Source organism: Pseudoalteromonas sp. PB2-1 (genome assembly GCF_045040605.1).
Lineage (GTDB): Bacteria > Pseudomonadota > Gammaproteobacteria > Enterobacterales > Alteromonadaceae > Pseudoalteromonas > Pseudoalteromonas arabiensis.
In genome coordinates, this window is sequence record NZ_CP090667.1 from 1484387 (window position 1) to 1599729 (window position 115343).

At 41.1% G+C, this 115343-nt stretch carries 100 protein-coding genes, 8 tRNA genes, 3 rRNA genes and 2 pseudogenes (2 of these 113 running past the window's edge); 76 read left to right on the plus strand and 37 right to left on the minus strand.

The window, feature by feature from the left end:
• The 5 genes and pseudogenes from dapB to L0Z67_RS06875 form a co-directional block, all read left to right on the plus strand.
• Nucleotides 1-673: the 3' portion of a 4-hydroxy-tetrahydrodipicolinate reductase gene (gene dapB / locus L0Z67_RS06855; protein WP_193988666.1), read on the plus strand. The gene continues 125 nt to the left of window position 1, outside the view; only the last 673 of its 798 coding nucleotides appear in the window; the start codon falls outside the window, past its left edge; its stop codon occupies nt 671-673.
• A 207-nt stretch (nt 674-880) separates the two neighbouring features.
• Complete coding sequence (gene carA / locus L0Z67_RS06860) at nt 881-2017, plus strand: glutamine-hydrolyzing carbamoyl-phosphate synthase small subunit (protein WP_055020805.1); 1137 nt, start codon at nt 881-883, stop codon at nt 2015-2017.
• A gap of 16 nt (nt 2018-2033) precedes the next feature.
• Nucleotides 2034-5253, plus strand: a pseudogene (carB, locus tag L0Z67_RS06865) (carbamoyl-phosphate synthase large subunit).
• A 51-nt stretch (nt 5254-5304) separates the two neighbouring features.
• On the plus strand, nt 5305-5781 hold the full coding sequence (gene greA, locus L0Z67_RS06870) for a transcription elongation factor GreA (RefSeq protein WP_062570756.1): 477 nt from the start codon (nt 5305-5307) through the stop codon (nt 5779-5781).
• 119 nt (nt 5782-5900) lie between these two features.
• Nucleotides 5901-6944 (plus strand): S66 peptidase family protein, encoded by a 1044-nt coding sequence (locus L0Z67_RS06875; RefSeq protein ID WP_405128617.1) that lies wholly within the window; start codon nt 5901-5903, stop codon nt 6942-6944.
• Between the two features lies 1 nt (nt 6945).
• Here L0Z67_RS06875 and L0Z67_RS06880 read toward each other — a convergent pair whose 3' ends face one another.
• Both L0Z67_RS06880 and L0Z67_RS06885 read right to left on the minus strand, forming a co-directional pair.
• Entirely contained in the window at nt 6946-7695 is a 750-nt protein-coding gene (locus L0Z67_RS06880; RefSeq protein ID WP_062570758.1) for a DUF3307 domain-containing protein, read from the minus strand.
• Nucleotides 7692-8309 (minus strand): hypothetical protein, encoded by a 618-nt coding sequence (locus L0Z67_RS06885; RefSeq protein WP_405128618.1) that lies wholly within the window; start codon nt 8307-8309, stop codon nt 7692-7694. The genes L0Z67_RS06880 and L0Z67_RS06885 overlap by 4 nt, the downstream gene beginning before the upstream one ends.
• A 153-nt stretch (nt 8310-8462) precedes the next feature.
• Here L0Z67_RS06885 and L0Z67_RS06890 point away from each other — a divergent pair, with 153 nt between their 5' ends.
• From L0Z67_RS06890 to L0Z67_RS06940, 11 genes are all read left to right on the plus strand, one after another.
• Complete coding sequence (locus tag L0Z67_RS06890) at nt 8463-8966, plus strand: NYN domain-containing protein (RefSeq protein WP_193988668.1); 504 nt, start codon at nt 8463-8465, stop codon at nt 8964-8966.
• A 373-nt stretch (nt 8967-9339) separates the two neighbouring features.
• Complete coding sequence (gene nagK / locus L0Z67_RS06895; RefSeq protein WP_062570761.1) at nt 9340-10254, plus strand: N-acetylglucosamine kinase; 915 nt, start codon at nt 9340-9342, stop codon at nt 10252-10254.
• On the plus strand, nt 10254-11366 hold the full coding sequence (gene nagA, locus L0Z67_RS06900) for an N-acetylglucosamine-6-phosphate deacetylase (RefSeq protein ID WP_193988670.1): 1113 nt from the start codon (nt 10254-10256) through the stop codon (nt 11364-11366). The genes nagK and nagA overlap by 1 nt, the downstream gene beginning before the upstream one ends.
• 60 nt (nt 11367-11426) lie before the next feature.
• Nucleotides 11427-12557: a transmembrane glucosamine N-acetyltransferase NagX gene (nagX, locus tag L0Z67_RS06905; RefSeq protein WP_405128619.1), complete on the plus strand. Its 1131-nt coding sequence runs from the start codon at nt 11427-11429 to the stop codon at nt 12555-12557.
• 203 nt (nt 12558-12760) lie between these two features.
• Nucleotides 12761-13555, plus strand: a complete 795-nt coding sequence (nagB, locus tag L0Z67_RS06910; protein WP_062570764.1) for a glucosamine-6-phosphate deaminase — start codon at nt 12761-12763, stop codon at nt 13553-13555.
• A 113-nt stretch (nt 13556-13668) separates the two neighbouring features.
• Complete coding sequence (nudC, locus tag L0Z67_RS06915; RefSeq protein WP_062570765.1) at nt 13669-14586, plus strand: NAD(+) diphosphatase; 918 nt, start codon at nt 13669-13671, stop codon at nt 14584-14586.
• Nucleotides 14587-14603: 17 nt separating this feature from the next.
• The gene (locus tag L0Z67_RS06920; RefSeq protein WP_193988671.1) at nt 14604-15782 is read left to right on the plus strand and encodes a cystathionine beta-lyase; all 1179 of its coding nucleotides are present in this window, start codon (nt 14604-14606) and stop codon (nt 15780-15782) included.
• Between the two features lie 115 nt (nt 15783-15897).
• Entirely contained in the window at nt 15898-16716 is an 819-nt protein-coding gene (locus tag L0Z67_RS06925; protein ID WP_062570767.1) for an ABC transporter permease, read from the plus strand.
• Nucleotides 16713-17621, plus strand: a complete 909-nt coding sequence (locus L0Z67_RS06930; protein ID WP_062570768.1) for an ABC transporter ATP-binding protein — start codon at nt 16713-16715, stop codon at nt 17619-17621. The genes L0Z67_RS06925 and L0Z67_RS06930 overlap by 4 nt, the downstream gene beginning before the upstream one ends.
• A 2-nt stretch (nt 17622-17623) precedes the next feature.
• On the plus strand, nt 17624-17998 hold the full coding sequence (locus L0Z67_RS06935; RefSeq protein WP_062570769.1) for a PH domain-containing protein: 375 nt from the start codon (nt 17624-17626) through the stop codon (nt 17996-17998).
• 218 nt (nt 17999-18216) lie between these two features.
• Complete coding sequence (locus tag L0Z67_RS06940) at nt 18217-19011, plus strand: putative porin (RefSeq protein ID WP_062570770.1); 795 nt, start codon at nt 18217-18219, stop codon at nt 19009-19011.
• Between the two features lie 57 nt (nt 19012-19068).
• Here the strand turns inward: L0Z67_RS06940 and L0Z67_RS06945 are convergent, their stop codons facing one another.
• Complete coding sequence (locus L0Z67_RS06945; protein ID WP_193988672.1) at nt 19069-20919, minus strand: M2 family metallopeptidase; 1851 nt, start codon at nt 20917-20919, stop codon at nt 19069-19071.
• Nucleotides 20920-21087: 168 nt separating this feature from the next.
• Here L0Z67_RS06945 and L0Z67_RS06950 point away from each other — a divergent pair, with 168 nt between their 5' ends.
• A complete protein-coding gene (locus L0Z67_RS06950) occupies nt 21088-23367 on the plus strand; it encodes an acyl-CoA dehydrogenase (RefSeq protein ID WP_062570772.1) in 2280 nt (759 codons plus the stop codon).
• 46 nt (nt 23368-23413) lie between these two features.
• Here the strand turns inward: L0Z67_RS06950 and L0Z67_RS06955 are convergent, their stop codons facing one another.
• Nucleotides 23414-23854: a hypothetical protein gene (locus tag L0Z67_RS06955; protein ID WP_130151447.1), complete on the minus strand. Its 441-nt coding sequence runs from the start codon at nt 23852-23854 to the stop codon at nt 23414-23416.
• 148 nt (nt 23855-24002) lie between these two features.
• On the minus strand, nt 24003-24971 hold the full coding sequence (gene cysK, locus L0Z67_RS06960) for a cysteine synthase A (RefSeq protein WP_062570774.1): 969 nt from the start codon (nt 24969-24971) through the stop codon (nt 24003-24005).
• A 410-nt stretch (nt 24972-25381) separates the two neighbouring features.
• Here cysK and L0Z67_RS06965 point away from each other — a divergent pair, with 410 nt between their 5' ends.
• The 13 genes from L0Z67_RS06965 to L0Z67_RS07025 all read left to right on the plus strand — a co-directional run bounded on the left by L0Z67_RS06965 (nt 25382) and on the right by L0Z67_RS07025 (nt 31315).
• Nucleotides 25382-26533 carry a dicarboxylate/amino acid:cation symporter gene (locus tag L0Z67_RS06965; RefSeq protein ID WP_062570812.1) on the plus strand — a complete coding sequence of 384 codons (1152 nt, stop codon included), beginning with the start codon at nt 25382-25384 and terminating at the stop codon, nt 26531-26533.
• A 107-nt stretch (nt 26534-26640) separates the two neighbouring features.
• A complete protein-coding gene (gene uvrY, locus L0Z67_RS06970; RefSeq protein WP_062570775.1) occupies nt 26641-27291 on the plus strand; it encodes a UvrY/SirA/GacA family response regulator transcription factor in 651 nt (216 codons plus the stop codon).
• 8 nt (nt 27292-27299) lie between these two features.
• Nucleotides 27300-29123 (plus strand): excinuclease ABC subunit UvrC, encoded by a 1824-nt coding sequence (uvrC, locus tag L0Z67_RS06975; RefSeq protein ID WP_062570776.1) that lies wholly within the window; start codon nt 27300-27302, stop codon nt 29121-29123.
• A gap of 41 nt (nt 29124-29164) precedes the next feature.
• The gene (gene pgsA, locus L0Z67_RS06980) at nt 29165-29710 is read left to right on the plus strand and encodes a CDP-diacylglycerol--glycerol-3-phosphate 3-phosphatidyltransferase (RefSeq protein ID WP_062570777.1); all 546 of its coding nucleotides are present in this window, start codon (nt 29165-29167) and stop codon (nt 29708-29710) included.
• Between the two features lie 139 nt (nt 29711-29849).
• Nucleotides 29850-29925 (plus strand) — tRNA-Gly (locus tag L0Z67_RS06985).
• A 12-nt stretch (nt 29926-29937) separates the two neighbouring features.
• Nucleotides 29938-30011: transfer RNA gene (locus L0Z67_RS06990), tRNA-Cys, on the plus strand.
• Nucleotides 30012-30045: 34 nt separating this feature from the next.
• Nucleotides 30046-30132, plus strand: a tRNA-Leu gene (locus tag L0Z67_RS06995).
• Nucleotides 30133-30201: 69 nt separating this feature from the next.
• Nucleotides 30202-30277: transfer RNA gene (locus L0Z67_RS07000), tRNA-Gly, on the plus strand.
• Nucleotides 30278-30316: 39 nt separating this feature from the next.
• A tRNA-Leu gene (locus L0Z67_RS07005) sits at nt 30317-30403 on the plus strand.
• Between the two features lie 207 nt (nt 30404-30610).
• Nucleotides 30611-30686 (plus strand) — tRNA-Gly (locus L0Z67_RS07010).
• A gap of 18 nt (nt 30687-30704) precedes the next feature.
• A tRNA-Cys gene (locus L0Z67_RS07015) sits at nt 30705-30778 on the plus strand.
• A 35-nt stretch (nt 30779-30813) separates the two neighbouring features.
• Nucleotides 30814-30900 (plus strand) — tRNA-Leu (locus tag L0Z67_RS07020).
• Nucleotides 30901-31045: 145 nt separating this feature from the next.
• Complete coding sequence (locus tag L0Z67_RS07025; protein ID WP_237127604.1) at nt 31046-31315, plus strand: hypothetical protein; 270 nt, start codon at nt 31046-31048, stop codon at nt 31313-31315.
• A 194-nt stretch (nt 31316-31509) separates the two neighbouring features.
• Here the strand turns inward: L0Z67_RS07025 and L0Z67_RS07030 are convergent, their stop codons facing one another.
• Nucleotides 31510-32928, minus strand: coding sequence for an alanine/glycine:cation symporter family protein (locus L0Z67_RS07030; protein ID WP_405128620.1), 1419 nt, complete (start codon nt 32926-32928; stop codon nt 31510-31512).
• A gap of 550 nt (nt 32929-33478) precedes the next feature.
• On the opposite strand from L0Z67_RS07030, the gene L0Z67_RS07035 reads away from it, so the two are divergent.
• The 8 genes from L0Z67_RS07035 to ihfA all read left to right on the plus strand — a co-directional run bounded on the left by L0Z67_RS07035 (nt 33479) and on the right by ihfA (nt 44639).
• Nucleotides 33479-35019: ribosomal RNA gene (locus L0Z67_RS07035) — 16S ribosomal RNA — on the plus strand.
• A gap of 279 nt (nt 35020-35298) precedes the next feature.
• Nucleotides 35299-38183 (plus strand): 23S ribosomal RNA (locus L0Z67_RS07040).
• Between the two features lie 121 nt (nt 38184-38304).
• Nucleotides 38305-38419: ribosomal RNA gene (rrf, locus tag L0Z67_RS07045) — 5S ribosomal RNA — on the plus strand.
• The 16S, 23S and 5S rRNA genes sit together here, the layout of an rRNA operon.
• Before the next feature lie 692 nt (nt 38420-39111).
• Complete coding sequence (locus tag L0Z67_RS07050) at nt 39112-40167, plus strand: DUF2066 domain-containing protein (protein WP_062568834.1); 1056 nt, start codon at nt 39112-39114, stop codon at nt 40165-40167.
• Nucleotides 40167-40877 (plus strand): DnaA regulatory inactivator Hda, encoded by a 711-nt coding sequence (hda, locus tag L0Z67_RS07055; RefSeq protein WP_193988946.1) that lies wholly within the window; start codon nt 40167-40169, stop codon nt 40875-40877. The genes L0Z67_RS07050 and hda overlap by 1 nt, the downstream gene beginning before the upstream one ends.
• A gap of 76 nt (nt 40878-40953) precedes the next feature.
• Nucleotides 40954-41934, plus strand: a complete 981-nt coding sequence (gene pheS, locus L0Z67_RS07060; protein WP_062568835.1) for a phenylalanine--tRNA ligase subunit alpha — start codon at nt 40954-40956, stop codon at nt 41932-41934.
• Between the two features lie 15 nt (nt 41935-41949).
• Nucleotides 41950-44337: a phenylalanine--tRNA ligase subunit beta gene (gene pheT / locus L0Z67_RS07065; RefSeq protein ID WP_405128621.1), complete on the plus strand. Its 2388-nt coding sequence runs from the start codon at nt 41950-41952 to the stop codon at nt 44335-44337.
• 2 nt (nt 44338-44339) lie between these two features.
• Nucleotides 44340-44639, plus strand: coding sequence for an integration host factor subunit alpha (gene ihfA, locus L0Z67_RS07070; protein WP_036969033.1), 300 nt, complete (start codon nt 44340-44342; stop codon nt 44637-44639).
• A gap of 42 nt (nt 44640-44681) precedes the next feature.
• Here ihfA and L0Z67_RS07075 read toward each other — a convergent pair whose 3' ends face one another.
• Nucleotides 44682-45482 (minus strand): DUF2989 domain-containing protein, encoded by an 801-nt coding sequence (locus L0Z67_RS07075; protein ID WP_062568837.1) that lies wholly within the window; start codon nt 45480-45482, stop codon nt 44682-44684.
• A 173-nt stretch (nt 45483-45655) separates the two neighbouring features.
• On the opposite strand from L0Z67_RS07075, the gene L0Z67_RS07080 reads away from it, so the two are divergent.
• The 9 genes from L0Z67_RS07080 to ccoG all read left to right on the plus strand — a co-directional run bounded on the left by L0Z67_RS07080 (nt 45656) and on the right by ccoG (nt 57303).
• Nucleotides 45656-47098 (plus strand): glyceraldehyde-3-phosphate dehydrogenase, encoded by a 1443-nt coding sequence (locus tag L0Z67_RS07080; protein WP_062568838.1) that lies wholly within the window; start codon nt 45656-45658, stop codon nt 47096-47098.
• Nucleotides 47099-47299: 201 nt separating this feature from the next.
• Complete coding sequence (locus L0Z67_RS07085) at nt 47300-48430, plus strand: M14-type cytosolic carboxypeptidase (RefSeq protein ID WP_405128622.1); 1131 nt, start codon at nt 47300-47302, stop codon at nt 48428-48430.
• 286 nt (nt 48431-48716) lie between these two features.
• Nucleotides 48717-50219 carry a sodium:alanine symporter family protein gene (locus L0Z67_RS07090; protein WP_062568840.1) on the plus strand — a complete coding sequence of 501 codons (1503 nt, stop codon included), beginning with the start codon at nt 48717-48719 and terminating at the stop codon, nt 50217-50219.
• 142 nt (nt 50220-50361) lie between these two features.
• Nucleotides 50362-50688, plus strand: coding sequence for a hypothetical protein (locus tag L0Z67_RS07095; RefSeq protein WP_062569391.1), 327 nt, complete (start codon nt 50362-50364; stop codon nt 50686-50688).
• 1 nt (nt 50689) lies between these two features.
• A complete protein-coding gene (locus L0Z67_RS07100; RefSeq protein WP_062568841.1) occupies nt 50690-50971 on the plus strand; it encodes a YeaC family protein in 282 nt (93 codons plus the stop codon).
• Nucleotides 50961-53642, plus strand: coding sequence for a DUF349 domain-containing protein (locus L0Z67_RS07105; protein ID WP_405128623.1), 2682 nt, complete (start codon nt 50961-50963; stop codon nt 53640-53642). The genes L0Z67_RS07100 and L0Z67_RS07105 overlap by 11 nt, the downstream gene beginning before the upstream one ends.
• A gap of 47 nt (nt 53643-53689) precedes the next feature.
• Nucleotides 53690-54247, plus strand: coding sequence for a DUF1439 domain-containing protein (locus L0Z67_RS07110; protein ID WP_405128624.1), 558 nt, complete (start codon nt 53690-53692; stop codon nt 54245-54247).
• A gap of 115 nt (nt 54248-54362) precedes the next feature.
• Nucleotides 54363-55781: a sigma-54-dependent Fis family transcriptional regulator gene (locus tag L0Z67_RS07115; RefSeq protein WP_062568844.1), complete on the plus strand. Its 1419-nt coding sequence runs from the start codon at nt 54363-54365 to the stop codon at nt 55779-55781.
• Between the two features lie 139 nt (nt 55782-55920).
• The gene (ccoG, locus tag L0Z67_RS07120; RefSeq protein ID WP_062568845.1) at nt 55921-57303 is read left to right on the plus strand and encodes a cytochrome c oxidase accessory protein CcoG; all 1383 of its coding nucleotides are present in this window, start codon (nt 55921-55923) and stop codon (nt 57301-57303) included.
• 26 nt (nt 57304-57329) lie between these two features.
• Here ccoG and L0Z67_RS07125 read toward each other — a convergent pair whose 3' ends face one another.
• The 3 genes from L0Z67_RS07125 to L0Z67_RS07135 form a co-directional block, all read right to left on the minus strand.
• Complete coding sequence (locus L0Z67_RS07125) at nt 57330-57746, minus strand: hypothetical protein (RefSeq protein WP_405128625.1); 417 nt, start codon at nt 57744-57746, stop codon at nt 57330-57332.
• 170 nt (nt 57747-57916) lie between these two features.
• Nucleotides 57917-58837, minus strand: coding sequence for a M14 family metallocarboxypeptidase (locus tag L0Z67_RS07130; protein WP_062569392.1), 921 nt, complete (start codon nt 58835-58837; stop codon nt 57917-57919).
• A gap of 63 nt (nt 58838-58900) precedes the next feature.
• A complete protein-coding gene (locus L0Z67_RS07135) occupies nt 58901-59491 on the minus strand; it encodes a hypothetical protein (protein WP_062568847.1) in 591 nt (196 codons plus the stop codon).
• 160 nt (nt 59492-59651) lie between these two features.
• Here L0Z67_RS07135 and L0Z67_RS07140 point away from each other — a divergent pair, with 160 nt between their 5' ends.
• Nucleotides 59652-60689 carry an AI-2E family transporter gene (locus L0Z67_RS07140; RefSeq protein WP_062568848.1) on the plus strand — a complete coding sequence of 346 codons (1038 nt, stop codon included), beginning with the start codon at nt 59652-59654 and terminating at the stop codon, nt 60687-60689.
• A 19-nt stretch (nt 60690-60708) separates the two neighbouring features.
• Here L0Z67_RS07140 and L0Z67_RS07145 read toward each other — a convergent pair whose 3' ends face one another.
• The 5 genes from L0Z67_RS07145 to L0Z67_RS07165 form a co-directional block, all read right to left on the minus strand.
• The gene (locus tag L0Z67_RS07145; protein WP_237127975.1) at nt 60709-61098 is read right to left on the minus strand and encodes a hypothetical protein; all 390 of its coding nucleotides are present in this window, start codon (nt 61096-61098) and stop codon (nt 60709-60711) included.
• A 16-nt stretch (nt 61099-61114) separates the two neighbouring features.
• Nucleotides 61115-62452 (minus strand): ATP-binding protein, encoded by a 1338-nt coding sequence (locus tag L0Z67_RS07150; protein ID WP_062568850.1) that lies wholly within the window; start codon nt 62450-62452, stop codon nt 61115-61117.
• The gene (locus L0Z67_RS07155; protein WP_062568851.1) at nt 62446-63120 is read right to left on the minus strand and encodes a response regulator transcription factor; all 675 of its coding nucleotides are present in this window, start codon (nt 63118-63120) and stop codon (nt 62446-62448) included. Before L0Z67_RS07155 ends, L0Z67_RS07150 begins: the two co-directional genes overlap by 7 nt.
• 2 nt (nt 63121-63122) lie before the next feature.
• Nucleotides 63123-63374 carry a PepSY domain-containing protein gene (locus L0Z67_RS07160; protein WP_062568852.1) on the minus strand — a complete coding sequence of 84 codons (252 nt, stop codon included), beginning with the start codon at nt 63372-63374 and terminating at the stop codon, nt 63123-63125.
• Between the two features lie 160 nt (nt 63375-63534).
• Entirely contained in the window at nt 63535-63834 is a 300-nt protein-coding gene (locus L0Z67_RS07165; RefSeq protein WP_062568853.1) for a YciI family protein, read from the minus strand.
• 176 nt (nt 63835-64010) lie between these two features.
• On the opposite strand from L0Z67_RS07165, the gene L0Z67_RS07170 reads away from it, so the two are divergent.
• The gene (locus L0Z67_RS07170; protein ID WP_062568854.1) at nt 64011-65435 is read left to right on the plus strand and encodes a sodium-dependent transporter; all 1425 of its coding nucleotides are present in this window, start codon (nt 64011-64013) and stop codon (nt 65433-65435) included.
• A gap of 51 nt (nt 65436-65486) precedes the next feature.
• Here L0Z67_RS07170 and L0Z67_RS07175 read toward each other — a convergent pair whose 3' ends face one another.
• Both L0Z67_RS07175 and L0Z67_RS07180 read right to left on the minus strand, forming a co-directional pair.
• Nucleotides 65487-66125, minus strand: coding sequence for a CPBP family intramembrane glutamic endopeptidase (locus L0Z67_RS07175; protein ID WP_062568855.1), 639 nt, complete (start codon nt 66123-66125; stop codon nt 65487-65489).
• A gap of 58 nt (nt 66126-66183) precedes the next feature.
• Nucleotides 66184-66771, minus strand: a complete 588-nt coding sequence (locus L0Z67_RS07180) for an inner membrane-spanning protein YciB (RefSeq protein WP_193988681.1) — start codon at nt 66769-66771, stop codon at nt 66184-66186.
• Between the two features lie 162 nt (nt 66772-66933).
• Here L0Z67_RS07180 and L0Z67_RS07185 point away from each other — a divergent pair, with 162 nt between their 5' ends.
• Together L0Z67_RS07185 and L0Z67_RS07190 are read left to right on the plus strand one after the other, a co-directional pair.
• Complete coding sequence (locus L0Z67_RS07185; protein WP_405128626.1) at nt 66934-67233, plus strand: HU family DNA-binding protein; 300 nt, start codon at nt 66934-66936, stop codon at nt 67231-67233.
• 137 nt (nt 67234-67370) lie between these two features.
• Complete coding sequence (locus L0Z67_RS07190) at nt 67371-67943, plus strand: type 1 glutamine amidotransferase domain-containing protein (RefSeq protein ID WP_062568858.1); 573 nt, start codon at nt 67371-67373, stop codon at nt 67941-67943.
• Between the two features lie 62 nt (nt 67944-68005).
• Here L0Z67_RS07190 and trpA read toward each other — a convergent pair whose 3' ends face one another.
• From trpA to L0Z67_RS07220, 6 genes are read right to left on the minus strand one after another with little or no spacing between them, the layout of a single operon-like run.
• Nucleotides 68006-68818, minus strand: coding sequence for a tryptophan synthase subunit alpha (trpA, locus tag L0Z67_RS07195; protein ID WP_062568859.1), 813 nt, complete (start codon nt 68816-68818; stop codon nt 68006-68008).
• On the minus strand, nt 68815-69999 hold the full coding sequence (gene trpB, locus L0Z67_RS07200; protein ID WP_062565365.1) for a tryptophan synthase subunit beta: 1185 nt from the start codon (nt 69997-69999) through the stop codon (nt 68815-68817). Before trpB ends, trpA begins: the two co-directional genes overlap by 4 nt.
• A 7-nt stretch (nt 70000-70006) precedes the next feature.
• Entirely contained in the window at nt 70007-71371 is a 1365-nt protein-coding gene (gene trpCF, locus L0Z67_RS07205) for a bifunctional indole-3-glycerol-phosphate synthase TrpC/phosphoribosylanthranilate isomerase TrpF (protein WP_405128627.1), read from the minus strand.
• A complete protein-coding gene (gene trpD / locus L0Z67_RS07210; RefSeq protein ID WP_062568861.1) occupies nt 71364-72383 on the minus strand; it encodes an anthranilate phosphoribosyltransferase in 1020 nt (339 codons plus the stop codon). The genes trpCF and trpD overlap by 8 nt, the downstream gene beginning before the upstream one ends.
• A 9-nt stretch (nt 72384-72392) precedes the next feature.
• Entirely contained in the window at nt 72393-72998 is a 606-nt protein-coding gene (locus tag L0Z67_RS07215) for an aminodeoxychorismate/anthranilate synthase component II (RefSeq protein WP_062568862.1), read from the minus strand.
• Nucleotides 72998-74566, minus strand: coding sequence for an anthranilate synthase component 1 (locus L0Z67_RS07220; RefSeq protein ID WP_062568863.1), 1569 nt, complete (start codon nt 74564-74566; stop codon nt 72998-73000). The genes L0Z67_RS07215 and L0Z67_RS07220 overlap by 1 nt, the downstream gene beginning before the upstream one ends.
• A 445-nt stretch (nt 74567-75011) precedes the next feature.
• Here L0Z67_RS07220 and L0Z67_RS07225 point away from each other — a divergent pair, with 445 nt between their 5' ends.
• The 4 genes from L0Z67_RS07225 (at nt 75012) to L0Z67_RS07240 (ending at nt 78121) form a co-directional block, all read left to right on the plus strand.
• Nucleotides 75012-75851, plus strand: coding sequence for a PHP domain-containing protein (locus tag L0Z67_RS07225; protein ID WP_405128628.1), 840 nt, complete (start codon nt 75012-75014; stop codon nt 75849-75851).
• Nucleotides 75852-75860: 9 nt separating this feature from the next.
• On the plus strand, nt 75861-76481 hold the full coding sequence (locus L0Z67_RS07230; protein WP_193988685.1) for an L-threonylcarbamoyladenylate synthase: 621 nt from the start codon (nt 75861-75863) through the stop codon (nt 76479-76481).
• Between the two features lie 8 nt (nt 76482-76489).
• A complete protein-coding gene (locus L0Z67_RS07235; protein ID WP_405128629.1) occupies nt 76490-77326 on the plus strand; it encodes a segregation and condensation protein A in 837 nt (278 codons plus the stop codon).
• A 207-nt stretch (nt 77327-77533) separates the two neighbouring features.
• Nucleotides 77534-78121 (plus strand): hypothetical protein, encoded by a 588-nt coding sequence (locus tag L0Z67_RS07240; protein WP_193988686.1) that lies wholly within the window; start codon nt 77534-77536, stop codon nt 78119-78121.
• 217 nt (nt 78122-78338) lie between these two features.
• Here the strand turns inward: L0Z67_RS07240 and L0Z67_RS07245 are convergent, their stop codons facing one another.
• Nucleotides 78339-79082 carry a cysteine hydrolase gene (locus tag L0Z67_RS07245; RefSeq protein WP_193988687.1) on the minus strand — a complete coding sequence of 248 codons (744 nt, stop codon included), beginning with the start codon at nt 79080-79082 and terminating at the stop codon, nt 78339-78341.
• Between the two features lie 168 nt (nt 79083-79250).
• On the opposite strand from L0Z67_RS07245, the gene L0Z67_RS07250 reads away from it, so the two are divergent.
• The 4 genes from L0Z67_RS07250 to L0Z67_RS07265 all read left to right on the plus strand — a co-directional run bounded on the left by L0Z67_RS07250 (nt 79251) and on the right by L0Z67_RS07265 (nt 81890).
• Complete coding sequence (locus L0Z67_RS07250) at nt 79251-80159, plus strand: AraC family transcriptional regulator (RefSeq protein ID WP_405128630.1); 909 nt, start codon at nt 79251-79253, stop codon at nt 80157-80159.
• A 96-nt stretch (nt 80160-80255) separates the two neighbouring features.
• The gene (gene nrtS, locus L0Z67_RS07255; protein WP_209438183.1) at nt 80256-80621 is read left to right on the plus strand and encodes a nitrate/nitrite transporter NrtS; all 366 of its coding nucleotides are present in this window, start codon (nt 80256-80258) and stop codon (nt 80619-80621) included.
• A gap of 137 nt (nt 80622-80758) precedes the next feature.
• Nucleotides 80759-81310, plus strand: a complete 552-nt coding sequence (locus tag L0Z67_RS07260) for a cytochrome b (protein WP_062568869.1) — start codon at nt 80759-80761, stop codon at nt 81308-81310.
• Nucleotide 81311: 1 nt separating this feature from the next.
• Nucleotides 81312-81890 carry a YceI family protein gene (locus tag L0Z67_RS07265; protein ID WP_405128631.1) on the plus strand — a complete coding sequence of 193 codons (579 nt, stop codon included), beginning with the start codon at nt 81312-81314 and terminating at the stop codon, nt 81888-81890.
• Between the two features lie 20 nt (nt 81891-81910).
• On the opposite strand, the gene L0Z67_RS07270 is transcribed toward L0Z67_RS07265, so the two are convergent.
• On the minus strand, nt 81911-82774 hold the full coding sequence (locus tag L0Z67_RS07270; protein ID WP_062568871.1) for a TIGR02285 family protein: 864 nt from the start codon (nt 82772-82774) through the stop codon (nt 81911-81913).
• A gap of 683 nt (nt 82775-83457) precedes the next feature.
• Complete coding sequence (locus tag L0Z67_RS07275) at nt 83458-83892, minus strand: hypothetical protein (protein ID WP_062568872.1); 435 nt, start codon at nt 83890-83892, stop codon at nt 83458-83460.
• Between the two features lie 273 nt (nt 83893-84165).
• Here L0Z67_RS07275 and L0Z67_RS07280 point away from each other — a divergent pair, with 273 nt between their 5' ends.
• The 6 genes from L0Z67_RS07280 (at nt 84166) to icd (ending at nt 94436) form a co-directional block, all read left to right on the plus strand.
• On the plus strand, nt 84166-84741 hold the full coding sequence (locus tag L0Z67_RS07280; RefSeq protein WP_062568873.1) for a hypothetical protein: 576 nt from the start codon (nt 84166-84168) through the stop codon (nt 84739-84741).
• Between the two features lie 47 nt (nt 84742-84788).
• Entirely contained in the window at nt 84789-85568 is a 780-nt protein-coding gene (locus L0Z67_RS07285; protein WP_405128632.1) for an acetoacetate decarboxylase, read from the plus strand.
• Between the two features lie 170 nt (nt 85569-85738).
• On the plus strand, nt 85739-87988 hold the full coding sequence (locus L0Z67_RS07290) for an NAD(P)-binding protein (protein ID WP_405128633.1): 2250 nt from the start codon (nt 85739-85741) through the stop codon (nt 87986-87988).
• A gap of 124 nt (nt 87989-88112) precedes the next feature.
• The gene (locus L0Z67_RS07295; protein ID WP_405128634.1) at nt 88113-90365 is read left to right on the plus strand and encodes a TonB-dependent receptor; all 2253 of its coding nucleotides are present in this window, start codon (nt 88113-88115) and stop codon (nt 90363-90365) included.
• Nucleotides 90366-90395: 30 nt separating this feature from the next.
• Entirely contained in the window at nt 90396-93077 is a 2682-nt protein-coding gene (locus L0Z67_RS07300) for a 7TM diverse intracellular signaling domain-containing protein (protein ID WP_405128635.1), read from the plus strand.
• Nucleotides 93078-93170: 93 nt separating this feature from the next.
• Nucleotides 93171-94436: an NADP-dependent isocitrate dehydrogenase gene (gene icd, locus L0Z67_RS07305; RefSeq protein ID WP_405128636.1), complete on the plus strand. Its 1266-nt coding sequence runs from the start codon at nt 93171-93173 to the stop codon at nt 94434-94436.
• Between the two features lie 5 nt (nt 94437-94441).
• Here the strand turns inward: icd and L0Z67_RS07310 are convergent, their stop codons facing one another.
• Together L0Z67_RS07310 and L0Z67_RS07315 are read right to left on the minus strand one after the other, a co-directional pair.
• The gene (locus tag L0Z67_RS07310; RefSeq protein WP_193988694.1) at nt 94442-94885 is read right to left on the minus strand and encodes a hypothetical protein; all 444 of its coding nucleotides are present in this window, start codon (nt 94883-94885) and stop codon (nt 94442-94444) included.
• 111 nt (nt 94886-94996) lie between these two features.
• Nucleotides 94997-95944, minus strand: a complete 948-nt coding sequence (locus tag L0Z67_RS07315; protein WP_405128637.1) for a LysR family transcriptional regulator — start codon at nt 95942-95944, stop codon at nt 94997-94999.
• A gap of 105 nt (nt 95945-96049) precedes the next feature.
• Between L0Z67_RS07315 and aceK the strand changes: the two genes are divergently transcribed.
• The 4 genes and pseudogenes from aceK to L0Z67_RS07335 all read left to right on the plus strand — a co-directional run bounded on the left by aceK (nt 96050) and on the right by L0Z67_RS07335 (nt 99588).
• Nucleotides 96050-97852, plus strand: a complete 1803-nt coding sequence (gene aceK / locus L0Z67_RS07320) for a bifunctional isocitrate dehydrogenase kinase/phosphatase (RefSeq protein ID WP_405128638.1) — start codon at nt 96050-96052, stop codon at nt 97850-97852.
• Nucleotides 97853-97914: 62 nt separating this feature from the next.
• Nucleotides 97915-98310: a hypothetical protein gene (locus L0Z67_RS07325; protein ID WP_193988697.1), complete on the plus strand. Its 396-nt coding sequence runs from the start codon at nt 97915-97917 to the stop codon at nt 98308-98310.
• Between the two features lie 8 nt (nt 98311-98318).
• Nucleotides 98319-99280 (plus strand): annotated as a pseudogene (locus L0Z67_RS07330) (zinc-binding dehydrogenase).
• A 53-nt stretch (nt 99281-99333) separates the two neighbouring features.
• A complete protein-coding gene (locus L0Z67_RS07335; protein WP_062568884.1) occupies nt 99334-99588 on the plus strand; it encodes a DUF2999 family protein in 255 nt (84 codons plus the stop codon).
• 6 nt (nt 99589-99594) lie between these two features.
• Here L0Z67_RS07335 and L0Z67_RS07340 read toward each other — a convergent pair whose 3' ends face one another.
• A complete protein-coding gene (locus tag L0Z67_RS07340) occupies nt 99595-100296 on the minus strand; it encodes a PilZ domain-containing protein (protein ID WP_062568885.1) in 702 nt (233 codons plus the stop codon).
• Between the two features lie 193 nt (nt 100297-100489).
• On the opposite strand from L0Z67_RS07340, the gene lepB reads away from it, so the two are divergent.
• Entirely contained in the window at nt 100490-101149 is a 660-nt protein-coding gene (gene lepB, locus L0Z67_RS07345) for a signal peptidase I (protein ID WP_083515298.1), read from the plus strand.
• A gap of 74 nt (nt 101150-101223) precedes the next feature.
• On the opposite strand, the gene metG is transcribed toward lepB, so the two are convergent.
• The gene (metG, locus tag L0Z67_RS07350) at nt 101224-103248 is read right to left on the minus strand and encodes a methionine--tRNA ligase (protein ID WP_405128639.1); all 2025 of its coding nucleotides are present in this window, start codon (nt 103246-103248) and stop codon (nt 101224-101226) included.
• Nucleotides 103249-103424: 176 nt separating this feature from the next.
• On the opposite strand from metG, the gene apbC reads away from it, so the two are divergent.
• The 3 genes from apbC to L0Z67_RS07365 all read left to right on the plus strand — a co-directional run bounded on the left by apbC (nt 103425) and on the right by L0Z67_RS07365 (nt 107716).
• Nucleotides 103425-104501: an iron-sulfur cluster carrier protein ApbC gene (apbC, locus tag L0Z67_RS07355; RefSeq protein WP_405128640.1), complete on the plus strand. Its 1077-nt coding sequence runs from the start codon at nt 103425-103427 to the stop codon at nt 104499-104501.
• Nucleotides 104502-104504: 3 nt separating this feature from the next.
• Nucleotides 104505-105092 carry a dCTP deaminase gene (gene dcd / locus L0Z67_RS07360; protein WP_062568887.1) on the plus strand — a complete coding sequence of 196 codons (588 nt, stop codon included), beginning with the start codon at nt 104505-104507 and terminating at the stop codon, nt 105090-105092.
• Between the two features lie 128 nt (nt 105093-105220).
• A complete protein-coding gene (locus L0Z67_RS07365; RefSeq protein WP_062568888.1) occupies nt 105221-107716 on the plus strand; it encodes an EAL domain-containing protein in 2496 nt (831 codons plus the stop codon).
• Here the strand turns inward: L0Z67_RS07365 and L0Z67_RS07370 are convergent.
• Nucleotides 107682-108458 carry a CLCA_X family protein gene (locus L0Z67_RS07370; protein ID WP_062568889.1) on the minus strand — a complete coding sequence of 259 codons (777 nt, stop codon included), beginning with the start codon at nt 108456-108458 and terminating at the stop codon, nt 107682-107684. The two genes, L0Z67_RS07365 and L0Z67_RS07370, sit on opposite strands and share 35 nt — an antisense overlap.
• Nucleotides 108458-109057, minus strand: a complete 600-nt coding sequence (locus tag L0Z67_RS07375) for a tRNA-uridine aminocarboxypropyltransferase (RefSeq protein WP_405128641.1) — start codon at nt 109055-109057, stop codon at nt 108458-108460. Before L0Z67_RS07375 ends, L0Z67_RS07370 begins: the two co-directional genes overlap by 1 nt.
• A gap of 122 nt (nt 109058-109179) precedes the next feature.
• Here L0Z67_RS07375 and L0Z67_RS07380 point away from each other — a divergent pair, with 122 nt between their 5' ends.
• On the plus strand, nt 109180-109524 hold the full coding sequence (locus L0Z67_RS07380) for an Hpt domain-containing protein (protein WP_062568891.1): 345 nt from the start codon (nt 109180-109182) through the stop codon (nt 109522-109524).
• Between the two features lie 93 nt (nt 109525-109617).
• The gene (locus tag L0Z67_RS07385; protein ID WP_062568892.1) at nt 109618-110835 is read left to right on the plus strand and encodes a pyridoxal phosphate-dependent aminotransferase; all 1218 of its coding nucleotides are present in this window, start codon (nt 109618-109620) and stop codon (nt 110833-110835) included.
• Between the two features lie 39 nt (nt 110836-110874).
• On the opposite strand, the gene L0Z67_RS07390 is transcribed toward L0Z67_RS07385, so the two are convergent.
• From L0Z67_RS07390 to L0Z67_RS07405, 4 genes are read right to left on the minus strand one after another with little or no spacing between them, the layout of a single operon-like run.
• Complete coding sequence (locus L0Z67_RS07390) at nt 110875-111342, minus strand: glycine zipper 2TM domain-containing protein (protein WP_062568893.1); 468 nt, start codon at nt 111340-111342, stop codon at nt 110875-110877.
• A gap of 12 nt (nt 111343-111354) precedes the next feature.
• Entirely contained in the window at nt 111355-111966 is a 612-nt protein-coding gene (lpoB, locus tag L0Z67_RS07395) for a penicillin-binding protein activator LpoB (RefSeq protein ID WP_237127964.1), read from the minus strand.
• Nucleotides 111967-111976: 10 nt separating this feature from the next.
• Nucleotides 111977-112402 carry a YcfL family protein gene (locus L0Z67_RS07400; RefSeq protein WP_062568895.1) on the minus strand — a complete coding sequence of 142 codons (426 nt, stop codon included), beginning with the start codon at nt 112400-112402 and terminating at the stop codon, nt 111977-111979.
• An 8-nt stretch (nt 112403-112410) separates the two neighbouring features.
• Entirely contained in the window at nt 112411-113775 is a 1365-nt protein-coding gene (locus L0Z67_RS07405) for a COG3014 family protein (RefSeq protein WP_405128642.1), read from the minus strand.
• A 138-nt stretch (nt 113776-113913) separates the two neighbouring features.
• On the opposite strand from L0Z67_RS07405, the gene L0Z67_RS07410 reads away from it, so the two are divergent.
• Nucleotides 113914-114768, plus strand: a complete 855-nt coding sequence (locus L0Z67_RS07410; protein WP_405128643.1) for a DMT family transporter — start codon at nt 113914-113916, stop codon at nt 114766-114768.
• Here L0Z67_RS07410 and L0Z67_RS07415 read toward each other — a convergent pair.
• Nucleotides 114752-115343 carry the 3' portion of a M15 family metallopeptidase gene (locus L0Z67_RS07415; protein ID WP_237115144.1) on the minus strand. 101 nt of this gene lie beyond the right edge of the window, so only the last 592 of its 693 coding nucleotides appear in the window; the start codon falls outside the window, past its right edge — the gene reads right to left on this strand; its stop codon occupies nt 114752-114754. The genes L0Z67_RS07410 and L0Z67_RS07415 overlap by 17 nt on opposite strands.

Consider the following 115343-nt stretch of genomic DNA (forward strand, 5'->3'; position numbering starts at 1 on the left):
TATAGCGGTTAATCAATTAAACAGCGCTGCATCAGTGGATGTATTATTTAGTAAAGAAACAGACGTAAAAGATGCTGATGTATTGATTGATTTCACTTTACCAGCAGGAATGCGCAACCACCTAAAAACAGCGGTCGAAAAAAATATCGCCATGGTCATAGGTACCACGGGACTTAATCAAGATGACATTGACGCCCTAAATGAAGCGGCGAAGCACATTCCGATTGTTTTTGCTCGCAACTATAGCGTAGGTGTGAATTTACTGCTTAACTTAGTGCAGACTGCGGCTGTGAAGTTTGGCGATGACATGGATATCGAAATATTTGAGGCTCATCATCGCCACAAAATCGATGCGCCATCAGGGACTGCATTGGCAATTGGTGAAGCGATTGCCGAGGCAAAAGGCTGGCAGCACGATGAAGTCGCGCGTTTTGATAGAAGCGATGACGAACACGCAAAATCGCAAAATGAAATCGGTTATTCGGTCATGAGGGGTGGAGATATAGTAGGTGAACACACCGCATATTTCGCAACTTCTGGCGAAAGGCTAGAATTGACTCATAAAGCAAGTTCAAGAATGACCTTCGCGTTAGGTGCAGTAAGAGCTGCGGGCTGGTTGAAAAATAAACCAGCTGGACTTTATGACATGCAAGATGTGCTTGACTTGAAGTAGTTTAGTTTCTTTTTTGGCAGTTTCAGTGAATTTTTCGTTAATAACGCTTATTTTCACTATTTTATTAATTAAGGTTAGATCTAAAAGCTAATTTACTGTAGAATAGCGCCAATTTGCCAAAAATTCATAAATGCGTGTTTCCAATCGCTTTAAACGGGCAGTAGAGCAAATGACTTTACTCCCGTTTTTTACTGTTAGGAGGTTAACTTGACTAAATCCGCTCTGTTAGTCCTAGAAGACGGCACAGTGTTTCGCGGTACTGCAATCGGCGCTGACGGCATGTCAGTCGGTGAAGTAGTATTCAATACGTCTATGACTGGTTATCAAGAAATTTTGACTGACCCTTCATACGCGGAACAAATCGTAACTTTGACGTACCCACATATCGGTAATACGGGTACTAACAGCGAAGACGAAGAAGCGGGTCAAATCTGGGCTAAAGGCCTAGTGATCCGTGATTTGCCACTGCTAGCAAGTAATTTCCGTAACGAGCAATCGTTAAGTGATTACTTAAAAGAACGCAATATCTTAGGTATTGCTGACATCGACACTCGTAAATTAACACGTATCTTACGTGATAAAGGCGCTCAAAATGGTTGTATCATTGCAGGCGACGAGTTAGATGAGAATAAAGCGCTTGAAGCTGCGCAAGCCTTCCCAGGCTTAAAAGGCATGGATTTAGCAAAAGTTGTCTCAACCAAGGAAAATTTTGAGTGGCGCGAATCAAGCTGGACGTTAGGTTCAGGCTTTAAAACGCTAGAAGCAGCAGACGAGAAGTTCCACGTTGTTGCTTATGACTTCGGTGTTAAACGTAACATCTTACGTATGTTAGTTGACCGTGGTTGTAAATTAACCGTCGTTCCTGCACAAACATCTGCAGAAGACGTACTGGCATTAAACCCAGACGGTATCTTCTTATCAAATGGCCCAGGCGATCCTGAGCCGTGTACTTACGCGATTGAAGCAATCAAAACTTTCCTAGAAACAGACACGCCAATCTTTGGTATCTGTTTAGGTCACCAATTACTTGCACTTGCCTCAGGTGCACAAACGGTGAAAATGAAGTTTGGTCACCACGGTGGTAACCACCCAGTTAAAGACCTTGACCGCAATGTTGTGATGATCACAGCGCAAAACCACGGTTTCGCAGCTGACGAAGCAACATTACCAGCGAATTTACGTGCAACTCACGTTTCATTATTCGATGGCACGCTACAAGGTATTCACCGCACAGATAAGCCTGCATTTAGCTTCCAAGGTCACCCTGAAGCAAGCCCAGGCCCACATGATGCGGCACCATTATTTGACCACTTCATCGATTTGATGCAAGCACGTTCTAACTAATTTAACCGGAGTAACAATGCCAAAACGTACCGACATAAAAAGCATTCTTATCTTAGGCGCAGGCCCGATCGTAATCGGTCAAGCTTGTGAATTTGACTACTCTGGTGCACAAGCGTGTAAAGCACTACGAGAAGAAGGCTTTCGAGTAATTCTTGTCAACTCGAATCCTGCAACTATCATGACTGACCCTGAAATGGCGGATGCGACGTACATCGAGCCAATTCACTGGGAAGTGGTAGAGAAAATCATTGAAAAAGAAAAGCCTGATGCAGTACTGCCTACTATGGGTGGTCAAACAGCATTGAACTGTGCGCTTGATTTAGATAAGCACGGCGTACTGGCAAAACACGGTGTTGAGTTAATCGGTGCAACTGCTGATGCAATCGATAAAGCTGAAAACCGTGAGCGTTTTGACGTAGCAATGAAAAACATTGGCCTTGAGTGTCCGCGTGCAGAAATCGCTCACTCAATGGAAGAAGCGCATGACGTGCTGAGCCGCATCGGTTTCCCATGTATCATTCGTCCATCATTCACTATGGGTGGTACCGGTGGTGGTGTTGCATACAACCAAGAAGAATTTGATGAAATTTGTGAGCGTGGTTTAGATTTATCACCAACAAATGAACTTTTAATCGATGAATCATTAATCGGTTGGAAAGAGTACGAAATGGAAGTTGTTCGTGACAAAAACGACAATTGTATCATCGTATGTTCTATCGAAAACTTTGACCCTATGGGTGTTCACACGGGTGACTCAATTACGGTTGCACCAGCGCAAACTCTGACTGATAAAGAATACCAAATCATGCGTAATGCATCGATGGCGGTACTTCGTGAAATCGGTGTTGAAACAGGTGGCTCAAACGTACAGTTTGGTGTGAATCCAGTTGATGGCCGAATGGTTATCATCGAGATGAACCCACGTGTATCGCGTTCATCTGCACTTGCATCAAAAGCAACCGGTTTCCCAATTGCGAAAATCGCAGCGAAACTAGCAGTAGGTTACACCCTTGACGAGTTACAAAACGATATCACTGGTGGCAAAACACCAGCGTCTTTCGAGCCATCAATCGACTACGTTGTTACTAAGATCCCACGTTTTAACTTCGAAAAATTCGCAGGTTCAAACGACCGCCTAACAACACAGATGAAGTCTGTGGGTGAAGTGATGGCAATTGGTCGTAACCAACAAGAGTCATTGCATAAAGCATTACGAGGTCTTGAAGTTGGCGCAACGGGCTTTAACCCAATTGTTGCTCTTGATGATCCCAAAGCAAAAGAAAAAATCATCCGTGAATTACGTGAGCCAGGTGCTGAGCGTATTTGGTACGTTGCTGATGCAATGCGTCACGGTATGAGCGTTGAAGACGTTTTCGAACTAACGAAGATTGATCCTTGGTATCTAGTGCAAATCGAAGACATCTTAAAAGACGAAGCAACAATCAGCGAAGTAGGTATGGCTGGTTTAAATGCTGAGTTCTTACGTAAGCTTAAGCGTAAAGGATTTGCTGATGCGCGTATCGCAGAAATTGCCGGTGTTTCTGAAGCAGAAATTCGTAAGAAGCGTCATCAGTTAGATATCGTGCCAGTATACAAGCGCGTTGATACGTGTGCTGCAGAGTTTAGTTCAGATACAGCTTACATGTACTCATCTTACGATGAAGAGTGTGAAGCGAATCCATCTGACAAAGATAAAATCATGGTAATCGGTGGTGGCCCTAACCGTATCGGTCAAGGTATCGAATTCGATTACTGTTGTGTTCACGCAGCATTAGCTTTACGTGAAGACGGCTATGAAACAATTATGGTTAACTGTAACCCTGAAACAGTTTCAACTGACTACGACACATCAGATCGTTTATTCTTCGAGCCAATCACGCTAGAAGATGTATTAGAAATCGTACGTGTTGAAAAAGCCAAAAGGTGTTATCGTCCAGTACGGTGGTCAAACACCACTGAAACTTGCTCGTGAGCTTGAAGCGAATGGCGTGCCAGTTATTGGTACTTCACCAGATGCAATCGACCGTGCAGAAGACCGTGAGCGTTTCCAACAGCTTGTTGAGCGTTTAAACCTTCTTCAACCAGAGAATGCAACGGTTACTTCTTTAGAAGAAGCGATTGTTAAGTCTGCTGAAATTGGCTTCCCACTGGTTGTACGTCCTTCGTACGTACTAGGCGGTCGTGCGATGGAAGTGGTTTACGATGAAGACGATTTACGTCGTTACATGACAGAAGCAGTATCCGCGTCAAATGAAGCGCCAGTACTACTTGATCACTTCTTAGATAACGCAATCGAAGTTGACGTTGACGCTATCTGTGACGGTGAGCAAGTAATTATCGGTGGTATCATGGAGCATATCGAACAAGCCGGTGTTCACTCAGGAGACTCAGCGTGTTCATTACCAGCTCACTCACTAACTGCTGAAGTACAAGACATAATGCGTAAGCAAGTGACTGATATGGCACTAGAGCTTGGCGTAGTCGGTCTGATGAATACGCAGTTTGCTGTGAAAGACGGTAAAGTTTACTTAATCGAAGTAAACCCGCGTGCTGCGCGTACAGTACCGTTCGTTTCAAAAGCGACAGGTATCGCACTTGCTAAAGTAGCGGCACGTTGTATGGCGGGCCAGTCGCTGGCAAGCCAAGGTATTACAAAAGAAGTAATTCCTCCTTACTACAGCGTAAAAGAAGTGGTTCTGCCATTTGCTAAGTTCCAAGGTGTTGACCCAATCCGTGGCCCAGAAATGCGCTCAACGGGTGAGGTAATGGGTGTTGGTGAAACTTTCGCCGAAGCATTCGCTAAAGCACAATTAGGTGCGAGCAACACTTTACCACGCGGTGGTCGCGCGTTACTATCGGTACGCAACAGTGACAAACCACGTATCGTTGAATTAGCTAAAACCATGACAGCTTTAGGTTTTGAGCTAGATGCAACGGGTGGCACTGCAAAAGCGCTAGAAGAAGCGGGTATTGCAGTTCGTCGCGTGAACAAAGTATACGAAGGCCGTCCTCATATTCTTGATAGAATTAAAAATGGTGAATACAGCTACATTGTAAACACTACTGAAGGTCGCCAAGCGATTGAAGATTCGAAGGTGTTACGTCGTGGTGCGTTACAGCACAAAACTAACTACACAACGACACTGAACGCGGCATTTGCTAACTGTACTGCAAACCAAGCAGACGACCGTAGCAAGGTGACGTCAGTTCAGGAACTACATCAGCGAATGAACTAAGGAAATGTGCCAAGGGCGAGGCAATCGCCCTTGGGATTAAGTGAGAATAATATGCAATCAATTCCGATGACGGTTCGTGGTGCAGCATTACTGCGCGAAGAACTTAACGAATTAAAAACAGTTACCCGTCCTAAAATCGTTGCTGATATCGCTGAAGCACGTGAGCACGGTGATTTGAAGGAAAACGCAGAATACCATGCTGCTCGTGAGCAACAAGGTTTTTGCGAAGGCCGTATTCAAGAAATTGAAGCAAAGCTTTCAAATGTACAAATCATCGATGTAACTAAGATGCCAAAAACTGGTAAAGTTATTTTTGGTACGACAGTGACTATCGTTAATGTTGACACTGACGCTGAGGTTAAATACCAAATTGTGGGTGATGATGAAGCAGATATCAAAAACAACTTGATCTCTGTTAATTCGCCAATCGCGCGTGGTTTAATTGGTAAAGAGGTCGATGATGCCGTTACCATTAAAACGCCAAATGGTGAAGTAGAGTACGAAATCATTGAAGTTGAGTATATTTAGTAGCTTAACCAAGCATTGATGAAAACCGCAGTTTTATACTGCGGTTTTTTTATGCCTGTTTACTTCTGGTATATTATTCGGTACGTTGGCTGCTAGGTTCTTTACAAGAAGAGGTAATAGTGGTGAAAATTCAATATCCTAAAGCGCTATCTTTAGGCGATAGCATCGCCATTTGTGCTTTTTCTTCTGGTGTCGATAAGGCATATCATAAAAGATTAGATGTTGTACTCGAAGGGTTAAGTGTGAAGGGTTTTAATGTTGTTGAAGGAGACTGCTTACGTCAACAACACAATAGTGCAAAGGAGCGTGCGGCCGAATTGATGCAGTTTTTAACCGATGACTCGATTGCTGCGATTATGCCGCCTTGGGGAGGGGATCTCACCATGGAGATTTTACCTTTGTTAGATTTTAGCGCTATCAGTAACGCAAAACCTAAGTGGTTAGTCGGTTTTTCCGATATCAGTACGTTTGCTTGCGCACTCACTACGCGATGTGGCTGGGCTACACTGCATGGTGCCAATTTAATGCAGATTCATCCCGATGATAAAGATCCACACCTAGCGGCTTTATTTACCGCCATGGGTCTTGAAGAAACAGCATCATTTAAGCAACTTGCTGCGCCTTTTTATCAGCAAGATCAGATTGATTACGCAACTAAACCTGATGCGAAATTCAACTACACAGCTGAAAGCCAATGGCGTTGTATTAACTATAAAGATAAGCGACAAATAGAAGTATCAGGTCGTTTGATTGGCGGCTGTATTGACACACTAGGCTTATTACTGCCTTCAAATTACTATGCATTGCATGAGTTTAAAAAGCAGTATGCACCGGAGGGATTAATTCTTTATTTAGAAAATGCAGAACTGAGTCCGATGGCGTTAGCACGGTGTTTATTATCTTTAAAACTTAATGATGTGTTTACTGATGTCAATGCCGTTATATTTGGCCGTAGCCCAGCAATTAATAACGACTGTTACTTTGATGAATATCAGGCAATTGAGTTAGCATTTCAAGGTAACTTATTCCCAGTTTTGACCGATGCTGATATTGGCCATGTTGCACCAAACCTTGCGTTGATCAATGGTGCATTCGCCACCATAACCGCAGATCTTTGTGAAGGTATGGCGACGAATGTTCAAATAGACACGGTGTTAAGTTAACTCAAAAGAGTTTAACTAAATAAACAGTACTCATACCAATGAGTAATGTCACAGAAACGCTCAATAAAGTGCCAAGCATGACATACTCAGTGAGCTGTTTTTCTTCGCTCGCTTTTAAATCACCAAAGCGAAAAATTGACTTTGCAGCGAGTAGGAATCCTACTCCTGCGTATTCCCCCATAAGTATAAAGCTTAACATCAGTCCTCGCTCTAAAAGGCCTATACTGTGGCCTGCCGCAGGGATGCTGCCAGATGTAGCAAAGCCTTGTGTTATTTTTTCAAGCATCATGCGAATAAATACTGAGCTTGGATTTAATACGAGTATGTAAGCACAGATAACAAAAAGCGTATCTATAGCAATCAGTTTTTGCCAAATAAGCGCATAAAATTCATCATAATCGGTTAACCACACAGCTAGCATCACCAGCACAATACTATGTGCAAGTTGATCAAGCAGAAAAGGAATGACCCCTTTATTGGAATAGGATTTTGCTAAATCAATGAGGAAGTGACTAAGCATAATTAGCAGTGTTGCGTAGACAACACGTGCAAGCTCACTCCAGCCATAATTAAACTCCCAAAGAGCTAAAATGATAAACGAAACAATGCCGTGCGTTAAAACATGCAAATACAGTTTTGTCGCGCGAAAGTGTCGGCTGTTTCGCTCATTAACCCAGCTCATTGGCTGTAGATAAAAGTCAGCAACTAAGTGCGCTAAAAATAGGGCGATAAGTAATAAGGTAAAGCTCATGCTATCAATCCTTTGAGTATTGTATGGCTGTACTTGATAAAACGTTCGACTAATTGGTACTGAGCAAGGTTTAGTAATTTGGTCACATTTTCTCTGCTTGTATTGAGCTCTTTTGCTAGTTCTGCGTGACTATTATTGCTTGCTGTAAGGTAATTAAATAAAGCATTCGCTTGTTTTTGGCTCATTTTTTCTAGCAATACCTCTATGAAGGCAATATTGAGTAAAAATCCTTCATCGAGATGATTATTTTCCACTTTTATTGTTAATAGCTGATGAGTCATATTATCTAAGCCTTGACCGGATAACGTATACGCACTTCCTGTGGCTGTTTTAATATCGGCGCGAGGATTATCGACTGTGCCAATGGCCATACTTTGACGTAATTCATAGTTAGCTGCTTTCATTTGTAAATATAAGAGTATTGCTACATGACAGACAGATTCAGGTGTTTGTAGCTGTAATTGCAAAGCATCACCACGATAAATACTAAAACTACTTTCAAAGCGTTGAGTAATAAAACGTAAGCTTTGATCGAGTTGGTATAGCATTGCATCGTATTCTTGTTGTGGGATTCTTTGTGATTTAATTAAATCCCCAGTGATCACTGCTATCATAGCGCATCCTCTTACTGTAACTAAAACTAGTTACTTGTCCAGATGTAACCAAATTTGGTTACTGTTGTTCATGTAACCAATTTAGGTTACTTTTGAGTGAATTACAAGTAAGTCGTGCTCCAGTAGCAAGATATAAATTATACAAGGTGTATTATGCAAACAATTGAAAAGCCGAGAATTGCTATTTTTGTCGACGTACAGAATATTTATTACACCTGTAAAGAAAGTTATGGAAAAAACTTCGATTACAACGCCTTTTGGGCAAAGATGCAGGAGCTGTATACAATTGATAGTGCTATTGCCTATGCAATTTATCGTGGCGATGAAAAGCAATCACAATTTCAAAATATTTTGCGAGCAATAGGCTTTGAGGTAAAACTTAAGCCATTTATTCAGCGCCGGGATGGCAGTGCAAAAGGGGATTGGGATGTGGGTATTACTATTGATATGCTTGAAAATGCACGTAAAGTAGACAAAATGGTGTTGCTGTCTGGCGATGGTGACTTTGCATTGTTATTAGGGCATCTAGCACACAACTATCAAATTTCTTGTGATGTGTATGGGGCAGAACACTTGACTGCTGATGTACTAAAAAATGCGGCTGAGAATTTTTACTGTATCGACGACGGATTGTTACTTAATAACCGCAGAGAATAGCAATAAATATTCCTATTTAAATAAATTGTTTAACTAAAGTATTATTTCGGCTAAGCTAATATGAACTAGACTCGTTCATAGTTACAGTAATATGCGCTTGGAATGGCTCTTTTAATTCAAATAAACAATAAGAACAAGACATACCAAGTAATTGCTAGGTCTGTTTCAAATTTCTTTTCTGTTAATAAAGCTTTTTAATTCAACAAATTAGAAATAATTATGAAAGTTATACGAATTTTTATGAAAAATGTAATGACAACGCTGTCATTTATTGTGTAACATTAAATCAACATGGGTTGAGATGATTTCGCATTCTGATAAGAAAAAATAGTGCGATTTATACAAAAACTAAACGAAGGTTAGGGGTCGTTAAATGATGGCGAAGAGTGTGAGTGAGGACCAATTGTTTATTGGTATCGATGGTGGCGGAACAAAGTGCCGAGCAACCATTTACTCTGTAAAACATGGCGTATTAGGGACAGGCTTAGGCGGTCCGGCAAATCCACTACATGGTTTGGAGCGCACACTTGAATCTATAATGGTCTCAACTCAATTAGCGTTGCGTGATGCTGGGTTACCGTTAGAGACGGTACACCAACTCTATGCAGGTTTAGGCCTTGCAGGTGTTAACTTGCCGAGCCTTTACGATAAAATTATGGAGTGGGAGCACCCGTTCAAACAAATGTTTTTAACGACTGACCTACATACGGCTTGTATAGGCGCTCATGAAGGCAGTGACGGTGCAGTCATCATCACAGGCACGGGCTCATGTGGCTTTTCTTGTGTGAATGGGCAAACCAGCAATTTTGGTGGCCATGGTTTTGCATTAGGTGACAAAGGCAGCGGTGCTTGGATGGGACTTGAAGCGATAAAAGCAACGCTGTTGGATTTAGATGGGTTAGGCTCAAAGACCTGTTTAACCAAAGTCATTACTGAACATTTCTCGGCTGATAACGCAATGGCGATTGTTGAGCAAATGTCAGGTCAACCATCTAGTAGTTATGCAAAACTTGCTCGCTATGTGTTTAATGCTGCAAATGAGCAAGATGCGGTGGCACTTGCTATTGTTAAAGACGGTGCAGAGTATGTGAGTAAACTTGCACACCGTTTATTAGAGAACAAACCACCACGTTTGTCTATGATAGGTGGTTTAGCAGAGCCGTTAAATAAATGGCTAGACCCTGATATCGCTAAGCTTGTAGAAAACCCAATTCAACCACCTGAAATGGGAGCGGTATATTTCGCACAACAGTCTGTGTTAGAACAAAGCCAAGAGGTAGCAATTTAATGACGATTTTTCATGCTCAGTCACTATTTACCGGCGAAGAATTTTTAAACGATCGTTATTTTAGTGTAGATAATGGGGTATTCACCTTAACTGAAACAAGTACCGATGCGGTTAAGCTAGATGGGCTCGTGGTGCCTGGTTTTATTGATGTGCAAGTGAATGGTGGTGGTGGTGCATTTTTTAATGCAGAGCAAACCCCACAATGTTTGCACAATATTGCGAAAGCGCATGGTCGATTTGGTTCAACTGCGATAATGCCAACTCTCATTACTGATAAAGTAGAGGTGATGGCACAAGCTGCTGATGCAACGGCAGAGGCAATTGCCCAAGCAGTGCCAGGTGTGTTAGGTATTCATTTTGAAGGCCCACATTTATCTTTACCTAAAAAAGGTACTCATAGTGAACAGTTTATAAGGCCTATTTCAGAACAAGAGTTTGCGATCTATGCACGTCAAGACTTGGGCATAAAAATGGTGACGCTGGCACCTGAAAATGTCAGATCAGAAGATATAACGCGATTAGTTGAATGTGGCGTGAAAGTAAGTATTGGCCACACTAACGCTGATTTTGCAACGACTAATAAAGCATTGGCCGCAGGCGCTGATGGTTTTACACATTTATTTAATGCAATGTCGGCATTTACCTCGCGAGAGCCTGGTGTAGTTGGCTCTGCCCTTTGGGATGATAACAGCTGGTGTGGCTTAATTGTTGATGGTCATCATGTTCACCCATCGTCAGCCAAATTAGCGATTCGTACTAAGCAACGCGGTAAAGTTATGTTAGTAACTGATGCAATGCCTCCTGTGGGCACTGACGATATGGAGTTTGATTTCTTTGACGGTCGAAAAGTTATTCGTACCGGTGACCGTTTAAATTCGACAACAGGCGAACTTGCGGGCAGTGTGCTTGATATGGCAAGTGCTGTACGCAATACCGTTAATACATTGGATGTGAGTTTAGCTGAAAGCTTGAGAATGGCGTCTTTGTATCCTGCACAATATCTTGGTTTGAACAAAAAGGGCCGTCTAGTAAATGGCTTCGATGCTGATTTTGTTGTACTTGATGAGCATCAGTATGTAAAAGCAACTTATATTGCAGGTAACGCAGTTTAGAACTTCCCTGTAAAAACCCCGCCGTTGTATCGCGGGGCTTTTTGCATTAAAGGTAATAAAATGACAACAACACAACCTACAAAAAAACGTTTAGCTTCTCTAGATGCATTACGCGGCATGGATATGTTTTGGATCTTAGGTGGTCAGTCAATATTTGCAGCACTTTTTGTGCTAACAGGCTGGACAGGCTGGAAGCTATTTGAAGCACATACAGTGCACAGTGAATGGCACGGTTTTACTTTTTACGACTTAATATTCCCGCTATTTATTTTCCTATCTGGCGTTGCGATGGGGCTTGCACCAAAACGCATTGAACACTTAAGTTGGGATGAGCGTAAAGTGTATTATCGCAAAGCTATTAAGCGCTTATTACTGCTTTGTTTTTTAGGTATTTTATATAATCACGGCTGGGGTACAGGCATGCCGATGGCGTTTGATGAGATACGCTACGCCAGTGTATTAGCTCGAATAGCCATTGCGTGGTTTTTCTGTGCCATGTTGGTTTGGCATACAAGCTTACGAACCCAAGTCATAACAGCGGTATCTATTTTACTTGGCTACTGGTTACTGCTTAGCTTTGTGCCTGTACCAGGAGGCAGTGCCGGAGACTTATCTGCTGCTGGAAGTTGGAATGCATGGTTCGATAAGTATTTACTACCAGGGATTAGTTATCAAAATCGCGTTGTAGACCCTGAAGGCGTGTTGTCTAATGTGCCAGCGATTGTTAACGCACTTATGGGGGTGTTTGCAGGGCAGCTTATTGCACGAGCACAACAAATTGGTGAATGGAAAATGTCTGGTGTGTTATTTATTTCAGGCATTGTTAGCGTAAGCTTGGGTTGGCTCTGGGATTTACAGTTTCCGGTAAATAAAGAGTTATGGACGAGCTCTTTTGTATTGGTGACCGTAGGGTGGAGCGCCATTTTATTAGCCGTGTTTTATGCTTTGGTTGATATATTACCAGGGCAGCGAGTTGCGTATCCATTTGTTATTATAGGTGCTAATTCGATCATTATCTACCTAGCCTCGAGCTTAGTGAACTGGGGTTATGTAAGCCAAAGTGTTTTTGGTGGTGTTATTCGCGCGGTTCCTGATTTATGGCAGCCATTAATAGCCGTGGTAGCATTACTTGCTGTACAAATGCTTGTGTTGCATTGGATGTACCGTAGAAAAATCTTTGTCAGTGTTTAGTTAACGCTGATTGAAAACGTTATTTTTTATTCACTTTTACTTTACAAAGTCAAATCGAAAAGTGATAATGACAGCGTTGTCATAATGGTTATAACTACTGTACCGTATCCTGGCAGTGGTTTGATCTAAAACTCGATTCGATTGCACGTGGGGTCGGGTTTTAGATCCCATTTTTTTTCAATTTATAATTAGAGCTAATCAATATGCAAATAGTCATTCTTGATGATGCCGCACAAGTGGCAGCCTACGGGGCTAACATCTTTGCTAAACAACTTATAAAAAAACCAGCATCAGTACTTGGCTTGGCAACTGGCTCAACACCTGTTGCGTTATACCAAGAGCTTATCGCAAAAAATAAAGCGGGTGATATTTCATTTAGCCAAGCGACAACATTTAATTTAGATGAATACTTAGGTCTTACAGGTGAGCATCCGCAAAGTTATCGATACTTTATGAATGAGCAATTATTTAATCACGTTGATATTAACAAAGATAACACGCATGTTCCGCCTGGAGATGCAATCAACCCGTTAGTTGCGTGCAATGAATATGAGCAAAAAATTGCAGCATCAGGAGGGGTTGATGTGCAATTACTTGGTATTGGCCGTAACGGTCATATAGGTTTTAACGAGCCGTCTTCAGGTCTTACCTCGCGCACTCGGGTAAAAACACTTACCAAAGCAACCATTGATGATAACGCACGATTCTTTGACGAAGGCGAATATCAACCGCATTTATCAATCACTATGGGGATTGGGACTATCTTAGAAGCCAAAAAAGTAGTGCTATTAGCGACGGGTGAAAGTAAAGCTGATGCGGTACAGGCAATGGTTGAAGGTCCGCTCATGGCAAAGTGCCCAGCCTCTGCATTACAAATGCATAAAGATGCTGTCATTATCATTGATAAAGCAGCTGCAAGTAAATTAGAAGATTTAGCGTTCTACCAGCACATTGAAGCTGAGAACCAAAAACTACAAGCGCACCTAGCGACCTTGTAAAATTGTGAGAGAGAGCAAAAAAGCCCATTTGGGCTTTTTTTATGCCTGTTATAAATTGGGTTTATCATCAGCTTATGGTAGTTTTAGGGGGTAAATAATTTCAAAGGAACGCCATGCTGAATTACTCTCAAATGCCACTGGACCGTGCCTCTAATCATCGAAAAGATCCTAAGTGGCTAAAGGCGAAAATTAATTCTCAGAGTCGCTGGTTACTTGTTAAAAATAATCAGAGTCTATTTGTTAAAGGGTGCCCTGAGGTGTGTTACTTGCGCCTATCTCAGGTTGATCATCTTGATTTATCGAAAGGTATTTTACTTGGCCTTGACGAGCAAGGAATTGCTCATTTTGCGTTAGATGTAAGCAATGTGCCTGATTCACTTATTGACCCTGTTCTTGATGGTACTGAGTTTGTTGATATACGCAAGTTAGGCCCTCAAGTTGAACTAAAGCAAGGCTCGATTGCTGCACTTGCTCGTGGTCTTTGTTTTTGGCATGCAACCCATCGTTTTTGTGGTCGATGTGGCCATGAAAATAATATGGTTGAAGCAGGGCACTCTCGCCTATGTGAGAACCAAACGTGTCAGCATCAAACGTTTCCTCGCACTGATCCTGCCGTCATTATGATAGTGAAAAAAACTTTTTCAGATGGGATTGAGCGCTGTTTACTCGGTCGTCAAGCAAGCTGGCCTGAGGGCGTATTTTCAACATTGGCGGGGTTTGTTGACCCAGGTGAAACACTCGAGCAAGCTGTCGCCCGAGAAGTCATGGAAGAAGCTGGTATTGCTGTCACTGATATTCAGTATATAGCTTCACAACCTTGGCCTTTTCCATCTTCAATCATGTTCGGTTTTATGGCAACAGCAGTGTCAGAAGACATTCAGGTTGATAAAGATGAATTAGATGATGCTAGGTGGTTTAGTCGTGATGATCTTAATCAATTTGGCCAATGGCATGAACAGGGCAGTCACCTAAAATTAACCCGACAAGACTCTATTTCTCGATTCTTGGTTGAGCATTGGCGCAACCTGTAAACTAGATTGGAATAACGATGACAAAGACAAATAAAAATACTCAAATAGTGAGTGCAGGGCGTAAAAAAGCATATACCCAAGGCGTGGTGAATCCGGTCGTACAGCGCGCATCAACCGTGGTTTTCGACTCGGTTTCTGAGTTAAAAGAAGCCGCTAAAAAACGGGGTGATAAAACGCTTTTTTATGGTCGCCGTGGTACCACCACACACTTCGCACTACAAGAAGCCATTGCTGAACTTGAGGGCGGTGAAGGTTGCGCACTTTATCCATCGGGTGCGGCTGCAATAAGCAATGCGTTGTTATCGTTTGTGAAAACGGGCGATCATATTTTGATGGTTGATACGGCTTACGAACCAACTCGTGATTTTTGTGACAAAATATTAGCAGGCCTTGGAATTGAAACAACCTATTACCCACCAGGTATCGGTGCAGGCATTGATGAGTTAATAAAAGAAAATACCCGTGTATTATTTTTAGAATCACCAGGCTCGATTACCATGGAAGTGCAAGATGTACCCGCTATGGTCGCTAAAGCGAATGAGCGTGGTGTCATGACGATGCTAGATAATACTTGGGGTAATGGTCTGCATTTTAGACCGCTTGAGCATGGGGTGGACATTAGTATCCAAGCTGCGACTAAATATATTGTTGGCCATTCCGATGTAATGATGGGAGTGGCGGTTGCTAACAAAAAATACTGGTCAACACTGAGAGAAAACTCATATCTATTAGGCCAATGTACGTCTGCTGATGATGCATATTTAGCATTACGTGGCTTACGCACTATGGCTGTGCGTTTAAAACAGCACGAGCAAGCCGCCATTGAAGTTGCTAAATGGCTTGAAACACACCCATTGGTTGATCATATTCGCCATCCGGCCTTTGCGAGCTGTCCCGGCCATGAGTTCTTTAAACGTGACTTTGACGGGAGTAATGGCTTATTTTCGTTTGTAATGAAGCAAGGAAATCAACAAGCGATAGATGCGTTTTTAGATAGTTTGCAGCATTTTAAAATGGGCTTTTCTTGGGGCGGATACGAAAGTTTAGTTACTGCAAATTTAACGATGAAAGGGCTCCGCTCTGAAACAGGTTGGACGCAAGGCCCAGTGATCCGCTTGCATATAGGCTTGGAAGATGTAACAGATTTGCTAGCCGATCTAGATCAAGCTCTTGGTGTTTACGAGAACCATTTGTAGTTCAAAAGTTTATACTTTGTTACATAAGAGCCGCAATGCGGCTCTTTTTTTTCTGGTAATTCAAGCTGTTTCACCTTAGTGTAATTCCAATAATAATATTCATTAAGGATTGTGAGTGACGCAGTTACACCCTAAACGTCTTGCGCAAATTGCTCAATTTGAACTTGTACGACTATTTTTGACCAAACGTGGTTTGCTAGCGGTTGCTGCATTCGCCATTTGTTGGTTACTTATTTTACGCTATCCCATAGCTGAATCTGTGAATTTGATTAGCTCCCCTGAGTTTGCTGACTTTGCTAGGCAGGCGTTTGGTGCTATCGGTATCAGCCGGTTGCTAGATTGGCCTGAATCAGAGCTAGCGATGTACTGGCTAATCGCTTTATATAGCTTCCCTTGCTTTTGCTTGTTTTTATGTAGTGACCAAACTGTTGGAGACCGACAGCGTGGTACGCTACGCTTTTTGTCACTACGGGCAACCCGTTCAGAGATTATAATTGGCCGCTTTTTAGGGCAATTATTAATCTTAGCAGCATTGTTATTTGTTACTCTGATGGCAACGCTTGCTATGTTGACGTATCGTGAGCCAAGTTTATTTCTTTCTGGTTTTTCAAGAAGCCTGACACTCTTAGTGTTTCTGCTAATTACTGTAATGCCGTTTATTGCTTTAATGAGTTTTCTAAATACGTTTGCGCGCTCATCTCGTCTTGCATTTGTGTTAGCTATTTTATTTTTTGCTGGCGGCAATATTATTATTGGTTTGCTTACTTGGCAGCTGCCTTTACTTGACGTTCTATATTATTTATTTCCTGGCTACCAAATCGATGTAGTCGCGGGACAAAGAGCAGGCATGATGTTAGGGGTCGGTTTACCTGTTTTACAAACAGTTGTGCTGCTTGCGGTGGGTGAACGAATTTTTGCAAGGAGCTCACTATGACAGTATTAATTCAGGCACAAGGTTTATCAAAAAACTATGGAGCTAAGCGAGCGCTTGATAATGTCAGCTTTGAAATAAATAAAGGAGCGCCAGTTGCACTTGTTGGCCCTAATGGTGCTGGTAAAACAACCTTATTTAGTTTGTTATGCGGTTATATTTTACCAAGTTCGGGGCAGTTATCAGTGTTGGGCCACGCCCCAGGTAGTGCGGCTTTATTTGGTAAGCTTACGGCATTACCACAAGATGCACAGCTTGATCCGCGTTTTAGTATTGCGCATCAATTAAATTTTTATGGTCAACTGCAAGGTTTAAGTGGCACGGTTCGTAAAAAAGAAACAGCACGTGTTCTGGAACTTGTGGGTTTATCTGAAGTGGCTAAACAGCGCCCAGACGATCTTTCTCACGGGATGCGTAAGCGAGTCACAATTGCGCAAGCACTTATAGGTGAACCTGAAATTGTAATGCTTGATGAGGCGACTGCAGGTCTGGACCCTATCCACGCGCGTGAGGTTCGTGAGCTTGTGAGCTCTTTAAGCAATGAAGCCACATTTATTTTAAGCTCCCATGATCTAACCGAACTTGAGCGTTTATGTTCGCAAGTATTACACCTAGATAAAGGGGTATTGAGTGAGCATCAAGCGCGTTCTAGCACACAAGATAATAAGCATTATATAACACTACAATTGAATCAACGTTATGATGATGTAGAAGCTAAGCTTGCAAGCCTTGCCCAGGTGCATCATGTTTATATGAGCCAGGCAAAAGAATATGTCATTGAATTTGAGCAGACTGTCGAACCATTTGATATCAATCTATTACAGTTTTGTTATCAACAAGGTTGGCAGTATCGTCAACTAGTGAATGGTCACACACTCGAAAACCAAATTTTTCATAAGGAGAGTTAGTTATGGGTTTACTAAGTGGATTAATGGGTAATGCTAGCGAAGTTGATAATGATGATCTAGAAGAATTACTTGCTAACACGCTTATCGCGGGTGAAACAGTGCAAAAGGCCTATAAGGTTATCCGTGATATGTTTATCTTCACCAATAAAAGATTGATTATTATTGATAAACAAGGTGTTACGGGGTCTAAAGTGGAAATGCTAAGTATTGCTTACTCAAAAATTACTAAATTTAGTAAAGAAAGCGCGGGGCATTTTGATTTAGATGCAGAGCTGAAAATCTGGGTAGGGTCAGATCCTACTCCGATCAGCAAAGACTTCAAAGCAGGTGATAACATTAATGAGGTTTATAGAATAATTAGTGAGTTTTCATTATAACACATTGAAAATAAAGTGATTTATAATATAGTTGGTGTTGAATTGAAAATTCGGGCCAACTTTTTCTTTACATTTGCCGACAATTTATTACAATTAGTTGATTAAAAACAAGGAGTTAGTTAAGTTCCCGTTCAGTTTTCTCGCGTTAGCATGTGCCCAACTTAGCCATTTGGCTAGTTTTGTAGCAATTAAAACAATGTTTATAGGGAAATCTGTTTATGAAAAAGTTAGCAGTTATTATTTCGAGTATGCTTCTTTCAACTGCCGCGACTGCTGCGGACAGTTATCAATCAATCAGCCACTTAGGGTATACGGACACCGATGGCAATGACACAGTAAGTGTTGATTCAATTTATTACTTTGCACCAAAGAACACTATGGGTCCTTACGACCAGTTTGAGTACATCAACAAAACGACTAACGTTTATGGTGCTTATTCAGACGATGATTTTGGTGATGTATTAGGCTTAGGTGGTGAGTACTTTGTAGAAGATTTTGTATTCGGCGCTGGCTACAACAACTATGACTCAGATTTTGGTTCAAGCACAGATGTATTTAACGTTTCTGCTGGTTACTTCTTCAATCCAAACTTATTATTAAAAGCGACTTTCGTTGACGTTGAAGACGGTGACAACTCAGTGATGTTTGATCTTAAGTATAACCACCAGTTAAACAGCACTGATTACATTGGTTTTACTTTAACTGCTGATGACGAGTTTGATTACCGCGCAGTAAATGCTAAATACTTCGTAGATCTGCAACAAGGTAACTACCTTACAGTTGAAGGTACAATCTCTGATACAGATGATAACGGTAGCTCATGGGAGTTAGGTTCTAACTACTATTTCTCTAAAGCAACGTCAGTATTTGTAACGTTTAACAAAGAAGATGATTACAGCTTTGGTGCTCAACACTTCTTCAATAAAAACGTTGGCTTAAAAGCGGGTTACGGTAACAACTGGGATGACTCAGATTACGATGCATACTTTGCTAACGTAAGCTTACAGTTCTAATCATTAATTTGATTGTAAAAAAGCCCGCATCATGCGGGCTTTTTAGTTTTTAGTATCTTACCATCCGCACTGACGGTCTTTATTTTGCTCATCAAGGTATTTTTGTAATGGCGCAAAGTAATCTAAGATTGCTGTTGCATCCATTTCTTCTTTCCCCGTTATTGTAGCAAGGGCTTCTTGCCATGGGCGACTTGAACCCATTGCTAACATCGCATTCAGCTTTTCACCAGCCTCTTTTGAGTTATACACTGAACAGCGATGAATCGCTTCTTTGTTACCAGCAATTTCACATAAACTTCTGTGGAAGTCGAATTGTAAAATATGCGCTAAGAAATAACGCGTGTAAGGGGTGTTACCCGGTACGTGATACTTAGCACCTGGATCGAAGTCTGCTTCGCTACGTGCGATAGGCGCTTGAACGCCTTGATATTTTTCACGTAGTTCCCACCAGGCTTTGTTGTAATTTTCGGGTGTTACTTCACCTGAGAATACTTTCCAGCGCCATTGGTCAACTAATAAGCCAAATGGGATAAAGGCGACTTTATCCAGTGCCATTTTCATTAATAGACCGATATCTTTTGATTCATCAGGCACTTCGTCTAATAAACCAATTTCTTTTAAGTAGTCAGGTGTAACAGACAGCGCAATAGTGTCACCAATGGCTTCATGGAAACCATCGTTCGCACTTTCTTGATAATAAATAGGTTGCGTGTTGTAAGCGCGCTGGTAGAAGTTATGGCCTAACTCGTGGTGAATAACAGAAAATTCCTCACCGGTACGCTGAATACACATCTTGATACGTAGGTCATCTTTGCTATCTATATTCCATGCTGAAGCGTGACACTGTACGTCACGATCTTGTGGTTTAGTGAATAGTGAGCGTTCATAGAAAGTGTCTGGTAATGGCGCAAAACCCATTGAAGTAAAGAACTTCTCGGCGCCACGCACCATTTTCAGCTCGTCGTAATCATGTTTTGCTAATAACTCTGTTACGTCGTAGCCAGGATCTGCATTTTCCGGCGCAACTACATCGTAGATATTCCCCCAAGTTTGTGCCCACATATTACCTAACAGATGCGCAGGAATTGGTTGGTCTTGAGGGACCTTATCTTCGCCATACTTTTCACCGAGCTTGGCACGAACATGGCAATGTAATGAATCATAAAGCGGTTTAACTTGACCCCAAATACGGTCAAGCTCTTTTGCAAAATCATCCGCTGGCATATCGTATTTACTACGCCACATAGCACCAGTATCTGCATAGCCAAGCTCTTTAGCACCTTCGTTAGTCAGTGCAACTTGCTGCTCATAAAGTGGGCGCATCGGTTTGGAAACTTGGCGCCAACCTTGCCATAAATCCAGTAGTTCATTGTAGTCGCGGCTTGTCGCCATTTTCGCGGTCATCTCGCCAAGGCTTAAGCAGCTACCATCTTCTTTACAGTATTTACCTTTACCATAAATACCACCTAGTTCAGCAACTAACTGTGAGAGTTTTGCTGTTTTTTCAGCATCCTGTGGGGCAGGCAAAGTTAGCGCTAGTTTTAGCTTGTCTAGCTTACGACGCGCATCGTAATCCAGTTCTAAACTATCGAATTTTGCAGCTTCATTAGCAAGACGAACAACAGCTTCGGTCATCTTACGATTAACCTCAGCTGATAACTCTGCAGTATCGTGCGTGATGAAGTTGGCATAAATCCACTCAGCGCGACTAGCCTCTAAATAAAGCGCACTTAACTCTTTTTCTGTATCGGCGATAAATTTAGCAGCATCTTGCGGCGTCACCCGACTTTTTTTGATTTCAGCCGTAGCTGTTTTGGTATTTGTAGCGTCATCATTACAGCCTGAAAGTGCAAGTGCACTGGCCACCATGAGAGCGCTCATACTGAGTTTAAATGGAGTCTTTTTCATAACATTCCCTAGAAGTTTATTGTTATTTATTGCCCCTGCATAATAGCAGCGTCTTGATAAACAACAAACTATGTAGATGAGAACAATTTACGAGATGTGGCTTACGTTGTATTTATTGCACGATCAGTCATACTTGAAGACAGTTAATTTAAATAAAAGGATTGCATAATGACGACCGTAATCATTCTGTTACTGGTTGCTGTGATTGTGATTTTTGCTGTAAAAGATATTCGCATTAATCTGATCACTCGACCAACGTTTAGTATGTTTAAAAAAGTATTGCCACCCTTATCACAAACAGAACGTGAAGCCATGGAAGCGGGCGACGTGTGGTGGGATGGTGAGCTATTTAGTGGCAACCCTGACTGGCAGAAACTACATAGTTTTCCTAAACCTGAACTCAGTGATAAAGAGCGCGCATTTATGAGTAAGCAGGTTGAGACGTTACTTGCTATGCTTGATGATTATCAAATTGTCCAAAAAGATAAAGACCTACCAAAAGAAGTCTGGGAATATTTAAAGAAAGAAGGCTTTTTTGCGTTAATCATTCCTGAAGAATTTGGTGGCCGTGAATTTTCAGCCATTGCTAATTCGACCATCGTATCAAAAATTGCCACTAAAAGTTTAACTGCTGCGGTCACCGTAATGGTACCAAACAGTTTAGGCCCTGGTGAGCTACTGCTTCATTACGGAACTAAAGAGCAACAAGAGCGTTGGTTACCAAGCTTAGCTAAAGGTGATGATGTACCTTGTTTTGCGTTAACAGGTCCAGAGGCAGGGTCGGATGCCGGTAGTATTCCCGATACTGGCGTTGTTTGCATGGGCATGCATAATGGTGAAGAAGTAATCGGTTTAAAGCTTAATTGGTCAAAACGCTACATTACCCTTGCACCAATTGCTACAGTGCTAGGTCTTGCATTTAAGATGTACGATCCTGATGGTCTGTTGGGCGATAAAAAAGAGTTAGGTATTACCTGTGCGCTTATTCCGACTGATCACGAAGGTGTGCAAAAGGGTGAGCGTCATTATCCTCTCAATATGGCATTTATGAATGGCACAACCTATGGTAAAGATGTGTTTATTCCGCTTGATTGGATCATTGGTGGCGAAAAGGGGGCTGGTCGAGGTTGGCGCATGCTGGTTGAATGCTTAAGCGCTGGTCGTGGTATTTCGCTACCGGCACTCAGCACTGCAACAGGCCACCTTGCATCACGTATGACATCGGCGTATGCGACGGTAAGGCAACAATTCGGTGTGTCAATTGGCCAATTCGAAGGCGTGCAAGAAGCGCTTGCGCGTATCGGTGGGTTAACATACACCCTTGAATCTGCAAGGTTAATGACCGCTGGCGCCATAGATTTAAAGCTGAGTCCATCAGTAGTGACAGCCATTGCTAAGTACCATATGACAGAAATGGGTCGCACTGTAATGAATGATGCCATGGATATTCATTCAGGTAAGGGTATTCAAGTAGGTCCTAATAACTATCTTGCCCATGGTTACATGGGGATCCCTGTATCGATCACCGTTGAAGGGGCAAATATTCTTACTCGTAATTTGATGATTTTTGGTCAAGGTGCGACTCGTTGCCACCCATTTGTTTTAAAAGAAATGGCAGCCGCTGCAATGGAAGATCATGACCTTGCACTGAAAGAGTTTGACTCATTACTGCTACAGCATATTTTGTTTGCAACAAGCAATGCGGGTATGGCTTTTGTACATGGTTTAACACGCAGTTACTTTGCTAAATCTCCAGTGTGTGGAGTGACAAGTCACTATTACAAACAGTTGAGCCGAATGAGTCGAGGCTTAGCATTTTGTACTGATGTTGCTATGTTGGTATTAGGTGGCGAGTTAAAACGTAAAGAGATGATTTCGGCGCGTTTAGGCGATGTGCTGAGCCACTTATATCTTGCCTCATGCGTTCTGAAACGCTACGAAGATGAAGGGCGTCAACAAGCCGATTTACCGTTTGTTCAATATGCAGTAGAACATTCGCTTTATAGTATTGGCCAAGCATTTGACGGCTTTTTCAAAAACTTTTCGAACCCGATTGTTAACTTTTTACTGAAGCGTATCGTTTTCCCATTGGGTAACCATTACCATCGCCCAAGTGATGAGCTAGCACAGACTATGTGTGAGCACATGACTAACCCTGGTGTATTTAGGGACAGATTGACCCATTTATGCTACGTAGACGATAAAGCGGGAACTGGTGTAATGGAAAATGCTTTCTTAGCCATGATAGATACGCAGGAAGACTTTAAACAATTACGAAAATGGCAAAAAGAAGGCTCGATTTCCCGTAATCTAGAGCTTGAGGATGCTATCGTTGAAGCTGCTGAGAAAAACTTAATTAATGCAACCGTCGCTGAGCGTATGAGTGAAGCGAATGCGCTACGTAAGCAAGCAATCGCTGTGGATAATTTCGCGCCTGGTGAACTCTAATCAACGCATTAAAAAGCCTTGCTTAGCAAGGCTTTTTTGTCTTCACTTATCTAGCAAAAGGGTCGGGGTTAATTTTTTCAATATACCAATCACCTTTTTTACGTATCATTTTAACGCTACGCATATCATCAATTTTTTTGCCATTGAAGTAGCCAGTAAAAATAAGATTGATATTGGCTTTATCACCGTACTGCTCTCGCAAACTCATATTCGTCATGTCGACTTCGATCACGACTTCATCGTACTGCATATTAACCAAATTACGGGCAAACTGGTTAGCGGTACCATAAGATTTCATAATTCGCGCCATCTTTGGCGTTGCATATTGGGTCGCTAAGTTTAAATCTTGTTTATTATATAAAGCGTCAAAGAAGAGCGTCGCCGTTACTCCTGGGGTATTCTTTTCACCTTTCGGGGCATCTTCAGGTCCGCATCCGAGTAGTAAAACACTGCTTAGCAGGGCACAAATAAAAAGTATTTTTTTCATTGTTCATAGTTTAGAAAATATAATTTGCGTTTAGTGTGTGACTAAATAACTTTCTTGTAAAGGTGGTTAGGTGTTTAAGGTTGGTTTATTTTTATTTTATAATAAAAAAGGATGCAATATGCATCCTTTTTTATCTTAATTAAGCTATTTATTGAACAAGCTCTTTGTCACTGAATTCTTCAGCAAATAATGGGCTTGATAAATAACGCTCTGTCGCACTTGGTAAAATTACCACAATATTCTTACCTGCATTTTCAGGTTTTTCTGCAAGTCGTTTTGCCGCAACAACTGCTGCACCAGATGAAATACCTACCAAGATACCTTCATTTTTCATTAACTCATGCGCCATTGCAATCGCATCTTCATTTGATACTTGCTCAGCAGCGTCAACAACTTCTAGGTCTAAGTTACCTGGGATAAAGCCGGCACCGATACCTTGAATTTTGTGAGGACCTGGTTTGATTTCTTCACCTGCTAGAGTTTGGCTAATAACAGGTGAGTTTGTTGGCTCAACAGCAACAGATTGAACATTTAAACCTTTTTCTAGTTTAAGGTAGCGGCTTACACCTGTAATAGTACCGCCCGTGCCTACACCAGCTACGAAAATGTCGATTTTACCATCCATTGCTTCGAAGATTTCAGGACCCGTTGTTTCAAAGTGAATTTTCGGGTTAGCTGGGTTTTCGAATTGTTGTAAAAGAATGTATTTTTCAGGCTCACTTGCTTGAATTTCTTTTGCTTTTTCAATAGCGCCATTCATGCCTTTAGCGCCATCTGTTAAGACTAAGTTGGCGCCTAAAGCTTTTAATAGTTTACGACGCTCTAAGCTCATCGTATTGGGCATAGTCAGTGTCAATTTATAACCACGAGAAGCTGCAACAAAGGCAAGAGCAATACCTGTGTTACCAGATGTTGGTTCGATTAACTCTTTTTCTTTCGTTAAAACACCTGACTTTTCTGCTTCCCAGATCATTGAAGCGCCAATGCGGCATTTAACACTGAAGCTTGGGTTACGAGATTCTACTTTAGCGAAAACATTACCTGAGGTAACGCGATTAAGCTTTACAATTGGCGTATTGCCAATCGTTAATGAATTATCTTCAAAAATGTTAGACATAGTGTTCCCTTGGAAGCAATTTATCAATCGTGATCAAATAGCTTAGGCTACCGATCTGTAATAGTCACACTTTACTTCGCCAAATAAAAAACGAAAGTAAAGTTTGGCTATAACATATAGCGAATAGGCTTATAGCTTTTAGGAATAAGCCAAAAATCATCAGAGCTGCCACATAGTCGGGGGAGTTTTTACGCTTAAAGAATTAAGTGAGTGATGTGTTCGGCTTCTTCAAAAAGGTAATCACTCGGCATGTATTTAATGCAATAATTATAACTGAGATCAATTTTCAAATTAGATTCTTGTCAGTTGTGATGGTAAATTGCGCAATCAAACGTAAATTTGGCTGTTTTATAACAAAAGTAAATCAAAACGTGGTAAAAGATTACCACCTAAAAATTGAAGTGATCGTTATGAATTTAATTCTAAAGTTAATTGCTGGCATTGTTGCTGGTATCTTAGTGGGACTATATGTGCCATTAACAGGTGTTGAACTCCTTTATACAATAAAAGAAATAATAGGTCAGTTGATTACCTTTACGATACCGTTGATCATTTTATTCTTTATTGCATCAGGTATTGCAGGCTTACCAAAGGGCTCAGGTCACTTGCTTGGTAAAACAGTAGGGTTTGCTTATGGCTCGACTATTATTGCGGGTACACTTGCTTTCTTACTGGTTAGTACGATTATCCCGTTGTTTGACGGTGGCTTAACCTACGAAGCTGAAATTGCGACTGAAGTAGGAAGCTTTATCGATTTAGAAATTCCTCCTCTTATGGGGGTTATGACAGCCTTGGCTACAGCATTTGTGTTTGGTATTGGCATGAGTCAACTGCAACTTGATACATTAAAAAAAGTGTCGGACCAAGGACGCGATGTAATTGATGGCTTGTTAGCAAAAGTTATTATCCCTGCGCTTCCTTTTTATATTGCAGGTGTTTTTGCTGAAATGACCGTTGCAGGCACAGTCGTTGATACACTACAAACGTTTGGTATTGTCTTACTTGCTGCACTGATTATGCACTGGTTATGGTTAACAGTTTTATATGTTAGTACGGGTCTTTTATTAAAACGTAATCCAATAGAACTTGTAAAAAATATGCTTCCAGCTTATTTTACTGCTTTAGGGACAATGTCGAGTGCTGCAACGATCCCAGTTTCATTACGTGCGAGCAAAGCAAATAATGTAAAAGAAGATGTTGCAAACTTTACTGTACCATTATGTGCAACCATCCATTTATCAGGCTCAACTATTACGATAGTTACTTGCGCATTAGCCGTTATGTTTTTGTCACCAAATATGGATGTGCCATCATTATTCGGCATGTTGCCATTTATTATGATGTTAGGTGTCGTCATGATTGCAGCACCGGGTGCACCTGGTGGCGCAGTTATGTCAGCATTGGGGCTTTTAACCAGTATGCTTGGCTTCAATGAAGGCGCTGTTGCATTAATGATTGCACTATATTTAGCGCAAGATAGCTTTGGCACTGCTTGTAATGTTACAGGCGATGGTATTATTGCATTGTGGGTTGATCGCTTTAGCGAGAAAGCCTCGTCATAAAATTAATTTGCGAGACGATATTTGATTTATCGTTTCGCTGTTTCTGTGCTAATGTGGCACATTAAATTGTGCGAAAGCATATATTTGGGTTATTCGAGGGTGTTCCATTGATTAATGTACTTTTAGTTGATGACCATGAACTTGTACGGACAGGGATCAGACGTATACTTGATGATGTTCGTGGTTTTAAAGTGGTTGGTGAAGCTAAAACCGGTGAAGAAGCAGTACAGTTTTGCCGTCAAAATTCACCTGATATAGTGTTAATGGACATGAATATGCCAGGTATAGGCGGGTTAGAAGCAACGAAGAAAATCTGTCGTTATTGCCCAGATGTAAAAATAATCGTGCTTACTGTGCATTGCGAAGACCCATTTCCTAGCAAAGTGATGCAGATAGGTGCTCATGGTTATCTAACCAAAGGGGCAGGCTCAGATGAAATGGTGAATGCGATTCGTGCTGTAAATGCAGGTCAACGTTATATTGCACCAGAAATAGCACAGCAAATTGCACTTGCACAGGTTAGTGGTCGAACAGATGAAAACCCGTTTCAGAGTTTATCTGAGCGTGAGTTACAGATTATGTTAATGATCACTAAAGGTGAAAAAGCGCAAGATATCGCTGACCGTCTTAACCTCAGTTCAAAAACAGTGAATAGTTATCGCTACCGCATGTTTGAAAAGCTCAATGTGGGTGGTGATGTAGAGCTAACTCATTTAGCGATCCGCCATAAAATGATCGATATTGATAGTTCGCATTAATTTGCTCAATGTCTGATTTCGATTCTGCCCGCTTTCTTAAAACATTATCAAGCGAACCTGGTGTCTACAGGATGCTTGATAATGAAGGGCAAGTAATTTATGTAGGGAAGGCTAAAAGCCTAAAAAAGCGTGTCAGTAGTTATTTCCGCAGTAATGTTACTGATAGTAAAACCCGTGTCTTAGTAAGTAATATTTGTGGTATTGAAGTCACTCTAACTAATACCGAAACCGAAGCTCTATTACTTGAAAATAATCTAATAAAAAAATACCAGCCTCGCTACAATATTTTACTGCGAGATGATAAATCATATCCATATATTTTACTGACTGATCATAAACATCCACGCTTAGCTTTTCACCGTGGTAGTCGCAAAATTAAAGGTGAGTATTTTGGGCCTTTTCCCAGTGCAGGTGCCGTATCCGAAAGCTTGCGGTTAATGCAAAAGATCTTCCCTGTTCGCCAATGTGAAGATGCTTATTATCGAGCTAGAAGTCGTCCTTGCCTTCAATACCAATTGAAGCGTTGTTCTGCACCCTGTGTCAATAAAGTTTCAGATGAAGAATACAAGCAAGAAGTTGATTTTGTTCGTAAATTCTTACTGGGTAAATCACATGAAGTTATTGCTGATTTAATTGCCAAGATGGAGCAAGCCAGTAAAGAGCTGAAATTTGAATTAGCTGCAAAAGTGCGCGATCAAATAATGCTACTTAGAAAAATGCAGGAACAACAATCTATTTCAGGTAATCATGCTGAAATGGATGTTGTGGGCTTTGCTCATCTGAATGGTTTAAATGCAGTTCACTTATTAATGATCCGCGACCATAAAGTGCTGGGCAGTAAAACCTACTTTCCGAAAGTGCCAAAGGATTCAGGGCAAGAAGAAATTTTGACTTCTTTCTTAGGCCAGTATTATTTAGCGCCCGGTGCAACAGGGCGTATCGCCAAAGAAATTATATTACCGTTTAGTATTGAAGAGGGTGAGCCTTTAAGTGAGGCACTTACGGCTATTTCAGAGCGTAAAGTCAGTTTAAAAGTTGCTAATCGAGGTGAGCGGGCACAGTATCTAAAGCTAGCTAACAAAAATGCATTAAATAGCATCAGTGTAAAACAAAGTACCCAAGACTCAATTAATAAACGCTATGCGCAATTAAAAGAAACGCTACGTCTTGATGATATTAATCGCATGGAATGTTTTGATATCAGTCATACAATGGGTGAAAACACGGTTGCGAGTTGTGTTGTGTTTGATTCGCAAGGACCTAATAATAAAGAGTATCGCCGTTTTAATGTTACGGGGATTACTGGTGGAGATGACTATGCCGCCATGGAGTTCGCATTAAATAAGCGCTACAACAAAGTAGTCGACGAAGAAAAAATACCCGATGTTATTTTCATCGATGGTGGTAAAGGTCAACTGTCTCGTGCTGAACAGTATTTTGAAACGTGGCCGCATAATAAAATGCCACTGTTAGTGGGTGTCGCAAAAGGGACTAGCCGAAAACCAGGGTTAGAAACTTTACTCATAGATGGAGGACGCAAAACAATTCCACTTGATTCAGATGCGCCAGCTCTTCATTTAATTCAACATATTCGTGATGAATCACACCGTTTTGCTATTGCAGGTCACCGTAATAAAAGACAAAAACAGCGAACTCAATCACTACTCGAAGAGATTTCTGGGGTAGGGCAAAAGCGTCGTCAATCAATTTTAAAATATTTAGGGGGCATGCAAGGGGTAAAAGCTGCTAATATAGAACAATTAAAACAAGTTCCTGGGATCAGCCCTGAAATGGCTGAGAAGATATTTAATCATTTGCATGACAAGGCGTAGCCTTCATGCGAATATAGAAAAAAAGACATCTCCAAGTAGTTATGTGGAATATTCCAAACACACTCACAACCTTTAGACTTTTTCTAATCCCTATTTTTTTGGTGATTTTTTATTTGCCATTCTCATGGGCGTTTTTCGCAGCGGCATTTGTATTCTGGCTTGCGTCAATCACTGATATTCTTGATGGCTACTTAGCTCGTCGACTTGATCAGTCAACACCCTTTGGTGCTTTCTTAGATCCTGTTGCCGATAAAGTAATGGTTTGCGCAGCACTTGTAGCGCTTTCTAGTCACTATCAGAGCTTATATATGACAATACCTGCACTTGTTATTATCAGTCGTGAAATTGTTATTTCTGCACTGCGTGAATGGATGGCCGAGCAGGGTAAACGCGACAACGTGGCCGTATCAAATATGGGCAAATTCAAGACCGCCGCACAAATGCTAGCGATTATTGGCTTAATTTGGCAATTTGACACTTGGATGATCTACTTAAGTTATGGGCTTTTATATATTGCGACACTGTTAACGCTTAGTTCTATGTTGCAATATTTGATGGCTGCGTGGTCAGAGTTGACCAAAAATTGATCCTAAACGTCTAATTACACACCGTTTTAGATAAAAAATAAGCAAACAGTTCAAAACTGGCATTTTTTATATTGACGCGTTTAATAATCTCTGTAGAATGCGTCCGTGTTGAGAGGGCATAGCCCCCAAGATAAAGAAAGCGGCACTAGCTCAGTTGGTAGAGCGCAACCTTGCCAAGGTTGAGGTCACGAGTTCGAGCCTCGTGTGCCGCTCCAATTATCTAGCTTGGCGGAATGGCAGAGTGGCCATGCAGCGGATTGCAAATCCGTCCACCTCGGTTCGACTCCGGGTTCCGCCTCCATTCAACACTCCACGCGCTCTAAGAGCAACCCGATGCCCGGGTGGTGGAATTGGTAGACACAAGGGATTTAAAATCCCTCGTTCGTAAGGACGTGCCGGTTCAAGTCCGGCCCCGGGCACCATTTGTGGTTAACTGCAACACCAAGTGTAGTTTTAAAATTTTTTAGATTTAACCTTAGAGTTAATATGATGCGGCACTAGCTCAGTTGGTAGAGCGCAACCTTGCCAAGGTTGAGGTCACGAGTTCGAGCCTCGTGTGCCGCTCCATATTAGCTTTATCCACTTGCTTTAAATAGCAAACCCGATGCCCGGGTGGTGGAATTGGTAGACACAAGGGATTTAAAATCCCTCGTTCGTAAGGACGTGCCGGTTCAAGTCCGGCCCCGGGCACCATTTAAACTTAAATAGTTTATGGATGAAGAAAAAATTTGCGGCACTAGCTCAGTTGCCAGAACGTTATTACCGCAACCTCAAGGTTGTGCACAAACGGACGAAATACTGACAGAAAAAAATTTGCGGCACTAGCTCAGTTGCCAGAACGTTATTACTGCAACCTCAAGGTTGTGCACCAACGGACGAAATACTGACAGAAAAAAATTTGCGGCACTAGCTCAGTTGGTAGAGCGCAACCTTGCCAAGGTTGAGGTCACGAGTTCGAGCCTCGTGTGCCGCTCCAATTATTTGGAAGCGATAAGGCGGAATGGCAGAGTGGCCATGCAGCGGATTGCAAATCCGTCTACCTCGGTTCGACTCCGGGTTCCGCCTCCATATAATACTCCACACGCTCATATGAGCAACCCGATGCCCGGGTGGTGGAATTGGTAGACACAAGGGATTTAAAATCCCTCGTTCGTAAGGACGTGCCGGTTCAAGTCCGGCCCCGGGCACCATTTATATAAAATACCTCTTTTCTATTTCATTTATATTTCTTTTAACAATCTCATCTAATTATTTTTTTATTGCCAAAATAGCTCTATAGTTTCCTAAGTCTTTTTTAAGTTCTACTGATTCAATAAATAGGATCAAGGAAAGATAATGGAGCAATTTAAACGGGGCTTAAATCAGTTTTGGGTTGGTGCAGTGTTTGGGGTTTGCTTAGCAATTTCATTAGTGCTTATTCCTATCGCAATTAATATGTCGAACATTAATGACGTACTTAAAATTCATGAAGTTAATGTGTTAGTTGAAAAAGTTTCGACTGTTTTCGATAAATCAGAACAGGCTATTGGTGATGCTAAAACAGCGTTGATCGACTTTGATAATGACGTAGTGATGGATATGCTGACTGCCGTACAATCTTATTAGCAACAAACACAGTCATTATTATCCTTTGAGCAAAAACAAGTATTAAAAGAGCAAATTAAAGAACAGCTTGCACATCAACTTAAAGATAAACTCAACGAGCAGCAGACGACATTCATATTGTCTGTCTTTGAAAAGTTAGCAAATACAAAAAAGGGAGCGCAAGCGCTCCCCAATTAAGTACTTATTAAACTAGATTATTTGCGCCACGCGCCTTTAGGAATTGTCTGATTCAGTTTTTTGTTTTGCGAAGGATCAAAAGTAGGTAACTTACCCGCTTTGCGTTGAGTGTTGTAATCCTTAGCTAACCAAATGACGACGCCAGACAACATGAATAGGGCTATTACATTTACAATAGCCATTAGCCCCATTGAAATATCCGCAAGAGTCCACACGATTGGCAACTCGCCAAGTGCACCAAACATGACCATACCAAGAACAAGTAATCTAAAAACTAACATACCAGCTGCATGATTATGTTCTAAGAATAATAAATTAGTTTCAGCGTAAGAATAATTTGCAACAATAGAGGTAAATGCAAAAAACAAAATTGCCACCGCAATAAAAGTTGCGCCCCAACTGCCAACATGCTCCTCTAGTGCTGCTTGTGTTAATGCAATACCAGTCACGCCTGAATCAGGTACCAATTGTTGTGATAATAAAATCAGTGCCGCAGTCGCGCTACATATGATGATGGTATCAACAAATACACCTAGCATTTGTACGTAACCTTGAGAAGCTGGGTGAGGAGGGTTGGGTGTAGCTGTCGCTGCGGCGTTTGCTGCACTACCCATACCGGCTTCATTAGAAAACAGACCACGTTTAATACCTTGGATCATGGCCTGCATTACACCATAACCAATAGCACCAGCGCCAGCTTGCTCAATGCCAAACGCACTATTTATTACATGCATAAATACATCAGGTAGTAAATTGTAGTTACTTATACAAACATAAAGAGCTACGAGGAAGTAGGCTAGAGCCATGAATGGAACAACCATTTCTGCAAATCGAGAGATTGTTCTTAACCCGCCGAAGATAATGATACCGGAGCCAAGAACAAGCGAGATACCAACTATATAATTAGGAATTCCAAATGCAACTTCAAAGGCTGCTGCAATAGAGTTTGATTGAACAGCATTAAAGACAAGACCGAAAGCTAAAATTAAGCAAAGTGAAAAAATAACGCCCATCCAGCGTTTGCCTAAACCGTATTCCATATAATAAGCAGGGCCACCTCGAAAGTTACCCTCTTCATCGACGGTTTTATAGGCTTGTGCAAGTGTACTTTCGGCAAAACTGGTCGCCATTCCTATTAGCGCAATCAACCACATCCAAAATATAGCCCCAGCGCCACCTAAATAAAGTGCAACGGCCACGCCTGCCATATTACCCGTACCAACTCGTGCTGCTAGGGAAGTACAAAATGCTTGAAATGAAGAAATACCTTCACCACATCCTTTGCGACTTTGGAACATCACTTTGACCATATGAGGAAATTGGGTGAATTGTATAAAGCCAAGTCGAAGTGTAAAAAATAGCCCCGCGGCTATTAATAGGTAAACCAGAATGTGGCCCCAGAGAAGGCCACTTATACTATTTATAATATCTGTCATTTTTTCTTGCCTTGTGAGCGAGTGGAATCTGCGGCGAAACTTACCATAACAAGAGAGGAGAGTTTAGTTATTCTGTTAAAAAACTCACGTTATCCACAGCTTGCTGTGTGTAACTTGTTTGCATTTGGTGGGTATCTGGTTAATTTAAAAATAATCAAAAAAACCTGCGAAAAGTGCTTGCGTAAAAAATCCATCTCCCTATAATGCGCATCCACTGACACGGCGGGCAGCAACGACAGGCGCTGAACAAGGTGACAGAGAGTTAAGTAAAACTTCGGTTTAAAACGGTCTAAAAAGAAAGTTTGAAATTAAGTGTTGACTCGAAAAATTAAGGATGTATTATGCGCATCCCTAGCGACAACGTCGCAACGTTCTTTAATAATATAAAGCAATCATCTGTGTGGGCACTCGTACAGATTGAGTTCTAACAGCAGAGTCTAGTTCGCTAGATGACGCAAACAAATTTAGAGTCTCAATTTCTTATGAGTGACTATATAGTCAATTTATACAGAATTCATTGAGCACGAAACTTCGGTTTCAAAAAAACTTTTAATTGAAGAGTTTGATCATGGCTCAGATTGAACGCTGGCGGCAGGCCTAACACATGCAAGTCGAGCGGAAACGAAGAGGTGCTTGCACCTCTGGCGTCGAGCGGCGGACGGGTGAGTAATGCTTGGGAATGTGCCTTATGGTGGGGGACAACAGTTGGAAACGACTGCTAATACCGCATAATGTCTTCGGACCAAAGTGGGGGACCTTCGGGCCTCACGCCATAAGATCAGCCCAAGTGGGATTAGCTAGTTGGTAAGGTAATGGCTTACCAAGGCGACGATCCTTAGCTGGTTTGAGAGGATGATCAGCCACACTGGGACTGAGACACGGCCCAGACTCCTACGGGAGGCAGCAGTGGGGAATATTGCACAATGGGCGCAAGCCTGATGCAGCCATGCCGCGTGTGTGAAGAAGGCCTTCGGGTTGTAAAGCACTTTCAGTAAGGAGGAAAGGTTAAGTGTTAATAGCACTTAGCTGTGACGTTACTTACAGAAGAAGCACCGGCTAACTCCGTGCCAGCAGCCGCGGTAATACGGAGGGTGCGAGCGTTAATCGGAATTACTGGGCGTAAAGCGTACGCAGGCGGTTTGTTAAGCGAGATGTGAAAGCCCCGGGCTCAACCTGGGAACTGCATTTCGAACTGGCAAACTAGAGTGTGATAGAGGGTGGTAGAATTTCAGGTGTAGCGGTGAAATGCGTAGAGATCTGAAGGAATACCGATGGCGAAGGCAGCCACCTGGGTCAACACTGACGCTCATGTACGAAAGCGTGGGGAGCAAACAGGATTAGATACCCTGGTAGTCCACGCCGTAAACGATGTCTACTAGAAGCTCGACTCTTCGGAGTTGTTTTTCAAAGCTAACGCATTAAGTAGACCGCCTGGGGAGTACGGCCGCAAGGTTAAAACTCAAATGAATTGACGGGGGCCCGCACAAGCGGTGGAGCATGTGGTTTAATTCGATGCAACGCGAAGAACCTTACCTACACTTGACATACAGCGAACTTACCAGAGATGGTTTGGTGCCTTCGGGAACGCTGATACAGGTGCTGCATGGCTGTCGTCAGCTCGTGTTGTGAGATGTTGGGTTAAGTCCCGCAACGAGCGCAACCCCTATCCTTAGTTGCCAGCGATTCGGTCGGGAACTCTAAGGAGACTGCCGGTGATAAACCGGAGGAAGGTGGGGACGACGTCAAGTCATCATGGCCCTTACGTGTAGGGCTACACACGTGCTACAATGGCGCATACAGAGTGCTGCGAACCTGCGAGGGTAAGCGAATCACTTAAAGTGCGTCGTAGTCCGGATTGGAGTCTGCAACTCGACTCCATGAAGTCGGAATCGCTAGTAATCGCATATCAGAATGATGCGGTGAATACGTTCCCGGGCCTTGTACACACCGCCCGTCACACCATGGGAGTGGGTTGCTCCAGAAGTGGATAGTCTAACCTTCGGGAGGACGTTCACCACGGAGTGATTCATGACTGGGGTGAAGTCGTAACAAGGTAGCCCTAGGGGAACCTGGGGCTGGATCACCTCCTTATACGATTTAGAACTTATTTGTTCGTAGTGTCCACACAGATGATTGTTAGTTAGCTAAACCGCTTGGTTTAACTAATTAATATGCTCTTTAAAAATTTGGAAAGCTGATATTAAAATTCTTATAGATATTCGTATCTATAAAGAGTTTTCAAAAGTAAAAAAATGCCATTAATCATTTATGATTAATTGGTATCTACTTTAGTATTCTCATCATTATTTGATGAATTAACTTCTGGCGAAGTTAACAGCTGTCACTAACAAAGACCCGTTTGGGTTGTATGGTTAAGTGACTAAGCGTACACGGTGGATGCCTTGGCAGTTGGAGGCGATGAAGGACGTATTAACTTGCGATAAGCCTAGTCAAGCTAGTAAAAAGCGCTTGAGACTAGGATTTCCGAATGGGGAAACCCACCTGCTTGCAGGTATCTTGCACTGAATACATAGGTGTAAGAGGCGAACGCGGAGAACTGAAACATCTAAGTACCCGTAGGAACAGAAATCAACCGAGATTCCGGAAGTAGCGGCGAGCGAAACCGGACCAGCCCTTAAGCTTATTTTGTGTTAGTGAAACATTCTGGAAAGTTTGACGATACAGGGTGATAGTCCCGTACACGAAAATGCAATCTAAGTGAAATCGAGTAGGTCGGAGCACGTGAAACTTTGACTGAATATAGGTGGACCATCATCTAAGGCTAAATACTCCCAACTGACCGATAGTGAACCAGTACCGTGAGGGAAAGGCGAAAAGAACCCCTGTGAGGGGAGTGAAATAGAACCTGAAACCGTGTACGTACAAGCAGTAGGAGCATACTTGTTATGTGACTGCGTACCTTTTGTATAATGGGTCAGCGACTTATATTTTGTAGCGAGGTTAACCGATTAGGGTAGCCGTAGTGAAAGCGAGCGTTAACTGCGCGTTGAGTTGCAAGGTATAGACCCGAAACCCGGTGATCTAGCCATGGGCAGGTTGAAGGTTGAGTAACATCAACTGGAGGACCGAACCCACTAACGTTGAAAAGTTAGGGGATGACCTGTGGCTAGGAGTGAAAGGCTAATCAAACCGGGAGATAGCTGGTTCTCCCCGAAATCTATTTAGGTAGAGCCTCGGACGAATACTTACGGGGGTAGAGCACTGTTAAGGCTAGGGGGTCATCCCGACTTACCAACCCTTTGCAAACTCCGAATACCGTAAAGTACTATCCGGGAGACACACGGCGGGTGCTAACGTCCGTCGTGAAGAGGGAAACAACCCAGACCGCCAGCTAAGGTCCCAAAGTCATAGTTAAGTGGGAAACGATGTGGAAAGGCCCAGACAGCCAGGAGGTTGGCTTAGAAGCAGCCATCCTTTAAAGAAAGCGTAATAGCTCACTGGTCGAGTCGGTCTGCGCGGAAGATGTAACGGGGCTAAACTATGCACCGAAGCTGCGGATTCAAACTTTGTTTGAGTGGTAGGGGAGCGTTCTGTAAGCCGTTGAAGGTGTACCGGGAGGTATGCTGGAGGTATCAGAAGTGCGAATGCTGACATGAGTAACGATAATGCGGGTGAAAAACCCGCACGCCGGAAGACCAAGGGTTCCTATCCCATGTTAATCAGGGTAGGGTAAGTCGACCCCTAAGGCGAGGCCGAAAGGCGTAGTCGATGGGAAACGGGTTAATATTCCCGTACTTGGTATAATTGCGATGGGGGGACGGAGCAGGCTAAACAAGCATGGCGTTGGTTGTCCATGTGAAAGTGAGTAGGTTGAGAGTTTAGGAAAATCCGGACTCTTAAGACTGAGACACGAGACGAGCACCCAAGGGTGTGAAGTTGTTGATGCCATACTTCCAGGAAAAGCCTCTAAGCTTCAGATTATACCGAATCGTACCCCAAACCGACACAGGTGGTCAGGTAGAGAATACTAAGGCGCTTGAGAGAACTCGGGTGAAGGAACTAGGCAAAATCGTACCGTAACTTCGGGAGAAGGTACGCTCCTATCTGTGATGAGACTTGCTCTCTAAGCGGACGGGAGCCGCAGTGACCAGGTGGCTGGGACTGTTTATTAAAAACACAGCACTGTGCAAAATCGCAAGATGACGTATACGGTGTGACACCTGCCCGGTGCCGGAAGGTTAATTGATGGGGTTAGTTTTCGGACGAAGCTCTTGATCGAAGCCCCGGTAAACGGCGGCCGTAACTATAACGGTCCTAAGGTAGCGAAATTCCTTGTCGGGTAAGTTCCGACCTGCACGAATGGTGTAACCATGGCCACGCTGTCTCCACCCGAGACTCAGTGAAATTGAAATCGCAGTGAAGATGCTGTGTACCCGCGGCTAGACGGAAAGACCCCGTGAACCTTTACTACAGCTTGGCACTGAACATTGAACCTACATGTGTAGGATAGGTGGGAGGCTTTGAAGCAGAGACGCTAGTCTTTGTGGAGCCGTCCTTGAAATACCACCCTTGTAGTTTTGATGTTCTAACGTTGGTCCCTGATCGGGATTACGGACAGTGCCTGGTGGGTAGTTTGACTGGGGCGGTCTCCTCCCAAAGAGTAACGGAGGAGCACGAAGGTTGGCTAAGTACGGTCGGACATCGTACGGTTAGTGTAATGGTAGAAGCCAGCTTAACTGCGAGACAGACACGTCGAGCAGGTACGAAAGTAGGTCATAGTGATCCGGTGGTTCTGAATGGAAGGGCCATCGCTCAACGGATAAAAGGTACTCCGGGGATAACAGGCTGATACCGCCCAAGAGTTCATATCGACGGCGGTGTTTGGCACCTCGATGTCGGCTCATCACATCCTGGGGCTGAAGTCGGTCCCAAGGGTATGGCTGTTCGCCATTTAAAGTGGTACGCGAGCTGGGTTTAGAACGTCGTGAGACAGTTCGGTCCCTATCTGCCGTGGGCGTTTGAGAATTGAGAGGGGTTGCTCCTAGTACGAGAGGACCGGAGTGAACGAACCGCTGGTGTTCGGGTTGTCATGCCAATGGCACTGCCCGGTAGCTACGTTCGGAACTGATAAGCGCTGAAAGCATCTAAGCGCGAAGCAGGCCTCGAGATGAGTTCTCACTAGACTTTTAAAGTCTCTGAAGGGCCGTTGAAGACTACAACGTTGATAGGCAGGGTGTGGAAGTGGTGTGAGCCATTAAGCTAACCTGTACTAATTACCCGTGAGGCTTAACCATACAACGCCAAACGCGTTTTGTGGCAGCGTAACAGACAGAAGTTAGTATACTAAAGTAGATTTACGATTATCAGATTTCCGAATTTTAGTTAATTGCTAAGGCGATTAACAAACAGAATACGCTTGGTGACAATAGCGTTTTGGACCCACCTGACCCCATGCCGAACTCAGTAGTGAAACGAAACAGCGCCGATGATAGTGTGGCATTTGCCATGTGAAAGTAGGACATCGCCAGGCTCCTAATTAGAGAAACCCGATTCGAAAGAGTCGGGTTTTTTGTTGCCTGTAGAAAATAAAACACCCAACCAAGACCCTACTACTTCTATCCTTGTAGGCATAGTGTGGCATTCGCCATGTGAAAGTAGGACATCCTACTGCGTAGCGCACCATGGCTCCTAATTAGAGAAACCCGATTCGAAAGAGTCGGGTTTTTTGTTGCCTGTAGAAAAATAAAACACCCAACCAAGACCCTACTACTTCTATCCTTGTAGGCATAGTGTGGCATTCGCCATGTGAAAGTAGGACATCCTACTGCGTAGCGCACCATGGCTCCTAATTAGAGAAACCCGATTCGAAAGAGTCGGGTTTTTTGTTGCCTGTAGAAAAATAAAACACCCAACCAAGACCCTACTACTTCTATCCTTGTAGGCATAGTGTGGCATTCGCCATGTGAAAGTAGGACATCCTACTGCGTAGCGCACCATGGCTCCTAATTAGAGAAACCCGTTGCAGTAATGCAACGGGTTTTTTCGTATGTGGTCGCGATTTTACATCGTGCGCGCTATTTTCTCTGACTCTTAAGGCACACTCGCAACAACTTCTCTAAGCGTGGCGACGAACTTGTCAGCTGGCGTTCATTAAATTAACTTTGCTTTGTTTATGGCTTTGATTTAGGATCAAAACAGTTTAAAAGCAAGAACTAATGGCCTGTGTCTAGATTACTTATTTGTTTATTATTATTTTTTTCGAGTGCTTCAACTTTTGCTGTTGAGGTGACTAATCTATATCAAGATACCCTTAAAGTTGCAGATAAATCACGTGATGCTCGCTTAGCTGCCAGTCGTGAAGCGCTGCTCAATGTGTTGGTAAAGGTCAGTGGTGATACAACTGCAGATCAAAATCCTGTTGCTAAACAGCGTACTCGTGACATATCAGATTACATGCTCAAGTTCGAATACGACGAAAAAGCAGATGGTAGTTTAAATCTGGTCGTTAAGTTTGAAGCGAACAAAATTAATGCGCTGATTAAGGAGCTTGGCTTGCCATTATGGGGCACGCGTCGTCCTTTAGTCGCTATTTGGCTTGCAATAGAAGATAACTGGCGTCGGGAGCTGGTAACACAGGAATCCTACCCGCAACTTGAACAGCTAATTTACGATAAAGCAGGTGAGCGTGGTTTAGCAGTCGTTGTCCCTTTACTTGATCTACAAGACCGCTCAATTGTTGGTATTCCTGAGGTATGGGGTAACTTTTCTGAGCCAGTAGAGCGTGCGTCGAGTCGTTATAGTGCAGAGCGAAGTATTACTGCAAGAATGTATCAACAACAAGATTCAGAAACGTGGATCCTTGATTGGCGTTTTACAAATGACGATCTTTTCGAAACTAATCGGCTGGTAGGTGATAAGCAACAGATTGTTGCTGATATGGTTGATAGTTTAGCCTCAGGCTTAGCATTAGAGTATGCGATAGACCCAACTACGATTGGCCAACTTGCATCAGCAAAATTTTATTTAAAGGGTATTAATAATTTTGTTGATATTGAACTTGCAAAACGTCGATTAGCAACTTTGAGTGTTGTTACCCGTGTAGAAATTTTGCTACGTACACCTGATATGGTGCAATTCCATGTTAATCACACAGGCAGTATGAACGATTTTAGAAAAGCATTAGAACTTGATAGTGCCTTTAAAGCCTATCAGGACCCTCGAGATTTCTATCAAATCATTAATCAAGATGAACTTGAATATCAGTGGCAGGGGCTTTAATTCTAGTGCAAGATCCTATGCAAATGGCACTGCCGGTTACGTTACCTGATGATGAAACGTTTACGTCTTATTTTGGTGGCGAAAATTCTCTTGAGGTTAGTCATCTTAAAGATGCATTTACAAAACTAAGCAGTAAATTCCAATATACTTATTTATGTGGTTTAGGTGATTCTGGAAAGTCTCACTTGTTGTACGCAACCTGTATTGACGCCCAAGAACGTGGTTTGTCAACGATGTTACTGTCTATGAGAGAGGTGATTGATTACGGGCCTATGGTTCTTGATGGCTTGGAGACTCTTGATGTTTTATGTATCGATGACGTTCATTTAGTGGCTGGTAATGATGCGTGGGAAAAAGGCTTATTTAACTTTTTCAATCGCTTTAACGAGCCAGGTAAATACTTGGTTGTCACTGCCGATCTATTACCTGATATGCTGCATATCAATCTACCTGATCTTGTATCGCGTTTGAAATGGGGCACGACATTGCAAATACGCTCAATGAGTGACGATGACAAAGCTGAAGCACTTGTACGCCGTGCTCACATGCGTGGTCTTGAACTGACCGACGAATGTGCGCGCTTTTTATTAACGCGACTAAGCCGCGATATGCGCGCACTACTCGATGTTTTAGATAAACTTGACCATGCCTCTATGGCTGCGCAAAGAAAATTAACAATTCCTTTTATAAAATCAACGTTAAAGCTTTAGTAGGGCTAGAATCTAGTCCTTGCTTTCAGTTATCATTAGCTATTACAAAATCCTTCTGTGAAAGACCAGGTACTCAATGAACTTAGAAAATATTTTAGCGCAAGCACTCGAGGCTGTAGCCAGTGCGAATGAAATCGCGCAATTAGAAGATATCAGGGTTAATTACCTTGGTAAAAAAGGTGAAATCACCAACTTACTTAAAACGCTAGGCAAGATTGCTCCTGAAGAGCGTAAAGAAGCGGGTCAAGTGATTAACCAAGCAAAACAAGAAGTACAAACAGCCATTAACGAAAAGCGTGAGTTACTAGCAAGTAAGGCTCTTGAAGAGAAACTAGCGGCAGAAACAATCGACGTAACTTTACCAGGTCGTGTTATGCCAACAGGTGGCTTACACCCAGTAACTCGTACTATTGAACGTATTGAAAGCTTTTTTGGTGAGCTAGGTTTTGCGGTTAAATCAGGTCCTGAAGTTGAAGATGATTTTCATAACTTCGATGCGCTAAATATTCCTGAGCATCACCCAGCACGTGCTGATCACGATACTTTCTATTTCAACCCTAAGCTTGTGTTACGTACACAAACCAGTGGTGTACAAATCCGTACCATGGAAACTGAGCAGCCACCACTGCGTATCATCTCTCCAGGTCGTGTTTATCGTAACGATTACGACCAAACACACACGCCAATGTTCCACCAAGTGGAAGGTTTAATGGTTGATACAGATGTAAGCTTCACTGAGTTAAAAGGTATTCTGCACGACTTCTTACGTAACTTCTTTGAAGAAGACATGGAAATTCGTTTCCGTCCTTCTTACTTCCCATTTACCGAGCCATCAGCTGAGGTTGATGTTATGGGTAAAAACGGCAAGTGGTTAGAGGTATTAGGCTGTGGCATGGTTCACCCTAACGTTCTTAAATCAGTGGGTATTGATCCAGAAAAATACACAGGCTTTGCATTCGGTATGGGTGTTGAGCGCTTGACTATGTTGCGTTACGGCGTAAACGACTTACGTGCATTTTTCGAAAACGATTTAAAATTCCTAAACCAGTTCCGTTAAGAGTGAAGATATAAAATGAAATTTAGTGAAAAGTGGTTAAGAGAGTGGGTTAACCCAGCAATCGACACACAGGCTCTTTCGGAACAGTTATCAATGGCTGGTCTTGAAGTTGACGGTGTTGAGCCTGCAGCGGCTGAGTTCACAGGCGTTGTTGTTGGTGAAGTGGTTGAATGTGGTCAACACCCTGACGCTGATAAATTACGTGTAACGAAAATAAACGTAGGTGGTGATGAGCTACTTGATATCGTGTGTGGTGCACCTAACTGTCGCCAAGGTTTAAAAGTAGCGGTTGCGACTGTTGGCGCTGTATTACCTGGCGACTTCAAAATCAAAAAAGCCAAACTTCGTGGTCAACCTTCACACGGTATGCTGTGCGCATTCGTTGAATTAGGTATCAGCGAAGAAGGCGATGGCATCATGGAATTACCAAGTGATGCGCCAATCGGCACTGACTTACGTGAATACTTAAGCCTTGATGACAACATTATTGATGTTGACTTAACACCAAACCGTGGTGATTGTCTAGGTATTAAAGGTCTAGCGCGTGAGGTGGGCGTACTTAACAGTGTTGATGTGAATACACTTGAAATCGCACCAGTTGCTGCAACGATTGATGACAAAGTATCAATTGAGCTTGTCAATGATGAAGCGTGTCCTCGTTATTTAGGCCGTGTAATCAAAGGTATTAACTTAGATGCAGAAACACCACTTTGGATGGTAGAAAAATTACGTCGCAGTGGAATTCGTTCAATTGATCCTGTTGTTGATGTAACAAACTATGTGTTATTAGAGCTAGGTCACCCAATGCACGCATTTGATTTAAATGCGATTGAAGGTGGTATTAAAGTACGTAGCGCAAACGTGGGTGAAGAGTTAGTTCTGTTAGATGGCAACACAGCTAAACTAAACGAGTCTACGCTTGTGATTGCCGATCACAACAAAGCGCTTGCTATCGCGGGTATTTTTGGTGGTGAAAAGTCTGGTGTAACTGAAGCAACATCAGACATTTTATTAGAAAGTGCATTCTTTAACCCTGTCGCTATTGCGGGTCAAGCACGTAGCTACGGTTTACACACAGATGCATCACATCGCTACGAGCGTGGTGTAGATTTTGCGCTGCAAAAAGATGCAATGGAACGTGCGACAGCATTACTTCTTGAGATTGTTGGCGGCGAAGCAGGCCCTGTTGTTGAAGCCGTCGCAACTGACAAATTACCAAAAGTAACAGAAGTGCGTTTACGTCGTGAGCGTTTAGACCGCGTAATTGGCCACCACATTGATGATGCAAAAGTCACTGACATCCTAACGCGCTTAGGTTTAGACGTAAAAATTGTTGATGGCGTATGGAGCGCTGACGTACCTAGCTATCGCTTTGATATTCGTATTGAAGAAGATTTAATTGAAGAAGTTGCGCGTGTATACGGCTATAACAGCATTCCTAACGTTGCACCAACTGCTAAGTTAAAAATGACTAACCATGATGAGTCGCATGTTGCGGTCACTAAATTCCGTAATACGCTTGTTACACGTGGTTACCAAGAAGCAATTACCTACAGCTTCGTAGATCCAAAAGCACAAGCAATTTTACACCCGCAAAGTGATGCACTTGTATTGCCACACCCAATTTCAGTTGAAATGTCAGCTATGCGTGTCAGCTTAATGCCGGGTTTATTAGCATCATTAGTGTATAATCAAAACCGTCAGCAACCCCGTGTACGTTTATTTGAGCATGGTTTAAAATTCTTACGCGACGAGAATGCTGAGAATGGTGTAAACCAAGTTGCTGTGATCGGAGGTGTTATCTCTGGTCTTGCTCACGGTGAACATTGGGTTCAAGAAAAACGTAGCGTTGATTTTTATGATTTAAAAGGTGATGTTGAAGCACTTTTAGCGATTAGCAACGATTCATCACGTTTTGAGATAAAAGCAGAGCAGTCTGATGGCTTACACCCAGGCCAATCAGCCGTTATTTATGTTAATGGTAAAAAAGTAGGCTTCTTTGGTGCAGTGCACCCACAAGTGCAAAAGTCACTAGATATCAATAACACAGCATTTGTGTTTGAAATCGAAATGTCTGCATTAGAAAAAAGAAAATTACCAGAAGCTGTGGCTGTGTCGAAATTCCCGTCAAACCGCCGTGATATCGCGATTTTAGTGGAAGATCACGTAAAATCTGGCGATATTTTAAATGTCATAGAAAAAGTTGGCGGAAATCAATTGGTTGACCTAAACTTATTCGATGTGTATAAGGGCAAAGGTATTGAGCCAAATTATAAGAGTTTGGCGATTGCTCTAACACTACAAGCGGTTGATAGAACGCTCGAAGAGAAAGATATCAATCAGGTAGTTGATAATGTGGTGGCCGCACTGGCCGAACAATTTAACGCATCGTTGAGGGACTAGATATGGCGCTTACTAAAGCCGACATAGCTGAACACCTATTTGAAAAACTCGGGATTAATAAGAAAGATGCCAAAGATTTAGTTGAAGCGTTTTTTGAAGAAATCCGCTCAGCGCTAGAAAAAGGTGAGCAGGTTAAGCTCTCTGGATTTGGTAACTTTGATCTTCGAGATAAGAAAGAACGTCCAGGCCGTAATCCGAAAACAGGCGAAGATATCCCTATTTCGGCACGCCGAGTAGTAACTTTTAGACCCGGTCAGAAGTTAAAAACTCGCGTTGAAGTTGGCACAAGCAAATCAAAATGAAAAAAGGCAGCGTTAGCTGCCTTTTTTATTTCTTTTTGCAGTTTAAAAGTCACGAGGGGACACAAACTTACCTGCTTGGATACTGTCGTAGGTTTGTTGTGCTAAATCATCTAAGCTATCTAGGCTCTTACCTGAGGCTGTTAACTTATGTTCGATTGGTAAAATATCAACATTTTCGTAGCCAGATAACTGTGCAACCCGTGCGAAAGTATATGCGTGTTTGTATTTCTCATGTTTATAAAACAAGCTGACTAAAGTTGGGTAGATCTCAGAATTTGGGGTTTCGTCTGCTTTATTGAGTTCTAGTGTTTTGTAAAGCAAGTCGATGGTTTTTTCATCATCAAACTTTACATAATAACTGGCAAGGAAAAATTGCATTTCAGCATTTTCAGTGACACTTTTATCATTTTCTAAAGCAAGCAACTTGGTTAACGCCGATTGGTCATTATTGCGTGACCAGTGATAGTAAAGAAGGCCTGGGTGTTTGGTATCTTTAGTATCCTGGAAGATACGGGTCATTTCCTTAATGCTCGTCAAGTGGCCTTCAACGCGTGAGGTTGTTTTTTCTTTAAGTTTTATATGCTCAATCTTTGCGGCTAACGACACGCATTGGTCATACTTTTCAAAGCCTTTTAAAAGCTGATACTTATTTTCATCGGTAGGCGACTTATATTCAATATAACGTTGCATGATGACGTCTTTGCGTTGCTCTTTACAGTGGCTATCTTTATTTAGATCACTACAAAAGCCAGGGGTTTCTTCACACACTTTGGCCAGTGTTAGCGGATCTTCACACCCAGTTAATGCCAATAAACCAAGCAGCAGGCTTGCTCTTAATAACATTCCTTAACCTCAAGTTAATAAATACTACTTTATTCTAGCGCAATGAATTGATCTGTAACAGTGGAGAATCATCTGAGTTTAAATTAGAATACTCCTGCCAGAAATGTGCTGCTCTCAAATCACAGTGCATTTTTATGGCTATCCGTTCAAAATTGTTTAATTAGGTAAAAAAAATGACCTCATCTCACGAGTTAGAATACACAAGCAGCTGGCAAGAACGTCAAGACTACGCAGAAAGCATGCAACCAATTATTGGTAAGCTTTACCGTAGTCGTGGTATCGAAATTGCTGTATATGGCCGTCCTCTCGTTAATGCCAGTACAATCGATATCATCAAAGCACATAAGACCGTTGCTCAGTTTGAAGGTACAAAACTACGTTTACGTGAAAGCTTCCCATTTCTTGAAGCGATTAGCAAAATGGACTTAAACTCAGCACGTATCGATATTGGTAAACTAGCGTATGGTTATTTATTTAATGATGCAGCTAAAGGTCGTTCAGTTGAAGAGTACCTAACTGACGAGTTGGCAGAAATCGCTAATGCAGAGCGTAAAGAGCCGCGTGATGTTGTGTTATATGGCTTCGGTCGTATCGGTCGTTTATTAGCGCGTCTATTAATTGAGAAATCAGGCCCTTATGCTGATTTACGTTTACGTGCGATCGTCGTACGTGGCGGTAAAGACGGCGACCTAGAAAAGCGCGCAAGCTTACTGCGTCGTGACTCTATTCACGGTCCATTCAATGGCTCTATCACCATTGATAAAGAGCGTAATGCAATTAAAGCTAACGGTAGTTACATCCAAGTTATCTACGCTAACTCACCAAGCGAAGTTGATTACACAGCTTACGGCATCGACAATGCACTTGTTGTTGATAACACAGGTATCTGGAAAGACGAAGCCGGCCTTGGTCAGCATTTAGAAGCGAAAGGCGCTGCAAAAGTATTATTAACTGCACCTGCTAAAGGCAATATTAAAAACATCGTATACGGTGTAAACAACCAAGATATCAAACCTGAAGATAAAATTGTGTGTGCAGCAAGTTGTACTACTAATGCTATTACACCGACATTAAAAGCGCTTAACGATAAGTTTGGTATCAAGAACGGTCACGTTGAAACTGTTCACTCATACACAAATGACCAAAACTTAATTGATAACTACCACAAAGCTGAGCGTCGTGGTCGTGCTGCTGCACTTAACATGGTTATCACGTCAACGGGTGCTGCAAAAGCGGTTTCTAAAGCGTTACCTGAGCTTGAAGGTAAACTAACTGGTAATGCAATCCGTGTTCCTACACCAAACGTATCAATGGCTATCTTGAACTTAAACCTTGAAAAAGGTACAACTGTTGAAGAACTCAATGCGTTCTTACGTGAAACAGCACTTTACTCTGATCTTCGTGACCAAATCGATTACACAGCCTCAACTGAAATCGTCTCTACAGACTTAGTGGGTAGCCGTTACGCAGGTGTTGTTGACTCACAAGCAACAATCGTAGATGACAACCGTGTTGTGCTTTACGTTTGGTACGATAATGAGTTTGGTTATAGCTGTCAGGTTGTACGTTGTATGCGTGACATGGCTGAAGTAACTTTCCCAAGCTTACCTCGTTAATAGCTAAATATTAAAGAATCTAGAAGCCAGCATTATGCTGGCTTTTTTAGTCGTGAAAGTGTTTGCAAATTTTCTGCATGTGATAGGCTGTGCTACGTCTACATCATATTACTAACAAAACGTTCTACACAAGAGCGTTGACTTAATTCTTAACTAACAAGCGAATAGCTAAGAATTATTTTTAACCAATAGGTTTATAGAATGAAAATCACCAGCAATTTTGACAGTGGTAATATCAAGGTTATTGAAGCCGTTGATCCACTGAATATTCAATTAGAAATTAATAAAGACAATCAGTCTGATTTTTTCCAGTGGTTTCACTTTCGTCTTGAAACAACACCGTTTCAAAACCATAAATTACACATAAATAACCTAAAAAACTCAGCGTATCCTGATGGCTGGGAAGGTTATCACGCTGTTGCATCATACGACCGTCAAACGTGGTTCCGTGTTCCTTCTGAGTATGCCGATGGCACGCTATCTTTTGAAGTTGAACCTGAATGTGGCAGCATGTACTTTGCTTACTTTGCCCCATATAGCTATGACCGTCACTTAGATTTACTTGCATGGGCACAAAAAAGCCAGCATGCATGTGAACTAGAAACGTTAGGTGAAACACTTGATGGTCGCGACATGAGTGTATTGCGTGTGGGTATCCCAAGTGATGATAAAAAGATCATTTGGGTCACTGCACGCCAACACCCAGGTGAAACAATGGCTGAGTGGTATGTTGAAGGTTTACTTCATAAACTACTTGACGATGAAGACCCACATGCTGCAGCACTTTTGTCTAAAGCAGTATTTTATATCGTGCCGAACATGAACCCTGATGGCAGTGTGCGTGGTCACCTTCGTACAAACGCGAAAGGCGTTAACTTAAACCGTGAGTGGCAAACACCGAGCATGGAAAATAGCCCAGAAGTATTCTTGGTGCTAAACAAGATGCGCGAAACGGGCCTTGATATGCACTTGGATATTCATGGTGACGAAGCGATCCCTTATAACTTTGTTGCCGGTAGTGAAGGTATCCCAGGCTACGATGATCGCTTAAAAGAGTTAGAAGATAGCTTTAAAGCCGCGCTTTTAACTGTGACGCCAGAGTTCCAAGACGAGCATGGTTATCCAAAAGATGAGCCGGGCCAGGCTAACTTAACGGTAGGTTCTTCGGCTGTTGCCCATGAATTTAATGCATTAGCGTATACGGTAGAGATGCCATTTAAAGATAACGATGATTTACCAGATCCTGATTACGGTTGGTCAGACCGCCGTTCGTATCAATTTGGTCAAGATACGTTAGCGGCCATCGTGAACGTGGTCGATAAACTAAGATAACGCACATTACGGGCATCAGCAAAACTGATGCCCGTAATTGTATCTAGTGATAAGAGTTTCAGCGATGCTTACGAATGGCACAATGAATGTTAATTAATGTCACGTACACGTCATTTTGAAAATTAACTGTTAACAAAGATGGGGTGTTTAAGTTAATATTCAATACGTTTCGCTGAGACGTTATTAAGTTTTATTAATATTTCTCACACATATATGTCGCGTATTCTCACAAGCTCACGCAGAGTATCGTAACTAACAATAAAAAATATCATCATAGAGGATATCCATGGAAGCTCTTGTAAGTGCCGTCAATGACATAATCTGGAGTAATGCACTCATTTATTTATGTCTAGGTGCAGGTCTATTTTATTCCGTTCTAACCCGTTTCGCTCAAGTTAGACATTTCAAAGAAATGTGTAAGTTATTGCTAAGCTCCAATAACTCAGATACCGGTATTTCATCATTCCAGGCGCTAGCTGTTTCATTATCTGGCCGTGTTGGTGTGGGTAATATTGCTGGGGTTGCTGCGGCAATTGGCTTTGGTGGACCTGGTGCTATTTTCTGGATGTGGGTGGTGGCATTTTTAGGAGCAAGTACAGCCTATGCAGAGTCTACCCTTGGGCAAATTTATAAATCTGAAGAAGATGGTCAATATCGAGGCGGTCCAGCGTATTATTTTGACCGTTGCTTAAAGCAAAAATGGTTAGCTGTATTATTTGCTGTATCAGCCATTGTTGCCTGTGGCGTATTTTTACCTGGCGTACAAGCAAATGCGGTAGGTAATGCATTTACGCAAGTATTTGGTGAAGGTACACTGGTTAGCACCAGCTTTGGCGAAGTGGGTAGCTTCAAATTAGTGGCGCTGGCTATCATCCTAATCGTGCTTGCGTTTATTATCTTCGGCGGTATTAAGCGTATTGCTAACTTCACACAAATTGTAGTGCCATTTATGGCATTAGGTTACATCGTACTAGCCCTAATCGTAGTATTTATAAATTTGGATAAAGTACCGGGTATTTTTTCAATGATTTTATCTGATGCATTCACAGCTCAAGCTGGCTTTGGTGCGGCAATTGGTTGGGGTGTAAAGCGTGGGATTTACTCAAACGAAGCAGGTCAAGGTACAGGCCCTCATGCAGCATCTGCCGCAGAAGTTGATCACCCAGCTCAACAGGGCTTAGTGCAAGCATTTTCTGTTTACGTGGACACAATCTTTGTGTGTACTGCAACAGCGTTAATGATCCTTATCACTAAGCAGTATAATATTGTGGGTGAGTTACCTGCAGGTCAATTCATAGTGCAAAACGTTGATGCAGCAACGGAAGTAGGTTCAGCAGCCTTTACCCAAATGGCACTATTTAGCGTATTTGGCGGCTTTGGTGAAGCATTTGTTGGTATTGCGTTGTTCTTCTTCGCGTTTACTACAATCCTTGCTTATTACTATATTGCAGAAACCAATGTAGCGTATTTAAATCGTTACTTTAAAGGTAGCATTCCGTTAGTTGTTGTTAAAGTGGTTATCATGTTCATGGTTGCTTACGGTATGGTAAATAACTCTGGCTATATTTGGGCTATTGGTGATATTGGTGTTGGCTTAATGGCTTGGATTAATATTGTTGGTATTTTAGCTATCTTCTTTGTCGCAAAACCTGCACTTAACTGTTTACGTGATTATGAAGATCAAAAGAAAGCGGGTGGTGAAATTACCTTTGATCCAGTTAAGTTAGGCATCAAAAATGCGATCTTCTGGGAAAAGCGTTTAGCACAAAAGGCTAAAGAAAAAGAATAAAATGTATTTTTAGACGAGTTTGATGATTGTAGTTTTCGAATCTTCATAATTGAATGAAATTCAAATAAGACATCGGCTCATAAAACGAGTACAATAAAGGGCGCCTAAAGGCGCCTTTTTTATGCGTAGTATGGAGAAAGATATGGCGATTATTAGTTGCCCGCAGTGTGCAAAATCAATATCTGATAAACATAAGCAATGTCCGCATTGTGAATGCCAAGTTACCGATCTTAGCAATGAACAAATGCAACAAATGCAAAAAGAAACGCGCATTCGTAAACAACAAAAGTTTATGAATCACTCTTTCCTCGCGCTGATTTTATTTTTAGGGGGCTTTTTTTGTTATTACTTTATGCACCCCGAAGCAAAGTCTTTTGAGTGGTATGCCTATGCAGCGGCAATGGCTGTAGGTTTTGTTTGGTATATCGTAAGCCGCATCTATTTAGTAGTTTTGAAAAAGAAAAAGTAACATGAATATTGATCAGATAGTTAAAAATATCACCCCAGACGTATTTGAGCGTCTCCAGTACGGCGCCTCAACAGGCAAGTGGCCTGATGGCACGCCATTAACTGAAGAGCAAAAACAACAAACCGTTCAGCTCGTGATGCTTTACCAAGCTAAAGTTTCGCAAACCAATGAGCAATTTACCATTGGTGAAAATGGTGAAATGGTGCAAAAGAGCAAAGCTCAATTGCAAAAAGAATTCGCATCAGAAAATGAAATAGCTAGGTTTAGTGAAAATGATCTTTAAACACCTGTTTACTCCAAAATGGAAGCACCCTAAAAACCAAATTCGTTTGGCAGCCGTTGAGCGCCTTGATAGAGAACGTGATGCTAATATCTTAAACAGTATTGCACTTGAAGACAGTTCTGCTGAAATCCGTAAAAAAGCCTTGAATAAAGTGAATGATATTGTTTTATGGTGGCAGGTTTATAAGCAAGATCAAGCTCTGAAAGAGCTAGCAGAGCACCATATCAATCAAGCTGTTTTAAGCACAGATGGCCAATTAGATGCCAATATTAAAAATGAATTTATCGAGCGTTATGCACCAGTTAAAACACTTGAGAAGTTAGCATTTGCAGAAAAAGAAATTCAGGTTCGGGTTAAATTATTAAAGCGTTTAGCCAATGCTAACTTGATTGATAAAGCATTTAAAGAAGGCAGCGAAGAATTACAAGCTCAGCTTGTTGAGTTGGTAATCAATCATCAATTGGCTAAACCATTATTAAAGCATGCTAAAGGACAAGCTCAGCAGCAGCTAAACACCCACCTTGAAAATGAGCGTTTAGCTATTGAAATGCCGGCTAAGGTGGAGGCAGATACACGCGTTGTGTTGGCGAAACTGAATGCATTACGTGATAAAACTGATTTTCAACTGGTATCTCAACAACATGCTGATTTGTTACAGCAATGGCAAGCGATTGAACTTAAGTGGTTGAATGAAGAACAAGTTAAAGCGCTTGATAAAAAATACATAGCGATCACTCAAAAGTTAGATGTTCACCTGGCTTCGCTTCGTAATGAATATGAAATTGCTCAACAATTATTATTGGAGCAGCAACGTCAAGTACTTGCACTGGCAACACTTGAAGCGTTATCAGAAGAAATTGAGAATGCTCTACAGCTTGGGATGGAAGAGCCTGAACAAATCCAACAAGATTGGCTAGAGGCGAAAGTTGCACAAGCAAAAGAGGCACTTACTGAGACAAAACTAACTGATAACCAAAATGTTCGAGATGTTAAAAAACGCTTAGAGAATTTGTTTGAGCAGGTAGAGCAATTACCAACACTTGTTACTTCGATAGCTGAATACAAAAAAGCGTTTGAAACCTTATCTGCGATTGAACCAAGTGGTGATGAAGCACTGTTTGATGAGCTGCAGCGAGAGTTTAAAACAGAGCAAAAAATTGCTCGTCAAAAATTGTCTAAGATCCCTACGCGATTACAAGGTAGTTTAAATGCGGCACTAACAGAACGTGTCAACATGTGGCAAGAAGCGATGGCGCCACTTGCGACTAAACTTGCTAAAAACCAGCAAGCAGCTAAGAGAAAAGCACGAGATGTTAAACGTTTGATTGAACAAGGCCGTTTTAATATTGCGTTTGGTGTTTTTAAAGGCTTTGAAGAGCTATATGACACACTCACCGAGTCATATAGGCAACCACTTGATTCACTTAAATCTGACCTTGAATCACAATTAGCGGAAGCGAAAGATTGGCAAAAATACGCATCTGCGCCAAAGCGTGAAGCACTACTTAAAGAAGTAAGTGAATTAGCGGCAACAGAATGTACTGACCCTAAACAGCGTGCAGAGCAAGTTAAACAGTTACGTCGACGTTGGAATGAGTTAGGGCGTCTTGATACAGAAGAAGAGAAACGCCAAGGTGAACAATTTGATCAGCTAGTAGAGTTACTGTTTGCGCCGTGTCGTGAATATTTCGCTGAGCAAGAGCAACAACGTGAGCAAGCCAAATCACAGCGTGTTGATATTATCACGCAAATGCAACAGCTAAATGAGCAGGATACTCAGTCTGATGAGTTTGATTGGAAGCAGTTTGAAAGTAAATTTAATCGGATTGCTAAAGCATGGCGTTCTGCTGGTAATGTTGACCCTAAAACGTATCGTGAGTTGCAAGCACAATTCAAAGCGGCGCAGTCACAAGTGCAAGCTCAGCTAGTGGCGTTTCATAAAGTAAATGCTGAGCAAAAAGCAGCGCTGGTAGAGCAAGCAACACAGTTATCTCAAAGCGATGATTTAGCATCAGCGTGCCAAGAGCTCAAAGCACTTCAACAAACTTGGCAAACGATTGGCTTTGCAGGAATGAAAGCAGAAAACACTTTATGGCAGCAATTTAGACGTGTTAATGACGAAACATTTGCCAAGCGCAGTGCTGAGTTTGAACAGCAAAAGCAAGTGCAGCAACAAAATGACGAAGTTGTCGCAGAGCTGTTAACTGAGCTTGAATCTGCACTTGAAACAGTGGTACATCTTGCTCAGCTTAAAGACTTAGCTGCTAAGCTTGCAGGGCTTGATTATTCGAAAGCGTTATCAACTCGTGTTACTCGGTTAGAGGCGGCAATTAATGCAAAAACAGCGCAAATGAGTAAACAAGCAGAGCAATCTAAGCTCGATGCTTTATTTACAGCGCTTGAGGACGATACTGATATCCCTACTCAGTTCCAAACGCCATTGACAACAGTATTAAACGCGCAGCAATTGCTAACACGTATTGAAATTTTAGCTGGTGTAGAATCTGCCGATAGTCAGCTACGCATGACAGAGCAAGTAGCAATGCTTGATGATAAGCACCGTGGAGAGCAAGCAGATATTTATTACTATTTAAAACAGCTTTTAGCGGTCAGTGGAGGTTCAGTTTCACCTGACACACTAGCAAGGCTTAAAGCAATATTTGCACAATAACGACTATTTATGAAGCCGCTTACTAGCGGCTTTTTTCGGGGAAGACTATGAGAATTTTACTATTTTTAACTTGCTTATTGTTAGGGGCATGTAAAAGCACAGAGCAAGGCATTTCGGTTTATTCATTCACGAATTCAGAAATTGAAGCGGCTTTATCAAACCAACTACCAAAATTTAAAGAACAAATAAAATTAATGGGCTTACCTGTAGAATTTGCAGTTAACGATTTAAGTGTCAATGTCGGTCCCGAAAAACGTGATGTTATTGTGTTAGGTGCCGATTCAAGCGCTGTTGTTAATGCGTTTGCACTTAAATACCCAGTACGGCTAAAGCTGCAAATAGAAGGTAGCCCTTTTTATGACAGTGAGAAAAAAGCCGTGTTTTTACGTAATGTAAAATTGTTAGATACCTATGTAGATACCGCTGGTTTTAAAGGGAACTTAAGTTTACTTGATGATCAAGCCATGCAAGTAATTAATGGGTTTTTAGCGGTCAATCCTATTTACAAGCTTAATACGAGTGACCCGAAAATAGCTTTACTTAGTAAGTTGCCACTCGATCTGCAAGTAGCACAAGGGGAAATCCGCTTAGTTCCTGCGATGTAACTTTTTAATTAGTAAGAGCATTTTTATAGTGCTCTTTTGGCTTTTTTCATAGCTTGTTTAAATGATTATTCGTTGCGATAATGTCTCGTGATATTTCGCGAATAGATATTTTGCTATGATTAAAGAATTTTTAAATGATCCAACTCTTTTATTAAATGCTGTAGGTGAAGGCATCTACGGCTTTGATTTATCGGGTAATGCAGTATTCGTCAATCCAGCTGCTGAGCGTATGACTGGCTGGAAAGCAGAAGAACTTCTAGGTAAAAAAATTCACCAATATCATCACCATACTCGTAAAGATGGCTCACCATACCCTGCAGATGAATGCCAAATATACTGTACCATGTTTGATGGTAAACACCGCCATGTAAATGATGAGGTATTCTGGCGTAAAGATGGTAGCTATTTTGCCGTTGAATATACTTCAACACCTGTTTACAAAAATGGCGCCTTGATTGGTGCTGTCGCGATTTTTCGCGATGTCTCAAAACAGCAACAAACTGAAGTTGCATTGCGCGATGCTCTAGCCCAAGTTCAGCACTTATCTGAGCAATTACAAGCTGAGAATGCCTATCTTATTTCTGAATTAAATGAAGACTGGCAGGGGTCGGGTTTAGTCGGGCAAAGTCATTCGTTTCAAAGTATGCTTGAGCAAATAACCCTAGTGAGTCAAACGAACAGTACGGTTTTGATTTTAGGTGAAAATGGCACCGGTAAAGAGCTGGTGGCAAGAAACCTACACCGTTTAAGTAGCCGCGCTGAGCAGCCATTTATTAAAGTAAATTGCGCAGCGTTTTCTGCAAATTTAATAGAATCAGAGTTATTCGGTCATGAGAAAGGGGCGTTTACAGGTGCTAATGAGCGCAGAAAAGGGCGTTTTGAACTGGCTGATAAAGGCACGCTATTTTTAGATGAAGTGGCAGAGCTGCCATTAGAAGCGCAAAGTAAGTTACTGCGCGTGCTACAAGAGCAAGAGTTTGAGCGCGTGGGTGGTAGCCAAACCTTAAAAGTCGATATCCGAGTATTAGCCGCAACTAATCGAAACTTATGGCAAATGGTTGAGCAGGGCAGCTTTCGAATGGACTTGTATTATCGCTTAAATGTGTTTCCTATTCGTGTTCCTGCGCTGCGTGAGCGCAAAGAAGACATTCCACTTCTCGCGGCAAACATAATCACTCAGCTTAACAAGCGCTTAGGTAAACAGCTAAAGGGGCTTAGCAAAGCAACGCTCACTAAGTTGGCTAATTATGATTGGCCTGGCAATATTCGTGAGCTACAAAATATCCTCGAGCGTGAAGCTATTTTATCAAAACAAGCTTTGCTACAACTCTCTGCACCTTTGAATAACGAGCAAACAAATGAGCAAGTTGTCTCGCTTGCTGCTGTACAAAAGCAGCATATTTGCGAGGTACTAAAGCGGTGTAACGGCCAAATATCAGGTGAAAATGGCGCTGCTACTTTGCTTGGTTTACCCGAAAGTACTCTTAGATCAAAAATGAAAAAGCTGGCTATAAAACGTAATTTCGCGAAATAACGCGGTTGTTCGTGATATTTCGCGGTTTTAAATGCCCTAAATGTAAAAATATTCTTTAATATCAATTATTTAATTTTATTTTTAGTTGGCCTAATAGTTGCTCTGTAAGGTTATTACCGACACAGAAGTAAGTAGCAAAATGAAATTTGATATTAAAGAGCAAGACTTAATCATCAAGCCCTACAACCAAGAAGGGCCGATTTATATCCGAGAGCAAAAAGGGCACTTCCAACGTATCCGCCGTTACTTAGGCTGGGTGCTGATGTTGACGTTTATAGCCATTCCGTGGATTCAGTATGATGGTCGTCAAGCCGTCTTACTCGACGTAGCAACACAAAAATTTAGCTTGTTTGGGTTAACACTGTTGCCTCAAGATTTTATGATTTTAGCCATGTTATTTATGACAGGTGCTTTTGCATTGTTTTTTGTGACGAACTGGTTAGGCCGAGTTTGGTGTGGCTATACCTGCCCGCAAACAATTTGGATGCTTATGTTCACTTGGGTTGAACATAAAGTCGAAGGCAACCGTAACCAACGAATCAAACTTGATAAATCCCCTTGGTCAGCAAGTAAGTGGCAAAAGAAAATAACCAAGCATGCTGTTTGGCTTGTCATCTCTTTACTCACTTCTATGTCATTTATGGCTTATTTTATACCTGCTAAGTCTTTATACATGAGTTTATTCACTCTTGATATGTCAGGGCTTGTTAGCTTTTGGGTTTTCTTATTCGCATTTTGCACCTATGGCAATGCCGGTTTTCTGCGCGAAAAAATGTGTACGGTAGCATGTCCATATTCACGTTTTCAGTCTGTGATGTTTGATAAAGACACGCTGGTAGTCACCTATGATCAAGAGCGAGGAGAATCTCGTGGTGCGCGTAAACGTAAAGCTGATCCAAGGGAATTAGGCTTAGGTGATTGTGTTGACTGTAACCTGTGTGTAGAAGTATGTCCAGCCGGTATTGATATACGCAACGGCTTGCAATATGAATGCATAAACTGCGGCTTATGTATCGATGCGTGTGACAGTACCATGGAAAAATTTAATTATCCAAAGGGGCTAATAAAGTACGCTTCAGAAAAGCAAATGGAAGGAAAAACAACAAACCCATTTAGATTAAAACTACTTGGATATGGCGGTTTAACGGCCTTATTTGTGGTTGCTATGATTGTTTGGGTCGCTATGCGCACGCCCATTGAAGCATCAGTTATTCGTGACCGTAATGCTTTGTATCGTGTTAACTTTGAAGGGCTGGTTGAAAACCCATACACTTTGTCAATCATCAATAAAACTCAGCATAGTTTGAGCTATTCAATTGGTATTACTGGTATAGAAGAAGCAAACCTACAGGTGCCAGAAGCGATAACGATTGATGCAGGTCAAATGAAGAGGGTGCCTGTTACCGTGGTTGCTGATGGGTATGAATTAAAGTCAAAGGTAACGCCGATTAGCTTTCATATTCAAGCACTAGAAGATGCAAGTATAGCGATAACCAAAGAGACAAAGTTCTATAAAAATTAATACAAATTAGACGACGAAATGGCTTGTTAACAAGCCATTTCAGCGAATTCAAGTTGTTTTAAAACATAGGCTTTGGCGCTTTGCAAATCATCAAATAAACAATCAAGAATTTGTATTGGAGCTTCAGCTTCTACAATGATACGTTTCATTTGATTAAGTACAATTGAAGAACTGAACATATATGCTGTGGCAATACAGTTTGTACCCTGTAAAGCGCGAAATAAATTGGCAAAACTTCGTTCTGCATCAGGAGTCGTTGCAAGTAGGTGTGTAGAATGACTAATGTAAGCCCACGGACGCCCAGCTAAAGCACTGACATGCTTTTTTAAACCCGTAGCGAAGTTGTTGACTAAACGTGCGTTTATATTACCAGAAAATTGTCCAATAATAATTGAACCTTCAGTGATGATACTGACACTGCCATAGTGATTCTTAAATTCCAATTTGCTTCCCTTTCGAATTAAAAAGAGCGCGAATTTTATACAATTCACAGAACCTGTCTAGCTATTTATTGTACAATTCAAAAAAAAGCATAAAAATTCTATTTTTATGCTTTTTTCTGGGTTTTTGTTTTGCTTTTTTGCTTTAAATGAATAATTTAATTGTTTAGTATTTAAAGGTTGGATAACTTTTTGTTAACAATGTAGTCAAGAGCACCTGTAATTGCCGCTACTTGAGCATCGACACAAATTTCGCTACTTGCTTGAGGGCTATCAGGGTAAACCTCAGTTGTTGTAACAAATTTTGCATCAGTTAAGCCCATACATAAGCCGAGCTTTTTTGCTTCGTAATTAATCACACCAAACTGAGTTTGCGGCACACCAATCAACTGATTATTCTCATCACTTGGGGCGATGTGGGTAACTTTTTCAACTGATTTGATAATTGCCGTTTGGAATGCATGTTCAGGACGTTCGCTGTCAGCTACAAGATAAAATCCATCTGGTATATTCCAATTGTCATGTGTTTTGGCATCGCGGGCTGCAAGCGCTGGACGAAACTCGCTATTATCAGTGTCGGTTGTTTCATGGAGATCAATATGTGCGTAAGGTGCAATTGAATTATCAGCTAGGTACTGCATGATTGCTGCTGATTCTTGCGCAGGACTATTTTGATAAAAAGAGCGGTTTGGATCAGTTGCAGTCGGATTCCAACGGTTAATAGTTTCGTAACCCCAAGGGCTAATACAAGGTGCAATCAAAATATTAAAGTGTGAAAGGTAATCGGTAGCTGCTTTTTTGGCAAATGCTAATGCGCCGTGCACGCCACTCGTTTCATAACCGTGTACGCCACCTGTTACTAACACGCATGGTTTGTTATTTAGCCAATTTTTGCTTTTTAAAATGAAAAGTGGATAGCTATTAATGTCATAGTCAAGCGTACCATAGCGTTCAACATCGAACTTTTCTGATAAAGAATCTAGCTGTGATACAACATCATCTGAGTAGCTACGCTTTACTGATTGAAGCGCAAGCCATGCTTTTTTGTCTTCATCATTCCAAGGTGTACCAGGGGTTCCGATAGGATAACTCATAAAATACCTTATTTGGATTTGCTGCAAAAAAGCGAGCTTATCGAAGCGCAGCATGTCATGCAACTAGATGAGTTCAGTCGTTATATTTCCTTGTTCATATAACTTTGCGTGATGATGTTTGTGAATGTCGAATAAGTATTGACGCATTGCATCTTGGCCTTCACATACTTTAATAATTTTAGCGGCAATGCCTTTGCTGGTTGCTCTAACTGGTTTAGCTCTAATCATCACATGTTCTTGGTTGGGTAAGTTAAAAGCAAGTGTAATTTCTTGCTCTAAGACAGCCTCTGCATGTTTTGGTTGTAATAGTAGCCCAGTACTCGATAGTGATAAAATAACATACTTTTCTGTTTGCAGGTCAAGGTCGGGTGTCCGCCAACTCCTTTCAACTCCTTTTGTATCAATTACTTCGGGAGCGCTAAGAACCGGCGTTAATTGGCCTCTTTCATCTGTCGTGAACTCTAATGGAAACCACAATTGGTATATACCTACTTCTGCCAATAGTGTTAGCTTGGCATTTTTCAGCAATCCACTCAGTTTATCTGGTAGGTTGAGATTTAATGACATTTTAGTGTTGATAGGGTCATCAATACTTTGTTCAGCCTCAAACAGGCTATTAAAAAAAGACAACTCTTGCTCTGATAAATGCGTCATCCCTAGCTCCTTTTAAGTACGACTGCTCAATGGTAACTTAAGGTCATAGTTTGTTCAAATAATGTGTACAAAGTAGGCATTAACTGTGCCAGTTCTGTAGAGATTTCTTTTAGAGTCTATTTGACTTACACTGGAGAAAATAATTCACAAGGATTTTATTTTGTCGAGTTTGACTGGTGTAAATAAAAGTTTAGTTATCTTTGCTGCCCTAGTTGTTGTTTTAGCAGGTATTAAAGCTGCAAGTGTAATTGTAATCCCTTTTGTTTTGGCAGCTTTTATTGCCATTATATGTAATCCTCTGATCCGTTTTTTTGCCAAATATGGTATTCCCAAGGTTATTGCCGTGATTTTCGTCATGATGATGATTGTAGGTGTGGGGATAAGCCTTGCCGGATTAGTCGGCCAATCTATGACAGATTTCTCAGAGAACCTACCTGAATACAAAGCTCAGTTAAAAGAAAAGTTTGTGTGGGTTGTTAATGTGGCTGCCAGCTATAACATCCTGATTGATAAAGAGCAGATTATTTCTTTATTTGACCCCGGTAAAATGATTGATGTGGCTACAAATATGCTCACTGGCCTTGGTGGGGTAATGGCAAATATGTTTCTCATTATTCTCACGGTAGTATTTATGCTGTTTGAAGGGCCCATGCTAAGCAAAAAAGTACATATGGCATTAGATGACCCTGAAATGAAAATGAAGCAAGTTGATCGTTTTTTAGATTCAATTAATTCTTATCTAGCGATAAAAACGTTAGTAAGTTTGGGTACCGGCCTGCTTGCTGGTTCTATGTTGTGGGCACTTGGTGTTGATTACTTTGTGTTATGGGGGGTTGTGGCATTCATGCTCAATTATATCCCTAATATTGGGTCGATTATTGCGGCCGTACCGGCGGTATTATTAGCTTTAATAACACAAGGCCCGCTTGTTGCTGGGGTTATTGCGGGTGGATACCTAGTAATAAATACGGTTATGGGTAACATCGTTGAGCCTAAATTTATGGGTAAAGGTTTGGGTTTATCAACGTTAGTTGTATTCTTGTCTTTAATCTTTTGGGGTTGGTTGATGGGAACAGTTGGAATGCTGTTATCCGTACCATTAACTATGATAGTTAAAATAGCCCTCGAAACAAGCCAAGAAGGGCGTTGGCTCGCAACTTTACTAGGAAACGGTGAAGAGCTTAAATTAGATGACTAAAAGGCGCTGATGCGCCTTCTTACTTTAATGGGCGCTTTAACACACTTAGGTGCTGATTAAGTATGTTGATTTCACATTGTTTGTAGGTGATAGCTGCCTTAGTTGCATTTGGCATTTTCTGTAAGTAACGCCAACGGCAACTATCCTCTTGGTAGCTGGCTTGGTTTTTTACACTGCGTAAAAATATAGGTAATAGTTGGCTATTACCTGTATCTTCTTTTATCTTTTCCAGATCTAGAGTCAGTTTATTCACCCACATTTTTTGTTCGCGTTCCAAATCCGCAATGACTTTATCTAAGCAACGAATATATTGCTTTGTTTGAGCAGGTGTATTGCCGTGTAACGTGCATTGCTCTTGAGCATCGATAGAGAATGCTTGAAATGATATAAATCCTAAAAAAACTGTCAATATCGGGTGTTTCATATTATTTTTTATCACGATAGTTAAACTCTAAAATAAACTCAGCACCACCAAGCTTTTCGGAGTCACCAATTGTTAAGTGGCCATTATAAGAGTTTACTAAGTCCGACACGATAGCCATACCAACACCATGACCACTTTCATAAGTGTCCAATCGGGTGCCTCTTGTTAATAATGATTCACGCTTGTCAACGGGCACGCCAGGTCCATCATCACTGATACTGATTGTCAAAGATTTACTTTGCAAAACTTTGATGTCGACTTGTGAGCGGCATGCTTTACAGGCATTATCAATTAGGTTTCCTAACAATTCCATTAAGTCAGTTTTGTCACCTAAGAAGTAATCTTTCTCTGTTACTTCACAAGTAAAAATAATATCTTTGTCACGATAAACCTTCGACATGGCACTCAAAATTGAATCAATAATGGGCTTCACGAGAGTCTGTTTTTTCCATGTGTCAGACGCACCAGTGGCGGCTCGCTTTAATTGATGTTCGATCATCACATTGATGCGATCTAACTGCTCTTGAGCGTCAGCATCATTAGCAAGTGGGCTGGACTTCAGTACAGCCAATGGGGTTTTTAACGCGTGTGCTAAATCGCTTAACGAGGCACGATAGCGCTCCTTTTGACGTTGTTGCGACTCAAGTAATAAATTTAAATCTGCCTTAATTGTTTGTAGCTCAACTGGGTAAAGGCCTTTAATTTGCTGATTATCGCCAGACTCAATAGATTTGATCTCTTTGTCTAAACGTTGCAAGGGTCTTGCGCTCCAAACAAAACCGATGGCCATTAATGCGGCGATTGCCACGCCCATAACATACATCCAGTTAACCAATGTTTGTTTAAATCCATCCATTAGCCTTAGTAGCGCATCATTACGTTTTAGCAAAATAAACCGTGCATGTTCGGATTGATCTATGTTTTCTAGAATAACGGTCAGGGTAAGCTGCCAATAAACCACATTATTATATTCAACACGGCGAAAATCTGCTGAACCAGCTGGGGCTTCGAATTCGTCTGGAATAAAATTAATATTCGTTGCTGATTCAGAGTACCAAACAGGTAAATCCCCACGATAAATCATGGCGTAAGTATCTGAGTTTAGTCTGTTGAGTTCTGGTGTGAGAATGGTGCTTGGCATCACTATGCCGCGCTCTGTAAAGTCGACTTCAGAAATAAGTGAGTATAAATGGGCTTCGAGCGTTTTTTCGGTCGCTTCGACCAAGGAGGCGTAATAAGCCTTACCAATTGAGAAAAACAAAATCGGTAAGGCAACTAATAAAACAAAGACAAGGATAAATCCTTGTCTTACTTTAAGCGGTATTTGCGATGCTACCACTGACTTTTAAGCCTGTAACCACGACCACGTAATGTTTCTACAGGATTTAGTGTACCGTCGGGGTCAAGCTTTTTACGTAAACGAAGTACGAATACTTCAATTACGTTTGAGTCAAGATCAAAGTCTTGGTCGTAAATATGCTCAGTTAGCTCTGACTTAGAGATCACTTTTTGTGGGTTAACCATTAAGTACTCAAGTACTTTGTATTCATATGCTGTAAGGCTAAGCTCTCTGTCATCTACCCATACTTGCTGAGAGCGAGTATGAATTTTGATTGGACCAGCGGTCATTTCTGGGTTTGCTTTACCCGCACTACGGCGAATAAGTGCGTTACAGCGTGCAATTAACTCTTCAACATGAAACGGTTTAGTAAGATAATCATCAGCGCCCGCATCTAAACCTTCTACTTTATCTTGCCAACGGTCACGCGCCGTTAAAATTAAGATAGGAATAGTAATACCTTGTGCACGTGCTTTTGTGATCAGTTCAATGCCATCTACTTTTGGTAAGCCTAAATCGACTACTGCCATATCAAGAGGGTATTCTGTAATATGAAATAAACCAGCTTCGCCATCGTGACAAAGATCTACACTGTAGCGCTCTTTCTCAAGGGCATTACGTAAATTGTCTGCCAAGTGTAAATCATCTTCAATTACTAAAATTCGCATTTTTAATCCTTTTTCACTTCGCCAGTCTTTTTGTTCACATGGATATCGACCACGTGTCCGTTCGTTTTTAATATTCTAACGGTATATACTTTTTCTTGCTCTGTGATTTTGAGGGTTCTACCGTCTTCCGCTTTTTTTGCAATCAACACTGCTTGCTTTTTACTGACCTCATCAGCTTGCTTGTTACTTGCAGCTGCTTGAAAGCTCGAAAGTGCAAATAGTAGGCTAAAACTGAAGGCTAATAATACGCGCATGACGGGAAACTCCTAAACCAGACCCATTTAGTTTAATTAACCAAGTAACTAAAACTCAAGTAAAAACGTTAAATTATGTGATTTAACGAGATGATCTTAGTTAACAAGCAGTGAACAAACACTGAATTATTGCAGCAGGAAAGTTCACTCTAGTTAAAAATTAACCAAAGACCTTTTTAAATGGCTTTACAACTGAATTATCGTAAACGCCAGCTGCAATATAAGGGTCGTTTGCTGCCCATTCCCTTGCTGCTTCTAATGAATCAAACTCAGCAACCACTAATGAACCTGTAAAACCTGCTTCAGCAGGGTCTTCGCTATCAATGGCTGGTAGTGGGCCTGCTGTAAATAAACGATTTTGATCGTCTAACTCTTGAAGGCGAGCTAAGTGAGCAGGGCGAGCAGATTTACGTGCTTCCAAACTATTTTCAACGTCTGTTGAATAAATCATATACAGCATAATGTGTTCTCAATGTTATTTTGAAAAAATAGTAGCATATTCTGCTGAGTAGACGAGAGATTATTTGCGTAATAATCTTTACACAAACCCATATAACTTTAACTTATAAAGCTTGAAATACGCGGTATAACACTGGTAGAGTCGCTTGATTGAGAAAATAATAATAAGGTTTTTAAATGAGCGAAAAACGCGAGCATTTTAGCTCCCGCCTCGGTTTTATTTTAGCGGCAGCCGGTTCTGCTGTAGGTATCGGAAACTTAGTAGGTTTTCCTGTTTCAGCTACAAAAAACGGCGGTGGTGCTTTCCTGTTAGTCTATGCACTGTTTGTCATTTTTATCTGTTTACCTGTAATGATGGCTGAAATGGCAATGGGTCGTAAAGCGCAAAAAGATCCGCTTGGTTCATATAAATTATTAGCGGGCAATGATCCTAAATGGAACTTTGCGGGCTTCTTAGCGGTATTAACGCCATTTATGATTGCTGTGTTTTATATGGTGATTACTGTGTGGATTTTTGGTTATTTATCACAAACTGCATTCGGTAATCTAGATGCCTTGGCCCAACCAGATAACTTTGGCACCTTTATTAATAGCTATACCGTATTTGGTTATATGGCCGTGGTTGCTATCATTGTTAATCTGATTTTAGTTGGTGGTGTAAAAGAAGGCATAGAGAAAGCGGCTAAGTTTATGATGCCAGCTTTATTTGTGTTACTTACAGCACTTGTCGTGTATGTGTTAACGCTTGATAACGCGATGGCGGGTGTAAAGTACTATATCGTACCCGATTTTAGCAAAATGAATGCCAGTGTACTAAATGGTGCCTTAGCCCAAGCATTTTTCTCATTGTCGTTAGGTATGGGTATTTTAATGACTTATGCATCTTATATTTCTAAGAAAGACGACATTGTTGGTAGTGCTAAAATGGTTGCGGTAACTGATTCGCTTGTTGCATTTATTGCCGGACTAATGGTGCTTCCAGCTATTTTTAGTTTCAATCCAAATACCGACCCAAGTACGTTATCAGACTCATCAGTATCAATGATTTTTGTATACCTACCAAAAATCTTATTAGCATTACAAGCTGATATTGGCTACCTGGGTGCATCAATTGTTGCGTTTATATTCTTTTTATTGGTCTTTTTTGCGGCAATTACGTCACTTGTATCGATTGTCGAAGTACCCACAGCAACCTTAAGTGATCGTAAAGGCATTAGTCGTAAAAAAGCGTTGGCTATCCTAACCCTATCAACAGGCGTATTAACTGTGCTGTGTACTATGTCATTTGGTATGGTTGAGTCATTAACCAAATTTGTTAATTATGGCGGCGCAGATAAGAGTTTATTTGATATTGTATATGATGTGTTTTACGACACAATTTTACCGCTTAATGGCTTAATGGTGTGTTTATTCGTAATGTACCGCTGGAAAAAAGCAAACCTATCAGCAGAGCTAAGCCAAGGCTGTGACGGCTATATCGGTAGCTTTACAGAGAAGTATGTGAACTTTTCGCTATCAACGTTTATCCCTGCAATTTTATTACTCATTTTTGTAAATACCGTCGCAACGAAGTTTTTTGCATTTAGTATTTTCGGATTTTAAAAGCCAGCTCAATATTTAGCCGCGCACTTTGGCGCGGCTTTTTTATATTCGCTAAATAGCCCCTGCATCTAAAACATCACCTAGCCCCAAAGTAAACATCCAAAGCCCCCATAAGCTGTGTTCAATAACGCACGCAAAGGTCGAGCGGCTTTGCGCATAAGTGTAAGAAAATAATAGCCCACCTAAAAATGCCAGCAGTACGGCCAATACATTCGCATAGACAATGTGAGCTAACGCAAACACCGATGCACTGACAATGATACGCACGGTTTTACTTGGCATAATGCGTTTGTAGCGGTGGAAAAAGTAGGTTCTGAAAATAAGCTCTTGTGGCATCACCGATAAAATTGGGTAGAGTAATAGCAACATTAGCCAATCATAAAAAGAATTTCTGGGCATCGAAAACCAGTTTTCTTGATTCATGATGCCGTAAAACATGCCTGAGAATAGTGCTCCTAAAAAGAAGAAGCTAAACAAGCGACGTTTGACTGCACTAAATTCACCTAAGCTGGTTAACCTTAAGCGTTTGAAATGAGGATCAGACAAAAGCAACATGCTGCACACGGCCATTAAAATAATAAGGGCAGGTATAAGCCAGTTAGCCAGGTAGGCGCGTAGCAAGAAGCCTAAAAGCGGCAAAGAAACAAATATGAGGGTAAATTCAAACCAGCGGTAATGGTTAGCGTTCAATGTCGTCTCAGCGTGTTTTTTGTATACGCTAACAAGCTAAGACGACAGATTTATGACATTAAGATTGCTTTGAATCTTTCTCTTCATCATCTTCAGGTAAGTATTTGAAGAGCGTGATGATAGTGGCTAGTACGCACACAAAGGTAATCCCCATTAAGCCAAATACTTTAAAATTAACCCAAAAATCGAGTGAGAAATTATAAGCAATATAAATGTTTAGAGCTGATATACCACCGGTTACTGCAACCCAAAAGAGATTAAGTTTGTTCCACAGTGCTTCCGGTACCTTGATTTCTTGTTTACTCTCAGAGACATTTTCTAAAATCGAGCTAAGTGCCTTTTTTACCAAGTTTTTACCAAGCACATAGCGGCTGACTAACAAGGTAGCACTTAAGATGGCATACACAATGGTGGCCTTCCATTTCACAAACTGTTCATCATGAAAAACTAAGGTGAGAGTACCTAATACCACTGCGATGGCAAAAAACACCCAGTGACGGGTTGGCACTTTGCCGTCTTTAAAATAACAATAAGCAACCTGAATTAAGGTAGTTAGCATCAGCAATGCTGTTGCCCAATAAATATCAACTAATTTGAAAACCGCAAAAAACAAAATCAGCGGGATGTATTCAATAATCGCATGCATAGATTTATAAATGCTCTAATTTAAAAAGATACTGGGTTGTATCAAGTTATTGCTCAAGATACAAGGTTGACTTAGTTGCCCTGAAAGCTTAGCCTCCCGAGCAAATCTGGCCTAAACCGGTGTTTAGGTTATTTTACCTTATCTTTTTCCGCTTAACCTCAGATGATTAAGCGGCGTATTTTGGAGCATTTTATGAATAAAGCCGCGTTAGTGTCACAAATGGCTGCCCATAGTGAATTAACAAAAAAAGACACACAAGCTGCACTCAGCAGCCTGTTAAATGTCATCGAAAAGTCACTCTCTGAAGGTGACCAAGTGCAAATCAATGGTTTTGGTACGTTTGCCCTAAGTTATTACCCAGCACGTAAAGGGCGCAACCCACAAACTGGGGAAGAAATCGAAATCAAAGGCGCTAACAAACCTGTGTTTAAGCCTGCAAAGGCATTAAAGGATGTGTTGTAAGCAGTATTTGCAAGGGTGTTGTATATTTTACAGAGCTAATAATCAAAACTTTTAAATTAGCTCTTTAATTTCATTAGGTTAACTCTGGCATATTGTCTGCTGTAATTAACTTAGGTTTACCTAAATAAGGAGATAACATGTCAGATTTAAACAGCCAACTTAATGGTAAAAAAATTGCCATCCTCGCAACTAATGGGTTTGAGCAAAGTGAGCTATTGTCACCGCGTAGTGCATTACTCGAAGCAGGCGCTTTGGTAGAGGTCGTGTCACTAGAACGTGGTGATATTACAGGCTGGGATGAAAACCAATGGGGTGAACGTGTCAGTGTGGACCGTGTAGTCAGCGAAGCAGACTCTGCTGAATATGACGCGTTATTATTACCCGGCGGCTTATTTAACCCAGACACACTTCGCCAGAATAGCGATGCGAAAGCGTTTGTTGATGGCTTTTTCAGTGCTGGAAAAAACAAACCCATTGCCGCGATTTGCCACGGCCCATGGTTACTAGCTGAAGTTAACAAATTACGCGACCGCACAGTAACGTCATACCCAAGTATTAAAACCGACTTAATTAATGCTGGCGCTAATTGGGTTGATCAAGAGGTGTGTGTTGATGAGGGTATAGTTACAAGCCGAAGCCCTGCTGATTTAGAGGCTTTTAACCGTAAGTTTATCGAAGAAATTAAAGAAGGCATCCACCGTCATCATTAATTACTTCTCATAATCAGTTAAACACAAAAAAGGGCCTTTAAGGCCCTTTTTTATATGATAAATTACTTAGTAGCTGCTTTCATACTGGCTACAAACTCTTTTAAACCAGTAAGCATCGCTGCTTGGTCATCCAGGTTTGCCTCGATGATTTTAACAACGGCCGAGCCTGAAATCGCACCAGCGGCCCCTGACTCGAGTGCTGATTTAACATCTTCTGGGGTTGATACACCAAAGCCTAATAAAGCCGGTGCAGCATGGTAATCTTTTAGCTTTTTAACTAATGAATCTGCTGGCATTTGCGCTTTGGTTTCTGTGCCTGTTACACCTGCGCGTGAAAGAAGGTATGTGTAACCACGACCGTATGACGCACACTCTCGTAAAGTGTCATCATCAGCATTAGGCGTTGCAATAAAAATTGGGTCGATGCCATTTTTCATTGCTGTTTGGCGAAATAGCTTTGACTCATGTAGTGGTACGTCAGCCACTAAAATTGAATCGACACCCGCTTCTTTAGCATCTTGATAAAACTTTTCGATGCCACGCTTAAACACCAGATTTGAATACAATAATAGGCCAATTGGAATATCAGCATTGTACTCACGCACTTGTTTAATGATATCAAAGCAATCTTGGGTATTGATGTTTTCATCAAGTGCACGAATGTTGGCCGCTTGGATCACTGGGCCATCAGCAATCGGATCTGAAAATGGAATACCTAGCTCAAGGGCATCGGCACCGCCATCAATTAAGCTTTTGATAATATCTACACTCAGTGCTTTATTAGGATCGCCAATAGTAACAAACGGTACAAAGGCACCTTGGTTAGTTTCGCTTAATGTGGCGAACAGTTGTCCGTAACGGTTAGTCTGGCTCATAGTGCGCCTCCTTCTGATAATACACTGTGTACGTGAGCTAAATCTTTATCGCCTCGGCCGCTTAGGTTAACCACTAAAATAGTGTCTTCGGTTTGTTGCTCGGCATATTTAAGGGCATATGCGAGGGCATGGCTTGATTCAAGCGCTGGAATAATCCCTTCGTTCTTGGCCAGTAGTTGAAATGCTTCAAGTGCCTCAGTATCAGTAATACCAACGTACTCTGCACGGCCTGTTTCATGCAAGTGAGCATGCTGTGGGCCAACAGCAGGGTAATCAAGACCAGCTGATACAGAGTAAGACTCTTCAATTTGGCCATCATCATCTTGCATAATGTAGGTATAAGTACCGTGTAAAATGCCTTTTGTGCCTTTACATAAGGTGGCACCATGCTGGTGGGTATCTAAGCCTTTACCAGCTGGCTCTACACCAATTAGTTTTACGCTTGGCTCATCAATAAAGTCTGTGAACATACCAATGGCGTTAGAGCCTCCGCCCACACAAGCAAGCACCGCATCCGGTAAGCGACCTTCAGCTTTAAGCACTTGTTGTTTTGCTTCTTCACCAATCATTTTTTGGAACTCACGCACCATGGTTGGGAATGGGTGAGGGCCTGCTGCAGTGCCTAGTAAGTAGTGAGCGTCTTTATAATTTGCTGACCAGTCACGCAGTGCTTCGTTGACTGCATCTTTTAAGGTGCCAGAGCCCGCTGTGACAGGAATAACCTCTGCGCCCATTAGTTTCATGCGAAATACGTTTGGTTGCTGACGTTCAACGTCTTTTGCACCCATGTAAACACGGCATTTTAAGCCAAGTAGGGCACAGGCTAGGGCCGTTGCAACACCATGTTGGCCGGCACCTGTTTCTGCAATCACTTCTTTTTTACCCATGCGCTTGGTTAGTAGTGCTTGACCAAGTACTTGGTTGGTTTTGTGCGCACCACCATGCAGTAAATCTTCACGCTTTAAATACAGTTTTACCTTAGGATTTTTAACTAAGTTACGTGTCAGTGTTAATGGCGTAGGGCGACCTGCGTATTCATTTAAAAGTTTTTCGAACTCAGCCTGAAAAGCTGGATCGTTTTGTGATTTATTAAACTCTGCTTCCAGTTGCTTGAGTGCTGGCACAAGCAGCTGTGGTACAAACATACCACCGAATTCACCGAAATAAGCTGGATTTTGCATTCTAACCTCAATAATTTCTGATATGCGAAAACGCATTTTGTAATTTTGTTTGACACTTTTTACCCGCTGACGCTTCAACGCCAGAATTTAGGTCAAGGCCATTGGCACCGCGATAAAGCGCTGCATGAATATTCTCTGGATTTAAACCACCGGCTAACATAAACGGCACGGTTGCCGTCTCAAGCACAGACCAATCAAATGCTTCGCCTGTGCCGCCTTTTTGGCTTTTGCTGTAAGTGTCGTATAAATGGCGATCAACCCCTTCAAGCGGCTCAGGTAACTCGCCTTTAACAGCTTGGGCTTTCCAAATTTCACAGCCAAGTGGTAATTGCTTTCTGAGACTTTGAATATACTCGCTATTCTCGTCACCATGTAATTGCACCGCAGCTAATTTTAAGCTTTGTGCATAATCAACCACTTGTTCAACAGGCGCATTGACAAAAACACCCACATACGCGAGCGGGGCACTTTGCGTTACTTGTTTAGCGCAGTCGATATCGACATAACGTGGCGACTTAGGATAAAAAATTAAGCCACCATACACAGCACCACTTGTGTAGGCTGCCATCGCGTCTTGTGAGCGGGTTAAACCACACACTTTATTTTCACCTAAAATCACTTTACGACACGCGGCTTCTAGGTCACGCTCAGCCATCAGTGAGCTACCGATTAAAAAGCCATCGCACAATGGTGCAAGGCGTTTTACATCATTATGGGTATAAATGCCCGACTCAGAAATAACCACTTTGTCATTTGGGATAAGCTGACGTAAGCGCTCTGTCGTTGCAAGATCAGTACTTAAATCACGAAGGTCGCGGTTGTTAATACCGATAAGGCTTGCATTAAGTGCAAGTGCACGACTTACTTCATGCTCATTACTGACTTCAGTAAGCACCGACATATTTAACGAATCAGCCACTTTATGAAGCGCTAAATAGTGTTCGTCATCAAGGACAGAGAGCATTAATAAAATAGCATCACCACCCGATAAACGTGCTAAGTAAACTTGGTACTCATCAATAAAGAAGTCTTTACAGATAAGCGGCTGTTCTACTTGGCTGCGCACGTACTCAAGGTACTGATAGCTACCTTGGAAGTATTTTTCGTCGGTAAGCACGCTCATACAGGTTGCGTACTTTTTATAAACCGATGTAATTTCGTCTAAATTAAATGGTTCGCGAATAAGCCCTTTTGACGGAGATGCCTTTTTACATTCTAAAATAAATTGCGTGCCTGTTGCTGCTAACGCCGCTTCAAAGTCTCGCTTGGTTGGCACAACATCTCCGATGAAAGACTCAAGCGGGCGCTGTGCTTTTCTTTGTTCTAATTCAATACGTTTGTCGGCAACAATTTTGTCTAACACGTTAGCCATGACTTACCTCAATAATTGCGTTCAATGTGTCCATCGCTTTGCCTGATGCTAATAATTCACTTACCTGATCTGCGGCTAGTTTTAAATCGCTTGCTTTACCGGTTAAATAAAGAAGTGCCGCAACGTTGGCTATAATGGCTGCGTTATGCGCCTCGTCACCGTGACCTTGTAAAATCGCTAAGCTTGCTTTTGCATTATATTCTGGGCCTTGGCCCGCTAGTTGTTCAAGTGAATAGTTTGCAAGACCAAAATCGCTTGCTGTTAGCGTGTATTCGCTCAGCTCACCGTTATTTAACTCAACCACTTTGGTTGTTCCGTGTAAGGCAATTTCGTCAGTGCCTGCACCGTGAACCACCATAGCGCGTTTTGTACCAAGGGTTTTTAAGGTTTCGGCCATTGGTAAACACAGCGAAGCATCATAAACGCCAAGCAATTGCACCTCAGGGGCAGCAGGGTTGGCTAGTGGCCCTAAAATATTAAAAATAGTGCGGGTTTTAAGAGCCGTACGCACGCCCATCGCATGGCGTACACCGCTGTGATAATGCGGTGCAAATAAAAATGCAAACCCTGTATTTTCTAAACAATAGGCAGCTTGCTCTGGGCTCATATCAATATTAATACCCAAGGCTTTTAGTAAATCCGCTGATCCCGAATTACTCGACACACTGCGATTACCATGTTTGACCATGTTAATACCCGCAGCGGCGGCAACAATAGCAGCAGTGGTACTAATGTTAATGGTGTTTGAACCATCACCACCAGTACCACAGCTGTCGGCAAGTAAGGTTTTGCTGGTTTGAAATGGCACCGCATTGGCGCGCATTGATGCCGCCGCACCGGCGATTTCATCGCTCGTTTCACCTTTTAGTTTTAGGGCGATAAGTGCAGCAGTTAATTCAATATCATTAAGCTGGCCATTCATGATGGCATCAAACAATGCAGTTGCTTGCGAAAACGATAAATCTTGCTTTGCTAATAATTGGTTTAACTGGGTTTGAGTTGTTGCTTCCATGTTATTCCTCTACTGCACGCGTGCGGTTAAAAATTCAATGCTTTGCTGTAATAGCAATGCGCCATTTGGCGTTAAAATTGACTCAGGATGAAACTGATAGCCAAGGGCATTATCTTGTTGATGGTAAATTGCCATTGGAATAGTCTCATAAGAGGCAATAACTTCCACCTCATCAGGGACTTTGGTTGCCATTAATGAATGGTAACGAGCAACCGGCATTTTATCGCCCATACCCGCGAATACTGGGTGCTCATTCAACGTAATAATTGATGACTTGCCATGCACAGTTTCGCCTGCATGACCAATAACCCCACCGTAGCTTTGTGTTAGTGCTTGCTGCCCTAAACAGATACCCAGCATCGGGAAGCGGCCTTTACACAGTTCAATGAGTTCCATTAAACAACCTGCATCAGATGGTGCGCCAGGGCCAGGTGAAAGCACTAATAATACAGGTACTGTCTCTTGGCACATTTTGTCAAAGATGCTTTGTGCACTGATGTTATTACGGTATACCACTAACTGGCACCCTAACATAGAAAGTTCATCGACTAAGTTATAACTAAATGAATCAAAGTTATCTAAAAAGTAAATTTTATAGGCTGATGTTATCGTCATTATTGTGCCTCGTAAGTCGATTGAATCGCAGTGATCACAGCTTGTGCTTTAGCGCGGGTTTCATTAGCTTCTGATTGTGGATCTGAATCAAACACCACACCTGCACCTGCTTGCACGTAGGCTGTGCCGTTTTTAACAAAGGCAGAGCGAATAACAATACAGCTATCCATGGCACCATCACCGGTTAAATAACCCACTGCACCCCCATAACTGCCGCGGCGTTTTTGTTCGGTTTGACGAACTAATTCAGCAGCGCGTACTTTAGGCGCACCCACTAAGGTGCCCATGTTCATACAAGCTTGGTAAGCATGAAGCGCATCGAGTTCAGGTTTTAAAGTACCCACAACGCGTGAAACTAAATGCATCACTTGTGAGTAGCGGTCTACTTTTAATAACTCTTTAGCGTGGCGTGTGCCTGGTACGCTAATACGGGCAACATCATTTCGCGCTAAATCAACTAACATCAGGTGCTCAGCACGCTCTTTTTGGTCGTTGCGAAGTTCAAGTTCAATACGGCTGTCTAAGTCTGGGTTAATTTGCCCATTAGCAAACTTACCACGAGGGCGAGTGCCGGCAATGGGGTATACCTCGACTTGTTTACTCTGTACACAATATTTGAGGGCTGATTCGGGTGATGCACCAAATAACACAAATTCTTCATCGCGCATGTAAAACATATATGGGCTCGGGTTTTGAAGTTTTAATTGGCTGTAAGCATGAAGTGAGTCAGGGCAGGCAAGAGAGAAAGTACGTGATGGAACAACTTGGAAAATATCGCCATCAACGATGTTCTTTTTTAATTTGATGACATGTTCGCAGTATTGCTCGTCGTTAACATCAACAGAAATTGGGTTTGAGCCTGTTTGCTTTTGCCCCTGGTAGCTTTTGGCTTTGTCACATACAGCATTTAAACGCTCTAGCTGTTGGCCGACTTCAAAGCAGTTTGCATGTACATCTGGGCCATTAAACACATTGCCAATCAGCTCAGTTGTCTTCGCTTGGTGGTCAATGACAACGAGCGTTTCAGCTAAGTAGAAAACGTAATCTGGGCAGCTGTTTTCACCGTCAGGCACATCAGAAAGGGATTCGAAATTAGCAACCATGTCGTAGGCAAATACACCGCCTAAAAACACAGAAAACGGATTGTCTGTGGTGCTTTTAATACTATTAATGCAGCTGCGTAGGGCACTAAAAGCGTTATCAGCCACTAATTTACTGGCTTCATCGGTATCACTGGCAATCTCATCGTAGGTTAACCTTAATGTGTCTTCTACAAGCTCTACCGAGCAATTTTGCACATGACTTTGTAAGTAAGGCAGTAATTGTTTGCCGTTATTTGACTGTGCTGTGAGTGTGACCTGTTTGCCTTGGCAAACAAGTCGTAGCGCTGAGTCAACCAAAATTAGACTTTTTACACTGTCTTTAGAATCAATTTCAGCAGACTCTAACAGCAGTGAATTAGGCTTATCGAGTAAACTGTATAACGCAAGTGGGCTACTTATGTAGTCACGCACTTGAGTGATACTGGTTACTTCACCCGGTGTCGTTGTTATATGACTAAAAATCAAACCTCATTCTCCCTCATTCCCAAAAACTCTTTAAAAAACAAAACCCCGCGAAGCGATGCTTGGCGGGGTTCGTATAAAGATGCCTATAAATTAGATAGACCCTTACCGTCCCGCTAAGCCAGGCGCCACCACCAGTGATGTGTAAGAGTTGCTATGTAATTCATTATAAAACCTTAAAATTTAGATATAAAAAAACCCGCTACATGAGCGGGTTTAGAAATCGTTAGACACGACAATTCGTCACCCGCTAGTTACGAGTGCCACCACCAAATTGTGATTTGAATTGTTTTGTTCATTTTTGTTGCTTATTTAATGTGTCTGAAAGTGCATACAGTAAAGCGTACCTATGCCGATACTGTCAAGTATTAATTTACCACAATTACTATAAAAATTTTGTTATACTCACATCATTGATTCAAGAACTTACGTTAAGCAGTCTTTCCCTTTGATAAAATACGATTTACATAGCCACACCACATACTCAGATGGTCAGCTATCAGTCGAGCAATTGTTACACCGCGCGGTTGAAAAAAACATTGATGTGTTTGCAATTACCGATCACGACACGTTAAGTGCGATAAAACCTGCGCGCCAAGTCATTGCAGTTGATAATTTACCGCTTACATTGATTGCTGGTGTAGAAGTATCAACAAAGTGGGAAAGCTTTGAAATTCATATAGTTGGTTTAAATGTTGACGATGACAATGAATCACTGCTGTCACTACTACACGCGCAACAAGCCAAGCGTGAAGAGCGAGCAACAGAGATAGGTCGTCGTCTTGCCAAAAATGGTTTTGATGGCATTTATGAGCAAGCTAAAACATTTGCCGAGAATGCACAAATCACACGGGCGCATTTTGCCCGTGCACTAATTGAACGTGGTGTAGCTAAAAACTTCCCGGGGGTATTTAAAAAATACTTAGGGCGAGGCAAAACAGGCTATGTACCAAGTAGTTGGTGCGATATGCAAACGGCAATTGCTGCAATTCACCAAGCCGGCGGGGTTGCCGTACTTGCACACCCTGGGCGTTATCAAATGTCGAATAAGTGGCTGCGTAAGTTAATAATTGAATTTAAAGGCGCAGGTGGCGATGCCATGGAAGTGGCACAGCCACAACAAGCACCCAGTGAGCGCCAGTTTTTAGGGGAGCTTAGTCGTGAATATGGCTTACTCGCGTCGCAAGGTTCAGATTTTCATTTTCCGACCAGCTGGTTGGAGTTAGGTAAAAACTTATACTTACCAAAAGATTGCCAAGGGGTTTGGCAAGCATGGGAAGGGCAATAGGAGCGTGTAATGAGTCAGTTTTTTCATATTCATCCAGATAATCCGCAACCACGCTTAATCAGCCAAGCGGTTGATATTATTAAGCAAGGCGGTGTTATTGTATACCCAACCGATTCGGGTTATGCACTTGGCTGCAACATTGGTAATAAACAAGCGAAAGAGCGCATCGAACGTATTCGTGGCATTGAAAAACACCATAACTTTACTTTGGTCTGCCGCGACTTATCGGAGCTATCAACTTATGCTCGTGTCGATAATCAGCTGTTTCGATTAATTAAAAATAACACCCCAGGGCCATATACGTTCATCTTTAAAGGCACTAAAGAAGTACCAAAGCGCTTATTAAACGAAAAGAAAAAAACCATTGGTATTCGTGTTATCGAACATCCAATTACCTGTGCTTTACTGGCTGAATTAGGTGAACCGTTAATGTCGTGTTCTTTAATTTTACCAGGGGAGCAATATACCGAAGCTGATCCTGATGAAATTCGCGAGCGTATTGAAAAGCAAGTTGATTTAATTATTCATGGTGGGTATCTTCCTGAGCAAGCAACCACCGTAATTGACTTGTCGGATGATGATATCGAAATTCTACGTGTCGGTTGTGGTGATACTAAACCATTTGAGTAGAGACTTCATTGACTAGCCAACCGCTTGATGCGACAGATAATTTACAAGAGCCAGTACAGCAAAAGCTGCCACTGGCTTTTTTGCATGGCAAAGCGGTGGTCGATAAGCCTGAAGACTTATACATTCCACCCGACGCGCTTGAAATCATTTTAGAGACCTTTGAAGGGCCACTTGATTTACTTCTGTATTTAATCAAAAAACATAAATTGGATGTGCTAGAGCTCTCTATTTTTAGTATTACTGAGCAATACGTTAGTTATGTTGAAATGATGAGCGAGTTTCAGCTTGAACTAGCAGGTGAATACCTCGTAATGGCGGCGCTATTAGCACAAATAAAATCACGATTATTACTACCAAAACATGAAGAGCTTGAAGAGGAAGAAGACCCACGAGCTGAGCTTGTAAGACGTTTACAAGAATACGAGCAATTTAAAAAAGCCGCCGAAAATCTTGATGAAATCCCTCGCGAAGGCCGCGATATCTTTGTTGCCGAAGCGCTGGTGCCAGAATTTGCTGAGCAGAATGCCTTGCTACCTGATGTTGATATGAAGGACTTGTTAGTTGTGTTAAGTGACGTTATGGCACGGGCGAAAACATTTGAGCATCACCATATTACCGCAGAGGCCTTGTCAACCCGTGAACGCATGAGTCTTATATTAGATAAACTTTCAGAAGCTCAATCACAATTACCTTTTCACACTCTTTTTACCATTGAAGAGGGGCGAAGCGGTGTTGTGGTAAGCTTTATCGCCATGTTAGAGCTGGTGAAAGAAAACCTGATCAGCTGCTTTCAGGTAGATGCCAGTAGCCAGATTTATGTTGGTTTGGTGGAAGAAAGCGAATAGCTGTAAGCTTTAAGTCAAACAAGTGGCTTGAAATAGAGTTCAAGGTTAGCCCCATAGGAAGCAATTCTGAATCTATCTTTAGTCTTTTACTAAGCTTTTTTAGCTAGTTCTTGTGTTTGAAATCTATAGTTCATGTGAGTCCTTAAATGATGTTAATTTAGAATTTGGTACGTACGAGATACACTACAATGAAGCTAAGAGATTTAAATGAAAGCCATTGAAAAAGTTACAGTAGTAAAAGAGATATTTCTTATGCTAGCAGCTATCTGTGTTGCTGCTTGGGCTGTTTATGGTACGTGGATTAAACGAGAAGAAAGTATTGCTGAACTTCAGGTTGTTGAGCTCCGACAAAAAACTAACCTAGCGTCTAGTGCACTAACTAATATTAATGTACAACAATTTATGACAGAGGGAGGAGTTGTTTTAGCAATAGGCATCACTCTGGAAAACATTGGCAATGAGGATGTTCGAGTTTTGCTTGATAATAATTCTATTTTAGTTGCAAAAATGGACTTTAAAGATGGACACGTTACCTACAACGAACCTGTGTATTTAGGGCATTCGAGATATCAAGGTAAAAATAAAATTGCTTTGCCTTTTATTGATATAGGACCTCGTGAAAAATATGATATCTCTTATGCTTATAAGGTAAGCAAGCCAGGAATATATTTGGTTAGATTTCTTTCTACGATGCATAGCAAGAGTATTGACGTGAAGATTGCAGAAAATTTTGGTGAAGGTGATTTCGTAAAATATAGTACAGGTATAGAGCGGATTGTAAACGTGCAAGAGTGATCTGTCTTATAGCTGAAAGTGAATTATCCGAGTATTAAAGAGTAATTCATAGTGATTGGTTTTATCGGCTTAAGTTCTAGACTATAAATTAAACTCTTTTTCGCCCAGATTATGCTGCCGCAAAGAGATTAATTAATATAAAAAATGATGAATGATTTTAAAAAAGGCGATTTTTAAAAGTATCGCCTTTTTAATTTTCGCTACAAGTAAAGTTTGATTAGATTTTTGTCATTAGCTTTACTGTTTCTTTGGTATTTCGAACTGAATTTGCAATCATCCGAAAGTTAATTAAAGAAGCTTCATAAGCATTCATGCCTGGCAGAATTGCACCTGCGGTTGCATCTGAAACAACTTGTACTTCAAAGCCTTGCTCCATAAGTTCTCTTAAGTGAGATTCTGTACATAAATTAGATGACATACCTGCAAGTATTACTTTACCGATCCCTCTTTTTCTGAGCTGTAAGACAAGATCGTTAGAGTCAGGGCCGTACATTTTATGAGGGCTGGTAACTATCGTTTCACCATCATTTATGTATTTTTTATATTTTGGTAGCCAATCAGCCCCTGAATTTTTAAATCCATCAAGTGATAATGCATCTTTACGATCAAACATGTTGATATTGTGCATAAGCACTTCTAATGAACCTTGATGTTGCCATTTATGATCATGTGGGTAGTAGTAGTGAGGAGAGATAAACAGAGGAATATCTTTCTTTTTAGCGGTCTTCATTAAAGATTCGAGGTTTTCAACAGTGTTATTTTTCGTGACACTTTCACCCACCACACCCCAAGTAACACCTTTAGGGCTTAAAAAATCCACTTGTGGATCTGTAATAACAACAGCCGTATTACCCCGAGAATACTCCATACCAGGGTTTGGTAATCCATCAGCATAAGCTGTTGAGATACTCAATACGCTCATTGTGATAGCGACGCTTAACTGTTTAATACTAAATTTCATAATTACACCTTTTTGTTTACTTGTTTTAGCGCATTTATTATCACTACTAAACGAGAAATTCTTAATGTCTTAGCGTCCACAATTAGTGCTATAGCGCTTTAAGTTGTTTCACTTGCGTATTCAAAAGCTTACTATTTGAATATCGAGTGTAATGACAGGCAAATGTTGATGGATGCACTAAGTGTAGTTTTAAGAGATATTCATTTACGCGGAAGTGTTTATTTTAAAGAGTGCTTTCAATCACCTTGGGGATTGAGCGTAGCCTCAAGTAAAAAAGCTGCTTTTCATATAATTGATAAAGGGAGTTGCTGGTTAAATATTAAAGGCCGTGATGAGCAGATAAAGTTGCTGGCAGGGGATGCTGTTATTTTACCTCATGGTACTGAACATCAGTTATTAGATAATCCTAATTCTGATTGCCTACCAGCGGTGCAGGTCGTTGAAAAAATTCACAAGGGTGAAAATCCATTCTTAGGGAGTGATGGTCAATTTAATATTGTTTGCGGTTATTTTGAGTTTGATCGTGACTCTAATCATGCATTTGTTGACTCATTGCCAGAGTTGATTCACATCACGCAGGAATATCGGCATAGCTATAGTTGGTTGAACGCCGCAATTAAAATGTTAACAAGTGAAAGTGCTAATAATAACCTCGGAAAAGAGGTGCTTATTGACCGATTGACAGATGTTTTGTTTATTCAAATTATTCGTTGTTATATAGAACATAATAAAGAACAAGAGAATTTTATCGCAGCGCTCAACAGTGGCAGTCTAAATAAAGTTTTGTGTTTACTTCATGAAAGCCCAGAACTAAATTGGACATTAGCTTCTTTAGCTGAGGTATGTAATATGTCTCGTTCAAAATTTACAGCGCGCTTTAAAGAGTCGGTAGGCGTTACACCAATGAAGTACTTGCTGGCGAGACGGATGTTCAAAGCAAAGCAGTTAATTAGTCAAACACAGTATTCTTTAACATCGATTTCAGAGATGGTGGGCTATCAATCTGAAAGCTCCTTTAAAAGTGCCTTTAAACAGTTTTTTGGAAAAACGCCCTCTAATTATCGTTCTAAGTTGTGATGATAAAAGCGGTCAGTCTTTTATAATAAATCATTAGGAATAGTTTTTGTGTTTTAAAGGTCATTTAATGAGTCTTTAAACTCACAAGAGCATATCGTGATCAAATCAATTCTATTTTTAAAGGTCGCATTTAACAAAAGAACCTTAGTTACCGGTTTTAAGACTGCCCTTATTGTGGGGATTTTCTTAAACATAATTAATCAAGGCGATCTCATTCTAAGTATGAAATTAGCCGATGTTCATTGGCTCAAACTAGGACTGACCTTTTGTGTACCATTTTTCGTGTCTGTGTATTCTGCAACAATAGCACGTTTAAGGTTTGACCCAGGAACAAGAGCATGGGTTGAAGCGCAGTTAAGCTGTGGCAAATGTAATAAAGTGTCGTTGCATGTACTCAAAAATCACTTAGTTGGTGAATGTAGTAAATGCAGAGACAAAACGCTTTGGTACAAAAACCATTAACACTTTCTATTCAAGGGAAGTTATATCGCTGTGTAAATATGTGCGTAAATGCACAGATGATGTTTGTTTAACGCTATTTTAATTGCAAATAAGCTAGGCTATTCTATCAGTAGGAATAGCGATTTTCGGAAAAGAGTATGTTAAGCAACACTAAAACCAGCTACGGATGGGTAGCAATTGCACTTCATTGGTTAATGGCTCTTGGGGTGTTTGGCCTGTTTGGCTTGGGTGTCTATATGGTTGAGCTAACTTATTATGATGCTTGGTATAAAGGCTCCCTTGATTTACATAAAAGTGTAGGGATTACCTTGGCAGCTGTTTTACTTTTTCGTTTTGGTTGGCGGTTACTCGGTACACAACCTGAGCCGATATCTAATACTAAAACCATGAACTTTATTGCTCACTCAGTACATAAAATAATTTATTTATTACTTATCGTCATTGTTATAACCGGTTATTTAATCTCGACAGCAGATGGACGTGCCATTGACGTATTTAATTTATTTGCTGTACCCGCATTGCCAGGTTCAATCGCTAATCAAGAAGATATTGCAGGTGAAATTCACTTTTATGCCACATACGGGCTAATAGGTGTTGTTGTTTTACATGCATTAGGGGCACTAAAACATCATTTTATCGACAAAGATAAAACCTTAACTAGAATGATCAAACCACTAAAGGATGATTAATATGAAAAAGTTACTTTTAAGCACGGTATTAAGTGCGGCGTTATTTTCTACTGCAAATGCGAATGCAGCAGACTATGTGATTGATACAGACGGTGCCCATGCATTCGTTACTTTTAAAATTAAACACTTAGGCTATAGCTGGCTGCATGGCCGTTTTAACACTTTTTCAGGTGATTTTAGCTACGATAATAAAAAGCCTGATGCCTCTAAAATCAATGTAACGATTGAAACAAAGAGTATTGATTCTAACCACGCTGAACGTGATAAGCACCTACGTGGTAAAGACTTTTTAAATGTAGATAAGCACCCAACAGCGACGTTTAAAAGTACTTCAATTAAATTTGACGAAGAGGGTGATGAAGCTGATGTAACGGGTGAATTCACTTTAAATGGCGTCACTAAAACGATTACCTTTGAAATTGATAAAATAGGTGAAGGTAAAGATCCATGGGGGGGTTACCGTGTTGGTTTTGAAGGTGAAACAAGCCTAAAACTTGCTGACTACGGCATTGATTACAACCTTGGACCTGCATCTACACATGTGGATATTGGTTTATTTATTGAAGGTGTTCGTAAGTAACATTGTTTTAAAAGTGCCGCTTAATGAGCGGCACTTTCATTTCTATCCTTGAGCCTTTTCTCTAAAATTGGTTTTAAATTATCAGGTAACCAGCGCACTAAAATATCGTGATATTCTTGTGTATGTGCGATTTTTTCTAATGCAACATCTAATTGGCTAATAATGTGCCGGCCTTGTTCATTATTGGTGCAACCAATAAACCCCTCACTTAACTTGGGTGCCTCCGTAAGAGTGAGTTGTGTTAGTTTGTCTTCGAAGCCCATTGAATGAGCTAGATAATAGTGCTCGCTTGGATAACCCAATAGAATATCAATGCGTTTTTTACTTAGCATGTAAGTAAGGCTCGCTAAAGTATCACTGCCTGGGCGAAATATTATATTGGCATCATGATTGGTGTTTATCACGTCATCAATACTTTTACCAAACGAGCGGCTCATAGATACCCCAAGTGCAAGGTGGTTATCATTTAGCAGAGCTTTTAAAGAAATTGCTTTACTGGGGTCTAAATCGAGCGCTTTAATTAGCTCTTTTCGTATGGCTATTGATGGGGATAATCCAATTGTTGAGGTATGAGAGCTAAAAGCAATGTGCTGTTTACGATGCTCATTTTGATACAACGACAACATACAGTAATTGTTTTGTGGATTCGAAAGTTCGTGTATCACACGACTCGACGGATAAAGGGTATGTGTGAATCGATAATCGGGTAACGCTTTTTCTATCATTTTCATGACACTTTCGTCCCGTCCAGTACCTTCATAACGGTCATTCATGATGTAATAGGGTGCGAAATCAACGACTACCCATTGAATGGTTTTTGTTTGTTTTTCGGCGAATGAAGCTGCACAAAAAAAGAATAGTAAAAGAACACAGGCACGGCGCATCTTACTACCTATTAATAGTTAAAAATATAAGTGTAGCAGGGTTTTAGCTCAATGCAGAGAAGTAAAAACTAAAACGCCAGCAGAGCTGGCGTTTTTCGGTTTAGTTGGCTTTTAGCCATTTCACAAATTGGCGGGCATCACTGGCCTTTTGGAAAATGGCGTTTTTCAAGCCTTGCGTGTCACTAAAAATTACACGCTGTTTGTTAACCGATATTGACTGCACAGGATGTGCAATTTGGATCAGGGACCCATTGTATTTATATGACATAATAAAACTCACTCTTTCTGTTTGTCAGATTCTGTAGAGCTTTAAAGGCAGTTAAAAAATACAGTCTGACATTTGTTGTCTTGCGTACAGTGTTGACTAAGTTTGTGACAGTTTGGTGATAATTTTGAAATTCATCAAATTGTCATTTGGTAACACGACGTCGCAAGTATTTATACGAATATGCGGGAATTACTGGATCAAGGTAAGGGGTTAACCGCGAGGTTTCTAAAAACCAGACAACTAGACTACTTCACAAATGTTTTTTATGCAAGCTTTATTTTTAAAAAATCTACTTTAAATAGTGGCTTTTAATGTAGTGCTATAACTGCGTTATTTTTAAGGGAAGTGCTCGTTTACTCAAGCTATACAAAGACAAGCAAATAGACGTATTTACTTGTCTTTTAAATGTTTGCTGTTAATTAAGTACTTTAATTTGCTCAACTGAGGATACGTCTACATGAGTTTGGTAATAGTATTTATTTGTAGCTCGTCCTTGTGAGATGAAGTCTATTGTCACGCGTTTTGCTTCTCCCGTGACTTCTATCTCTTTATCAATAAAAAATGTCTCCGGAGATTCACCATATTTTTTAGTGAGTTCAGGTACAATTTTATAGTTTAAGGCAACTGTAATTGACCTTCTATCACGGTAATCTTTTTCAGTGTTTAAAAAGACGTCACCGCTGTGTTTTCCGGCGGCTTTAATGTGAAATTTAAATGTGCCTTTAATACTGTCAGGCGCACTCTCTTCACTCAAGGCTATCACGTCCATGGTATTACTCGTATCTATTCGTGAGGGTGATGAGCTACATGCAGCCAATGCTAATGTAGAGAGTAAAAGTAAGTATTTCATATTTAACTTCCTTGTAAGTGTTTAAATGATGTTTATTGGGTACAAATCGGCAGTTAGAGTAATTGTTCAATATGTCAAAAGCAACAGGATTATCTTTATTTATTAATTAGTTTTATGCAGTAGTCAGCAAAGGTCTCTACAGTCTTTCAAGTTAATCCATATCAATTTGAAGGGGATAGCTTGCCCAGGTTTAATATAGCTGGATGTTTTTTTGAAACAGGCGTATTCTAATCGGGACAATAAAAATAATAGTTTTAAGAAAGAAGTAGATTCATGAATTACCTCTTGGTAACAGACATTTTTGGTAAAACTGCTCACCTAACACAGCTTGCCCTGCAGCTTAAAAATCGAGTTAGAATGTGCGACCCATATATGGGGCAAATACAATTGCCAACAAATGAATCAGCCCAATATCAGCACTTTTTGAATGAGTGTGGGCATGACACCTATTTCGAGCGTGTCCACTTTACATTAACAACGATAAAACGTCCTACAACGATTATTGCTTTTAGCGCAGGAGCATCAGCAGCGTGGCGAGCACAAGCAGAACTACATAACCCTTTTATAAAGCAGCTCATTGCTTTTTATCCTTCGCAAGTGAGACACCACCTTTCGTTGAATGCGAATATACCTTGTCGATTTATTTTTCCTCACAGCGAAGCGCATTTTGATATCAAGCCTGTGGTGGCAGCTTTAAACGAAAAGGAACGGGTAGAGTGCAGTATAAGTGAATATGCGCATGGCTTTATGAATGCTTTATCTGAAAATTTTGATTTAAATGCTTATAAGTATTTTACCTCGCACTTACTTGCAAATGAGACAAGCTCAGCGCAATCAATACCTAATTAGAAAATCTGGTCTATAGTCATTACTAAATAATAATTAAAGTAATTACTATGTCTACAAATCAAACATACAGCCACTTTTTATCTAACCCTGTAGCTAAACCTCCATGCAGGATGCTCAATGCGAACATGTATGGCTTTTTTGTTTCCGCTTCTGAGCAAAAAATGCAGCATTATGTCGATGTTACGCTTAATAAACTTGCCAATGACTCGACAACGTTTAATGTTTTAGGGGAAACCTGCTTACTCACATTCACCGATATTGAAAAAATATCGTCACTTGCAGCACCTTTTTCTGAACATGGCTGGATGCAGGAAACGGATATTATCATTTGGTTGCCTGTCGCTAAAATGTTACATGGCGATATTAGCTATCTGTATTGGTACCCTGCATTTATTAGTGTGAATAATGTTTATGCGCTGATCAATGGTCGTGAAACATGGGGATACAATAAATATCTGTGTGACTATGAAATGCCCAGTAACATTGATGATAGCGGGCGATTCTCAGTGTCCTTGCAGTGTTTTGATAAGTTTTCGCCTGACTCCATGTTAGCTCAGCATGAGTTGCTCACTATCACGCGAGTGATAAAGCAAAAGCCCGAGAGTTTGTTAGATAATGTGGGGCAATTTGCAGAGCGTGTCGCCTCGGTTTTAAGTGATGACTATACAGGGATTGATTTATCCTTGTTAAAGCAATTACTTGATGGTTTCATTCATCCTCAAATGGACCAAATTTTATATAAACAATTTCCTGATGGTGAGGGTGAAAATTCTGTTTATAAAGCTGTTATCCACTCACCCTCAGTGATAAAAAAATTCATCAGCTAACGCTTTTAAAAAATGATTACAGCCTTAATGTTAATTTTTTAGCGAGCTTTCCGCTAAACGATATGTTTGGTATTGCTCTTGGTAAGCAAGCTGTACACCTACCGTTTTATGTCAGCATGGACTTTGATCAACTTGGCGCAACTGAAATTTTATCTGCGTAAGGGAAGAGTATGCAAAAAGAAAAAATTACCATAGTGGGTGGGGGAGTAGCTGCAATGACAGCTGCAGTTTACTTAACTGAACAGGCTGATTGGCAACAAAAGCGTGAAATTACAGTTTATCAACAAGGTTGGCGATTAGGTGGCAAGGGCGCGAGTGGGCGCAATAGCCATTTTGCAGAGCGTATTGAAGAGCATGGATTGCATGTTTGGTTTGGTGCATATGTAAATAGTTTTCGTACTTTGCAAGGAGTGTATAACTCATTAAACAGGCCAGCTACACGTCCACTTGCTACATGGCAAGAAGCATTTAAACCCCATAGCTTTATTGCCCTGCAGGAGTACATTGATAACGAGTGGCAAACGTGGCCAATTGATTTTCCGACAGTTGCAGGCAACCCAGCAGATGGAAGTTTAGACATCACTGTGTGGGATTTTGTAACCATGACTTTGGCTTGGTTAAAAAAGTGGACTGAAGACATCGAAGAAATATGCGAACAACATCACGCTGAAACAAGATTGGTGACAAAAAAATCGCGGGATCAATCATTACTTAAATACATGTATCAGAAAATTAAAACTGATATTGATCATACCCTAAGTAGTACTAAGCAATTTATTAATGATATTGAGTCAGATGCTGGTGAGATTATCTCAAGTCCTCGTTCACTATTGACGCATTTACTGCAATTTTCTTCGCAACAAACAACGCACACCGACACACAAGCCGATCGTTTAGTTATCTGGTATATCGTACGAAAACTGAAACGTTGGTTTAAAGCCCAAGTGATTGACTTATTGGATGACAGCCCAGAACTACGTCGACTTTTTATTAGTGCAGATTTAGCGATTGCAATGCTAACAGGGCTTATAAAAGACAAAGTTTATCGAGATGGTTTCGCCGTTATTAATTGTTACGACTTTCGACAATGGCTTGAGAAAAATGGCGCGAATAAAGCCTATAGTGTGAACTCTGCGCCAATCAGAGGCTTTTACGATTTGGTTTTTGCTTATCCAGATGGTGATTTTAATAAACCCGATGTTGAAGCGGGTGTGGCTGCACTTGCCATGTTGCGTATAGGTCTTTGTTATAAAGGCGGGGTAATGTGGAAAATGCAAGCAGGTATGGGAGATGTGATATTTGCACCAGTTTACGAGCTTTTGAAAAAACGGGGTGTGAAATTTAAATTTTTCCATCAACTCACCAACCTTGAAGCCGGTCAGGACACACAGGGTAAGGCGGTCGTTTCAAAGGTTGAGCTATGCCAACAAGTTAAGCTGGCAGTAGGAGAGTATGAACCTTTAGTCGACGTTAAAGGTTTACCGTGCTGGCCAAGTGAACCTATTTTTTCACAGATTGAGCCAAGCCAGGCTCATTTACTTCAGGAATACCAAATAAACCTAGAGTCTTTCTGGACTTCTTGGCCTGAGGTGTATGAAGAGCAGTTTAAGAAGCCTCTCCCTAGTATTAAATTAACTCATGGGGTCGATTTCGATATACTTATTTTAGGCGTATCAGTTGCGTCACTTGAGCACCTTGCCAGTGAGTTAATTGAGTTAGATAGCAATTTAGCAAAGCAATCGCAGCAGGTAAAAAGTGTTGCTACGCAAGCTTGTCAGGTATGGCTAAATAAAACTGATCAGCAGTTAGGGTTTGATTACAGCGTACTGAGTAAAGAGAAGCCAATTCTTAGTGGTTTTGTTGAGCCATTTGATACATGGGCAGCGATGGCTAATTTAATCGATAAAGAAGACTGGCCAAAACATAATGCCCCTGTAAATATCGCTTACTTTTGTAGTGCACTGAGCTGCAATAGCTACCCAGTAGCAACAAATCATCAGTTTCCAATTAAAATGAAAGAAGCTGTTAAAGCGAATATGAAAAATTTATTTAACCTTGATATGTCAGCCTTATGGCCAAACGCTTACGACAGTAATAATCAGTTTGATTGGCAAGTTTTTTTTAATGACCCAAGCAGCATTTTACCTGTATTCGAGCAACAGTACTGGCGGGCAAATATTGACCCGAGTGAGCGTTATGTTTTGTCGGTGACAGGGTCTAGCCAATACCGCTTAGCCACGGATGGTACCATGTTTAATAATTTAAGAATTACAGGAGACTGGATTAAAACAGGTGTTAATGCGGGCTGTGTTGAAGCGGCTGTGATGGCCGGAATGCAAACCTCAAGGTCGTTATGCGGTTATCCAGAAATTATTAGTGGTGAGTATGCATTTGAAAAAACAGATAAGAGCATTAAATGAGGGCTAAATAGTTTGATATTTCACAAATTATGTGTGAATTATGCGACTTTAGTCTTTTATATGGTCTATACTTACGTTAATTACAAGAATTTAACAAGTTTCCCTCTTTTAAGGTCTGACCAATATGAAGCGTCACTATCTTATTGGCCCAACATTACTCGTATTATTGCTTGGTAATGGAGTAACTAGCGAAGTTGCTCATGGGTCTGAGACTGTAAAAGACATGGAAGTTATCAGTGTTTATGCGCAAAAGCGTCCTCAAGCAATTGAAGATGTGGGCGTTGCTGTCAGCCAAGTGAGTGGCCAAAAATTAAAGAATCAACATTTTAAAGATTCGAGTGAAATCGCCTTATTTGCGCCCAATGTAAAAATAACTCAAAACGCTGCTGAGGGGACGCCACCGGCTGTAAGTATACGTGGGGTCGGTTTGCTTGATTATAATACGGCCAACACCTCACCTGTGGGTATGTATTTAGATGGCGTTGCAGTTGGCTCTGCCAATAACCAAATCATTAATTTATATGACATAGACCAGCTCGATATACTGCGAGGTCCACAAGGCACACTATTTGGACGTAACTCCACCGGTGGAGCAATTCTGATCCGTACTAATCGCCCAGAGTTTGATAGCTATGGCGCACTAACGCTTGGCATAGCCAATAATAATGCGACCAGTATTGATGGTATTTGGAATCAGCAAGTCAGTGATACAAGTGCGCTACGCTTTGCTGTTAATTATCAAGATTATGACTATTCCACAGAAAACATTTTCAGTGATTCACCCGAAGCGGGAATGGAGCAAAAAAATGCCCGTGTGTCATTTTTAACGCAATGGGACAAGGTTGATGTGTACTTACAAGCACACATCGAAGATTGGGATGGAATTGTACAACCTGTTGGTAATATTGGCATTGTAGCTAACCCACTCACTGGTGAATTATGCTCCCCTAGCGAAGCAGGCTCAACGCGTTGTTTTGATAGTTTTGGTTTTAATGATGGCAGTGACGACTTCTTTACTGTGAGTGTAAATAACGATTCACCACACAGCTCGGATGGTTATGGCTTTATTGGGGAAGTGAATTGGCATCTTAGTGAGCAAAGTACGTTTACTTCACTGTCAAGTTTTAACGATTTAGAACGCAGCCATGCATTTAACTGTGATGGCTCCCCAGCTCGTTTATGCGAAGGGGTGTTAGGTTTAGATACTCAGCTATTTAGCCAAGAGTTTAGGCTACTAAATGAATTTGAAAACTACACGCTCACCAGTGGTGTCTATTTTGCTGATGAAAACATAAAACAGGACAACCTTAACGATATTTTACGCGATCTGCGCGGCATTTTACCTAGCAACTTAACGGCAACGTTTATCTACGACAACGAAATTAGTATGCAAAACCTTGCGCTTTTTAGCCAGATAGAAGTACCGTTTGCTACACGCTGGATAATAAGTGCAGGACTGAGGTACGATTACGAATCACTCGATTATCACTCCATAGCAACCTTAAATACTGTGATAGACCCTACCAATCTAGAGGGAGTTAATGTGCCTTTTTATGAGGTTGTAGACTCTCAATCTGATAACGGTGTAACAGGGCAACTTACCATTAACTATGCGCTCAGCGATGCAACTAATATGTATTATCGGTTTGCCAATGGGAGTAAAAGTGGTGGCTATAATGGCGGGTTTTTATCGTCAGAAGAACAAGCTATTTTAGCTAATTATGGCAAAGAGCGACTGAATGCGCATGAAGTGGGTTTAAAATCATGGTGGCCGAAGCAGAACTTGAGAATGAACTGGGCTGGTTTTTATTATGATTACAATGATCAGCAAGTATTTATGAATCAGCCGTCAGAAACACCGCAAATGCCACCCGTACAATTGCTTGAAAATGTCGGTAACTCAATTATTTATGGTCTTGAAAGCGAAGTTTATTACCAGCCATACAATGATTTAGCCTTGGTTTTAACGGTAGGCTATATTCCGCATGCTGAATTTGAAGAGTATGTTGATCCACTCGGAAACAGTATTACTGATAACCGCTTGCCTTTTACATCTAAATGGAATGTTGCCGCAAGCCTGCAATATGATACTTATATAGCCAACAACCCACTTACGGCTTCTCTAAGTTACGATTATCAGTCTGATTTTTACTTTGATCAGAATATGAATTCTTATGCGCACCAAGAAGGTTTTAGTATCGTAAATGCCAACGTGAAATATGATGTCGATAATTGGTCATTTATCTTGTGGGGGAAAAACCTATTTGATACTGAGCATAGCCAACTGAAGTTCGATTTAAGCTCGTTCTTGGGCATGTTAGAAGATTTCAAAGGTGAGGGGCGTCGTTATGGTTTCGATGTTGCCTATCATTTTTAATCGAGTTGTTCTTGCTTAAGAGATAGATGAATGAGATTTAAGTTCTATGTAGGCAGTCTGCTTTTTCTTCTTAGCATGATGTTTTCGGCCAATGCTGCGCAAACTTATGTTTATACAGATGACTCAGCTGAGCAGAATTTACATGATGTTGGGCAAGTACTCATGGCAAAGGATAATATGTTTCCTCAGTCAGCGGCTAACATTAACCAGTGGCAGTCAAGTAAAACACCTCAATCTCGCATTAGTTCGGTGGGCGGGAGTTATTGGCTGATCGTTAAGATAGATAACCAAAGTAACAGAGAAGATTTGGTGCTCTATCCTTACAATACGCTTGTATCGAAAATTGAAAGTCGTGTCTATGACCTAACGGATCCTAGTAAACCTGTTCAGCACTATCTTACAGGAGGTGTCGAGAGAAACCAGTTTGCATTCCATTATGGTAATCGGCTAACCCTAGAAAAGGGAAAGCAGTATGTATTGATTACTTACTTTGAAAGTGATTATTTTTATACGCCTGCAAAACTTGTGTTAACGCCGTACCAGAGTTATTTTGATACTATCACTGTAGAGAATATGGTGATGATGCTGTGCTTTGGAGTTGGCATTGCGCTTGGTTTATATAATTTGTTAATTTACCTTGTTTCCAGAGATGTCACTCACCTTTATTATGCGCTCTTTACTGCTTCATGGGTGTTCGCGTGGAGTCATTTTTTTCATATATCTGACCAATTATTTGGCTATTACAATCCTCATTTGCATTGGCTCGGTTTCGCACTAACGCCACTCACAAATATATTATTTTATAATAACCTACTGAAATTAAAAGAGACTTTTCCAAAGCTTGCACAGCTGTCAATGACTGTGGGTGTTATTGCGACACTCGGTATTCCTTTTTGTATTTTATGGCCAAGTTTTGGTTTCTACTGGTCTACGGTGGTCACGGGTATTGCACTGTGTTTGGGTTTATACATTGGTGTGCGCTGTATGCTTAAAGGATTTAAACCAGCACGTTACTTTGTGTTGGCTTATCTTGCGATGATGCTACCAAATATGGTTGGTAATTTAACTAACCTTGGCTTGTTGCCTGCTACAACGGTTAACTTATATTTGCTCGGTCTAATCGGCACGGCGATGGATGCTATGTTACTGGCTTTTGCTGTTGCTGATAAATTTAGGCTACTGCACGATGATAATGTTGAACTGACCAAAAACTTAGAAGAAAAAGTACATTCTCGAACATTAGAGCTTGAACAACTTGCTGATGAATTACGCGATGCTAACCAAGCGAAAAGCCGTTTTCTTGCTAATATTAGCCACGAAATTCGCACGCCCATGACCTCTATAATTGGTTATGCGGACGGTATAATGCTCGGTGATATAAAACCCCATGAACGTAACCATGGTATTGGGGTTATTTTACAAAATAGTCGGCATGTGCTTGGTTTAATTAATGATATTTTAGATATGTCAAAAATTGAGGCTAACAAGCTTGAGATTGAACTGATAGAAACGGACTTATTTGCCACAATTGCCAATATTGAATCCCTAATAGGTAAACAAATTCGTGATAAAGGCCTTAAATTTAGTGTTGATTATCAATTTCCTTTACCTGATTACATTGTCACTGATCCAAGTCGATTAAGACAGATCTTGTTGAACCTAACAACTAATGCGCTCAAATTTACGCAAGTGGGGCGCATTACACTGTCGGTAAGTTGTGATAACGATATTCTTACAATCAGTGTTAAAGACACAGGTATTGGTATGACAGATGCTGAGCAAGCATCGCTGTTTAGTGCGTTTTACCAAGCTGACTCGTCTATCTCACGTCAGTATGGTGGGACAGGGCTGGGTTTAAATATTTCGAAAAGTTTAGCAGCAAAACTCGATGGCGACATTAGTGTTAAGAGTCATGTAGGCTCAGGCAGTGAATTTATATTGTCGATGGCAGTCTACAAAACAGAAAAAACACGTTGGCTAAATAACATTAGTGAAGTCAGGCTGGTAGAAACATCGCCATTTTGTAAATTAGATGAACCAGAAAATTTAAAAGGTCATGTACTTCTCGCTGAAGATCATCCAGATAACAGGCGTTTAATTGCACGAATTCTAGAACGGATGGGCTTGACAGTAACCACGGTAGAAAATGGTAAAGATGCTGTCCAACAAACGTTAGAAAATACCTTCGATTTGATTTTATTGGATATACAAATGCCGATAATGGACGGTCAAGAAGCATTAAAAATGATGCAAGCAACAGGGGTGACAGCACCTATTATTGCGCTGACTGCAAATACTATGAAACATGAAATTGAGCGTTACATGAAGCAAGGATTTGTCGATTTAATCGCAAAGCCGATAGATCGAAATGCTTTTAGCCATCAAATTTCCAGCTATTTGGACTGCGACGAATTAAGCGATATCAAATTACCAGATAAAGAGTTTCAAGTTTTAAAAGATGATTATATAAAAGGGCTTGAGGATCAGTATCGAGAAATGCGTGAGCAGTACAAAGTTATGGATATTGATGGCTTGAGTAAAAATGTTCACATGCTAAAAGGCGCTGCTAATATGTTTGAATGTGAGCAACTATATGTGAAAGCCGTTGCGGTGGATACGGCACTTAAAAATGACACGGTGACTTTAGATGCGCAGCTCTTTACCTCTTTGTTTTGCGCCATGCAAGATGAAATCACTAAAGTGAATTATTAATGCCTTGAATAGTGACTATTCGCACACAGGCGCAGACAGTGAAGTAAATCGTTGCTATTAATAGCTTTAAATAATAATCAATAAGAAGCGAATATGTCGTATCAACACATTTCCATCCCCGAGCAGGGAGAGCAAATCACGATTGACTCATCTGGCGTATGGCATATCCCTTCACATCCTATCGTTGCTTACATAGAAGGTGATGGAGTCGGGCAGGATATTACCCCTGTGATGCGCAGTGTTGTCGATTCTGCGGTGTACCATGCTTATCACGATGAAAAGAAAATTCATTGGATGGAAGTATTTAATGGTGAAAAAGCGGCTGTACTGTATGATGGTGATTGGTTTCCCCAAGAAACCTTGCACGCCGTTAGACAATACAAAATAGCGATTAAAGGCCCTTTAACAACACCCCTTGGAGGAGGTTTTCGCTCTTTGAATGTGGCCCTTCGCCATGAAATGGATTTGTTCGTTAATATGCGGCCAATTCGCAGCTATTCACGCCTTCCTTCGCCCTTAAAAGAGCCTGAGAAAACCAACATAACAGTCATCCGTGATAGTTCTGAAGATGTGTATTCGGGAATTGAATGGCAGGCAGGAAGCGTTGATAACGAACGCATGCTTGATTTTTTGTGTCAAGAAATGGGAGTAACCCGACTGAGGTTTGACACACAGTGTGGCATTGGTATCAAGAATAGTTCAAAAGACGGGGCTGAGCGTTTGATGCGTTATGCTGTTAATTATGCACTTCAACAAAAAAGCGACTCACTGACGGTGGTGCACAAAGGTAATGTGCTTAAATTTACCGATGGTGCCTTTAAACGATGGGCGTTTGCCCTTGCAGAGCAAGAATTTAATGCGCATCCTCACGAAAATGGTCGTTGGTTAGTTATCAAACGCGACGGCTTAAGTGATTTAACTATTAAAGAAGTGATTGCTGATAATATGTTGCAACAAGCCCTACTGACCCCAGAGCAATTTGATGTGGTTGTTACAACGAATCAAAACGGCGATTACTTAGCAGATATGTTAACAGCGCAAGTAGGTGGAGTTGGCATTATGCCTGCGGCAAATTTAAACAATGACGTGGCATTTTTTGAACCTACTCATGGCACATTTAATCGTATTGCTGGCGAGAATACTGCAAACCCAACAAGTAGCATTTTAAGTGCAGTGATGATGCTACGGTTTATGAAATGGCATGAAGCGGCAGATAAAATAGAGCTGGCATTAGAGTCAACTTTGGCTGCGAATGAAATGACTTTTGATTTGGCGACTCATTCGGCCGGTGCGACGATGCTTAGTTGCAGTGACTTTGCAAAAAGCATCATCGCTCGAATAAGGAATTCAAATAAATAAACATATTAAGCTGCATTGGCGCTTTTAACTGCGTAGACACAAGGCTTTCCTGTGAGTTCAGCTGCACGTTGATAAATACGCTCAGCACCTGGCTCATTGCTTGTTATGCCTGTTAGTGTGTCCATTAAAGCAACAACTAAAATAGCAGGCACTTGGCAGCAATATTCGTCAAGAACCGCCGTCGTTGTTTGTGCATCAACGTGGCAATGTGGATGTGTACGCACTGTGCTATACGCTGTTAATAATGTGTCTGCTTGTAAAACATCATCTTCTTGATGTTTAGTTTTACGGCATTGACAACCAAACTCATCAACCATAGTGGCAAGAGTTTGATAAATATCTTCACAAGCGAGGTCACTTTTTTTACAAAGCTGCTGCTCGATGAATGCGTGTAATTGACCATTAATGTAAAGGCCGTCCTGTTGAGTGAATTGCGCTGAAGTTTCCATAATTATCTTCTCTTTGTTTATGTGCTTAACTTCACTCTAGCGCCTCAATCATTATTTATGAAATTGTTGTTTTCAATAACTGATATTGATTTTATCAATATTGCGGAGGTTTTACCGATCTGCCACTGTGCTTGCAAAAGCAATAAGTTCTCTGCGCAGCCATTGATGTGGGTTTGAATGATGCAATAACGGACTCCACAGCATTTTCACTTCAATCGGTACGATTTGAAATGGCACAGGGCTTATGACTAAATCAGTATGCTTTACTAATAACATGGCTTGTCGGCGAGGCAGGGTTGCGATGAGATTTTTTGATTGGCACAGTAAACTTGCAACCATGTAATGGCGGGTAAACACACGAATATTGCGAGTTTGTTCTAATTGCCATAACGCTTCATCAACCCAGCCTAGTTTTTGACTTCCTGATTTATTTGTTAGCGCCGTTTCTGCACCCCAGCCCGCACGGTTTACCCATATGTGCTCTTGCGTTAGGTAGCTCTCAAGTGATTGTGCTTGTAAATAAGGGTTGTCGGGATGGCTTAAGCAGCAATAATTATCACGCCAAACACTGGCCTGATGAAAAGAGCGAGGAAGGCCGTTGAAGCGGTTAATCGCCAAATCGATCGTGCCTTTTTCCATGTCTTGTAGGGTTACGTCACTGGGGCTCAAAATATCAAAATTAAGACCAGAATTTTTTTCTAGCTGCTGTGTGATAAATGGCGCAATAAGTGTTGATTCAAGGTAGTCGTTTGCCATGATCCGAAAAGTAACACTAGCCGTGCTAGGGTCGAATAGTTCACTTGGCTGAGTAATTTCTTCTGCCATTTTTAACAGCGATTCTATTTCAGGCTTAAGACTTAAGGCTTTCGCTGTAGGAGTCATTGCGCCCGCGGCTCTTACTAATAGTGGGTCATCAAATAAATCACGCAGTCGCTTCAGTGCGTTACTCATCGCCGGTTGTGTTAGGGCAAGTTTATTTGCAGCCTTAGACACACTTTGCTCGTCGATGAGCACATTTAGATACACTAAAAGGTTGAGGTCAACATGCCTAATATTCATCTGATCAATCTTATTTATTCTTGCTATTAATTATCTAAATTTAAGCGTGCTTGCTATGGTGTGTAAACAGCACCATTAAAATAATCAGTATAAGCGACATTAATAATGCCAAATGAAGTTATACAACAAAAAACGCAATCAGAGCAATTAACACAGGTTATAGCCACTAAGCTTGCACGTGCAGTCTTCGCAGGCTTTGAAGCTATGTTTGCGGAGTTTTTAAATATTACTTTAGGTGCACAAAGTCGTTTTGAGCAGTGCCAATGGCAGCAAGTTCAACAGATGATGAAGTTACGCTTACAAGTCTACGAAGGGCAAGTGAGTAAAGTTAGCAACGCTGTAAAAATCATTGCATACAGTGAAGTGGATGACCCTGCACTTTGGCTTTTAGCGAAACAGATTTATGGTGAGATGGTACAAAACCATGAAAATCAGCCTATTGCTCACACATTTTTTAATTCGACATTTGGTGCTATTTGGGACTCTCGAAAGATCCGTAATGTTCATTTATTTGTTTTAAAGGCACGTTATCGATTAGGGCCTAGACCATTTGATTCTTTAGTGAGTCGCATCTCACTCAAAGATGGTTTCGATGAGGCAGTCTCGTCATTAATTAAGCGCCATGTATTTCGGGTCGGTTATGCAAACTTTGACGATGATGTAGTGCTTTTGCAGCGCACACTGATTGCAGGTGCTAAACATCAATGCCCACAAGTATATCAATTACTTACACTTAACGATGGTTATATTGAGTATGCCAACTCCTTATTTTTTAGAAATAAAGCGTGCTATATAATAGGTCGATGCATTGCAAAAAATGGCGATAACATGCCATTTGCCATTGCATTATTAAATACAGAGCGAGGCCTCGAGATTGATGCTGTGATGATGGGAGCTGACCAACTGAGCTTACTTTTTGGTTTCGCACGCACTTACTTTATGGTGGATACGGACCAGCCAGCTCGTTACGTTGATTACTTAAGTGTGTTAATGCCTCACAAGCAACGTTTTGAACTATTCAATGCGATAGGATTTATTAAACATGCAAAAACAGAGTTCTATCGTTACAAAGTAGATACGACTCGCAGCAGTCCTAGTGATGATAAATATGTAATTGCCCCAGGTACACCGGGGATGGTGATGTTAGTGTTCACAACACCTTGCTCAGATTATGTTTACAAAGTAATAAAAGATAGGTTCAACGCACCAAAAACAGCCACTAAAAAGCAAGTCATGGCGAAATACGATTATGTAAAACAAGCAGATCGTGTGGGCCGCTTGGTTGATACACATGAATTTCGTTATCTTGCTTTTGACTTGAGCCGTTTTAGTGATGAGTTATTACAAACGATGCAGCAGCAAATCGGTGATAGTTTAGTCATATCTGGCAATGCACTCATCCTTCGTCATGTTTACGTAGAGCGCAAAATGACACCACTAAATTTGTATATTAAGCAATGCGATGAACGAAAGCTCGAACAGGTGATGAACGATTACGGAAAAGCAATTAAGGAGCTTGCCGGTGCGAATATCTTCCCAGGAGATATGTTAATGAAGAACTTTGGTGTGACGCGATGGGGGAGAGTGGTGTTTTATGATTATGACGAAATTTGCCCATTGACTGATTGCAACTTTAGAGAATTACCGCAAACAGATGATGCGTTAGACGAGCTCAATAGTGATAGTTATTTTGATATTGCTGATAACGACATTTTTCCTAGTCAATTCAATGTATTCTTTAGTGCTAATGAAGCCGCATTTGCGTTCTTTAATCATCACCACCATGATATTTTTACCGCAACCATGTGGCAAGATATTCAAAGGGCAATAAATAATGGTCAACTATTTGATGTATATCCTTATAAACAGTCTTGGCGTTTTTCACAGATGAGAAAATCTCAACCTTAAATCCTTAATTGGAACAAAGAACTAACGTAAGCCAAGGAGTTGATAAAACAAGGACAGAGATAATGAAAAAAATAACGCTTATTGCAAGTTTGCTACTTAGTATCAATGTGAATGCCAATCCATTACTTGGCAGCTGGCAGTTTATTGAAGGAAAGTATGCTGTTGAAGATGGTTATGTGACAGCGAAAGCCCCCGAATTGAGCTCGGTAAAATTAATCACTGACTCTCATTTTAGTTACATAACACAAAAAAATGGCCAGTTTCACTATGCTGGTGGTGGTGAATATATTCTTAAAGAGCAACAATTTATCGAAACATTTTCCTATGGTAATGTACCTTCATTATTAGGAAAAACGATGGCATTTGATTACAAAGTTGAAGGCGATGTTTGGCACCATACTTTGTACGAAAATGGCAAATTGATTGAAGCCGAAACATGGCGACGCATTACAAAATAGGGGCTGCTATGCGCTACATTAAGCACGAAGATTCAAACTTACACTTTGCACACATCAACCCTCCAGAGATAAAACCACACGAGGTGTTAGTTAAGGTCGCCGCTATTGGGGTTAATCGTGCTGACTGCATGCAGCGACAGGGAAAGTATCCTGCCCCTGCAGGAGATAGCCCTATATTAGGACTTGAATGTGCAGGAGTGGTTGTTGAACAAGGTAGCAAAGTGACTAAAGATTGGCTAAATCAGCGGATTTTTACTTTGTGTGCAGGGGGGCTTATAGCGAATATGTAGCGGTAGATGCGGCTCAAATAATGCCCTTAGCTGAGTCAATGACCATGGCACAAGGGGCTGCGATAAGTGAGGTCTATTTGACGGCTTATTCTGCCTTGTTTCAATTTGGTGGTCTTAAAGAAGGACACACTGCACTTATTCATGCAGGAGCCAGTGGGGTAGGCGGTGCAGCAATTCAAATGGCGAAAAGCATCGGTGCGAATGTCGTGGTGACAGCAGGAAGTGAAGAAAAGTGTCATCATGCAAAAGCAATGGGGGCTGATCATGCTATCAATTATAAAACAACCGATTTTGTCGAGTATATGAAAAACAATGAGCTCACAGCGAATACCATTGTTGATCCAGTCTCTGGTAGCTACTTGAACAAAAACGCCCATGTTGCAGCCATGGATTGCCAAATAGTTATGCTGGCATTTTTGGATAACCGCTTTGCAGAGGTTGATTTCGCTCGATTGCTTAGTAAACGAATTTCTTTTCATGCTTCTACGCTAAGGAATCGCAGCAATGAATTTAAGCGTACTTTGCGCGACCAGTTTATTTCACGTTTTTATGACACATTAGCTGCTGGTGGCTTTGATTATAATATTTATAAAACGCTCAATTGGGCACAGGCAAGTGAAGCGCATCGAATTTTGGATAACAACGAAAACGCAGGCAAAGTAGTGTTATTAGTTGAATAACACCAAAACGCCCATATAATTTCTTTACATTCAAAGTCTAAGTAAAGGTTAGTATGAACCCGATTATAGAAACTCTAAAAGAACATAATGTTAGTGACGAACAAGTGCATGCCTTATTCAGTGCTTTCTTAGAAAACCCAATGATGGCGATGGCGCAAATACAACAACTAGGTATCCCGCCAGAAAAACTGCAGCAGTTAATGGCTTTAGTAATGACACAGCCGAATCTAATTAAAGAGGCGGCTGAGTCACTCGGTATTAATGCTGAGCAAGTTGAGCAGGCTAAGCAACAGTTTAAAAATCAATAAATTAGTTTAATCTATATCAATTGCATAAGCTTCCAGTAGCTTGTGCAATTTATATTGCTCATCTTCGGCAAACTCAATACCAACATTTAATCGATCGCCTTTCATTTGATTGTTTCTAATGTATGCCCTAATAACTTGCGTAGAGCTATCTTGCGGCGAAAGGATATGTACAAAGACTTGGCGACGTTTTAGAGCTAAAAAGCCGGTTTTGACATGGATAGCAAAGCGACAACCTGTCGGCGAAATATCAATAATCAGCCCATGCAACAATGTTTTATCATCATCTGATGGGTTTTCGGTTACGCTAATTTTTGCAGGGATATGAGTTTGTAACCTGCTTGCTTCACGTAGTTGGCGACTTTCAATATTTTTTGGGTAAGCTAAATACATCAAACGTTCAGGGCGAACGGTTAATGCAATGATATTGGTTGTGAAAGCAACACACTCACCGCGTTGATCTTCAACGATGTAGCGCACAATAGCACCATTGCCTTCAACTAACACATCTTTGAAATCATTTTTACCAACTTGTGCAGGGCACTTCAAAATTAAGTACTTTCCGGTTTCATAGCCAACAAGTGTTAACTTAAATCGAATAGAAATAGGGTTACTAAACTGTAAATCAATTAGCTTGCCAGGCAAGAGGTCTAAGAAAAAGGGTGACTTGTTTGCTAACTGAGGTGCTGTTTTTTCTTTTGTAACATCCATTTACGGGTATTTTGTGATTATTATTTTCTTTAGTATCTGTTATTCGGAACATAAAATCACTACTACAAAATGGTGAAATTAATTTTTGACTTTAATACTTATTATTTTGTTACATTTTATACTGAACTTGCAGTTGGCCAGCGACGTCTTAATTGACGAATCAAATTTAAATTAACGGGTTCTAGGAGGGAAGATGAGAAGATTATATAAACTTTGGAAAAATAACCGCTCGCTCATTATCTTTATTTGTTTAATGAGCGTATTCAGAAGTGCTGTGGCTGATTGGTATGAAGTACCTACTGCTTCAATGAACCCAACAATTGTTGAAGGTGATCGGATTCTAACAAATAAAATGGCTTATGATTTGCGGCTTCCTTTTACTCATACTTCCTTAATGAGAACAGCTGAACCTGAAGTGGGAGATATCATTGTTTTTGACTCTAAAGCAGCTAATAATCGTCTAATTAAGCGAGTAATTGGTTTACCGGGTGATACCGTCAGTATGATTAATAATGAGCTGATCATTAATGACCAAGCAATCAGCTACACAAAGTTAAAAGAGAATGATATTGAGCAAACTTTAATAGAGAACTTGCCTAGCGCGGCACATGTTATTCAGGTTTCAAAAACGCCTTCTTTGGTACAGCACTTTTCTAAAGTGACTATTCCTAAGGATATGTATTTAGTAATGGGCGATAATCGTGACAACAGTGCAGATTCCAGAGTAATAGGTTTTGTGCCTCGAGATGAGCTACTTGGTAAAGCGAATAAAGTCATCGTGTCACTTGATTATGATAATAATTATTTTCCACGCAAAGAACGTGTTTTAAAGGATTTGTACTCAGCTCCTTAATTTCAGCCAAAATTTTCAGACAAAATAAAACCGTTGTGTCTAAAAACACAACGGTTCTTTTAAGAGCGATAAGATTACATTACGCGCATGCCAGGCTCTGAGCCTTCATCAGGGTTAAGAATATAAATTTCTTTACCGCCAGGGCCTGCTGCTAATACCATGCCCTCAGACATACCAAAACGCATCTTACGAGGCTTAAGGTTTGCTACCATTACCGTTAGCTTTCCTTCAATGTCTTCTGGTGCATACGCAGATTTAATACCTGCGAATACTTGGCGAGTTTCGCCACCTAAATCTAACGTCAGTTTTAATAACTTATCTGCGCCTTCAACGTGTTCTGCTTTGGCAATTTTCGCTACGCGTAAATCAACTTTCGCAAAGTCATCAAACTCAATCTCTGGGCTAATTGGCTCTTTTGCCAATAGGCTGTTTGGGTCGATTTTATCTTTTTCAGCCACAAGGCTTTCTTTAGATTCTTCAATCATTTTGTTTACTTTATCCATTTCTACACGTTGCATTAACGGTTTGAATTTATTGATTGCGTGACCTTTAAGTGCCGTTTTAGCGCCTTGCCATGCTAAATCGTCATTTAAGAAGGTTTCAACATTAGCTGCCATGCCTGGCAGAACAGGTTTTAAGTAAGTGATAAGTACACGGAACATATTTAAACCAAGTGAGCACACATCATGCGCTTCTTGTTGTTTAGTTTCGTCTTTAATTAACACCCATGGAGCTTTAGCATCAATAAACTGGTTGGCTTTATCTGCAAGCGCCATAATCTCACGAATAGCACGGCTGTATTCACGATTTTCGTAGTGATTAGCGATACTGTCTGCGGCATTTTGGAATTCACCTAGTAATGCTTCGTCCATAACTGTGTCGCTTAATTTTCCGTCAAACTTTTTAGTGATAAAGCTGGCACAACGGCTCGCGATATTAACAACTTTACCTACTAAATCTGAGTTTACACGCAGTGCGAAGTCTTCAAGGTTTAAATCAAGATCAGTAATGCCACCGTTAAGCTTTGCAGCATAGTAGTAACGTAAGTACTCTGGATCTAGGTTATCAAGGTAAGTGCGAGCTTTAACAAAAGTGCCTTTAGATTTTGACATCTTGGCGCCATTTACAGTCACAAAACCATGGGCGAAAACGTTTGTAGGTTTTCTAAATTTTGCGCCATCAAGCATTGCAGGCCAGAATAAGCTATGGAAATAAATGATGTCTTTGCCAATAAAGTGGTAAAGCTCAGCATCGGAATCTTCAGCCCAAAATGCATCAAAATCGATGCCTTTTTTATCACATAGATTTTTGAAACTCGCCATGTAACCGATTGGTGCATCTAACCAAACATAAAAGTACTTGCCAGGCGCACCCGGAATTTCAAAACCGAAGTAAGGCGCATCACGGCTAATGTCCCATTGTTGAAGGCCATCAGCAAACCATTCATCCAATTTATTGGCCATTTCTTGTTGGATAGAACCTGAATGCAACCATTCTTTTAACATGCCTTCAAATGCCGGTAGGTCAAAGAAGTAGTGTTCAGAGTCTTTTAATACAGGCTCTGCGCCCGACATCACTGAACGCGGATTAATAAGCTCAGTCGGACTATAGGTTGCGCCACATGCATCACAGCTGTCGCCATTTTGGTCTTCAGATTTACACGTAGGGCATGTGCCTGTTACGAATCGGTCAGGTAAGAAAATACCTTTCTCTTGGTCAAAAAGTTGCGAAATAGTGTGCTTTTTGATGTGACCAGCGTCATTTAAGCGGTTATAGATAAGTTCACTAAGCGCTTTATTCTCGTCACTGTGGGTACTGTGATAATTATCAAATTCGATATTAAAATCAGCAAAGTCGCGTTGACGTTCAATGCTGACATTTTTAACCATCTCTTCAGGCGTGATCCCTTGCTTCTGCGCATTAAGCATAATTGGAGTGCCGTGAGCATCGTCTGCACAAACATAGTAGGTCTCATGACCTTGTTGCTTATGAAAACGTGCCCAAATATCAGTTTGTATATATTCTAATAAATGACCTAAGTGAGTCGGGCCATTGGCATAAGGTAATGCGCTAGTTATGAGGATCTTTCGCTGTGCCATAATCATTCCGAATTGAGGATAACCGCCTTTAAAATACGCGATTATCATATTTTAACCACCTATTTGTCAGTCTATGCTTAACAAGCAGGTGATATTTATTAATTGTCTGGTTTTAATGCTTTGAATGTTACATAATTCCGTGGCACTTTTCATCAAAGAAACGCTATTTTATTGCTATGTTTGGACTGTCAAAAATATTCTCTGGAAAATCGACTGAAAAAGCACCGATGCTTGAGGCATTGGCTGCTTATCGAAGTAGTGCTTTTGCGATAGGCATAGAACAAAGCTGGGTGAAAGATATTCAGCAAACTGATGGCAAAAGTTGGCATGTTAAGCTTGTTCTGCCTTTTGCAGGGCTGGGTGAAATTCATGATATTGAAGCATTCATCAACCAAAAGTTGGCTTGTAAAGTAACGATTGAAGCCCAGGTGAAACTGTCAGAAGCTAGTAAGTTTAAGCAGATTAAACATATTATACTCGTAGCTTCCGGTAAAGGTGGAGTTGGTAAATCGACTACGGCAGTCAATTTAGCAGCGGCACTTCAACAAGAAGGCGCTAAAGTGGGGATATTGGATGCTGATATATATGGCCCATCTATTCCACTGTTGCTTGGCTTGCAGGGCGCTGAGCCAAAAACAGCAGACAATAAACATCTACTGCCTTTTGAAGCACATAACCTCAAAGCGCAATCAATAGGTTTTTTAGTTCCGAGTGATGATGCGACTGTGTGGCGTGGCCCCATGGCTTCGGGGGCGCTTAATCAGCTGTTAAATGAAACCGATTGGGGGAAGCTAGATTATTTGATTGTCGATATGCCCCCAGGCACTGGCGATATTCAATTGACTATGAGCCAAAAAGTGCCAGCCAGCGGCACTGTGATCATCACAACACCTCAAGATTTAGCATTAGCAGATGCACAAAAAGGTATCGCAATGTTTAATAAAGTAAATGTGCCTGTATTGGGTCTTATCGAAAACATGAGTTACTTTTTGTGTGGTCACTGTGGAGAGCCAAACCATGTGTTTGGTAAAGATGGTGCAGTTACTTTAGCTCATCGTCATGGTGTGCCTGTACTTGCGACAATTCCACTAGCAACAGAGATTCGTGAAAGTTCTGAACAAGGTCACTTAATTGCGCAAAATAACGCAGAAAGTATTAGTGAAACATACAAGACAGCAGCACGCGTACTTGCGAGCAGTTTATATTACCAACAAGCGCAAAGCGCTGTTGAGATTGTTATAACGGATGATTAATAAATGAGATTATCAGATACCCATATTCAACAATACATTAATGATGGCCGTATTGTTATTGAGCCCTCGCCAAGTAAGGCAATGATTTCAGGAGTCACAGTCGATTTACGCTTGGGTAATAAGTTTCGTGTTTTTCAGGATCACACCGCCGCCTATGTCGATTTGAGTGGACCAAAAGATCAGCTAAATAAAGCGATGGAATCAATAATGAGTGATGAAATCGTGTTAAATGAAGATGAGGCTTTTTTCCTACACCCAGGTGAACTAGCACTCGCAATTACTTACGAAAAAGTGACTCTACCAGCTGATATAGTGGGTTGGCTTGATGGGCGTTCATCTCTGGCGCGACTTGGCTTGATGGTGCACGTAACAGCACACCGTATTGACCCAGGTTGGTCTGGCAACATTGTACTGGAGTTTTATAACTCTGGAAAATTGCCACTTGCACTGCGTCCAATGATGAAGATAGGGGCAATGAGTTTTGAAACAATGACGAGTCCTTCTGAGAACCCATATAACACACGTAAAGATGCAAAATATAAAGATCAAAACTCCGCTGTAGCAAGTCGTATTAGTGACGATAGCAAGTAAAGTCTAATGCGGTGGTTTATTTGACCGCCGCAAATCCCTCCTTATTTATATAATTAGTTCCTATAAAATTGGCAATTTAAGCGCTTAGATCCCATACTTTTATCTATGTTTGGTGGCACGGAGCTAAGATGCATTCATATAACATGCGCGTAGTAAGGTTTTATAAACAACTCGCTTGTGCGATATGTGCTATCTTGCTGTGTGTTTTATCCTTCTCAAGTTTTTCCTCTCAACTGCCTATTTGGTTGTTTCAGTCAAATGAGCCACTGAGTGTTTTGGCAGATAAACTTGATGAAAAACTGATTACACAAAGAAAATTACCCGCGAACAATACCGATACTCTTCGTATTAAAGCCAACCAATCATATTGGATGGTTATCGATTTACATCAACTGCCACATGCGCAAACTTATGTCGCCTATCTAGCTGAACCTAATTTGATGTGGAAGAAGTTTTATATTTTAGACAGTGCCTCAACAGCGAAAAATGATGCGCGGTTAATACCCTTACCAAGTTTATCAAATGTAAGGCCTCACTGGCTTATTGAGCATAGGTCTGAAAACCGTTGGGCATTGGTTAATTTTCAGCACGACAGGGATATCAACTTGCAATTAGGGGTCGTAAATTCCGAACGGTTTGAAATTAATTTACATAAAACAATACTGAGTTACGGTGCAATTATTGGTGTATTACTTATTTGTATATTTGTTTGCCTTGTCTACTATGCTGTTTCTAAAAGAGTAAAGTATTTATTTTTAAGTACGTACTTTGCTTTGGTAGGTATGAGCTTTTTAATTGATAACGGCTTAAGTGGTTATTTAGTTTCGGGTCTTGGCTGGTCGACCAAATGGCCTTTTTATGAATTTTCCCTTGGTTTTGTAAGTTACTTTTTATACGAGTTTTTAAATATTAAAAATAGCCGAAGCGGTTTAAATCAAACATGGTTAGTGGCAATAGTCATGTTTTTTGCTATTGCCTTGATGACATCATTCTTACCTGCATTTAATTTAAGCTGGGTTTATATCGTCAGCTGTAGCTGCTTTATTGTGTTGTCGGTTACGACGGCAGTTATATTAAACAAGCAGAAAAATCATCCAAGCTTGCTGCGTCAATGTATGCTGATAATTCTCTCATGTCAGTTTGCGAGTTTGCTTATTTGGAATGGTTTTGGTTTTGGAAAGCATGTAATACAAGATATTGTGCTATTGATAGGTTCATTGGCAATTTGTACGGTTTTATTGCTCAAAGACAGGCATCGCATAGCGTCATTTAACTATAGCCTCACCCATGATGCTGATACTCAATTACCTAACAAGCAATTGTTACTCGATGAAATGGTAAAAAAAGTCTCACAGAAGCAGCATTTTGCAATTATGCTGTTTAGGCCGCATGTGTTAACCAATGCACGGGCAACATTTGGTTATGACCATGCTAATCAGTGTATAAATACGACGCTTAATGCCCTCACTCAACAGCTTCAGTCAATTAATGCCCTAAAGTTAGAAACGCGTTCGGAGCAAGGGGTGTGGATTGCACGAATTGACGACAGCATTTTCGCGTGTGTCATTTTAGGGGAGCTTGAGCTTAGTCATATTGAACAGTTTGCTTGTGTTATACATGGGGTGTTTGAAGAGGGGATTTCGCATAATAATATCAAGTTAGTGGATTCGGTTGATATTGGTGTAGCGTACTACCCAATGCATGGCAATACCGCGAAACAAATTTTGCAATGTGCTATTCAAGCTATGAGTGAAAAGCAGGTTCAAGGTGAGCGCTGGCGAATGTTTGACTTAGAAAATGCGCGCTTGTCTGAGCAGCGTTTACTTATTGCAGCCTCACTAAAGAGTGCAATTGAAGAAGACCAACTAGCACTGTATTTTCAACCACAAGTTTGCTTAAAAACAGGGAATGTTGTCGGTTGTGAAGCCTTGCTGCGTTGGCAGCATCCCGCCTTAGGAGCGATTAGTCCAGAAGTGTTTATTCCTATTGCTGAATCATCAGGCGTTATTAATCAGTTAACAGAGTGGGTGGTAACGCGGGGAATTGAGTGGCAAGCAATATTTACTAAGCACATCCCAAATCATGTTATCTCTATTAATATATCAGCTAAAGACTTACTCAATAAAGATTTACCAGTGCTATTTATCACTAAGTTGAATGAGCAAGGTGTTGAGCCAAGCAGTGTGATGCTCGAGCTGACTGAATCAGCTACGTTGGAAGAGAGTAAAAAAATTAAAGTATTACTCAATGACTACAGACTCATCGGTGTTAAATTGGCTATTGATGATTTTGGCACTGGTTATTCTTCTTTGGCTTATTTAAGCCAACTGGGCTTTGATGAAGTAAAAATAGATAAGCAGTTTGTACTTAATTTGCAGTTTTCTAACAACGATAAAAGTATCTGTAAAGCAACCTGCGATATTGCAACGACACTAGGTGCGGAGGTGGTTGCCGAAGGGATTGAGGATGAGCAGAGTTTGGCTATTTTAAAAAGCTATGGCTGCCAAGTTGGTCAGGGATACTATTTTGCAAAGCCAATGTCTGCAGATGACTATGTGAGTTGGATCCAAAATTTCAAATCAATTGATATCAGCCTCGATGTAAAAGCGCACCTAGTTGATTAAAGTACAAGTGCATCATCTCAGTACATTGTAATGCATGGGTATCACTTGGGTATATTAAACCACTATCATTTAAGCCACTGACTAAGAAGGTATTAGTAATTGTTGTGTGTGTTGAAATACATTTTTCAAAACAACGTGCTGCTAGCTCTTCAGGCATGCTCATATACAGTTGCTGCATCGCTTTATCAAATTTAATGGATTGGTTTACATAGTCATTTGGATTTTTTCCATCAATATCTAAAAAAATATGCTGGAAAAATTGATCTAAGTAGCGATTTAACTGATGAGATAAGTTGGGGGTTTGTTGCAACCATAGAGCAGAGCAAAACTGCATGCTTTGCCGTTGTGGAAACATATGCTGACAAATATGGTGGTCAAATGCATGAAACCACTCATGGGCAAGTGCTCCACCGCCTGCATTTTTAGCAAGAGCGAGAGTTTGACTATGCGCATTATAGTGAGCTTGTACGCCTTTTTGGCCACCATGACCAAATGCAAAATTTAGTTTTTTGCGCAGCCCAATCGCTTCAGGCGGTAATTGCAGAATTTGCGCAAGGTCTGCAAGTGCGTCATAGATGAGATTAGCTGCCAACAATCGCTCTTGTTTGTTAACCCAGTTACCCACAATCATGGTTCTAAAACCAAACGTATCACGAATTTCATCAAAGTCGACTTGATCATCAAATCGATAATTAGGGCCTTGACGGTTAAACCCTGCACTCAATCGTTTAGACACTCGCATTACAAGTAACGTGCCTTTACATGTTCTGGCATATGTTGAGTTTGTTTATCTATAAGTGCGTTAAGTAATTGATATAGAGGAGATACATCACAGTTTTCAATTAAGGCCAAGCTATGTGCCACGGCCTCTAAAGTCGATAAGCTATCAGCACGAGGTGCTTTACGTATTGTGTACTTGTTAGCAGGTAAGTGGTTGAAGCTGACGGCCTTAAATGACTCTAGGGTTGGGGTGAGTTTTAATATTTTAAATGCTTTTTTCCATGTCCCGTCAATCACGATTAAATGGGTCAATGAGCTTTTAAAGTCGTGCATAGCTTGACCTGAATCATCAAGCTTTAAAGAGTCATCACTTGGGTATAAAACGGCTGTTGTTGTTTTAGGGTGACTGGCTAGCACAGAGAAATCATTCTCAGACTCACCTTGAATAATTTCACAGTTCTTCAGCCCTAGTTGTAAAAGTCTTGCTGTGTTTTTAGCGACTTTTTCTTCACTTGGATGACGTAATATAATGATTTTTAGTTTATTATTAATTATGTTTATCGCATCGCATAGACATGTTCTTATCGAAAAGCCACAATGTGGGCAGAGTTCTCTAGCCATATAAACTTAGGTAAATTACTAATTTTTGCCTAGTATACATTAGTAAGAAGTAGTTTGCTTTTTTGATGTAAGCAACTAAAGTTGCGACTAGAGGGGATTATGTTTTTAATTAAGGGAAAAAGATGACGACGATCACAATAGACGAAAGTGCACTTGAAGGTATGGAATCGCTTTTAGGTGATCAATTTGCCGACACCTTGACCTTTTGCTGCAGTGAGTTTCAACGACTGAGCAATGAGGCACTCACTTGTATTGATGTTGATAATGAATCAGCGGCACGTCATGCACATAGCTTAAAATCTAATGCTGCTCAATTTGGCGCTATGAGTTTATCAGAACTTGCCCGTGAAATAGAGCAGGATCTCAATGAAGGGCAAGTGAGCAAAGCAAAAGCAAATTCACAAAACTTACAAGCGCAAGTTGAAGGCTCGCAAGAAAAATTGCAAGCATGGCTTGCTGCTCGCTAAAAACTTGAATTTATTTCAGTTATAACCTCAAAAATCCACTAGCGTGGTTGCCCTTTACTAGGTTAGTCTAAAGATTAATTAGTAGAGGTAACCATGTCACAAATAAAAAAGAGTCACAAACTAAACGGTGTCTGTTATGACATCCGTGGGCCTGTGCTTGCACAAGCTCGAAAAATGGAAGAAGAAGGGCAAAAAGTATTAAAACTTAACATTGGCAACCCTGCTGCCTTTGGCTTTGATATGCCTGAAGATATGCATAAAGATATCATCCGTAACTTGTATTCGGCCCAAGGCTACTGTGACTCTAAAGGCCTCTACTCAGCCCGTGTGGCTGTTTATCAACACTACCAGCAACGCGGTTTGTTTAATCTTGATGTCGATAATATCTATATCGGCAATGGGGTCAGCGAATTAATTCAAATGACCACACAAGCATTACTTGATAATGACGACGAAGTGCTTATTCCGGCACCGGATTATCCGCTATGGACGGCATCAGTTAAGTTAGCAGGGGGCAACCCTGTGCATTATCTTTGTGATGAAGAGCAAGATTGGTTTCCTGATATTGCGGATATAAAAAGTAAGATTACGTCAAAAACAAAGGCATTGGTGCTTATTAACCCGAATAACCCTACTGGGGCGGTGTACAGTGATGATCTTTTGATGGAGCTTATCAATATCGCCCGTGAGCATAAGCTATTATTATTAAGCGACGAAATTTACGAGAAAATTTTATACGATGGGGTTACCCATAGCTCCATTGGTGCACTGTGTGATGATGTACCCATTATTACTTTTAATGGTTTGGCTAAAACATACCGTGCTGCGGGTCTTCGTATGGGCTGGATGGTATTAAGTGGCCGCACCAGTATGATGGAAGATTTAAGTCGTGGTCTTGATATGTTGGCATCTATGCGCTTATGTGCAAACGTGCCTGCACAATATGCCATTCAACAGGCGTTAGGGGGTGTGCAGTCGATTGATAATCTGATTAACCCAGGTGGGCGATTGTATGTGCAACGTGATATAGCATGGCGTGGTTTAAATGCTATTGATGGCATTAGCTGTAAAAAACCCAAAGGGGCACTCTATGCATTTGCGAAAGTGGATACGGCGCACTTTAATATCAAAAACGATGAACGTATGATTTTAGATTTACTCAAAGCTGAGAAAATCTTGCTTGTGCACGGGCGCGCCTTTAATTGGCCAGATCCTGATCATTTCAGATTGGTATTTTTACCAAACAAAGATGATTTAACCGAAGCGATGAGTAAAATGCAGCGTTTTTTTGCTGACTACAGGCAAAGTTAAAAAAGCGAGCTTCGGCTCGCTTTTTAATTTCATTACAGATCAATAAGCTTTATCAACACGTACAGTATTGTCAGTTAGGTAGACTAAGCGGACCTTATCTCCTTGATTAAAGAGCATTTGGTTGTCTTTGTCTTGTACAACCATGTACTGTTCGCCATTTTCGACTTTGATCATTAACTCAACTAGCTGATATTGCACAACACGACTTGTTTGTTGACGGTTGTGAGCAACAGAGCCTCCAATCATTGAGCCCAAAATAGTCGCTACTGTACGGCCACTGCCGCCGCCAAATTGATTACCAATGACACCGCCAATAAGCGCACCGCCAAAGGTTTCCCAGCCGTTAGTTTTGTCTTTGACCAGTTCTTGTTCTGTTATCATTCTCACTGACTCTACAGAACCAAACAACACTTGCTGCACAGGAACAGCTTTGTTGCGTTGATAGTCGGCGTAACTTGGCGCGCTTAGTAATACACACGCAGTCAATAAACTAATCAGGTATTTCATATGTCCTCCTGACTACCAGCCAAAAGTTGATTTCTCACGTGTTTTACGAATTTCAGTTTCATCTGCCCATTCAACTAGGCCGCTTTTTAAGTCCATTAAGCGCATTGTAAATTTGTAATAGACATCAGACTTATCTGCATTTGATTTTACGATGCTCGATAGGTTGCCATATAGCATGTATTGTGCGCCCACTTGCTGCCCAAACGCGATTGCTGTATTTGGGTTGACTAGCGGGTCAACGTTCTGAAAGTTGAGTTGTTCACGAACAGCTTCAACGCGGGTCATATCAACAAAACGGAACTTACCACTGCGAAGTAATTGTGTAGAGATGGAATCGGTAATGGATTCTGTATCAATATGTTCACTGGTTTTGTTTTTAATACGTTCTACAAACACGATAGGGCGGCTATTCGCTGTAAGCGTACCAACCACAGGCGAGGCAAGCAATGAATCAGTCATTTGGCTCGCTACTTTTTGTAAGTCTGTTGAACCAAAATTGACATCAACTGTTTCAACCGCCTGAGCGTCACCATAGCTAACGACCGCTTTATTAGCACAACCAGAAAGCATCAGAGTGCTTGTTATTGCGATGGCCGCAGCCGACTTAACAGAAATTAATTTCATGGTAGTATCCTTAATCTTCAAATTCTTGTGCTTCTGTTGACACTTCACGCACAGCAAGCGAGAAGGTAACAGCATTTGCTGTCGGGGCTAAGCCCGGTAATTGAGTTTTTGCAAAACCAAATAGCTTGATAGCTTGCCAAGGGGAGTGGTTGCCTCTAATCATAAACCCATCAGCGTCGTACCAAGTGAATTGGTATTGCAGATACTGTGACTTTTTGTACTGACTAGCCAGTGTTACCACAACATCAGTTAGGCCGTTGGTTTGTCTGGTTTTAACGTCTGTTATGGCAAGTTTCTTAGCTAATTCAGGGTTATCGATAATTAATTGCTGGTTATACTGTTGACCTGTTTGCTCAACACCGATACCAGATGTGGTTGGGCGTGAGGAGCATGCCGTAACAAGCAAAATCATTAAAAGTGGCAGTATGTGTTTCATTATTGCTCCTAGAGTTGGACTACATGAGAGTCAAAATAGTTATTAATAGACGTTAGAAAGATAAAGGTTAACCCTTGCTTACTAACAGTAAAATCAAGGTCGTTATGTCCTTTGATTTTCAAAGTATGTGAACCTGAAGCTAAACGTGTTCGAGCGATACTTAGTTGGCTTGGAAGAGTTGACCAACTGCGCGTATCCGCTTGCTCGGAGGCAAGGTTGTAAATATTTGCTAAAATATTGCCCACATCTCCGCCACTTCTTGCAAGTTCAGCGCGCATTTTTTCTTTCGCAATAAGTCGCAATACCTGGCGTGATATACGACCAGCGCTTTGATCTTCAAGTGTTTTGGCTGCTAACGCTTCAAGACGAACTATCGGTTTCAGCTCCAAGCTTTTGTCTTCTAGTTGCACTGTGTTTTCAGTTACCGAGAAGGGCGTATCTGCATAAATAGGCAGTGCTAAACTATAAAATCGGGCATCACCTCGGGAGGTGTAAATAGGCAGCCTTAAATTGAAAGCATGTTTTTGGGCAATGAGGCCTTGCTCTGCAATAATAATGACCTGTCCGTGATTCTTATCCGTAACACTTAGCTCACCATATTGTTGGCTGAAACGCTCATACTCTTGGGCAAACCCTTGCTTTTTAGCGAGTCGCAAAACATCTTGTTGAAGATATTGATTATCTGGATTTATTTCTAATGCCTTTTTGTAATCAATATAAGCATCATCAAATTGTTTATTTGCCTCATAAAGCACTGCTGATAAGTAGAAAGTAAAGGCATTTTGAAAACCATTTTTTACATTACCAATTAATGCATCCATACTTGGATAACCTTGCGCTGCTTTTTTTGCTTGTTCATCAACAATGGCTTGGTTTTCTTTTAGTGCGTCCTCTTGTACTTTATTTGCTCGTCTTACTTCTACAAGTGCCGATTCCAATTGCGAATTAAACACATAGCTGAGTGCTTTATAGCTATGCAGCATAGTCATCTCATAGGCTGCGGGCTGATAGCTTATAACAGTATCATTTGTTAAAAGCGAGTTGCTTTGTTCTAACCCTGCGCTAAGTTGTAATTTAGCAGCTTGGCGCTTATCTTCTACACGTTTGTAAATTGTCTCGAATGTTTCATTCGATGCGTCGTTTTGCTGGGCTAAAAAATCCAGTCGCGCACTTTCTAACTGATTCAGTAAGTAATTGCTGTGCGATGAACTCGTACTAGGTAATAATTGCTTAGCATTGCTAATATTATTTTGCCTGACAGCTTGTCGTACAGGCTTAAGCTGCGTTGCATAATCTTGGAATAGATCAGTAATACCTATGGTGCTGCAACCTGATAAAAAGCTAACCGCTCCTATAAACAAACATCGACGCACTGAGCACTCCTTTTAAACACTTTGATTAGATTAGCATATGCGCCTTAACCTTCTATGATAAATTATGTAAAAAATCGTAAGTTATTGACGATAAAACGGGTCTCTTATACGAATAAATAGAATAAGGATAACTGAATTTTGTTTGCCACTATCTTATATACATTTTTAGCGCTCAGTGCCTTTGCTGCAAACTCACTATTATGTCGAATGGCATTGCACAGCGGGGACATTGACCCTTGGAGCTTTACAGCAATTAGGCTATTTAGTGGTGCCATCATGCTACTCTTACTTTTTAGCTGGCAAGTAAAAAGAGTGGCAAGCGACGAGCCTGTCGATAAAGGAAATAATATAAGTGCTGTAAGTTTGTTCATCTATGCCGTTTGTTTTTCAGTCGCTTACGTAGAACTTGATACTGGAACGGGGGCACTAATTTTGTTCTCGGCAGTACAGTTGACGATGATAGGCTACAGTATTTTCAATAAAGAGCGCTTATCGTTATTGCAGTGGGTTGCTTTAATTGTTGCATTCGCTGGATTCATTTACTTAATGTTACCTTCAGCAGCTGTCCCTTCTTTATTACCTGCCATCCTTATGACATTAAGTGGTGTGGCATGGGGAGTATATAGTATTCGCGGTAAACAATGTCGCGCTCCTTTACAAGCCACAACGTTTAACTTTTTAAGAAGCCTTATTTTTGTGCCCGCGCTTATTTTTGCCGCTTTTTTTCAATGGCCTTCTATCTCTTTCAGCGGTATCGCGCTTGCAGTTGCGTCTGGGGCGTTTGCATCTGGTGTGGGTTATAGTATTTGGTATTTGGCCCTACCAAAGCTAAAAAGTAGTCAAGCTGCTGTTGTGCAATTGACAGTGCCTGTACTTGCCATTGTTGCAGGAATGGTTTTTTTAAACGAACAAATTACATTGCAATTAATGGTAGCAAGCGCCCTTATTTTAGGCGCTGTATTGGTGTTTTTACTTACTAAAAAGCACGTTTAGGTTGGTTAATATTTGTTACGAAGCGCTCATACAGGCTGCTGAGGTTTTCTAGCACCGCATGTTTACCTGCAATTTCGCTGTTTGTAATTCTGTCTTTTAATGTGTTTAAGGATAAGTACTGCATCATCACTTGGGATTGTGTAATATGACTAATATGCCAAGGTTCTGGTGCAACACCTCCTTTATATTCTTGATAAGGGCGATAAAAACCATAGCGCTCGAGATTCTGCTCAAGCCAGTCGTTAAGCTCAGCAAATGGGCCATCACACGCGTATTCATCAGGTGTAAGCTGAAGCTGGTAGTCATCATTAATCGCATTTGCGTCGTAAATATCGAGATCGGTGCCAAAATGGTGTCTGCTTGCTCCTGGTAGAGCTGAATAAAGCATGATTGCATGGCACTTTTGTGTATCACTAAGACTCTGTAAGTCCAAAATTTTTTGATCAAGAGTATAAACAGGACGCAAAGCTTGAAATTTCGCATTCCAAATAGCGCTTTGACGCTGAAAATCGCGAAAGCTTGAGGCAATCGCAAGTTCAATACCTGCTTTTTTAGCTGCCTGTTGTAGCGCCAAA

Coding starts and splice junctions, on each gene's coding strand:
- L0Z67_RS07240 (WP_193988686.1), top strand. CDS start 77,534: ATGAAAGCCATTGAAAAAGTTACAGTAGTAAAAGAGATATTTCTTATG.
- L0Z67_RS07300 (WP_405128635.1), top strand. CDS start 90,396: ATGAGATTTAAGTTCTATGTAGGCAGTCTGCTTTTTCTTCTTAGCATG.
- trpB (WP_062565365.1), bottom strand. CDS start 69,999: ATGCAAAATCCAGCTTATTTCGGTGAATTCGGTGGTATGTTTGTACCA.
- aceK (WP_405128638.1), top strand. CDS start 96,050: ATGCCAAATGAAGTTATACAACAAAAAACGCAATCAGAGCAATTAACA.
- L0Z67_RS07115 (WP_062568844.1), top strand. CDS start 54,363: ATGATTAAAGAATTTTTAAATGATCCAACTCTTTTATTAAATGCTGTA.
- pgsA (WP_062570777.1), top strand. CDS start 29,165: ATGTGGAATATTCCAAACACACTCACAACCTTTAGACTTTTTCTAATC.
- nagB (WP_062570764.1), top strand. CDS start 12,761: ATGCAAATAGTCATTCTTGATGATGCCGCACAAGTGGCAGCCTACGGG.
- L0Z67_RS07130 (WP_062569392.1), bottom strand. CDS start 58,837: ATGAGTTATCCTATCGGAACCCCTGGTACACCTTGGAATGATGAAGAC.
- cysK (WP_062570774.1), bottom strand. CDS start 24,971: ATGTCTAACATTTTTGAAGATAATTCATTAACGATTGGCAATACGCCA.
- L0Z67_RS07385 (WP_062568892.1), top strand. CDS start 109,618: ATGTCACAAATAAAAAAGAGTCACAAACTAAACGGTGTCTGTTATGAC.
- L0Z67_RS06890 (WP_193988668.1), top strand. CDS start 8,463: ATGCAAACAATTGAAAAGCCGAGAATTGCTATTTTTGTCGACGTACAG.
- ccoG (WP_062568845.1), top strand. CDS start 55,921: ATGAAATTTGATATTAAAGAGCAAGACTTAATCATCAAGCCCTACAAC.
- nagK (WP_062570761.1), top strand. CDS start 9,340: ATGATGGCGAAGAGTGTGAGTGAGGACCAATTGTTTATTGGTATCGAT.
- L0Z67_RS07155 (WP_062568851.1), bottom strand. CDS start 63,120: ATGCGAATTTTAGTAATTGAAGATGATTTACACTTGGCAGACAATTTA.
- L0Z67_RS07180 (WP_193988681.1), bottom strand. CDS start 66,771: ATGCATGCGATTATTGAATACATCCCGCTGATTTTGTTTTTTGCGGTT.
- L0Z67_RS07325 (WP_193988697.1), top strand. CDS start 97,915: ATGAAAAAAATAACGCTTATTGCAAGTTTGCTACTTAGTATCAATGTG.
- L0Z67_RS07275 (WP_062568872.1), bottom strand. CDS start 83,892: ATGAAATACTTACTTTTACTCTCTACATTAGCATTGGCTGCATGTAGC.
- L0Z67_RS06920 (WP_193988671.1), top strand. CDS start 14,604: ATGACAAAGACAAATAAAAATACTCAAATAGTGAGTGCAGGGCGTAAA.
- L0Z67_RS07295 (WP_405128634.1), top strand. CDS start 88,113: ATGAAGCGTCACTATCTTATTGGCCCAACATTACTCGTATTATTGCTT.
- L0Z67_RS07280 (WP_062568873.1), top strand. CDS start 84,166: ATGAATTACCTCTTGGTAACAGACATTTTTGGTAAAACTGCTCACCTA.
- L0Z67_RS07260 (WP_062568869.1), top strand. CDS start 80,759: ATGTTAAGCAACACTAAAACCAGCTACGGATGGGTAGCAATTGCACTT.
- L0Z67_RS07365 (WP_062568888.1), top strand. CDS start 105,221: ATGCATTCATATAACATGCGCGTAGTAAGGTTTTATAAACAACTCGCT.
- L0Z67_RS07080 (WP_062568838.1), top strand. CDS start 45,656: ATGACCTCATCTCACGAGTTAGAATACACAAGCAGCTGGCAAGAACGT.
- L0Z67_RS07090 (WP_062568840.1), top strand. CDS start 48,717: ATGGAAGCTCTTGTAAGTGCCGTCAATGACATAATCTGGAGTAATGCA.
- L0Z67_RS06950 (WP_062570772.1), top strand. CDS start 21,088: ATGACGACCGTAATCATTCTGTTACTGGTTGCTGTGATTGTGATTTTT.
- L0Z67_RS07400 (WP_062568895.1), bottom strand. CDS start 112,402: ATGAAACACATACTGCCACTTTTAATGATTTTGCTTGTTACGGCATGC.
- L0Z67_RS07030 (WP_405128620.1), bottom strand. CDS start 32,928: ATGACAGATATTATAAATAGTATAAGTGGCCTTCTCTGGGGCCACATT.
- L0Z67_RS07290 (WP_405128633.1), top strand. CDS start 85,739: ATGCAAAAAGAAAAAATTACCATAGTGGGTGGGGGAGTAGCTGCAATG.
- nudC (WP_062570765.1), top strand. CDS start 13,669: ATGCTGAATTACTCTCAAATGCCACTGGACCGTGCCTCTAATCATCGA.
- L0Z67_RS07245 (WP_193988687.1), bottom strand. CDS start 79,082: ATGAAATTTAGTATTAAACAGTTAAGCGTCGCTATCACAATGAGCGTA.
- ihfA (WP_036969033.1), top strand. CDS start 44,340: ATGGCGCTTACTAAAGCCGACATAGCTGAACACCTATTTGAAAAACTC.
- L0Z67_RS06945 (WP_193988672.1), bottom strand. CDS start 20,919: ATGAAAAAGACTCCATTTAAACTCAGTATGAGCGCTCTCATGGTGGCC.
- L0Z67_RS07380 (WP_062568891.1), top strand. CDS start 109,180: ATGACGACGATCACAATAGACGAAAGTGCACTTGAAGGTATGGAATCG.
- L0Z67_RS07265 (WP_405128631.1), top strand. CDS start 81,312: ATGAAAAAGTTACTTTTAAGCACGGTATTAAGTGCGGCGTTATTTTCT.
- L0Z67_RS07215 (WP_062568862.1), bottom strand. CDS start 72,998: ATGACGATAACATCAGCCTATAAAATTTACTTTTTAGATAACTTTGAT.
- dcd (WP_062568887.1), top strand. CDS start 104,505: ATGAGATTATCAGATACCCATATTCAACAATACATTAATGATGGCCGT.
- L0Z67_RS07160 (WP_062568852.1), bottom strand. CDS start 63,374: ATGCGCGTATTATTAGCCTTCAGTTTTAGCCTACTATTTGCACTTTCG.
- L0Z67_RS06940 (WP_062570770.1), top strand. CDS start 18,217: ATGAAAAAGTTAGCAGTTATTATTTCGAGTATGCTTCTTTCAACTGCC.
- L0Z67_RS07105 (WP_405128623.1), top strand. CDS start 50,961: ATGATCTTTAAACACCTGTTTACTCCAAAATGGAAGCACCCTAAAAAC.
- L0Z67_RS07250 (WP_405128630.1), top strand. CDS start 79,251: ATGGATGCACTAAGTGTAGTTTTAAGAGATATTCATTTACGCGGAAGT.
- nagA (WP_193988670.1), top strand. CDS start 10,254: ATGACGATTTTTCATGCTCAGTCACTATTTACCGGCGAAGAATTTTTA.
- L0Z67_RS07190 (WP_062568858.1), top strand. CDS start 67,371: ATGTCAGATTTAAACAGCCAACTTAATGGTAAAAAAATTGCCATCCTC.
- nagX (WP_405128619.1), top strand. CDS start 11,427: ATGACAACAACACAACCTACAAAAAAACGTTTAGCTTCTCTAGATGCA.
- trpA (WP_062568859.1), bottom strand. CDS start 68,818: ATGAGCCAGACTAACCGTTACGGACAACTGTTCGCCACATTAAGCGAA.
- L0Z67_RS07135 (WP_062568847.1), bottom strand. CDS start 59,491: ATGACGCATTTATCAGAGCAAGAGTTGTCTTTTTTTAATAGCCTGTTT.
- L0Z67_RS07100 (WP_062568841.1), top strand. CDS start 50,690: ATGAATATTGATCAGATAGTTAAAAATATCACCCCAGACGTATTTGAG.
- L0Z67_RS06955 (WP_130151447.1), bottom strand. CDS start 23,854: ATGAAAAAAATACTTTTTATTTGTGCCCTGCTAAGCAGTGTTTTACTA.
- L0Z67_RS07230 (WP_193988685.1), top strand. CDS start 75,861: ATGAGTCAGTTTTTTCATATTCATCCAGATAATCCGCAACCACGCTTA.
- L0Z67_RS07095 (WP_062569391.1), top strand. CDS start 50,362: ATGGCGATTATTAGTTGCCCGCAGTGTGCAAAATCAATATCTGATAAA.
- L0Z67_RS07340 (WP_062568885.1), bottom strand. CDS start 100,296: ATGGATGTTACAAAAGAAAAAACAGCACCTCAGTTAGCAAACAAGTCA.
- trpCF (WP_405128627.1), bottom strand. CDS start 71,371: ATGGCTAACGTGTTAGACAAAATTGTTGCCGACAAACGTATTGAATTA.
- L0Z67_RS07185 (WP_405128626.1), top strand. CDS start 66,934: ATGATTAAGCGGCGTATTTTGGAGCATTTTATGAATAAAGCCGCGTTA.
- L0Z67_RS07315 (WP_405128637.1), bottom strand. CDS start 95,944: ATGAATATTAGGCATGTTGACCTCAACCTTTTAGTGTATCTAAATGTG.
- L0Z67_RS07110 (WP_405128624.1), top strand. CDS start 53,690: ATGAGAATTTTACTATTTTTAACTTGCTTATTGTTAGGGGCATGTAAA.
- lepB (WP_083515298.1), top strand. CDS start 100,490: ATGAGAAGATTATATAAACTTTGGAAAAATAACCGCTCGCTCATTATC.
- L0Z67_RS07170 (WP_062568854.1), top strand. CDS start 64,011: ATGAGCGAAAAACGCGAGCATTTTAGCTCCCGCCTCGGTTTTATTTTA.
- metG (WP_405128639.1), bottom strand. CDS start 103,248: ATGGCACAGCGAAAGATCCTCATAACTAGCGCATTACCTTATGCCAAT.
- pheS (WP_062568835.1), top strand. CDS start 40,954: ATGAACTTAGAAAATATTTTAGCGCAAGCACTCGAGGCTGTAGCCAGT.
- L0Z67_RS06935 (WP_062570769.1), top strand. CDS start 17,624: ATGGGTTTACTAAGTGGATTAATGGGTAATGCTAGCGAAGTTGATAAT.
- L0Z67_RS07390 (WP_062568893.1), bottom strand. CDS start 111,342: ATGAAATACCTGATTAGTTTATTGACTGCGTGTGTATTACTAAGCGCG.
- L0Z67_RS07075 (WP_062568837.1), bottom strand. CDS start 45,482: ATGTTATTAAGAGCAAGCCTGCTGCTTGGTTTATTGGCATTAACTGGG.
- L0Z67_RS07310 (WP_193988694.1), bottom strand. CDS start 94,885: ATGGAAACTTCAGCGCAATTCACTCAACAGGACGGCCTTTACATTAAT.
- L0Z67_RS07370 (WP_062568889.1), bottom strand. CDS start 108,458: ATGCGAGTGTCTAAACGATTGAGTGCAGGGTTTAACCGTCAAGGCCCT.
- L0Z67_RS06930 (WP_062570768.1), top strand. CDS start 16,713: ATGACAGTATTAATTCAGGCACAAGGTTTATCAAAAAACTATGGAGCT.
- lpoB (WP_237127964.1), bottom strand. CDS start 111,966: ATGAAATTAATTTCTGTTAAGTCGGCTGCGGCCATCGCAATAACAAGC.
- trpD (WP_062568861.1), bottom strand. CDS start 72,383: ATGGAAGCAACAACTCAAACCCAGTTAAACCAATTATTAGCAAAGCAA.
- L0Z67_RS07025 (WP_237127604.1), top strand. CDS start 31,046: ATGGAGCAATTTAAACGGGGCTTAAATCAGTTTTGGGTTGGTGCAGTG.
- L0Z67_RS07335 (WP_062568884.1), top strand. CDS start 99,334: ATGAACCCGATTATAGAAACTCTAAAAGAACATAATGTTAGTGACGAA.
- uvrC (WP_062570776.1), top strand. CDS start 27,300: ATGTCTGATTTCGATTCTGCCCGCTTTCTTAAAACATTATCAAGCGAA.
- apbC (WP_405128640.1), top strand. CDS start 103,425: ATGTTTGGACTGTCAAAAATATTCTCTGGAAAATCGACTGAAAAAGCA.
- pheT (WP_405128621.1), top strand. CDS start 41,950: ATGAAATTTAGTGAAAAGTGGTTAAGAGAGTGGGTTAACCCAGCAATC.
- greA (WP_062570756.1), top strand. CDS start 5,305: ATGCAATCAATTCCGATGACGGTTCGTGGTGCAGCATTACTGCGCGAA.
- L0Z67_RS06885 (WP_405128618.1), bottom strand. CDS start 8,309: ATGATAGCAGTGATCACTGGGGATTTAATTAAATCACAAAGAATCCCA.
- L0Z67_RS07375 (WP_405128641.1), bottom strand. CDS start 109,057: ATGGCTAGAGAACTCTGCCCACATTGTGGCTTTTCGATAAGAACATGT.
- L0Z67_RS07285 (WP_405128632.1), top strand. CDS start 84,789: ATGTCTACAAATCAAACATACAGCCACTTTTTATCTAACCCTGTAGCT.
- icd (WP_405128636.1), top strand. CDS start 93,171: ATGTCGTATCAACACATTTCCATCCCCGAGCAGGGAGAGCAAATCACG.
- L0Z67_RS06965 (WP_062570812.1), top strand. CDS start 25,382: ATGAATTTAATTCTAAAGTTAATTGCTGGCATTGTTGCTGGTATCTTA.
- L0Z67_RS06880 (WP_062570758.1), bottom strand. CDS start 7,695: ATGAGCTTTACCTTATTACTTATCGCCCTATTTTTAGCGCACTTAGTT.
- L0Z67_RS07085 (WP_405128622.1), top strand. CDS start 47,300: ATGAAAATCACCAGCAATTTTGACAGTGGTAATATCAAGGTTATTGAA.
- L0Z67_RS07270 (WP_062568871.1), bottom strand. CDS start 82,774: ATGCGCCGTGCCTGTGTTCTTTTACTATTCTTTTTTTGTGCAGCTTCA.
- L0Z67_RS07165 (WP_062568853.1), bottom strand. CDS start 63,834: ATGCTGTATATGATTTATTCAACAGACGTTGAAAATAGTTTGGAAGCA.